Here is a 102,809-nt window from a genome sequence, read left to right as displayed (position 1 = left end):
GCAAATTGCGAGGACTTTGTCAGCAGTCTGGCCCGCTGTATAGCGGGTTTTTTATTGTGTAACACTTTGGGTGGTGACAATCAGACACAAGCTGAGTCGGATTTGTGTCCGTGGGGTGACAATTATATGTTAAGCCCTTCCAAGCCCGCAGTTGACCTTGATGCGGCCGAAAATCCTTCATAATTTCGAGCAACTGTCATTATTTTAAACGATGAATTATAGAGGTGCTCTATGAAGGAAAAAAATCCGGAAAAATTACCCGTTGTTGGTGATGTCTATTCAAAGCGGACGCGTTTTTTACAAGACTGGATCGTGACGGATATCTATAAGTCGCATGTGGATGGTGTCACCTATGCGCGCCTGAAGAACCCATTGATGGGGGAAAAGAATGTTGGTGCAGCAGAGCTGGTTCGAAAGAAATCTGACTGGACCAAGAAAACAATTAATCAATCTCCGGTCGATCCTGTTTTGGATTTCACGTTAGAACAGCAAGGGCGGAAAGATCCTCTTAGAGTTTAACTGTATATCTCTCTTAGGTTCTATCTAGGAAAGTATATTCCAAAACCGTGGCTTTAAACCCGAGATTAATTTTGTTTTTGGGGTGGGCGCTGGGAGCTGGAAGCTGATTCGTTAATACTTATTTGTTATCCTGCAGGTTAAAATGGGAAATCTGTTAGGTGGCAAATAGTGGCGGCATTTTGAGTTTGGAATTTAAGAAAAAGGCTGAGAGCAAAAGTTTTTCTCCTGCTATTTTTGAGCCGGATCGCTTACGTCTTTACGGATGTTTTATTCTTGGTATTTGCATGTTCAGAGCAATTGCCCTGATATCCTCATTCGATAATTTGCTCGATACAGATAATAGCCCGGCGGGTTACGACTTTATAACTTTTTGGTCTGCAGGGTATCTTGGAATTTTAGGCACACCTGAAGCTGCATTCGTTCGAGAGCGGATCGTTGAAATACAACAGTTGGCTGTTCCGGGAAATCAATCTGTATTCCTGTGGCACTATCCGCCAACCTTTATGTTGCTATCCACTTTCCTCGCGGGGATCCCCTATCTTGCGTCCTATTTTTTGTTTATCGGAAGCAGCTTTATATTTTACGTCTATTCTTTACGGCGATTATTTGATCATCCCTATGCTCTTTTACTGATTATTGCCTATCCAGCGGTATATCTGACAATGGTTCATGGTCAGAATTCGCTGTTAAGTACCGGATTGCTAGCTTGTGCTATTTTCTTTTTTCGCTCTAATCCTATGCTGGCGGGTGTCTTCATTGGTTTGCTGGCTTTTAAGCCACAACTGGGGCTCTTAATTCCTCTGGTCCTTATTGTTTCTCAGCAATGGCGAGTGTTTTTTGCTGCAGCTTTCACAACCAGTCTTTTTGTCGGGTTGTCGTGTGCTGTCTTTGGCTGGGAGCTATGGGGTGTGTTTTTCCAGAATATGTCGGTGGTTAAATCCGTTATGAGTCAGGGGTTACTGCTTTCTGAAAAAATGCCCAGCCTTTACATAACCCTCAAAATGTTGGGGGTTTCTGACGGAATTTCGTATTTATTGCACTGGATAATGGCTGCCGGTGTTGTGGGCGTTTTGCTATGGACCTGGTATCGGTGTGGCCCAACAAATATGGCTTTTACTGCTCTCATTTCCGCTGCGTTGCTAATTCTGCCCTATCTTTTTGATTATGAAATGACGTTATTGTCGATCCCGCTGGCTTTGCTTGCAATGGATATAGCGCAAAAAGGGGGGGCACTATGGGAAAAATCTGTTCTCGTTTGTGGGTTTGTAACACCGTTGATTTTAGCCGGAATAGGGCAGAATTTTGATATTCAAATTGGTTTTCCTGTTATTTTTGCGCTGTTCTTTCTTTCTGTTCTGCGGACAAACCTGATAATGCGGCGGCAAAACACCGTTTAACCCGGCTTTCCATCCAACCTTGGGCGAGTCATTAGGGGCAGAAAATTGACGAGATAAAGCCCAAAGGCAAGAACCCAGAACGCTGAAGACAGATAGAGTAATTGTTCGGAGAAGTCGTTCTCTATAAAGGATTGGAGAACACGGAAAATTGCAGAGAAGGTTATAATCCAAAGGGCAGCAGTCAGGTATGGATTTGTTCTCAGGATGCTGCCTGTATGACCAAGACCAGCCCTGATGGTTACAACCAGGATCATCGTGCCAATGGCACCGGCTGTCAGGGCGTGAAGGGCACCCTCCCAAAAGTAGCCATAGGTGACAAAACCGTAAGCTTTTAGAATAAGCCCGATGGGTATCCATAGATAGGCCGCATGCATTGCCCATAATAAGGGGTCTGAAAACGTCATCCACCCTTTCCAGAAGTATAGACGGGCGAGATGTAATCCGGCGAGTAATGCACAAAAATAGGCAAAGGGTTCTGGCCAGTTGTCTGCGATTAGTAAATCTCCGGCCATCATGACAGCTGTACCCAGAATACAGAGGATGCTGAGTTTGCCCGGTGCACCAATATCGACTTTGAGACCTTTGGCTGCGAGGGCGTTTCTTGTAAAGGCAGGGACAATGCGCCCCCCGATGATTGTTATCAGCAGTAACAAAAGGGATATAGCGGCTTCCAGAATAACGCGTGAGGAATGCGGTGCGATACCTGTTTCCGCGAGATAGAAACACAGGTTAAAGATCGCAAGAATTATAAAGATGCCGGGTAACATAAGGTTTCGTTTGTTACCTGTTCTGATGAGTATTCTTGCGGTGTAGATTGACAAAACCGGAAGGAACAGAAGATCTACAGTGGCGAGAAGGCTATAGGGAAGAAAGGTCCCGGCCCAAAGGGACAGTCTGCCAAAGAGCCAGAGGCCAAAAAGAGCGATCAGGGGCTTGCCGGATAAAGGTTCAGTATTGGTCCAGTTCGGCATGGCCGTTAAAATAAATCCGGCAATCGCAGCAACACCAAAACCATAGATCATTTCGTGCCCGTGAATAAGAGAAGGCACGATATGTGTTTCGTAATCGATAACGCCAGCAAGTATCAGGATCCAGAGCGACAACACGGTCAAAGCATATAGTGCTCCGGTTGTGAAAAAGGGTCTGAAACCTGCCCGCCAAAAAGGTGAACTTGCAGTCATCATAATGTCTTTGTTCCTCGTAATTTCATTATAGTGTATTTTAAATACATCTATTGTGATATGTGACAGAGGCGCGCAGCTTAATTGCACAAAATGGCTAAGTTAGTCTGCTCAGAACTACTTGATCAAACAGCTTGTGAGTAGGTCATCTCTCTTGAGCCATGATACTCGTCAAATAAGGCGCAAACGGACCTGACCAAAGCCCGCGCATCATGTTGAACAGAGATAACTCCATCCTGATATCGTACAATGTTATCGTCGGTAAAAGATCTCAAGGCACTGATTTCGTAGTCAAATTCATCAATTGAGCTTTGAAACTTCTCGCAGATATTATTGAGATCAACCTCATGATAGCACATAAGCTGTTCAATAATCGCGGCCCGCAATTTGTCCTTACCTTGGAAAGGAATGGATTTGGCAACGGCAAAGGTTCCGCTATCTATTGCTGCACGATAGTTTCTGATGGCGACGATATTCTGGACAAAACCGTTTGGCAGAGCGCCGATTGAAGAGGCGCCAAACCCGATCATCGCGTCTGCTTTGTCTGTTGTATAGCCTTGGAAATTACGTCTCAGCGTACCGTTTTTAAAAGCAACCGCCATGGGGTCGTCAGGTTTGGCGAAATGGTCCAGACCAATTCGAACAAAACCATAACTTTGTAATAGCTCTGCGGCGGCTTCTTGTTGTTCAAACCGCTCGTTGAAATCGGGAAGGACCTCTTCGGGGATGAGGCGCTGGTGTGGTTTCAATGACGGTATGTGCGCATAGCCAAAGAGAGCAATGCGTTCCGGGGCCATTGTCATAACCTGCCGAATGGTTTCCAGTACGGAGTCTACCGTTTGATAGGGAAGACCATACATCAAATCCATGTTGATGCCATGTACACCTTCTTCGTGCAGCCACTTGGCAACTTTTGCGGTTTGCTCGATCGGTTGGATGCGATTTATGGCTCTTTGAACCTTATCCTGAATGTCCTGAACGCCAAGACTGGCACGGTTTACCCCGCCTTGTGCCCAGGCTCTGATGGCTTCCTGACTGATATCACGTGGGTCGATTTCAACGGCGATCTCTGCGTCATCGGTAAAGGTGAAGGCCTCATTGAATGTCTGGAACAGTTTTTTGACATCTTCCGGTTCCAGAATTGTAGGGCTGCCACCGCCAAAATGCATGTGATTAACAGGGCGCCCTCGCCCCATTGCATCGGCGGTCATCAGGATCTCTTTGTGAAGGGAGCCCATGTACTCTTGTATCGGTTTGTATTTCTGGGTGATTTTGGTGTGACACCCGCAAAACCAGCAAAGGCTGTCGCAATAGGGAATATGTGAATACAGAGAAAGCGGCATCTCTTTCGGGATAGCCTGTAACCAATCCACATAGGTACTGGCCTCGAAATCAGGCTTGAAAAGGTGGGCCGTGGGATAGCTCGTATAACGAGGAACCCCTTTGTCGTATTTTTGTATGATCTCTGTTTTCATAAATATTGGAATAGCCGAAGGTGCGTGCGTAATCCTTGATTTATGTCAAGAAAGGTCTGAGAGATTTACCTCTCCAAGCCAATTGAGTTGAAAATGAAAAGAGGCTCACTGACGTGATGATTCTGCGTCTTTGTCTGTTATATGTTTTTGACGTTGCCGAATATCCTTTGGCCATGTGCTTTTAATAAATTCCAGCGTTGCACTTATTTCATTATCACTTAAGACATCCTGGAAAGCCGGCATATTGCTTTTGAATCCTTTGGGCGCAACTGAGGATCCGCCGAATTTGGTTATGTGAAACAATAAACGATCTGGGTGATGCCAGGTGTGTCCATCCTGATTATGAGGTGGTGCAGGCAGCGATCCATCTGCTTTGGGACTCCGCCAGTTTACTTCCCCCTCAAGATTTGCGCCGTGGCACGAGGCGCAGTTTTGCAGATATAAAGCAGCCCCGTTGGAATCAGTCACGGCACTGTTGATAGAGAGACCGGGATTGCTATCGACACTATCTTGTTGGTCAAATGATTTTGAGTAATGGAAAATAAAGTAACTTCCCGCTATGATAGTGATTACAGCAAAGAGGATTATTTTGTAGCGTGCAATGAAGCAACGTTTGAGAAGTATCCACAAATTAAAACCTATTTTGATCGTTTTCGTTAATGTAAACAGAAGTCCGTAGTCGTACTTCTAAATGTTCCTCCTGCTGTAAGCTCAAGAGTAGAAATTCACACCCTTACTATTAGTTATTGCTAATGATAAACTTAATTTTTTCTTATTTTTGCAGTGCTGGGTGTATTGATTTTTCACTCTAAAGAGCTAATTTGAATAGGCAGAATATAAGTAGATGAGAAGACGTTAATATTTATCGGATCACAAGCGATCTTGTTATAAATAAACATAAAACGCCCCATCTGGAGAGACGTATACCAGCAAGAGGAGATTAAATTGGCTCTTGGTAAGGACACCCTGAATACCCGTCGCCAGCTTACTGTGAACGGTAAGACATATGATTATTATAGTCTTGAGGAAGCTTCCAAGACGCTTGGCGATATTTCCCGTCTTCCTTTTTCCCTGAAAGTTCTTTTGGAAAATCTATTGCGCTTCGAAGATGATCGCACTGTTAAGGTTGATGACATCAAAGCGATGGCCGGATGGCTAAAAGATCGTACATCGGATAGTGAAATTGCCTATCGCCCTGCACGTGTTCTTATGCAGGATTTCACAGGGGTGCCGGCCGTTGTTGATTTGGCGGCAATGCGTCAGGCAATGGTTGAGATGGGCGGGGATCCCAAGAAAATCAATCCACTTTCCCCGGTAGATCTTGTGATTGATCACTCTGTCATGGTTGATTCATTCGGGGGTGCAGATTCATTCCAGAAAAATGTAGATCTGGAATTTGATCGTAATGGCGAGCGTTATTCTTTCCTGCGTTGGGGACAAACGGCTTTCGATAATTTCCGTGTTGTTCCGCCGGGAACAGGTATCTGCCATCAGGTAAACATTGAAAATCTTGCGCAGGTTGTTTGGACCAAAGAAGAAAATGGTGCGACGATTGCCTATCCAGATACTTTGGTGGGTACTGATTCTCATACCACTATGGTAAATGGCCTTTCTGTTCTCGGTTGGGGTGTCGGCGGTATTGAAGCGGAAGCGGCGATGTTGGGGCAGCCTGTTTCCATGGTTATTCCTGAAGTTGTTGGTATGAAGCTTACTGGCAAGATGAAAGAGGGAACCACCGCCACGGATCTGGTTCTGACTGTTACCGAAATTCTTCGGGCACATGGTGTGGTGGGTAAATTTGTTGAGTTCTATGGCGCAGGACTTGATAACCTGACCTTGGCAGATCAGGCAACAATCGCAAATATGGCACCGGAATATGGTGCGACTTGTGGGTTTTTCCCGATTGATGAAGAGACTATAAGGTATCTGAATTTTACCAGTCGTGACGCTGATCGTGTTGCTTTGGTCGAGGCCTATGCCCGCGCCCAGGGAATGTGGCGCGATACGAATACCCCGGATCCGGTCTTCACTTCATCGCTAGAACTGGACCTCTCTACTGTTGAACCAAGTCTCGCCGGACCAAAGCGTCCACAGGACCGTATTTCGCTTAGTAACCTTGCGCCAAAATCTATTGAGCTGATCAACGAAGCTTTGGGTGACAAGGCAGGGGATAAATCCCCTGTTGAAGGCAAGGATTATGAGCTGAGTAATGGCGATGTGATGATTGCAGCCATTACCAGCTGTACCAATACATCGAATCCCTCTGTTCTCATCGGAGCAGGGCTTGTCGCGAAGAAGGCGGTCGAACTGGGGCTTACTTCAAAGCCTTGGGTGAAGACATCACTGGCCCCGGGATCACAGGTTGTGACGGATTATCTGGAAAAAGCGGGGCTTCAGGATTATCTCAACCAGATTGGTTTTGATCTCGTTGGGTATGGTTGTACGACCTGTATTGGAAACTCTGGCCCCCTTGCAGATGAACATATTGCTGCCATTGACAACAAAGAACTACAGGTTGCTGCCGTTCTGTCTGGAAACCGCAATTTCGAAGGTCGCGTCAGCCCGCAGACACGCTTGAACTATCTCGCATCACCACCGCTTGTCGTTGCTTATGCGTTGGCGGGTAATGTGACGATTGACCTGTTGAATGATCCAATCGGTCAGGGCAAGGATGGTCAGGATGTTTACCTAAAAGATATCTGGCCGACCTCGCAGGAGATCCAGGAAATCGCGAATGTTTCACTGTCGCCGGAAATGTTCAAGGCGCGGTACGAGAATGTTTTCGAAGGCCCTCAGCAGTGGAAGGAAATCGAAACGGCGACTGGTTTGACATATGACTGGAATGACCAAAGTACATATGTTCAATACCCACCGTTCTTTGAGGGTATGAGCAGGGAAGCTGGCGATCTTAGTGATATCACTGGTGCACGCCCGTTGTTGGTCCTGGCTGATAATATTACGACTGACCATATCTCGCCCGCTGGCGCGATCAAAGCAGATAGCCCGGGTGGTGAGTATCTTACAAGCCATCAGGTGCGTCCGATTGATTTTAACTCTTACGGGTCTCGTCGCGGTAATCACGAGGTTATGATGCGGGGTACCTTTGCCAATATTCGTATTAAAAACGAAATGGTTCCGGGGACCGAAGGTGGTTTTTCCAAGTACAAGGGCGAAGTTATGCCGGTGTATGATGCCGCAATGAAATACATTGATGACGGCACACCACTGGTAGTTTTTGGTGGTAAGGAATACGGCATGGGGTCTTCCCGTGACTGGGCTGCCAAGGGAACGCGTTTGTTGGGCGTTAAGGCTGTTATCGTTGAAAGCTTTGAGCGTATTCACCGTTCCAACCTTGTTTTTATGGGGGTTTTGCCGCTTGTCTTTAAAGATGGCGTAACCCGAGAGACATTGGGGATTACAGGTGATGAAACGATCGATATTTCTGGGGTTGAAAAGGGGATAACGCCGGGCATGGATGTTGATTGTCACATCAGCCGCCCGGATGGCTCTGTTGAGAATATCAAACTGACGTGCCGTATTGATACCGCAGATGAAGTCGAGTATTTCCGCCATGGTGGTATTCTGCACTATGTGCTTCGCAACCTGATTCATGACGCGGCATAACGTCGGTTTATAGGTGCTTCAAAGGCAGTCCAGACGGGCTGCCTTTTTTCTTTAGGTGTGGGTGTGTCCCGTACTTAAGAATTACAGGCAAAGGGCAAGCTTTGCCCTGCTCGCGCAAACTTGAAGTTGACGTGACTGGAGCTCTTGCTGAAAGAGGCATAGTCTTTGAGTATGAAATATTTAAAGACTCTCTTCAAACGTCCGTTTGTGCAGGTTGCCTTTGTTGCGCTTGGCCTCTCTTTAGCTTGGGCCTATATGGCCATAAGCGGTCCCTCTGGCGAGACGGTTCGGGCTGCGGAAAAGCGCTTGGCTCAGGGGCAGTTGGTTTCTCAGGCTGCCAGCGTAGCGGGCCTTTCCGAAGCCGCCCCTGTGGTTATTGAGCTTTTCACGTCGCAGGGCTGTAGCTCTTGCCCGCCTGCTGATGCGCTTTTAACCGAGCTTGCTGATCAGCCCGGCATTATTGCTCTGTCTTACCATGTTGATTACTGGGATTATATTGGTTGGAAAGATCCTTTTTCCAGCCCGGAAGCAACACAGCGACAACGTGACTATGCTTCAAGTATGTCATTGCGATATGTCTATACCCCGCAATTGGTTATTGATGGCCGCAAAGAATTGGTGGGGTCACGTCGGGGGGATGTTCTGCTTGAAATTGAAGAGGCCGCCAAAGCGGGAAAAGCTGTGTCTCTCTCGATTGCGGGGAAGAGCCTGTCTGAGCCAACGGTGAATTTTAGTAACGAGCTTCCGCTTGGTAGATCAGCGACCTTGTGGGTGGCCGTTTTTGATGAACAGCACGAGACAGAAATTCAAAGGGGCGAGAACAAGGGGCTGTTTATGGTCAACAAGCACGTCGTTCGCGGGTTCGAACGCGCCGGGGAATGGAACGGTAGGGATGCGTCCCTTTCCTTCAGTTTTGCCTCGCTTGGATTATCACCGACCGACGGGTGTGCCTTGTTGCTGCAAGATGGCACTGGCGGCGCAATTATCGGAGCTGTTCTGCATGAGAGTAATCCCAGTTAAGTATTTACTCTATGGTATTCGGAACGAAAAAGGCGATTGAGGTAACTCAACCGCCTTTTGGTGTTTTTCGGGTAGGGGGATCTTATGAAAGACCTTTGCCCATAACCCGGGACATCCTTTGTGCGAATGTTGCGGCATCGGATGGCATCTGTCCTTCGAGAATTCTGGCCTGATCCAGCAGAAGCCAGGCAATGTCCTCGAGCTCTTTGGCTGCGCCGTCTTCCTTGATCAAGTCTGAAAGACGTTTGACCAGATCGTGTTTCGGATTGATTTCAAGGACCCGTTTACTGGCTTCATCAACCTGTTTATGGCTGCGCAGAATGCGTTCCAGATGGATATCCATGTCACCTTCATCGGCCACAAGACAGACAGCAGAGTCGGTGAGGCGTTCTGAACTGCGGATATCCTTGACTTCCCCTTCCAGGGTCAGTTTCATATAACCGAGCAGGGCACCGAGTTCTGCTTTATCTTCTTCTTTGTCCTTTGATGAATCATCTTTGTCATCTGCACTGTCAATCTTGTTCAGATCTGCGCCACCTCGGGTCACAGATTTGAAGCCTTTACCTTCGTACTCGTTGACTGATGTGACCCAGAATTCATCGACGGGGTCGTGAAGAACCAGTACATCCACATCTTTGGCTTTGAAACCTTCGATCTGTGGGCTGCGACGCAGAGCCTGTTCGTCTTCACCAGAGATATAATAGATATGCTCTTGGCCCTCTTTCATGTTTTCGAGGTAATCCGCGAGGCTGATCCAGCTGTCGGTTTTGATGGACTTGAAGCGGCAGAGTTTCAAGAGAGCATCTTTTTGCGGAAGATCTTCGTAGAGACCTTCTTTGAGAACAGAGCCAAAGTTTTCCCAGAATTTCAGGTATTCTTCCTGCTCGTTCTCGGCTTTTTTATCGAGGATGCCAAGGACACGTTTCACGATACCGCCGCGAATTTTACGCAGCATCGGATTGTCCTGCAGCATTTCACGGCTGATGTTGAGGGGCAGATCTTCTGAATCAATAACGCCCTTCAGGAAACGCATATAGGCGGGAATAAGTTCCTGACAGTCATCGGTGATAAAGACACGGCGGACATAGAGTTTCACGCCGTGTTTACGATCCGGGTGAAAAAGATCAAAGGGTTTGCTGCCAGGAATATAAAGAAGACCGGAATATTCCAATACGCCTTCAACGCGGAAGTGTTCGCGTAACCACGGGTCGTCATAGGCATGGGCAACGTGATGATAAAACTCTTTGTACTGTTCGTCAGTCACGTCGGATTTGCTTCGTGTCCAGATTGCAGACGCTGAATTCAGAGTTTCCCAATCGCCATTGTTTTCAATGCTGCCATCTTCATTCTTTTCTGGCGCTTTTTTGAGACGGATCGGAATGGGGATATGATCGGAATAGGTTTTGATAATGGTGCGAAGACGTAGTTCTTCGCTATATTCTTTTTGCTCTTCTTTCAGGTGCAGGGTGATTGAGGTTCCGCGACCTGGCTTTTCAACTTCGGCGATGGTGAATTTACCTTTGCCGTCAGAATCCCATTGCCAACCTTGATCTTCGCCTGCACGGCGACTGGTGACGCTGACTTTGTCGGCAACCATATAGCTGGAATAGAAACCAACACCGAACTGACCAATCAGATTGCTGCCGTCCTTGCTGCTTTCCATCTGCTCCATAAAGGCGCTGGTGCCGGAACGTGCGATGGTACCAAGATTATCAATAAGCTCTTGGCGGTTCATGCCAATGCCGTTATCGCTGATGGTGAGCGTGTTGGCGTTTGAGTCTATTTCCAAGTCGATCCTGAAATCCGGATCGTCTTTCATCAGGTCACCATCTGTTACTGCCAGGTAGCGAAGCTTGTCGCACGCGTCAGACGCGTTGGAGATAAGTTCGCGCAGGAAGATTTCTTTATTGGAATAAAGCGAATGGGCCACAATGTCCAAGAGGCGAGAAACCTCGGCCTGGAAGGAAAGTTGTTCCTCAGACATGATTGTATAATCCACCTTTTAACTAGTCGAAGTAATATTGCTAATCTCTTGGTCACTTGTATCAAGAGCAAAAGACATATGGCTTAATAAAGACAGTTTTTCAAGGTATCTCGTTTGGGGCGGACATAAGGGTTTATTCAAAGCAGTTGCAGGAATTTTTCGATCCTGTAAAAACGAACAGATAATTTATTGTGATTGCTTGATCCGTCTATTCGGACAAAGGATTTAATCATTATGTCTGATCGGTTTTTGAAATCGGTATTATTGGCTTTTACCTTGATACTTGGTGGGTGTGCTGCTGGACCAAATTCTTCGCCAAATATGGTTTTTGAGCGTAAGGGGGTGGCTGTTCCTACCATGGCGCAATATCAGTATTGCCACGGCTACGGTTGCGCGAGACAAATAACCCTGACAGTGAGTGATGCAGATAAACAAGGGTTAATCAAAGCCTTTGGTGCACCACAAAACCCGCAACAAGAACGAGCATCCATGGCAAATGCTGTTGCCTATATGGAACAAATGAATGCCCCGAAAGCGGGGACAGAAAATGATATTGGCGGGACCTTTACCGGGTATGGGCAGTCAGGGCAACTTGATTGTGAAGATGAATCTATAAACACCACGACTACGTTGATGTTCTTGAATGAACTTGGGCTGATCAAACATCATAGATTACGGTCTCAGGTGACTCGTGGTTTTTTTATTGGCGGATGGCCCCATACTTCAGCAGCTGTTGTGGATATTTCAACGGGGCAGAGCTACGCCATTGATTCCTGGTTTGAGAATAGTGGTGTGAAACCGCATATCGTGCCCTATGAAATGTGGTCTTCTGGATGGGATCCTGAGAAAGACGGTCCTGTTCCTGCTGCACTTCAATAAATCTACTGGGAAATGTCGTAAACGTGTATTGGTTATGAAAGCTTAGCCAATACGATGACCGAGATTTTCTGGCGGTATGACCGTGGTAATAACTGCTGTAAGGGTAAGTATTGCCAACACGAGTACGATTTCAGTTTTTATTGACCGTTTGAGTTTTTGGGCTGCCAAGGGGTGGCCTGTTTTGAGCTGAGGGACCAGTCGAAGCTTATTTATGGCGGCAAAGCATAACAACAGAATTACAAGACTGAGCTTTCCAAGGAGCATTAAGCCATAATCAGTTGTCAGTCCTTTGATCCCCCCAACAATGAACCAGGTCATGCCAACACCTGTCGCAAGCAAAAGGGGGATTAGAAAAGCAGCTATGTTCCCAAATCGCTCTGACGTATCTGCGGCGGTTTGTTTTTTCTGATCGATCAATGTCAGAAGGGGGATAAAGCTGCCGACCCAAAAACATAGAATAGATAAATGCACAATAATGAAAATTTTCAATAACCATACTGGTGAATAGAAGCCTGTATGGCCTGATAAAGCATAAGAGGTTGGAATTGATAATAAAATCAACAACCCATAAACAGGGTGGTGTATTTTGGAAGCAGAGATGATTCCAAGCAAACCTAACCCCAAAAATATTTGGGCATGACCTGCTGTGGAAGACGCCACCAGATTAATCATATCAGGGTCGTAAAGCGCATCTATCTCTCCTGCGGAAAGCCAGATGACTTGTGTTCCTAAGTTGATAACAATAAGCGTAATTCCCAGGAAGCTTGACCTGGTGATGAAGCTAAATAGCTTAACTTTTATGTCGTTGGTTTCTGTGGAAAATGTATAGAGAAAAAGTAACGTGCCGCCTGAAAAGAGGCTACAGCCATAAATAACGGTTTTCAGAAATACTAATAAATAATCCGTATTCTCGATCATAAGAATATCTTGGTTCTAAGGAGCAATAGTAAAGGTAATTTGCCCCTTGATCGGGTGCCCATCTGCCGAAATACCTCGCCAGATAACTCTATAGGTTCCTGCCGCTAATGTCTGGGGGATTGCTACTTTTTCTTTCAGAGCTTTTGGGGCTTTATCGTGCTTTAAAATAAGTTCTTTACCTTGATAATCCAGCAACTTCATAGCTGTAATTTTCAGAGTGTCAGAGAAAATCAATTTGATCTCGTCCGGTGACGTTGCAAGTGTCGCCCCGTTTGCTGGAATAGTTTGAGCAACTTTTGTATGTGCGAAACTCAGGCTTGGGATGAATACGATAAATAAAAGAACAACCAGCAATTTGACAGGGCGCGAGGAAGAGATGTTCAACATTTTTCTTGCCTACTTTCATATTGATCATTGTCTAAACCGTAAACCTTCTAGCAGGCGAAAGGTCAAGAGGTTGACGACTCAAAACAAGCTTTCTCTGTGAAACCAAGACTGCTTCATAGACGACAAAAGATTTTTTACATGAAGTTGCCTCTATAGGGTGTGCGTTAATAATTTTTAATACCTTTGGTTTATTTTGGGAGAGTATTTTAGGCATTTAATTAAAATGCCCCGCCTTTTGAACTTTTTTTGCAAGACGCCATAAGGAATACAAGGCTTTGAACTTACTTCTAATAGATGATGACAACATTGATCGGGAAAATTCTATCAGAGCACTGGATAGGTCGGGGTATCCCCTGAATATTACAGAGGCTGCCTCTGCTGAAGAAGGCCTGAAATATCATAAGGACAAGAGTTTTGATATCATCCTGTTAGATTATAAACTGCCAACAATGACTGGTTTGGATTTGTTAAGGGCCTTGAACGAGTCCAGTCATGCAAATATCGCCGTTGTCATGTTGAGTAATATGGAAGACGAAGATCTTGCCATTAAGTGTATAGAGGCGGGGGCACAGGATTTTATTGTAAAAAATGAAGTTACAGCAGCCAGGTTGATCCGGGCAATTCGACATGCAAAAGAACGGTATAAAATTGAACAGGAATTGAGAGAAAGCCAAAAAGAGCTCCAGTTCCTTGCAGAAAAAGATCCGCTAACCGGTCTGTCCAATCGCTATGTATTTGAGACCAGTCTGGATGCCGCGATTCCCTATGCGAAACGGCATTGCCGTGGTCTGGCACTTTTGATGCTGGATCTGGATAATTTTAAGAATATTAATGATACGCTAGGGCATTCCATCGGTGACAAGCTGTTGGTCGAAGCTGCCAAAAGATTGAGCGCTTTGGTGCGTGAAGGGGATATTCTTTGCCGCATTGGTGGTGATGAATTTGCAATCCTCGTCCATAATATTGATAATCCGTTGTTATTAGAGCACTTGACCAGAAGAATTTTAGCGGCACTCACGGAACCTTTTGTCATAGATGATGCCGAATTGATAATCACAACTAGTATAGGCGTGGCGAACTATCCGGATTGCGCAACGGATGCCGCACAGCTTTTCAAATGCGCTGATGTTGCCATGTATCGCTCGAAAGAAATGGGAAAAAACCAGACCCATTTTTATTCAAAAAAAATTCATGATGCGATTCATAGAAAGGTCGAACTTGAGCGTGAACTCCATAACGCTGTCGCCCATAATGAATTTGTTGTCTACTATCAGCCACAATATGATTGCATCAGCGAAGAAGTTATCGGTGCGGAGGCTTTGGTTCGCTGGCAGCATCCAGAGAAGGGGCTTATTGGTCCTTTTGAGTTTATCCCCATTGCAGAAGAAATTGGCCTGATTGATAAAATTGGTCAGTGTGTATTGGAAACTGCCTGTGCCCAATTGGGAAAGTGGAATAAAATATATAGCCTTTCGGACGGGAATTTTTCTGTTGCCGTTAACTTGTCCCCGCTACAGTTGAGCTTGCATGGGTTTGTGAAGAATGTTCAGGACGCATTGGCGGCGCATAATGTCAGTCCACGACAATTGGAATTTGAGGTGACGGAAAGCACCTTGATCAAAGGGACTGATGCAAGTGCTCAAGTATTACTGGGTCTCTCTAATCTTGGAATTCCCCTCGCCCTGGATGATTTTGGTACCGGGCACTCATCTTTATCTCAATTGCAAAAATACCCATTTCAAATTTTGAAAATTGATAGATCTTTTGTTCAGTCCATCGAAGATAATCCTCAGGATATTTTGTTTTTAGAGGCAATAAATGCTTTTTCCAAAACATTGGGCATTCTTACTGTTGTTGAGGGTGTTGAAACAACGGCACAGAAAGAATGGTGTCAAAAGCTGGCCTTTGACCGTATCCAAGGATTCTATTTTGCAAAGCCGATGCCTGTGGATGAATTTGAGATACTGCTTTCAAATGCGAAATTACCTGTCTGAAATCATTTATCCTTCCTAAACAAAGCGATCCCTTTTTTGAAATTTTCAGGAAACGTAAAATGGCCGAGGTCAATAAAGCTGATTCACTAGAAACCGAAGAACGAAGTCAGCTGGTACGCAGAGGATCTTTGCACTGGGTTCACTGGTTGGTGGTTTTTTTATCAATTATTTTGACGGTTGGCGCTTGGTATATTGCCAGTGAGCAGGTTGCTCAAAAAAATCAGGAAAAATTTCAGCGTCAGGCCGAACAGGTAATCGGCCTCGTCGAAGAGAGAATGCATCTTTATGAAAATGCTCTTTGGGGTGGGGTTGCTTTTTTGGATGCTAACAGAGGAAAAACAAATTACTCACAATGGCTTATCTATGCAAGTAGTCTTGATTTAGATCAGGTGTATCCGGGGATCAATGGGATTGGCGTGATATACAATATTAAGCCCGCTCAACTTGAAGACTATCTTGCGGAAGAACGAAAACTACGCCCGGACTATGGTTTACACCCGGCACACAAAGAAAAAGAATACTGGCCGATCACATATATCGAACCATCCAAGAATAATGCAAAAGCCGTGGGGCTTGATATGGCCTTTGAAAATAACCGTTATTCAGCGATCCAAAAAGCAAGAGACACAGGGAAAGCACAGATCACAGGTCCTATTGTGTTGGTTCAGGATGCAAAAAAAACACCTGGTTTCTTGTTCTATACGCCTTTTTATAAAGAGGGGAAAAAGCCAGAAACCATTGATGATCGTCGCGCTGATATCGTTGGTGTAACTTATGCACCCTTTATCATGAGCAAGCTGATGTTGGGAACACTGGCGAGTGAAAATCGACAGGTCCGGATTAAAATCAGCGATAATGAAACCCTTTTATATGCAGATGATGATCAAGGTGCGAATGCTGCTAATCCCAGGGATGATAACCCGCTTTTTGTTAAAAATGTTGGGGTTGAGATGTACGGTAGAACGTGGCTATTCAACATTGAATCCGGCTTGAGTTTCAGAGAAGATCCATCCAATGATCAGCCGTCCTGGATTTTGATTGGGGGATTGGTGATTGACAGCATGTTATTGGCATTGTTCGTTTTTTTGACCAGAGTTAATCGTAAAGCCTTGGCCTATGCTGATAAAATGACCGCGGCATTACGGGATGAATCACAGCGTTTGATAAAAACCAATCATGATCTGGAGCAGTTTGCCTATGTTGCGTCACATGATCTCAAGGCCCCCCTTAATTCCATAAACCAGGTTGTTAGCTGGATTGAAGAAGACTGCAGGGATTTGTTGCCCGAAAAGTCCAAAGAACATATCGGCATGGTCAAAGGACGTTGTCAGCGAATGATGACTTTGTTGAAAGATTTGTTGGACTATTCAAAAGTTGGTCGGTTTGAATATTCCAGTGAGCCAGTTTCTCTACGACAAATATCTAATGATATTTTAGTTTTACATGGGAAAGACCAAAAGTTTTCATGTGAAGTGCCGGATATAACCATTAATATACCTCGTGTTCCATTAGATATTGTGCTGCGTAACCTTATTTCAAACTCAATCAAGCATCACGATAAAGAGAACGGCATTATCAAGATTATCTATGAAGAGCGTGATCATGGACATTTCATTCGGGTTGAGGATGATGGCCCGGGAATTCCTGATGATATGCATAGCAAAGCATTGGAAATGTTTCAGACACTTCAACCCCGAGACAAGGTTGAAGGAAGTGGTATGGGGCTTGCTATGGTCAAGAAAATCGTTGAGCACCACAAGGGGACATTTCAATTGGAAGAAAATCGAGAACGGGGTACTTGTTACATTATCTTTTGGCCTTTCGAATAAAGGAATATTTTGATAACTGTAACGCCTGAACTTACGGAGAATTGTGGATGAAAGCCGATACAAGCGAAGTTACCTTATTGCTGGTGGAAGATGATGATATTGATGCAGCATCTATTGAGCGTAGCTTTCTGAAACAACGGATTGGTAATTCCATTATCCGGGCTCATGATGGTGTGGAGGCGTTTGAGTTATTGAAAGGTGGGGCTGTACCCTATCCCTTTATGGTTTTGCTGGATCTTCAGATGCCCCGAATGAATGGTTTGGAATTTCTTGATAAATTACGCGCTGATCCAGAACTTGATGATACCTTGGTTTTTGTGTTGACAACGTCAAAATCGGACCAGGATATCGTCGAAAGTTATAATAAAAAAGTAGCTGGCTATTTTGTGAAAGAAGAAGCAGGGATCAACTTTATTGATGTTGTGAACATGTTTGAAAGCTATTGGCGGGTGTTGCATGTACCAACTGAACCTCGGACCTTGTAAAGTTCTCAACCTAATTGCTTTGGACGTGGTCTAAATTTATTGTCCATGGTGTCTTGGTCGATTTCGTTTAGCAAGCTGAAAAGCTGCTGTTTTATTAGTAGGCTTGGCGTCTTAATTACATTTTCTTCTGTTGATTTTCTGTGTATAAAATCATCTCATAATTTTTGATTTGGATTTTTACGTGTTCTGTAATTACCACCTCCTTTGTGTAGGAGGGATAGATGAGCTTTCTCGCATCAGCTAAAATCACAGCCGTTCTTGGGCCGACAAATACGGGTAAAACCTATTTGGCGATGGAACGGATGCTTGGTTATAGCTCGGGCATGATTGGTTTTCCCTTGCGGCTATTGGCCCGGGAGAACTATGACAAAGCCGTCGCCATAAAAGGGGCCTCAAAGTGTGCCTTGGTGACGGGTGAAGAAAAGATCTTACCCAAATCTGCCCGTTATTTCTTTTGTACAGTTGAATCCATGCCGGTGGATAAGCTGGTCGAGTTTCTGGCCGTTGATGAAATTCAACTGGCGGCGGATGAGGAACGGGGGCATATCTTTACCGACAGGCTGTTGAATGCACGCGGCACCGCCGAGACCATGTTTATGGGATCGAGCACGATAGCGCCGATCCTTAAAAAGCTTGTCAGGGATATCGAGTTTATTGAACGGCCCCGTTTTTCAAACCTGAGCTTTTCCGGTAGCAAAAAGATTGTACGCTTGCCGCCACGGTCCGCAGTGGTTGCTTTCTCTGCGACAGATGTCTATCAGCTGGCTGAAACCATTCGCCAGCACCGGGGGGGAACCGCCGTGGTGCTGGGGGCTTTGAGTCCGCGGACCAGAAATGCCCAGGTGGAGTTGTTCGAAAACGGTGATGTTGATTATCTGGTGGCAACTGATGCAATCGGGATGGGGCTGAACCTTGATGTGAACCATGTGGCCTTTTCCAGAATGGAAAAGTTTGATGGCCGTATTTCACGTTACCTCTATGCATCAGAAGTCGGACAGATTGCCGGACGCGCTGGGCGCCATACCCGGGACGGGACCTTTGGAACCACAAATAATGTCGGTCCGTTAGATGACGATCTGATCGCCCGTGTCGAGAATCATGATTATGACCCGTTGCGTGTTATCTATTGGCGCAATGCTGATCTGGACTATCGTTCGCCAGAACAGTTGATTGCTTCTTTGGAAAGACGGGCAGATGACAAAATTCTGTCACGAGTGCGCGATGCGGAAGATCACCAGGCATTAATGGCGCTGGCACAGGAAAGCACTGTTCAACACAGCGCAACAAACCCGTCACGGGTCAAGCTGCTTTGGGAGGTCTGTCAGGTTCCGGATTTCAGAAAAATTCTGACAGATCAACATATTCGGTTGCTTTCTCAGATATATCATTATTTGATGAGCAACCATGGGGTGCTTCCGGAAGATTGGATTGCAACTCAAATCAAGCGTATTGATCGCATTGATGGCGACATTGATACTTTGGTATCGCGCATTTCTCATATCAGGACCTGGACCTATATTAGTCATCGGTCAGACTGGATAAGAGATAATGAGCATTGGCAAGGCGTCAGTCGTGCGATAGAAGATCGGTTATCGGACGCACTTCACGAGCGTCTAACTCAAAGGTTTGTCGATAGACGGGCAGCAAAATTAGTACGAAGCCTTCGGGCGGGAGAAAATATAGTGTCAGCGGTTAAAGCAAATGGTGATGTTATTGTCGAAGGTGAACTCCTTGGGCGTATCGTCGGGTTCTCTTTTGTTCTGGATGAAAGTCTTCAGGGATCGGATATCAAGCCGGGGCTGACAGCTGCGCGCAAAACATTGCTGAGTGAAATGCCTGCACGGGTCTCGATGCTCGAAGAAGATAACGACGGATCGTTCCTGTTGAATGATTCTGGTGAGCTGACGTGGCGTGGTATCCCGGTTGGCAAGCTGATCAAGGGCGAAAGCTCACTCAACCCTGCTGTTGACGTCTATTCAACCGAGTTCATTGATAGCCCGATGCGCGAAAAAATCAGACTCCGTCTTGTGGGGTGGTTGGAACGTCATCTGCGGGCACAACTGAAACCTTTGTTCTATTTGTCCGATGCCAAACTTGAGGGAACCGCTCGCGGTATTGCTTTTCAGGTCATTGAAGGCTTGGGCCTGGTTCCGCGCTATCTGCTGCGCGATCAGATTAACGGCCTGAGTAAAGCTGACCGGAAAGCCTTGGCGGATCTGGGACTGCGCCTGGGGCGGGAAAGCGTTTTTCTGCCGAATTTGAATCGCCCAAGGCCAAGTCGGATTCGTGCGCTGCTATGGGCGGCATGGAACGAAACTTCTGTTCCCGAGCTCCCTGATTTCGAGAGCAAATACTTCACACCGTCCGACGCGCAGAAAGATATTTTTTGTGCATCTGTTGGTTACCGTCATCTTTCAAACCGCAAAGGGCGTGAGCTTGTTCTGCGGGCTGATGTTTTGGAGCGGATTTCCCACGAAGCCTATAAGCTGCTTCGCTTGAGCAAGGATGACGGCGAAAAGAAATCGGATAAAAAGGAAGCTGATTCCAAAGCTAAAGTTGTTGAAATTGCAACGCCTGCTGTAGAAACGCCGATTGTTGATGATACTGCTGTTACTGCGTCTGATCCCAAAGCGGGTTCCGAAGTCGAGGTGAAAGCGGTGGATAAAGCTGAGAGTGAAGCACCCGAAGCGAAAAAAGCAGAAGATGATCTGAAGCTTCCAGCGGGATCCTTCGTGATTAATGACGAAATGAGAAAAGTCTCTGGTCTGGATGACCAACAGATTGCCTTTGTTCTTAAATCTCTGCGGTTCCATCCAAACAGACTAAAGGGCGGTATCACGGCCTTTGGCTTGCGGGGGCCGAAGAAACAGGACCCCAGAAAAAAAGAAGCCCGGAAAAAACAGGTCGAAGCTGAAAAAGCCAGAATGGCGGATTCACCTTTTGCTGTGCTTCAGGACATGTCTTTCAAACGCTAGATGGGTCTGCGATGGCTGGTGATGAAAAGGCAAGTCTTCGCATTGATAAATGGCTTTGGTACGCCCGTTTTTTCAAAACCCGCTCAATCGCCAGTACGGTTTGTAATGGTGGCCGGGTACGTATCGGTGGCAAAGCGGTAAGCAAAGCCAGTCAGTTGATTAAGCCTGATGATGTCCTGACTTTTACGCAGGGGGCCAACATACGTGTTGTTAAAATCCTGGCTTTGGGAAGTCGCCGTGGGCCAGCCCCAGAAGCGCGTGAATTGTACGAAGATCTTGCCCCGATCGATAATCAGAAATCCCCGAAGGCCGTTCCTATTGGGAATACTGCTGTTCGCGATATGGGGGCGGGGCGCCCGACGAAAAAAGACCGTCGAGATATAGACAAGCTTCGGGAAGCAGATTGATGGGGGCTTTTTGCCTTTATCATAACTATGCCCTTTAACAGGAATAGAAAGGTTGTTGCTTAGATGATAGTTGGGTCTTGTCTTTGTAAAACAGTCACCTTTGAGATCTCTGGCGAATTTAATCAGTTTTTTCTTTGTCATTGCTCGCGCTGTCAAAAGGGAACGGGCACGGCTCATGCCGCCAATTTGTTTTCCACAACTGCGGTAATAAATTGGTCTTCAGGCCAAGAGAAAATTAAGACGTATCGGGTGCCGGAAACGCAACACTCAAGAAGTTTTTGTTCTGTGTGTGGTTCGGCGGTTCCCAATATGCAAATGGGAGGAGAATTGCTCGTGGTGCCTGCTGGCAGTCTGGATAGTGATATATCCATTCGCCCAAATGCTCATATCTGTATGTCTAGCAGAGCTACTTGGGATCGGGACTTAGTGGCAATACCTAAAGTTGATCACCTTCCGTAGAGAAGGGATATTACTCTTCTATTGATATCATTAATTCTTTAGCTTCTCGTAATACTGATCCTTGGACAGTGAGACGTTGGTGTGTGGCGTGTTAGAAGCGGGTAAGAAGAATCCCTGTTCCGATAGAAAAGGCGGCCAACCACCTGACGATCCCGGCTTTTTCTTTCAGCAAGAAGACTGCAATGAACATTGCGAATAGCACACTGCTTTCCCGTAGGCCGGAAACCAGCGCGATTGGGGCTTTGGTCATTGCCCATATGGCAATCCAGTAGGATCCGAGCGAAAGAGCGCCAGCTACCAAACCGCTTTTCCATTCCGGCAAGGTCTTTGTAATTGCTCCTCTGCCTCTAAGCACCAAAGCAGAGGCCAGCATGATCAGGCTATCGCCAGCGAATAGCCATAGAGTGAAGCTTGATGCATTGAAAGACAGCCGTGCGCCGATCCCGTCAACGAGTGTATAGGCAGCTGTAAAAGAAGCTGTGCAAAAGGCAAAGACCAGTGCTTTTCTTGAGAGAGGTGGTGTGTCAGGCCCCTTGCTTATTGCCATGGCCATGATGCCCAGACCGATAGAGACAATGCCAAGGGCGTTGGTCAGTGAAAGCACTTCACCCAGATACAGGACGCTAATGACAGAGACGATTAACGGGGCTGTTCCTCGTGCGAGCGGATATATCTGGCTTAGGTCCCCCAAAGCATAAGCTTTGATCAGGAAAAATTTGTATCCGACGTGTAACAGGATAGAGGCAAACAGCCATGGCCAGGCATCACCGGCGATGGCGGGGAAAAAGGGAATGAGGGTGAAGGAAATCGCACCTTGAAAAAGTGAAAGTAAAAGAATGGCCGAAAAGCGGTCCAGACCAATCTTGATAACGGCGTTCCATCCGGCATGCATCAAGGCGCCAACCATTATGGCAAGAAAGACGATTGTGTCCATTAAAAGAGGTGCTTTCCGATTGCGGCATTAAAATAATTGATTATGATTTTTTCTCACTTTTGAAAAAGTTTGTTGATTAAATCGTTTGATTTACAAAGAATAAATCGATCATTTCTCTAGTATATGTGAGAAAAACTATTATGAATCGATCGTCGTTACCGCCCTTGAATGCAATCCGGGCTTTTGAAGTTACTGCCCGAAAAGGTCGTATGATTGATGCCGCGCAGGAGCTAAATGTTACCTATGGGGCGATTAGCAAACAGATCCGTCATCTCGAAGATGTCATGGGGGTGCGTCTGTTCGAAGGGCCGCGCAATCGATTGCAGTTGACCGAGGCGGGGGTAAAGTTACAGCCGCAATTGACGGCAATTTTTGATCAGCTTGAAATGACTATTGCCAGCGTTGTTGATAGTGAAGAGGGGGCATTGGATGTCGCCTGTATCGGAACCTTTATGATGCGATGGCTTTTGCCGCGTTTACATCGCTTTTCCGCGCATTATCCAAATATTGATGTACGTTTGAGTACAACGACGGTGATACCTAATCTCGCAAATGCCGCGTGCGATCTGGCGATTGTTGTGGGCGATAATAGTTGGCCACCAAATGTTGATGTTACTCCTTTGTTTGCTGAATTGGTGGGGCCGGTCATGACTCCGGAACTGGAAACGCGATTTGTTGTTTCCGAGACGCAAAGTCTTTTGGGGCGGGAAGAGGTGCCTTTGCTACACAGCTTAACCCGAAGGTCCGCTTGGCAGGATTGGTCCGAGGTCACCGGTATTTCGGTGCCAGATACTGATAAGGGGGTGGAGCTGGAGCATATTTATTTTATGCTAGAGGCCGCGATGGGCGGATTGGGCGCTGCCATCGCCCCTTGGGCATTGGTAAGTGAAGATATTCGTGCTGGCCGTCTGGTCGCGCCGTTCGGCTTTGTGCCCAATGGCCAAGTTTACACTGTTATTTCTCGCGATGCGCAACGGAAAAAGAACAAAGCATTTTTATCATGGATCCAAAACGAAGCGATGTCTTCGCCGCTTTGGAGTGATCTGGGTGGTACTTAGCCCTAAACGTTGGTCGTTTTCTTGAACTGTAGAAAAAGATTATTGGCTGGCATGGTATGGATTTTGTGAAGAACAAGGCCATGATTATGACCAAGGTTTCTTACATCATCGAGCTGTCGAATGCCCCATGATGCATTTCGCTCCTTCAGCCATTGATCAAATTCGATATTTGAAGGGGCCGTTTTCACATCGCTTTGGAAGAAGGGGCCATAAATAAACAGATGACCATTTTCGCTCAGAAGCCTTGATGCCCCTTGCACGAGGCCGATTGCAGCGTCCCAAGGGGCGATATGTATCATATTGGCACAGATGATGGCGTCGGTTTTATTTTGGAATTGTGCCTGTTTTTCTTTTCCAAGCCCCCAGTCGTCTTGCATAACATCAATATGAACAGGGGGGGATATGTTATTTGCTTCCGATGCCTGAATATGCGCCTTGATGCTGGGAAAAAGATCTCTGTCATATTCACTGGTTTGCCAGCTAATGGCGGGTAAGCGCGCCCCAATCCATGCGGCGTGTTCACCTGTTCCGCTGGCAATCTCTAGTAACGTTCCTGTTTCCGGCAGATTATTTTTCAAAACCTCATAAATCGCTTCTCTGTTGCGTTCTGTTGCCGGGGCATAACGTCTGTGGTCAGCGACAGGTGAAGATGATTTTGCGGGCTGGGAGGTCATGATAGCTGATCTGCGAAATGTTGTTTAAACGCCGGGGTGACACTAGATTATAGATATGCTTAATGGGGCATGTCTTCAAGATACTGTCTTGAAGAGGTTGATCGCAGGATTTTTTGGCGTGTCCCTGTGTCTTTAGATAATGGTTGAGGACAGTTATTTGTTTGGTCGGATAAAAGAATTGTTGGGGGAAATTACCCAAAAGCCGCAAGGTGCTTTGGTTCATCATAGCGACAAAAAAGTTGCGGCGGCTGCTTTGATGGTCGAAGCCGCCGGGATGGACGATGATTTTGGTCCTGAAGAGCGGGAAAAGATTATCGAACTTATCCAGAGTCGATTGGGCTTGAGCGCTGAAGATGGTGTTGAGCTGCTCTCACTTGCTGAAGAGAAAGCGGGGAGCTCCAGTCAACTTTTTGCCTTTACACGGGTTATCAATGATAGCCATAGCCCCGAAGAACGCACAGAGTTTATGGAAATGATGTGGGAAGTTGTCTATGCGGATGGCGAATTGCACCATTACGAAGCTAATTTGATGCGGCGAATTGCCGGGTTGCTCTATGTGTCTGATCGCGATAACGGTGATGCTCGTAAAAAAGCTCTTGCTCGTTTGGGCTTGAAAGGGTAGGCCCTTTTTCATAAACCCAAACGGGAATGCCAAAAAATAACACAGGGTAAATCCTGTAGTTGGTCAGGAGCCAAGTGGAGATTAGACGATGACATATGTCGTCCTGGAAAATTGCATTAAATGCAAATATATGGACTGCGTTGAAGTTTGCCCCGTGGATTGTTTCTACGAAGGGGAAAACATGCTCGTCATTCATCCGGATGAATGTATTGATTGCGGTGTTTGCGAGCCAGAATGTCCTGCGGAAGCAATTCTGCCTGATACTGACCCTGCTTCTGAGTCTGTGATGGACCTCAACAAGAAGTGGGCAGATATCTGGCCGAATATCACTCGTATGGGTGAAAAGCCTGCTGATGCAGATGAATGGAATGGTGTAGGCAATAAGCTACAGGATCATTTCAGTGAAAAGCCTGGCGATACAGGCTGATTAAATGCGTGAGCACCTGTGACAGGGTGCTCTACGGATCATTCTCTGTTTCGATCATTCCCTGTTTTACGGGGGAACAAAAATCTGAGTATCACAAAGCTTTAGATACTCTTCAGAACATAGATTGCTTGGTATCCATCGAACTATGCTCTAATTGCGTGGCTGGCATGTGCTATGCGAATATTGAAATTTTACTGTAATTACTGTATAACATATCCGTTACGGATGGATAGCTGGTACGGTGTTGGACAAAGAATATTCCTTCGCCTTTAGTAAGTTTCACTTAACAACGAACTTCTGACCCTGCCAATTTTTTAATTGAGTGGGGATGCTGTATCCATGCGTTTTGGTACGTTTTCTGGTGCTTTTTTATAAGTCAGGGATGGCTAAGCTCGAAAACATACCTATATGAATGTAGAGTCTGGTTAAATTGCAGGCCGACAAAACGGAGAGATGAGATCTAATGGGTAAACAAGCAGAATATAGTGCCGGTGATTACGTGGTCTACCCAACCCATGGTGTAGGACGCGTTCAGGGTATTGAAACCCAAGAAATTTCTGGCGTTACGCTTGAATTGCTTATTGTGACTTTTGAACAAGACAGAATGACATTGCGTGTGCCTTTGGTACGTGCCGAAAGCTCTGGCCTGCGTAAACTGTCTAGCCGCAAACTTATGGAAGATGCCCTGACAACACTCAAGGGGCGGTCACGTGCGAAACGGACAATGTGGAGCCGTCGTGCCCAGGAATACGAAGCAAAGATTAATTCCGGTGATCCGGTTTCTATCGCTGAAGTTGTCCGTGACCTGCACCGTGGCCCCGAACAACCAGAGCAATCCTTTAGTGAGCGCCAGATGTATCAGGCCGCTCTCGAGAGATTGGCCCGTGAATTTGCTGCTGTTGAAGATATCGACGAAGATACCGCAGCAGTAAAACTAGAAGAAATGCTTGCAGCAGCCTAGTTTTACGGAGAACATGTGAAACGCGGTTCCGTTAACGCGGGGCCGCGTTTGTATCTTCTTCGTCTTTAACCGTCCGTTTGTCGGGCAATCGAGCGAGAATATAGCGCTTCTTTTTCAAGCTCTCATTTCTCGCTATAGCTGTAACAGGGGTACCGTCCTTTCCATGGGCGATGTGCAAAAATTTGCAATCCTGACTGCCACACACCGTATTTGGGCTGTTAGTGCCATCCACGGTGAGGTTGACCCATTGCGAAATATCCATGCCGCGCTTGAAACGCGATTGAGACGTGGTGATCGCGTTATCTATCTTGGTAACTTTATGGGCCATGGCGACAAGGTCAGTGAGACTCTGGACGAACTTATTTCTTTTCGACGGTTTTTCCTTGCCAGATATCAGAATTTTGCCCGCGATATAGTCTATTTAAGAGGCTCACAGGAAGAGATGTGGCAAAAGCTGCTCCAGTTACAGTTCGCGACAGACCCGAGGGGGGTTCTTCAATGGATGCTGGATCAAGGGGTTGGTGCCTCTCTACAAGCCTATGGCTTTAATCCGCAAGAAGGTTTCCGCGAAGCAGCGGCAGGGGCAATGCAATTAACGCGCTGGACCAATAAAGTCCGTCGTGCCATGCAAGAAAAACCGGGTCACTATCAGGTCCTGGGCCAGTTAAAGCGCGCGGCCTATCCCGATAACGGAACGACCCTTTTTGTGAATGCGGGGATCAATCCCAGTCGTCCATTGGAAACTCAAAAAGATAGCTTTTGGTGGGCAAATAAGGGCTTTCAACAGGTCAAGGGAAACTTTGGCCCCTTTACGCGTCTTTTCCGGGGTTATGACCCTGAACAGGCTGGCCCAAAATATGACGAGTTTGCGGTTACACTTGATGGCGGTTGTGGGTTTGGTGGCAAGTTAATCGCAGCTTGCATAGGCCTTGACGGCCAGGTTCTGGAAGTGCTGGAAAGCTGATGCGACGGGCCGACCGTTTATTCCGTCTGGTTCAAATTTTACGTCGTGGCCGCTTGATTACCGCGGATAAACTTGCCGAAGAACTGGAAGTTTCCACTCGTACCGTCTATCGAGATATCAAGGATTTAATTGGATCAGGTGTCCCCGTAGAGGGCGAGGCTGGCGTAGGGTATTTGCTTTATGAAGGGTATGATCTGCCGCCTTTGATGTTTGATGCCGAAGAACTGGAAGCACTTACCTTTGGTATGACGATGGTACAGGCGTGGGCAGACCCCAAACTGGCACTTGCTGCAACCGACGTTCTTCAAAAGATTGACAGTGTGCTACCGGACCTGTTGCGCCCGAGGCTGGCCAAACCAAATTTGGTTGCACATGGTGATGCCTTGCCTGAACCCATTACGATTGATGTCGGTGATTTACGACATGGCATTCGCAAGCAGAATAAAGTTCTGATTAACTACCGGGATGGTCGGGGCGATAAAAGCCAGCGCACACTTTGGCCGTTGGGGTTACAGCTTTATCGCGCGATCTGGATGTTGGGTGCCTGGTGTGAATTACGCAAAGGTTTTCGCGTATTCCGACTTGACCGTATCGAACAAATGATTGTTCTGGAAGAACGATTCCCCAATGAAAGAGGGAAGACCTATGATGATTTCCTCAAGCACCTAGAAGCAACAAGCCCTTAAATTGTAGCTTTATCATTTTACGTGACATTGTTCTTTAACGGATTTTTTAGTTCATAGGCTTCTGTCTCAGCTTCTCTTCCGCGCAGGGCAAAAAAGCCTTTTGGCGTTGTTTCCATTTTTGAATCTGATTTTATATAATTCCAAGTCGCCGCTGAAATAAGTGTTTTTGCAGTCTCCGTGCTGTTGGCAAGAACTTCTTTTGCCAAACTTTCAAGACGTTGTGCCGTGTTCACTGTATCACCGATTAGGGTATAATTTACTCTGCCCTTGGCACCAATATTACCAGCCACGGCCAAACCGCTATGTATGCCTATCCGAATGTTGATAGCGGGCAGGCCCATCTCTTTTCTTTGGCGATTATCCTCTTGCAAGGCCTGTTCAATACGTAGAGCCGCCTTACAGGCATGCTTTGCATGATCATCCATTTGTGTTGGTGCGCCCCAGAAAGCCATCACTGAATCACCAATATATTTGTCGATGGTGCCACCTTCTTGCTCGATAATAGCACCCAAGAGATCAAAGTGATGGTTAAGAAGATTGGCAAGCTCTGTGGCGGGCATTGATTCGCTAAGGGGTGTAAAGCTGACGATGTCGGTAAACATCACGGTGATTTCCCGTTCTTCCGAGATAATGCCTTCGCCGTTTGTCTCCATCAATTGCTTTACCAGCTTTTTAGGTACGTAGTTCTCGAACCATTTTAGCCCACCCAGCATTGAATTATAGGCCGTTGCGGCTGTATCAAGCTCTCGGAACATACTTCCGGGTAATCGTTGCGTGTGAACGAGATCCAGTTGCCCAACCTGCTGCGAGGTTAGCGCAAGCCGCTGGAGGGGCATGGCAATGAATTTTCCGGCAAAAAATATAATCACAACGGTGATGAGTGCAATGACCAGTGCTGCAATACCCGTTAGATACAGGCGTTCATAATATCCCTCTAGCTCTCCTTCCATAAAATAAATGCCAAGTGTTAAGTCATCAAACCCATAGGCAGAAAAGCTGGTGTGGAGAAAAGAAAGCTCACCTGCAAAAGAATCAACGGCGTGGCCTTTGATATCCCCATTACCCAAAACTTCGGTGAAATCGTAAAGGGGTTCATCCCAGATTCGGCGCAGGTTACCATCGATGACCTGGTTAAGAGTCGGGAGTGGGTTTTCCGCAGATAAGCCCGAACGGCTCATGTCAATCAGAGAGGGGTGAGCAAGTACTCGATTACGGTTGAGGAGAAGATAGGTGTGATTGCCTGTCTCTTTATCGAGTTTGTTGATGTAATCTGATAGTGAACTAATCGAGATAATGGCCCCTATCGCACCGATAAAGCGATCGCCTTGATAGATGGGATGAAAAACGGAAATATGGGGTTCTTTTAGTTCTTCGATCCAGATAATGCCGCCCCAATAAACACCATCTTCCCGGCTCGCATCCTGCAAAATGGATGCAAAACGGTACTCGTTATCATTTTTTTGGTTTCGGCTAAAAAAAGAAGTTTCATCGAACCACCCTGCCTGTACTGCCGATCCGTCCGTACGCATTAATGACATGCCACGAACCTGAGGTGTTGCCGCCAGGGCACCTTTTATCGTCTGGGTAATGGCTTTTTCATCGTTGGGGTCCAGTAAACCCTGATGAACCAGTTCAGCCATATAGGTTACCTGGCTCGCCGCTGCATTCAGATTGTTATCCAGATGTGAACGGATAGAGCCAAAACTGACTTCGGTTACCTCTTGGGTCAGGGCAAAGGTATTATCCTTGGCTGTGTCAAAAGAAAGCCAGATAACGATGGCAAGCGCGACCATGGTCATACCACCAAACCCGAATGACAAGGCCATGGCAATTGATGGGCGCCAGTGTTTTTTGACAGCACATTCCATGTGGGGGGAAAGGGGATCAAGGAGGTGCTTGTTAGTCGTATCTACCAAATTTCAGATTCCAATTACTCGGTAACGAGTTTAATTTTTTGCCCGCGAACAAGCTGACTGTTTTTATGTAATCCGTTAAGAACAAGTAACCGTTCCAGTTTGAAATCTGCAAAAGGCATTTTTCGGGCCAGACTGTTTAACGTTTCACCCGACCGGACGGTATGAATCTTGATTCGATAGGGTTTTAATTTGGCAGCTTCCGCATTGGATAGTTTCTTAAATGAGTATGTGGTGCGTCTGAAGTCTTCTGAAAAGCGATTTGTTTGGCCGGGGTTTGTAATAAAGGTAAAGCGATACACTTTACCCCCGGCATAACGAATAGCAATTAATCGAAAGTCTTTCTTCCCGTTCCTGGTATTGATCTGTGTACTACCTGTAACAGCTTCCATGCCATTGACCGTTATCTTTTCAACACCATTAAGGTTAATCTTTTCCGCCCAAACATTTGTCAGGTAGTTCCTGAGACTGCCGCTAACGTTTCCTTTTGCGCCGTCAAAGATAATAAGCGAATCATCTGGGCCGACTGCGGCAACTTTTGTCTTGCTATTGATCAAGCGAAAGCCACTTGGTGCGGTAAAGGTAAGTTTTAGTTCCGGGTGAGAGAATTTTTGTCCACGAATATAGCCTTGTGAAGGGTTGTCCCCGTAGAGCATACCATCGATTTTTTTGAGATAGACGTCCCGCCCGATAATCGGATTTTTGACTGTTTTTGTGCCAGCCTGTTGTATGGCCCGTTGAATGCGATCTGCTGTTCTTGGGTGTGTTTGCATGATGTTGAATTGATCAGCGCGCCCGGGATCCCCTGCGATTTCAGCATCCAGTCGACTACTGGCCTGAAGCTGGCTTAAGAAGTCACCCATTCCATTGGGGTCAAACCCACCACGGGAAAGATAACGTACACCCAAAAGGTCAGCTTCGAATTCCTGATCCCTAGAAAAGCTTTGTACTGCGACAGCTCCGGCGGTGCCGACGGCCTGGGCTGCCTGTCCGCTGCCGGTTAAAATGCCAACGCCAGCGGCAAGAATATTTGCCGTCATGGTCGAACCATATCTTTCGGCGGAATGCTTAGCAGTGACGTGTCCGATTTCATGTGCGATCACACCGGCAACCTCGGCCTCATCATTGGCCAAAGCCAAAAGGCCGCGTGTGGTGTAAACGTACCCGCCAGGTAAGGCAAAAGCGTTGACGACAGGACTGTCCAACAGGGTGAACGTGAATTTCTGATCAGGCGTCTCAGAGGTCTTGGCAAGGAAGTTACCTAAGCTGGTGATATATTTTGCGAGCGCGGGATCTTCATCATAAGTCCCACCGAATTCCTTGACGATTTTGACATGTTCGCTGGCCCCAAGCTTTTGTTCCTGCGCAGGGGTTAGTCCTCCATTAAAGAAGGTACGCCCCGTTGCCTCTGATGTTGAACAGCCAGAAAGCAAAGGCCCAGCTGAAACAAGGGCAAGAGCTAATAGGGGTGTTTTGAAACGGGAAAGAATTGTCATGGTCATCAGTTCGCGCTGTTTCTTGAAATTGTACGGTTAATTCCTTTATGAGGAATTTATAAAGGAATTATGTCTTTTCTTCGACTTCTAATCCGCCTTCTTTCCAGGCGCTAAAACCGCCCGACATATGGCTGACTTTGGGAACCCCCATGTCTTGCAGGGTTTTTGCTGCAAGGGCAGACCGCCAGCCCATGGCGCAGTGCAGAATAAAATGGTGGTCCGGTGACAGAGCTGGCTTGTAATATGGGCTGTCGGGGGCAATCCAGAATTCAAGCATGCCACGGGGACAGTGATAGCTGCCCGGGATAATGCCCTCGCGTTTTAGCTCTCGTATATCCCGAATATCAATCAGGATGACATCATCCTGTGAAAGCAGTGCTTTTGTTTCTTCGGGGGTGTATTCCGTTATTTGTGTTTGCGCTGTGTCCAGAAGTTTTTGCAAGCTTACTTTTGGGGCAGTGGTGTCTTCGGCTTTACTGTGGGGCATCTTTGATTGATCCTGACGAAGTACTTGATCAAAATTATTCTACTGATAGGTACTCTAGCTGTTTTGGTGTGTAGAGGGATATCATAGGTCCGTTTTCCCAGAACAGCCAGCCCCGTATTCGGATCTTGCGACCAACTGTTTCCAACAGGTCGGCACCTTTGTTGGTAAAGGCTGTCTGATTGTTCTTTTCCAGTTTAATCGTGAAATCGGTTCGCCAGTCCTGACCAAAGTTCAGATAGATTGTACCGCGGATGTTTGCGGTGGTTTGAACAATGCCTTCGATGATTTGAAATCGATTGGTTTTGCTATCAAGACGATCTGTTTGTAAAACCTGAAAAGCCTCTAGCTGCCATATGCCTTGCCGTGCATATCTCGCTTGATTCTCGATATGAAGCATAGGCGTTAAATCTGTCTGGTTTGCGGTGGTTGTGATTGTTCTGGCGAACCCCTGTTCCAATATTTCTTTTTGTATCCAGTTGCCCTCTTTACTTTTTACCTGTGCCAATAACCGGTCATATCTATCGAAGTAACGCGGGCTTTTGGCGATAAAGGCCTGCTGGTTGGTGAGTGTTTTTTCCAAATAGTGTGTCAGCTGTTCTACAAGGGGACAAACGACCTTTAAACGGGTGCAATCCTGTTGTGTCGGTAGCAGCAAACCAGCAAGCTTTACAATAGTCCCATCATCCAGGATCAAGTGATGTTCTGCCGTTATTTCTGTAACTTTAACGGGGGCATCCAGTTGCGGAGCTATGGGGAGTGTGGCTGTTTGGGCAAGTGTTTTGTTGCTGAACGCAAGCCAGCTGTAATGAAACAGAAAGAAGCACAAAAATCCGCTGAAGAAAGCTTTTAATCCGGGCATAGTCTCGTCATAGTAGGGTAACAATTGCTTTTCAATCCTTAATAGTATTTCGAGTCATAATATGAACCCAAAAGATCTGTATCCTGAAATCGAACCCTATGACATGGGTTTTCTCTCTGTTGGTGATGAGCACGAGATCTATTGGGAGGTTTCCGGCAACCCACAGGGCAAGCCCGTATTGTTCGTCCATGGCGGACCAGGGGCTGGTACCGGGGCGGCCCATCGTCGGTTTTTTGACCCTGCGCACTATCGCATTGTTTTGTTTGATCAGCGTGGTTGTGGGAAATCTTTGCCGTTGGGTTCACTTGAAAATAATGACACGCCCCATCTGATTGCCGATATGGAGCTTCTGCGCGAAAAGCTGGATATTGAAAGCTGGATCGTTTTTGGCGGATCGTGGGGATCAACCCTGTCGCTGGCTTATGCGCAGGCCCATCCGAAACGCACAGATGCGTTGGTCGTGCGGGGTATCTTCCTGTCCCGCCCCAAAGAGCTGGAATGGTATTTAAGCGAACAGGGTGTCGGGTCGATTTTTCCGGAAGCCTATGATGACTTTATCTCTCTTCTAGATGAAAAAGAGCGCGAGGATGTTCTCGGGTCCTATTATAAACGCCTGACAGATCCGGATCCGTCGGTTCATTTGCCCGCTGCCAAATCATGGAGCAGTTACGAAGCTAGCTGTGTAACGCTTTTGCCCAACCCGGAAATTGTCAAAGCATCCCTGGATGATGAACGGGCACTTCCGGTTGGTCGTTTGATCGCGCACTATTTTGTCAATGGGTGCTTTTTACCCGAAGGCGGCTTGCTGGGCGGCATTGATCGCATCAGGAATATTCCCGCCGTTATTGTGCATGGTCGCTATGACATCGTCTGCCCTGCCTCAACGGCCTATGATCTGCATAAGGCGTGGCCCGAAGCTGAATTCAAATTTATTGATGATGCCGGGCATTCAGCCTTTGAGCCGGGGATTGCAAAAGCATTGGTTGAGGCAATGGATAAATTCCGTACGCTTAATTGATTAGAAAGTCATCGATCTGACGAAACTTGATGGTCGATGGCTTGGCAGAAAAGAAACACTGAACTATACAGATAGCCCTGTAGTCATGAAAAGACACAGTGGTCCCGTAGCTCAGCAGGATAGAGCATCAGATTCCTAATCTGAGGGTCGCGCGTTCGAATCGCGCCGGGACCACCATTTATTGTGTAGGGTGTAGGGCGTCACATAAGCTGTTGTTGAAATTGATGCTAAGTCATTGATTTTGTGTGAGCGACGGACCCATAAGCTGTCATTGAGGTAAAATAGCCGTTTTTTCACTTTTTAAAATCATGTGATAGCAAGAGTTACAAGCTCAGATAGTTTGCTTCTTATTTCTTCCTGAATTTTAGGGCCAAATAATTGTTTAGCCCTCGGTGAGCGCTCTAAATCGGTCAACATGGCCCCAACATTTCTCCATCTAATCATATTGCCGTTTCTGGTCATGCCAACACCATCTACCAACTCGTCGATTTTATTAAGGGCACCTTTGCTGAGTCCTAAGGCGTTTGAGGTATATATAAATTCTCGCCCGGATAGTTGCAGTAAAGTTCTTTTTTCAGAGGCTTCAATTTCCTCTAGATGTATGGGGGGGGTGTGTAGATGACACTTTTTAAATTCACAGACATCTTCCCATTTATCAAAGAATAAATCAGAATTATCTCTACTTAACCATTTGCTTGGTTCTCCATGGAATGAAAGATAAAGTTCATCACGGGCTCTTGTCATTGCAACATATAACTTACATCCTTCTCTAAAACTTTCTTCTTCGGGCATGTTGGTAGGTGGAAGAACCTTGTCGCAGCAATTTAGGATAATCATTAAATTGAACTCATATCCTTTAGTTTGTTCTAAATCAGATAATACTAATGGGTGTTTTTCAGGGCTGTGTAACCCTTGTAAGACCGGAATGTCTCTGAGGGCGCCATACTGCTCAATCTCCCTTTGTGAAAAACCTGCAACAGCAATGCAGCATGTATGATTGGGATTTACTTCTATATGGTGCTCAACTAAAAAAAATGCATATGCAAATTCTTTAGTTAGGTTACTGGCCTCTAAGACAAGAGGTTCATTGGATGACCTATTTGCAAAGTCAGGGTCTAAAATTTCTAGGTCATGGCTATTGAATTGTTCTTCATCTAAGTTTTGTTCGAGAACAGAATATGCAGCTTTAAGTATTTGTCTTGTGTTTCGATAATTTTTGGTAATAGTTCTTTGACGGCTTTGAGTGTTTATACCTGCTATTTTTAAGCTTCGATGCTTGGGTAAAACATGCTGAGCTATGTCTCCACACATGAAAATATCATTCTCTCCAGGTATTGATAGGTTTTTTATGATGGAGAGCTCTGTTGTTCCAAAATCTTGGGCTTCGTCAATTATGATATGTTCATACCTAGAGGATATTTTGTCTAAATGATTAGATAGCTGAGTTGTTAGTCCTAGGTAGTCAATGACACCAATTGCTGTCATTTTCTTTTCCCATGAATCTAAGCCTTTGAGTATTAATTGCCTCCTGTGCTCTAGAATAGGGTATTTTCTTCCTTCTCTATCGATTCTGATATATTTGCTTCTATCTGACTTAGGTATAGCGCTTCTTATCCAGTCAAATTCTTCGCGTAAATAGTCTTCTGCAGACAGTCCTTTTGCTGTAAGGCTTGCATGAATAGGAAGAAGGATTTCAGCACTCTTATTGTTACTCCAACACCTATAGTACTCACGGAAAATTTCGTCTATGTGTTCTTCTAACTTCCAGGAAACATCAGAATAAATTCTCTTATTTTCTGGCTCATATTCTATGAGGAGCTCTTGGCAAAGCTCGAAAAAAGAACATACTTTTATGTTGTTAATTTCTTCTTTATCTATAGTAGCTTGGATTAGCATCATTTTTATTAGATGCGCTAAACTTCTGTTAAGAGTAACCAGTAGAACTTTATTATCTGTATTGTCATTAGATAACTTAAGTGCCCTTTTAACTGCTATACAGGTTTTACCTGATCCGGATACTCCGGATAACATCGCTGATCCTGTGAAGTGTTCATGAACAAGGGCTTCTTGTTCAGGGTGCATGAATAATAGCCAGTCATAATATTCAGCTTCTTTTGAAAATCTATTTATCCAATTTTCGTACTCTTGCGAACCAATGATGAGGCGACGCACTTGATCTCCATCTTTGATGTTTAGGATTTGGTTTTCGTCAGCATCTTCGAGTTCAATTGATTGCTTATATTCAAGTTCAATGCGTTTTTTTGCACTATGAAGGTCGTCATTCGATAAAAGAAGTAATGTATCTCTAACAAATGATTTAGTCTGTAAATCATCAATTTCATTGCACAGTCTGTCTATTTCATCTGGGAGAACAAACCCTTGAAGTTGAGATACTTTTATTGAAATAAGGGGGGGGACATTAGCTAATAATTTTGCTTGATAACTCTCAGGAAGCAGTGTCAATAATTGACCGGTATTTGGTTTGGGAGCGCGAACAATATTTACGCCTTCAGATGAGTTACTTTTATAATCTGCACCAAGAGTACCATCGCTATCAATTGTAAAAGTTAAGCCAGAATTTCGATCTAACCATTGGTCGCAAGAATCGTGATTCCCTATAAAGCATAATGCAATGTATTTTTTTAGCTGAATGGTAACTAGTCTATAGCCATTTCCAAGATCATACTTTGTGCAATGCTGTATTCGAGTCTCACCATTCTTTGTAATGGGGAGATCTGCAAGATTTCCATGACCTAGTACATGTTTTTGTATCGCAGAATATACTTTATCAGCGATCCTTTTTCTTTCCCCCCCACCTCTTGATAATTTTGATAATGATTGATCGAAATCTTTGTAATGGATTAAAGCTAAACCAGTCATGTTTTATATCTATGCCTAATAATTATCCAGAGACAGCCCAATTCAACGGAAAAGAAAATTTTATTTTCACCTATAAAGTGTGTAGATAAAGTGGTTAAAAAGAAAGCAAAAATATGTTCAAGATTGTCGATTGTAATGTAAGTTCAAGGCTATGCTTTTTTGCTTTTTACAAGCTTCACTTGCTCAAGATCGTAAGTGTAGTCACTTATCGTACCGTCTTTAATCTTGTCCACTACTTCATCGATGATAAACAAAGGCACAAGGAACCACTCTCGTGGTGATACTGGGTTACCAAAGCGATCTTTAATTTCAATGTTCAAACGAGCAGCATCAAAAAACTTGTGAAGTAGTTTTTCCATTTTCTTGCGATTAATATTTGCGAGTTTATATGTGGCTACGATCTCTACATCAGCCAGTAGATATGTCGCATCGTGTTTAGCGTTTGCAATGCGCTTGTTTACATCCCCACCAGTCACGCCAATCTTGTGCAGCACCTCATGACGTTCTGAAACATATGGATCTTCAGACTTACTGCGAAGCACATAGATAGTACCACTTGGCAGATCATCAGCTTCTGCCTCACCTGAGAACAACGGGCCTGCAACAGGGTCAGAGACGATCCTACTAGTCTCATCCTTATAAAGGGCACGCTGCATAGACCGCAGAAGCAGGTCGCTTTCAGTCCCGTTGGAATAAATCACTCTCATACGAGCATCTGGTTGGCCATTAGGAGCTGTAAACTCTTCACCCACTTTAGCGATATATGCTGTTTGACCACCAAGAATAAAAAACTGACCTGCCTTAATGTCTGTCTTTGAAAAGCCTGCGTCTTTTCTGAATTTCTTGGTTTCCCTGTTACCATTATCGAGATCGTTTTGAATTGCTTCAAAGAGTGGCTTGAATTTGTCAAAGTCCTCGCACTTTGTGCGGTTAGCCATTTCTTCAACCATACGCTTTTCAGCGCGGGTTTTGACATGCTTTAAAACTGTTACATCATCAGTTTTGGCTTCAACACCTAGCTCAGCAAGCAGAGCATCATCATCAATATCTGTTGGGATTTCTTCAACAGGTTCACTAGCACCATCCAGCAGGCCTTGATGATCCAGTTCAGTCACAAGGTCACGGCACTCAGCTTGTTTCCTGATCTGGTCGAGGCGTGTGGCATAAAGCCGCTCAAAAATATCATTGCCTTCACCGTGAGCAGGTAAGCGACCATTATCATCAACAAACTTCTGAATTTCTTCAAAGCCTGCAATAATGCGCTCTTCTTTCGGCGTTCGTTTTTTCTTTTTCTCTTCCTTGGCTTCAACGCCTAATGCATCAAGAAGCTCAAGGTCTGATAGTTCAGCCATCCGCAGCCTCCTTCGCATTTTGTTGCAAGAAGGCTATGCCTTCTGCCATCCGTTTTTCCCAAGGATCCGCGGAATTAATATCAGGCAGGCGACCACGTTCTTTCTTGAACTGTAACGCACGGAAGGCCAGATCGCGGGCTTCTTCATGTGTCAGCTTAACCTTCTTGGCAGAGATCACGGCTGCAACCTGTTTCAAGCTATCTTCTGACATTGTCTTGGACAGGATAGAGTATGCCTCACCAAACGGATTAATGCTGTCGATCAGATCAATCTCAAGATCTCGTACATCCATTGTGAACTTGCGCACACCGTCAATCAGGGCTGTACTGCCGCCAGTTTCATCACTGGCAATATCTTTGGCCTTCTGTGTCAGGTTCAGTGCTGCAATAGCGTGTTGGCGAACCGCTTCTTGGTCTTCGTCGTCAAGCTTTGGGAATTTCTCTTTTATGATTTTACCCATTTTAACCAGAGTTAGCTCTTGTGGCACCATTTCTTCATCAAACAGTCCGCGTTCAATTGCTGTCTTATCCTGTACAAAGGCCGTGATAACCTCATTCAAGTCTTGTTCGCAGATACGTTGTGCTTCCTCTGACTTCGGCTCAGTCAGGCCTTTAATTTCAATCTGAAACTCGCCTGTGTCTTCATTAAAGCCCACATTGGACTTATTCGGATCATACCCATCTTCACCATAGTCAAATCCATCTTCTGGACCGCTTTGCGGTGTCTTAGGTGTGAAGTTAAAGCGCGGAGCCAAAACCTGCTCCATCAATAGGCTGGCAGCAATGGCTTTCAGCGTGTCATTAACTGCATCTGTCACCACCTCTTCATCTGCCTGCGGTTCTGCAATCAGGTTTGTGAAACGAGCATGAGTTTTACCCTCAGCATCTCGGGTCGCACGACCAATGATCTGAATGATTTCTGTCAAGCTGGAGCGATACCCAACAGTCAGCGCATGTTCGCACCATATCCAGTCAAAGCCTTCTTTCGCCATACCAAGCGCAATGATAATATCCACATGGTCGCGGTTATCTTTGGCTACGCGGGACTTGAGCGCGCTTTGAACCTTCTCACGTTGTTTAGGATCAGTGTCATCAACCAGATCAGCAATCTTGATAATCTTGCCGCCTTCAGTCTTTACACGGTGGAAGCCTGTTTCATCTTCAACACCGAGCCATTCACCAAGCTCGTGAATGATGTGTTCAACTTCTTTGTATTTGTCCTTCGTGCTTTCACGGGACATCACACTTGGGATATGCACAATTGTCTTTTCATGCGGGTCTAGCACCTCAAGGATGCTGTCTGCGTAGGAGCCTGCATAGAAATAATAGCCAATATCCAGCTTCTTTAGGTGCCTATAGCCATTAAGCTGCTCATAGTAAGTGTATGTCACCGTATCGAACTTGGCTTCATCTTCTGGCATTATTACGGCTTCTGCGTCACCACGGAAGTAGGAGCCAGTCATAGCCACAACATGAACCTTATCGCGTTCAATAAGCTGTCCTAACTGTGCACCAAGCTTATTGTTAGGATTAGCTGATACATGATGGAATTCATCAATGGCAATTAGGCTGCCATCAAATAGCTCAACACCAAATTTTTCCACAGCATTACGGAATGTGGCATGAGGGCATACCAGAACAGCATCATCACTTTCCATGAAGGATTTCACAGCATTGGCTTTACTACCATCTTCACCAGGGGCATTACACAGGTTCCATTTTGGGTTCACCTGCCAGTCCCAGTAGAAACCAAATTTCATTAGCTCTTCGTCTGCAAAACTGGAACCAATGGATTTTTCAGGAACGGTGATAATGGCTTTATCAATTCCTTGGTTATTCAGCTTGTCAAGGGCGATAAACATTAAGGCGCGGCTTTTACCAGATGCAGGTGGTGATTTGATCAGAAGATACTGTTCACCGCGCTTTTCATAGGCACGTTCCTGCATCACCCGCATGCCAAGCTCGTTAGAGCTAGTCGAGTTGCCGTTGGTGGCATAATTCACCGATACCGATGGAACTGATTTATGCGCTGTCATTATCCTCACGCCCCCTTCGCGCTGATTTGTGCCTCTGAAGAGGTCATTTTAGTATAAAGATCAAAAAGTTTTTCCAGTCGTTCTGTGTCGTTCTTAAAACGGCGACCAATGTAGATGCGCTCCAGCACTTCATCGTTGCGTTCATGGGCGCGGCGCAGGTTTTCTGGCATAGTGTCTGGGTTATAGAGATCAGCTATGGTGGCTGGAAAATGCGCTTCCCGCGCCAATAAAATGTCCTCAGCGCATTTGGTCAGGTCAGCCTTATTTTTTTCGGTCAGCTTTGGAACTGGAAATGTATTCCAGCCTAACTTATTTCCATATGAAAAATCAGTTCGCAATCTAGAGCAAACTGTACCAATCCAAACGATATGCATTTTGGATGCTATGATCGAAAGATTCCATAGTTCTTCATCATAAATTGCATAGCATTTATCTCCAATTACAGCCCCTGATTTGAGATAATCAACTGGCAGATAAGGCCTGTTTTCAGATGATACGCGAGGGATAACAAATAATCGCTCCCCAGATTTGGCAGACAGCTGCACGAATCTATGAGGGGTCTTGGAATGATGTCTGGTGGATGCTGCTGAGCTACTATTTCTAAACTCTGTTACTCTTGTAAAAATATTATCAAGTTCAGGAATGCCATAAGCTTCTTCAACACAAGCCTCTTCAACCCATATGCATGCTCTAGGCTTCGAATGTATAAGCTCTTCAGAACCATAAAATTTGCGAATAAATTCCCTAGTATCTGGATTTTTTTCAATCAGCGATGTTGCTTCAGAGCTATCCATGATCAGGTTTCCACCATCTTTAGCCATATTACCCAAATACATTTTAGGCAAAGACGATAATGGAGTTTCTCTCTTTGATACTGTTACGTTATTTCCAGCTATTAGATATGGCCCAATCACATCTACAGACCGGGCGCTGTCAGCATCAAATAATGTTTTAGTTTTTTGAGATTTCGGCCCTATTGCAACTACAATTACAGTTACACCAGCCTTGTTACTAGCTAAGTTTGACCATGTAAAAGAGGTTCTTGCAAAAATAATGTCTTGTTGCAAATTATAAACCAACGGCCAAAGCTTTGCGACTTGCTCGCCTTGACAAATCGAATTAGTTGTCACTAACGCAGCTTTTGCATTGGTCTGAGTGCAATACAACGCAGATTTTATGATCCAACCAGCAACGTAATCCAAGGTGCCAAACGATCCTTGATACTTAGAAAAGACCTCTTTCGTGTCTGATTTTTGTTCAGAGTTTTGCCTATTACGGCCTAGGTATGGAGGGTTGCCGCAAATAAAGGTCTCCCCGCCTTCATTTTCAAAATCGATTTCTGCCTGATCTAACGGTGTGCTGAACAAGTCATCGCCTTGATATTTAACCGTAGTCCCTGTTGATGGGCATACACTCAGCCAGTCTATTTGTAGGGCATTCCCCTGCGTAATCCAATTCATTGCATTTAAGGGTAAGAACTCAGCAAGAGCATCTTTCTGACCGCGATAGATCACATCACATTGGAACTCTGCGATGATCAGTGCAAGACGTGCGATTTCAGCAGGGAAGTCACGGAGTTCGATGCCCCTGAAATTGGTCAAAGGAATTTCTGATCGCTGATCTGTTTCGCCGCGCCGCTTGTTAATCTCAAACTCGATTTCCCGCATCTGCTTGTATGCAATCACAAGGAAGTTGCCACTGCCACAAGCAGGGTCAAATACACGGATTTTAGCCATACGCTTGCGTAGGTTCAGTAGCTTGGCCTTATTGTCGCCTGCCTTTTCCAGCTTATCCCGCAAATCATCAAGAAAGAGCGGATTGAGGAGCTTCAGGATATTTTCAACACTGGTGTAATGCATTCCCAGTGAACCACGCTCTTCCTCATCCGTAACGGCTTGAATCATAGAGCCAAAAATATCAGGATTGATTTTTTGCCAATCCAGCTTGCCAGCATGGATCAAATAGGTTCTGGCAATCCGGCTGAACTTTGGCGCATCACGCACACCTGCAAATAGGCCACCATTCACATAAGGAAAAGCATCTGCCCAAGGACGGAAATTGCCGGCAGGTCGATCAGCAATCTTTGTATCCATAGCGCGGAACAGTTCCGCAATCACTTCATGGGTATTGGTGGACTGGCTATCACTCATTTGTTCAATTGTACTTGTGAACAGATCATCGCCGTTAAAGATGTCTGTATCCTCAGCAAAGAAGCAAAAAATCATCCGCGCCATAAATTGGTTCATATCATGGCGGCGCTCTGCCGTTGCCCAGTCGGGATTATGCTTCAACAGCTCCACATAAAGACGGTTTAGCCGACCTGTGGCACGAACATCCAGCTCTGGGTTCTCAATGGACTTGGTGAAGCTGATCCCAGCAAGAGCTGCAAAGAAAAGAAAGTGGGAGGGAAAGTCATCAAAATCACAGGCAAGCGTATCGCCTGACTTTAGATCCTCGGCCTGAATCTCTTTACCGTCTGTGGCAAAAATGAACTTAGCCTTATTCTTTTCCGTACGCGGGCTGGTACGAAGCCGATCAAGGCCATCTGCAACAGTGCCTTCATCACAAACAAGCATATGAATATTGTTGGTTTGCAGTACCGCGCCATCAATATCAGTTTTGTTGGTATTGCCTGTGCGCAGACGCTTAATGGTCGGCGGTTTGTTGCCATAGCTTTCCAGGAACGCAAAAGGGAATTCAGCAGCATCGAATTCCTGCTCAATCAACTTTGATATAGCCTCTTCGATCTCTACAGCGTTCACTTAATTATTCTCCTATGAATACCCGTAGCAAAAGTACTTAGGTAGGGGGCATCTCACAACTGTAAAACGGTCTTTTTGTGTATAAGAATTAGGATATTTCTTGAAGTTGAGTTGAGTGAGTCGTTCATTGTTGTTTTCGACAATTATAGAAAACTTTTTACTCAAAAAATTCTTCATCCACCTTTTTCAGGTGTAGGATTTCTTCATCGCGACAACCAATGTTGTATCGAATCATTAATTTAGTTAATTGCTGACCATCTATTAAGACGATACGCATGCCAAGTTCTTTTGCTGTTTGAATTCCAGATGTGCTGAACTTGGATGTCGTGAAGAAAATTCCCTTTTGAGCTTTTTTAAGGCTTAGGGCTCCAAAGAAATCACGAATAGCAGGAGAGCCAACATTATTGCCTTCGGCATATCGTTTAGCTTGAACATAGATTTGGTCTACCCCTAGAGGATCTTGATCGATAACTCCGTCGACGCCATCGTCGCCGCTTTTACCTAGGGCTTGACCTGCCTCTTCAGAAGAGCCGCCATAACCCATCGCAACTAGAAGCGATATGATGAGTTCTTCAAAAAATTGAGGGGAAGCTTCACGCACACGTTGTAATAAATCAGAAGCTAATGCGTCGTTAATGGTTCGATGTGCTGAACGTAGAGCCTCATCGGGGGTTAGATCCGAATTAAAGGTTATTGGGGGGGGGCTTGAACCTATCTCGTTCTCAGTATCTTTTTTGGAATTTAAACGAGCTTTGAAGGATCGATAACCTTCGAATTTTTCTAAATATTGGTTATCTATGCGTTTTGGCTTCTTGGCGAGTTCAGCGCGTCCGGCATCTGTTAGCTCAAAGTACCCTCGGGATGGGTAATGTAAAAGTCCAGATTGCTTTAGATAACTTTTTGCCCAATGCACTCGGTCATAAAAGATCTTTTTTCCTCCGCTAGGGAGAAAGGCGTTCTTTTCTTCTTCTGTAAGATTAAATTCAAGGGCCAGACGATCAATGACGTCTGTCGTCTTAATTTCACCCTGAGATGCTGATTTTAATACTGGCAACATCAATGTTTGATAATCAGGAATCATATACCCCACCAAATCTTTTATATGAGTCGGATGCAATGATAGTCACGTATGATGAGCAATACAACAATGGCGAGATTTTATTTGCATTTAATGCTTGTATTTGGTGTTGTTTGTTTTGATATGGGGGAAGAGGGGATGAGCAAAGAAAATACGGAGCCAGTTCGGATCGCGTACCCGGAATGGACCGAGTATCGGAAAAAGAACGGTCTCGATCCTCTCGGTATGCAGAATAGCAGCGTCAGCCTCTATCAGACATTCTTGCCAGGTATCTCAAACGTGACACTGCGTATGCGTTACTACGGACTCTATGCATGGCTTGCGCAGCGATATGCCAAAGAAGTCAGTGATACGGATCTTCAGAACTGGAAGCGCTATGTCAGACGGGCGGAAGCGCTTTACGCTCTGGTAGCCAGTCACCATACAGGCGAAACAGGTATTGCAGGGATTGAATGGGCTACCTCTGCGCTGTCAGAACAGCAAGGAGATAGTATCGAATTTGCTGAAGCCGCCGAGCCAGGAAGCGAGAACTACTATCTCAAGCAGGTTTGGGGAGCTTTCGGTGCAGCCTACCGAAGCCAGCTTTTCGAAATCGGAATTTTCGACAGCTCGCATATTCATGAAATACCATTGCCGAGCAGACCCTTGGGCGAAGGGCTTGCCGAGGCATTCGCTGATGCGGCAGGGCCTTTAGCAGACCTGTACTTCAATATCGTCGAGAGAGGCGTTGCAACAATCGCCGAGCTTGACGAATTGGCCCCATTACTCCCTTCTGTAATCTCGCCGGACAGTACCGAACAAAAATATTATCGGGAGATCTTAGTGACGCAGAAGAATGCTCCTACTGCAGGCGCGTTGTCTCGCAAATTGAGCGTCCAACTCATACTGAAGGTTGCCACCCTTCTAGGGCGTGAGCCCCACCCCGATGAAATCCGGTGGGTGCTATATGCAGGATGCGATCAGAATGGCGAACCTCTCGTTTTAAATAATCCGGCGCTGGAAGCCCAACGCCTGCGTTGGTGGGTCTATCAAGCAAACGATTTGTGCCACGTCGCTCACGAAGTACTTCTCAAATTCACTCTCGATATTCTTGGCGACCATCGGGCAGGGATAGGTCTTGCTAACCTCGTTGGACAGTGTACTGAAAAGATATTGGACGAGTTTGAAGATCATCCCAAGAGTTGGGACACGCTGGTAAGTGCCATCGAGCTCGAAAATAACGCATTTGATAGTCTCAAAGTTGGCGCCGAAATCACTCTCGCAAGTAACATCATACGTGCTGGTCGCGATGACGCCACGGTTTGCACATCGGAGACAGCGGCAAAAGCACTTCACCTGCTGGCAATACTCCATCGTAGGATCAGAGACACCAACACAGACCTCTACGAATCGCTCGGTGGATTTAATACCGATGCGTTTCGCTCTCTACTAAGTGAGACAAGGTTTCTCGACAGCCAGAAGGAAGAGCCCTTCCGAAAAACAATTGAGCGCATCATTGAAGAGCGCATTATTCGGCGACACTTGTGGATAGCTTTACGAAAGTTGCGACATCAGGGCGACTACACTTTTCTGATTGAGGCCGATAATGGCAGGCTTCGTCTGCGTGAAAAGGACGGCCCAGTATTCACCAACCCGCGCCTTGGTCCGGCAATCACCTTTCTCAAGGATGTGGGAATGCTTGGCGATGATGGATTAACTTCGCAGGGTGCGGAGGCTGTCAGCGTATGAGGCTTTATGAACGTTTTGCCGATAAGGGTTATCATACAAGTATTGCCACAACATTTGGCATCAATTTCGACGCTTATGAAAACATCGTTCTCCCCCGATTGAGAGGTGCAGGCTGCCGGAACAATATTTTGCTTGCAGATCGCAGGATGTTGACTCATGCACTTGACGGTGCCTCTCCGCTCCCAAGACAAGCAGGCAAGCTCTACACTGTTGAAGGCGCAGCAGCACAAGGGCTTTTCCACCCTAAGCTCTTCCTTCAAGTTGGCCGTAAAGCTGGACGCCTGATTATTGGTTCAGCAAACCTAACCGCTGCCGGACTCGCAGGTAATCTCGAACTCGTGACGATACTTGGCTACGATTCCGAGGATGAAGGAACGCAGAGCTTGATTGCTCAAGCTTGGCAGTACCTGGAGGGACTGATTGATCCTGGAAATCAGATGCTCTTGACGCAGCGAAAGTGGATGCTCAATCGTGCTCCTTGGCTTCGCACAGCGGAGCCGAGCGAAAACCCGGTGACGCTTGGCGATGGTAGTGTGGCGGCGCTTTTGATTGCGAACACGCAAACGGGAATTGGTTCCCGCTTTACGGCTCTTATAAACGAGCGTGTGGATCGCTTGATAGTGATCAGCCCCTATTGGGATGATGAGCTTGCAGCGCTTGCTTTCCTGAGCGAGGAACTTGGACCGCGCGAAATTTCCGTATTGATTGATCAAGATACAGAGCTCTTCCCACGCGATGCGGCGAGTTCAATACCGAATCTGAAGCTGTACCAACGAAGCGGCTTCGAAACGGGCCGATTCATCCATGCAAAGGCACTTATTGCCGAGACAGCTAGTGCCGATCACCTTCTGATTGGGAGTGCGAACTGCACGAAGGCGGCACTTGGTAACGGTTCATTTTCTGGTCGCAATGATGAGGCAAGCATTTATCGTCGCTTGCCTCCAGGTTCGGTTGTTGCGGCACTAGGCCTTGCGAAACTTCTCGATCAAGAGAATCAGATTGCCGCTGAAGACCTGGCTCAACAAAATTATGAAGACGATATTCCGCTAGATCAGTTGGTCTCTCAGCATCCCGGAATGTTTTCGTTGCGAGGTGACATCCTAGATTGGCAACCCTCACAGAATCTTGCCTCTGCCGATTGCCGGATCGAATTGATGAGTGCCTCGGGCAACAATCTCGACATCGTCCCGCGCAAGCTCGAAAGTTCCTCGGAGGAAGTAGTTCGATACCTGATTGAAACTTTTGATGAAGTGCCTACATTCGCGCGTGTACTCGGGCCGGTGAATTTCCCGCCCGCTATCATCACCCATGTAGATGCACTTCAGGTGGCGATACGTGAGACACACTCACGCAAGACGGAAAACGCTCTCTCACAGCTTGACGGGGAAACCGAAGCAGGGCTTGCCTTGCTCGAAGTGCTCGACGTTTTGGAGAAGATTGAGGAAAATGATGAGGTCGGAACAAGCGAGGGGATTTCTATCCCCAAAGCACAAAAGAAGCATGGCGACAGTGATGTCCCAAACCACCGTATCTTGACCTACGAAGAATTCATCGCAGGACGCCGCTTACATCAAGCAGGCTCGGTTCTTCACAATAGCTTGGGAAGCAGCGATGTTTCTGTCGTAAGGGGGGTTTTGAACCGAATTGTCGGTCTGAGCGGCCTCACGGTCGAGATCGAAGATGATGATGACAACGATCAGGATTTAAAAGCTGCATTCTATCTGGGTGACGAAACAGAAAATGCGGAGGCTGAGATTGCGGCAGGCGATGAATTCGACATCGAAGCCCGGCATGATACAACGAAAGAGCTTGATAAAGAGGAGCAACGCCTCAGGGCGATGCAACGCGAGTCTACCAAAGAGCAGATAGTCTCGGCTGCGACCAAATTCGCTAATAGGATAGATATTAAGCAACAGGCTGGCTCTCTTTCCACTCGCGACTTTCTGAGGTTGCGCGCGCTGCTGATGATCATCTGCGCAGCGGCATGGAAAGGCACAAATCGGACAAGGGAAAAGCAGGCGGGACAAGATGCTTTGCAGGTCCTTCCCGTCGAGGATGATCCAGACAGTTGGCCGATTATCATAGGGCGGCTGCTGTTCAAGATATTCGGTGGTCCAAATCCTGCGATTGCAAGCTTGAAACTCGAAACCGATCACGATCAACTTCCAGTCGATCTGATTGAGTGTTGGGCAACGTGCTTCTGGTGCATCCAGGCTTGCCTTGCAGCACCAATGTCCAAGAAGGAGCGGGCTAGAATCGACCGTTACATTGAATCTTTAGTAAGGCAGGTGTATCTGCGCACGCACTTGACCGAGCAAGAACTCTCCGCCGATTCAGTGGTGACGGTCATGGAAGGATTGAGCTCCCAGTATGCGGAGCGGCTAGGCATAGATGCTGGTGTGATAAGAAGTGCCCATATGTGCTCAAAACGAGAAGCTCCTTAAGGGGGTATATACAACAGCTCTTATCCCGAATTGACGTTAACTTTGTTTCTGAGTTTTTAAAAAATAAATTTAAAATATATTTTGAAATTAAAAATCAATAATCAATTTTTTCATGATTTAAAAAAATATAAAAAAATATAAAAAAATATCAAAACCCCGAAATTACGACCCTATTTTTTATTCATCTGAAACTGTTATGGGAATTTCTTATGAATAAAACTCTTATAAATATTATTCTTTCAGAAAAAATTTGGGACATTGTTTGGACTGTTCCAAATAACCTTCCTAAGGCTCAGCGCGAAAGGCTGGTTGAAGCTAGTGAATGGCTTGAAGAGGCCTTTTCCTTAGCTAATAGTATTAAAAGCTGTTCCGCCTATAATCCTGCGGAAGCCTTTGCCCGCGAAGACGCCAAACAAATGGTCGCCGATTTAATCGGGGAATATGAAAAATTACTTTTGGCCGATAATTTAAAATCAGAATTTAAAATTAAAAAATATATTGTTGGTGAAATGGGGGAGCAAATATTTAATTCCGAAAATTCTTTTCCAATTAAATATCTATATATTTCAATTTCAAAAGTGCCTGAACACGTTGATTTAACTTGTTGATTAAAATAATTCAGCACAGCCAGGTTCGTCTTGGCTGTGCTTATTTTAATTAAAAAATAGGGCATAAAAAACAGCAGGTATTTAATTGTTTAATTAATTAAACACACAAAAATACAGCTCAAAAATAAATTTCAAAATCGACCCTATTTTTTCTGAACCAATATATGAGTTTGGAGAAAACAATGATTAATTTTGATTACACACCCGTTCGTAACCCTGTTCGTAAAAAGAAGGGCACATATTGCGGATATTTCCCAAGTACGAAAATGAACCGAATGATCGGTTATGAATCAACACTGGAACTTGATGCCATTTGTTTATTTGAAGCTGATCCTCTCGTACAGGCTTATTGTGAGCAGCCTAAGCAGGTCACTTATACTCGTCATCAAAGATCTCACACTAACACTGTAGATTTTGTGACCTTACGGGATGGTGTCGAGGAGTTCTTTGAAGTGAAGCCTTTTCAGAGGTTTGAAAACAAAGAGACAGAAGCTACGTACGAAGCAATCGCAGAGGTGTATAGAGAGCAACGTCTTATTTATAAGCTCTTTACTGAGTTTGAAATCAGGCAGGAACCACTGCTACCAAATTCAAAAGAGCTGCTCAGATATGTACGGGTACCTGTAACTGAAGATCATAAGGTGATTGCAAGGGATTACTTGGCGCCAGGGCATGAGGTTACGATCAAAGTACTTAGTTCCTATTTACCTATGCCAATTGTTTACGCGCTAATTTGGGCTGGCTATCTAATTATCGACCATTCGAAGAAATTAACACCAGCATCTTTTGTTTCATTAAGCACAGCAGTGGAGGGCTAAGTTATGGGAATTATGGTGCCATCACTTACTTTACCTAAAGATACGGAAATTGTTTTCAAAGGTCAGAACTATACCTACATCAAGCAAGTTAAAGGGAATATCCAATTAGAGCGTGTTGATACAGGCGAGGTAATGAGCCTCTCGACACGTGATTTTGTCGCCCTTACCCAGAGTGAGGAATTAGAATTAAATCAGCAGGCTTGGTATTTTGACGGAGGCATCCAGTCCAAGGCGTTTGATGCTTATTCTGAGGAGAATAAGGCTGAAGCTCTTAGTAGGTACAAATATATTCGCCGATTGAAATCAAAGTTCGGGCCTGGAAAGTATAAGAAATCTGAATACAAAGAGGTCCTAGAGGAATTTAAAGTTGAGGATAACCTAAAGAAGCCTTTTAGCGTACGTACTCTTAGTAGGTGGTTTGAGGCATATAAAAATGCGGGAGAAGATATTAGGGCCTTGATTCCCGCACACAGCAAGAAAGGCAATCATACGCCAAGATTGCCGAATAAGGTGATTGATACGATAGATGATGTAATTGATCGAATCTACATGCGAAGAGAGAAGGCTAGTGTTGATCGGATACGAGCGGAAGTATTTAGAATACTTGCTAAATATAATGAGAAAGTATCACCTGCTCATGCAGTAGATTTGCCCAGCGAATCAACTGTATTACGAGCAATTCAGAGAAGAGATCCTTACACCGTATGTGTTCATAAATTTGATGAAGCTGAAGCTAATCGCCGATTTAAGCAATATTATGCATCTACCCCTGTAAGTCGTCCCATGCAGTGCGTACAGATGGATCACACTCAAATGGATGTTGTGGCTTTGATAGGTAAGGGGCTTACAGCAAGACCTTGGTTAACCGTTGCTCTTGATCAATATACACGAATGGTTGTTGGTTATTATATCTCTTTGGATAAGCCGAGTTTTAGTAGCGTAGGTAAATGTCTCGCAGATATAATTGACCCTAACGGATTAGTCCCAACGTATAATCCTCCTGAAATGTTACTTCTTGATAATGGTGCTGAATTTCATTCACAGGAGATGGTTGAGGCCTCTTTCCAGATGAATTGCGTCATCAAATATTGTGAAGCTGGTGACCCTGTACAAAAAGCTCATGTTGAGCGCATTTTCAGAACTCTTAATACAATGTTTCTTCATCAGATAAAGGGCACAACCTTTGGCGATACCAAAGCGCGTGAAGGGTATGATTCTATTAAAGAAGCCAGTTTAACACTGAATGAATTAGAGGCTATGACCAAGACGTTTTTTACTAAAATTTACCCCAGTGAATGGCATGGGGGTATTTCCTGTAAACCGCTTGAATTATGGAATGAAAGTGTAGAGCAGGGAATGTCTGGCTATCTAAATCTGGGTACTGAGTTTAAATATAAATTAATGCGAAAGGTTGCACGGACCGTTCAACCTTATGGGATTGAGGTATTTGGGCTGAAATATAATATGCCTGATTTGGGATATTACAGGGCTAACTGTCTTCAAGGTCATGAGTTTGAAATTCGTTATGATCCGGACGATTTGAGTGAGGTTTTCCTCAAGGATCCTGATAATGGCCGTTTCGTTTCTGTGCCTGCATGTGATCAAGAGTATACGCGTGGATTAAAAGCATATCAGCATCGACTTATCACGAGCAAAAGAGCCGCCAATAAAACTAAAAATAAAAACTGTGTTGATCGGTTGTCGCGTAAAGCTGAGTTTTTTGAGGGGCAGAACTGGGATGCTTCAAAGAAGCGAGGTTATTTACAAGCGGGTTCTAGTAATCCGGATAAATTAATTAAAGAGGCTCAAAAAAATATTCCGGCTTCATCAAATGGATTTGATGATATTTATTCTAGCAATAAATTTGCTTCAGAATTTGGATTTTCTGAAAATATAAGTGTTTCAAATAAAACACTTAATTCAGAAGAAAATGAATTTAATTTTTCGGTTAATTACGAAAATTATTTAAATAAATATAAAATTGAAAAATGATCCTATTTTTTACTCACGGTTAATTTAAGGAGTAAAAAAAATGGAATATGAATTTAATCAGATCGCTGAAATTAGAAATGTGTTTGTTGAGAACCAAGGAACACATTTCGCCCATCAAAGATTATTAAATTATGTGATGTCGGAAAAACAATCCCGGCAAGGGTCTTGTATGTGCCTAATTGGGGATTCTGGGGCAGGTAAAACGACTTTCATTCAGAACTTTATATCTCGAAATCCCGAATTGAAAATCTTGAGAGTAGATGTGCCGCCGTCATGCTCTATTAAAGCATTCACACAAGAAATTTTAAAATGCCTTGGAGATATTGGTTGGGCGAACACGCGCTCAACCGGTGTTCAGCTTTCAATGAAAATAAAATACGTGCTTGAAAAAAAAGGTATTGATTTAATCGTTTTTGACGAAGCCCAGCATTTTGTCGAAACAAAAAAGAAAAGTGTGATTTATGATGTGGCCGATTGGCTTAAGAACGGTCTTAATGAGTGGAAGGTGCCAATATTATTAACTGGGCTTGATAGGCTGAACAGTGTCTTTGCAGAAAATGAGCAACTCGAAAGGCGTCTGAAGGGGCGTTTGGAATTTAATCAAAATCAATCAGGTGATGAGCAAGCTAGGAAAGACTGGCTTCATTTCTTACATGTCATCTCTAATGCGTTGCCTTTTCATGGTGATAGCAATCTTGAAGAACCTAAGATGGCCCAGGCTCTCTGGATCGGAAGTAGCAGACTAAGAGGTCGGGCAATAAGGTTGATTGAGCGTGCCGCGGAGATTTCGTTTTGGAATGAAGAAAGCCGTTTAAGCCCCTCGTCGTTAAGTGAAGCTTTTATTGAACTGGCAAATAGAGAAGAAAAATCAAACGGGAATCCTTTTCTGGGGATGGTACAATGAGATTGTCCATCCCACTAACTGCACCACTTGAAGATGGTGAAAGCCTTCATGGGTATTTATTACGGCTATCAGGTGAAAACCTTTATAGTTCCATCAGTGTTGTCCCAAATGCGTTAGGCCTAAATGTACGTGGCGCTTCTGGCTTGGTGAAGCTCGCGAATTACTCTGAGGTGCTTGAACCGTGTCTGCATACTTCAGCCGATAAGCTTAAAGAAAAAGGTTATCAATCAGACAAATCGTCTAAAGGTTCCATTCTGGGATTTGGTGAGCAGAAGCTTGATAGAGAACTTGTCGATCTATCGAAAAGTAAGCTATGCCCCCAGTGTTTAAAGGAAGAACCTTATCATAAACAGGTGTGGGATCTTGTTGGTTATACGCACTGTCCAAAACATCACTGCGCTTTAATAGGGGTATGTCCTACTTGCGGGAGAAAACTATCCTGGTCCCGTACAACACTTTGTCACTGTCGCTGTGGGGAAGAGTTGAGCTCTGTAGAGCCCAATTTTGTTAACTCAGCTCCCCTTTCACTTTTGATGTCAGCACTTGAGAGCTCTTCAGGTGTTGCGATTTCTAAAAATCTACCAGAACCATTTGCCTCTATGGCCAAGCTGGATGTGGTCGATTTTCACAAGGTGATTTCGCTTTTAGGGGCGGTGCTCCTTAAGTTAGACAGCCGTAAAAGTAGTCGTTTGGCAGGATTGTCTTTAGAGGGGTGTGCTGGGCTAATGGAGGAAGCTGCCATGCTTCTTGATAATTGGCCTTATAACTTCTGGAACCAGATTGATGTTTATCGTGCACATCTGCTGAGCTCCAAAAAGAAAAGCGCGGGCCTCCAAGGGGCATTCGGGGCGCTCTACAAGGGGCTGTATGGTACTGAATATAGTGTATCTCTACAGCTCTTTAGAGATACCTTTAAGGACTACCTCAGGGATCGTGGTTACGATCAAACAGTAAAGCATCAAGGTTGTACATCTGTCTGGGGAACGGGTCGCCAAAAAGAAACTTTGAGCCGGGAAGAAACAGGGAAGTTTTTGCAAGTTGGCCCAAAGAAAATTCAATGGCTCGAGGAGATTGGTATTCTCAAGCCAGTTACGCTTGAATCAAACGAGAAGAAATACCGTAACTACACTGCAGAGAATGTGGCCCAGGCTAAAAGCTATCTGTCTAGCCTTATAAGCCTAGATCAACTCTGTCGGATAATTGGTGTCAGTCGTCAGGTCGGAGATGACTTGGCCGCTCAGGGGCTATTAAAAGCAGCTCGCGGACCGAATGTCGATGGAAATAGGAACTGGGTATTTACGCCAACAGCACCACAGACCTTCCTAGATAGCTTGGCTAATAAAGCTATATCTAGCAAAGGCATCTCATCTCAAGATTTGGTTAGCCTTAACGAAGCATTTTCAGGGTTGCGGCAATACGGAGTAAGCCACCTAGATGCGATAATGATGGTTCTGGGCGGTGAACTATCGGTCTATTTGCAAAGGGATCCACCAAAGGTTCTTGGTGACATTCTCGTAAGAAAGGGGGATTTATCGGTTCAAGGCATTCTTCAAATGAAGTCAGGTATCCGGTCTCTTGTAACGACGTAGCTTTCATAACTACAGGAGATGAATTTGATCTGTGTTTTATTCGATAAATGAGGATTAACTGAGAAGGAAGGGCGTGAAATTCTCGGGTGTACCCTAGATGAATATCAGGAAATGAAGCAAGGCAAGATCGAAGGCTTTAGCGGTGAAGTTGATGAGAAAATTTGTGAGGCTTTAAGAATTCGAACTGCTTTAAAGTTTTGGTTTGTAGATGAGGAAAGGAGAAACAAATGGGTAAAAAAGCCGAATAAAATTTGGGGAGGAAAGTGTGCATTTGAAATGATGATAATAGATATTAAGGGCGTTCGAAAATATTTAGAGAGCGACGTTTGGTAGAAAGGAAAGAAAACCTGATTTTTTTATATTAATAGCAGCGAACTCGATTATCTAATTTTGTTTTAATTGGGGAGTTAGGCAAGATGATTTTGGTGAAAGTAGATGTTATTCCGCGGGGCGATTATTCAAAACAAAAACAAATTGGGGAAATTAAAATTGCAAATATCACAGGGCCTCATACCTATCGAATGAGTTCTGATTATAAATACCAGATTAAATCAGAAGATGGGGAAACAGTTTTTGAGGGCACTATTATAGATTCCTATAATGGCAATGCATTTGAGTTAATTTCAGAATGCTTAAATGCGTGGAATGAGGGATGGATTGTTACTCCAGATAATCATGGTGACGGCGGGGTTCGAGTTAAAGAGAAAACGGATCGACGATAAAGTCTAAGTAATATTTCTCTAAAAATAGCTCGGGATTTTCCCGGGCTATTTTTTTGTGCTTTTCTAAGAGTAAGATTTGCTTATTCTCATATAGGACACATCTTAAATTAAGGCCCGGTGCCCTGAGCCGTGATTCGCATAATTGTGCTTATGTAAAATAAATCTGAACAATTTTGTGAAATGACACTATTTGGGTCCATAATTTAGGCGGATGACATCTTATGCGTCATTTTTAGGCTAAATTATGCGTCAAAAATTCGCTCCAAAGCCTTGCTTTGTGTCAGAGATGGTGACAGCTTATGCGACGCCCTACAGAAATCGATGCACCATACTGACGTTTTATACAGCATGAGAATTCTTATGAAGATTTTTCAATACATCTGGAACGGGTTATGGGGCGTTATTTAAAATGGGCGCGGGAAATGAATAGATTAAAAGTGGAAGGTGGAATTTACTTTATTGCATTCCTTCTTTGTATACCGCTTGCGAACTGGATGATTGGCAATGTCGGTACTGTTTGTGTGCCTGATGGCCCCTGCCTGTTGCCTGTTGGTCCCGACATTATGGCCCCAAGTGGTGTTCTGATGATTGGGGTGGCGCTTGTGCTGAGGGACATGGTGCAGAGACGCTTGGGAAAGAAGTGGGCGTTGATCGCAATATTTATGGGGGCCGCTCTTTCCGCTTATGTTGCTCCTGCTGCACTGGTTGTTGCCTCTGCTGCTGCTTTCCTGCTTTCAGAACTTGCGGACTTTGCCGTTTATACACCGCTACAAGAGCGCCGATTAGTACTGGCAGTATTTGCCAGTGGTGCCGTTGGATTGGTGATTGATAGTGTTGTTTTTCTACAACTCGCCTTTGGCAACCTTGATTTTTTACTCGGGCAGGTGCTGGGTAAATCATGGATGATTTTGCTGGCATTACCCTTGATTATCTTGCTTCGGAAAAGAGATCAGCGTCTAGGGGTATGCCCTGTATAATTCTTGATCAGGCACCTGATTAGGGTAATCAGGTTTGTACAATAAAGTTTGCCGAGTGTTGAGTTTCTCTATTTCTTTTCGTTGCCAAAAAATTTGTCCAGAACAAACAGGCTAAGTGCCACGGAAGGCCCGATCAAAACGGCGAACAGCACGGTGCCGAGGCCGACGACACCGCCGAGGGACCAACCGATGATCACGGCCGAGAGTTCTATACCGCTTCTGATCCATGCAATGGGAAAGTTTGTCTGTTGTTGCAATCCGGTCATCAGGCCGTCTCTGGGGCCGGGACCTAGGTTGGCGATCAGGTAAATGCCACTACCAAGGCCCGTTACCAGAATACCCAAAAGGGTGAGCAGGACCTGGGATATATAGGCATCTGGTGTCGGGAGGTAGGGCAGGGCAAATTCCAGCACGAGGGCAATAATAATGGCATTCAGGATGGTGCCAATACCCGGCACTTGTTTCAGCGGCCACCATAGAATCAGTACGGTGATGCTGACGAGAAAGGTCGATAAACCGATGCTCCAACCGGCCTGTTGGCTGACACCCTGTGCCAGGACTGTCCAGGGGCTGACACCCGTTCCCGCAGCAATCAACAGGGCCTCTCCAAGACCAAATATTGTCAGGCCGACAACCAACAAGATCACGGTGACCAGGTCAGGTCGCAGGTTCAATGGCTTGGGTGAACTCCAAGACAGGGTTGGGACCCCCTTGACAGAGAGGAAAGAAAGACGAGGAAAAAGTTTCATGAAAGTTTCAGTGTCACGTTAAGCATTGAGAAGTTTTGCGTCATTGATCCGTCATGGCAGACGCTTTGTCATTATTACAGGCTCTTTGATCATAGGCCACGTATAAAGGGCGAGCGGCGCAAGTGAATTTGCTCTTTTGCTGCCGTAATAATGTCCAATAATTTATCCCGGTCTCTTGGAAGGTTGCCCGCTAATGGTAAACAGTTCGATGCATGGTTGGATCGAAAAATAACCGGTTTTGGTGGGTTCAACAGCTTGAGCAGCTGTTCCTGTTCCAGAAGAATGGCATCGTCATCCTGAAATTCAAACCCGGCTTCCTGCTCTGCCATGAATTCATCAATGGCGCCTTCATCCAGTGTAAGTTGCAGGGTCGAGAGATAGGTCGGCGGATGATTGTTGATCAGCTGTGCGGTACTTGCAATATGATCTTCCCACCCTGCACGTCCGGCAAGGCCGAGAATTACCGTGGCGGATACTTTCAAGCCAGCTGCATTGGCATTATCCAGTGCCATGCCGTGGGTCTTGTGCGAGGCACCTTTGATCACGCGCTTGAGGACCTGTGTCGAACCTGATTCTATGCCCATATAAACCAGGCTGAGTTTCATGGTTTTCAGTTCGCGCAGCTCATCAACTGTTTTATCGATCAGGTTTTTCGGCGTGGCATAGGCCGATACTCTTGTCAGTCCAGGAAATGTTTCGTGGAGTTTGTTTAAGATCGCACGCAGATTATCCATCGACAGGGTCAGGGCATCGCCATCCGCAAGGAAGATACGGCTTGCCGTGGGCCATTCGTGCGCGGCTTGATCGATATCTGCTAATACCTGATCCAGCGGTCTGGCCCGATATGTCTTGGTTTTGTACATGGAACAAAAGGTGCAGTAATTGGCCGAGCACCCAAGCGTTGCCTGTATGATCAGGTTGTTCCCTTCACTCGGAGGGCGATAGAGCGGCATATCGTAATAGATGGTTCATCCTCCAAAAGGGGTATTCTTGCGAGATAAATAATTCTCGCTACACCTTGTGAACTAGTTCATTCGACAAAATTATATGTATCGGGTGTTTCGTCAAGTTTGTTGAGAACTATAAAACAAGCTGTTTTACAGCAAACACGGCCTCTGAATTAAAAAATCGATCGTGGTTATCTAGGTAAATTAAGAGAAGATGCTGCTTGATTTATAGCTCCGGGATTTATCGGTTCCGAAGACGTGCCGATTGTAAATTACTTACTAGGTTCTCTTTGTATGCTATAGAGCATCACCATATTTACATGCTCTCCGTCCGGGGAGAGTGGTACAAAGATTGTCTCGTCACCAACGATGATACCGTTCGCGTTAGGCATATCCATATCGTCAAAGACAATTCCTTGATTTACGATGGCATGGTGGTAATTTTGCCATGTATCCTCCCAGGTGGTTGCATGAAAGTGTTCTCTGACACTATCGCCTGTCGGATCTTTGCCCCGCACGGCAACTTCGTTTGTTCCAACGAGACGATAGGTCAAATCCAAGGTTTTCTGATCAACATCGACCAAAGTGATACCAGGCAAAAATTCCACCATATCGATAGGATCAAAATCACTCCGTGCTGGGATGACGTTGTTCTTACATTTAGATTTCCACATATTGTAAAATGCGGCAATCCGGTCGTCACAATGATCCAAAAAACCTTCGTCAAAACTTGGTGTGTAAAATTTTTTTGGTTTTGCCATTTAATGCTGTTTTTCCACAATAAACCTAGAATACAAGAGAGATACGTTGCAAATTTTGACAATGATAATGCTGTAAAGAGGTTAAATATATCTTCAAATAGCCATACAAATTTGGAGGGATGTAGATTAACGGTTGATGACCTTCCTGCTTCACGCTTTGATATGGAGCGGAAATATTTAAATCATAGATGTCGATAAGCCAGATTATTGGTCGGATAATATTTGAGGGTTGGTAAATGATGGATGAAGAACTTAAAACGGCTGAAGCCTTGATCGATAAAGGGATCGAATTCGCGGTTGCCTACGGTTTTCAGATAATCGGCGCCATCATTGTTTTGATTATTGGCCTCAAGGTAGCGGGCTGGATTGGTGGCAAGGTCACGGGACTTTGCCTGCGTAAAGAATTTGATCAGACGCTGTCCGGTTTTATCGGGAACATTGTCAAAGTTGTTTTGATCGCCTTTGTTATTATCATCACCCTAGGCAATTTCGGTATCAGTACGGCCCCTTTGATTGCCTTGGCTGGGGCAAGTGCCTTTGGGGCTACCTTGGCGATACAGGGGCCTTTGTCTAACTATGGTGCCGGACTTTCCATTATTCTTACGCGTCCCTTTACCATCGGCGATACCATTATCGTCAAGGGGGGAAGTGGTGTCGTGCACGAGGTTAAGTTGGCCTATACCCAGTTGATCGGGGAAGACAAGGAATTGATTACAATTCCGAATAAACGGATTGTTGGTGAGGTCATTACCAATTCCCACAGCAACCGGATTGTTGAAACCCGTATTCCTCTTGCCGGGTCTGTTGATGCCGACCGGGCTATCAATGTGTTGCGACGGGTTTTAGACGGGGATGATTTGGTGCCCAATGATCCCCGTGCCCAGATCGGGGTGCATGATTTTACCTATGGCGGAATTGTCATTGGGTTGCGGTATTGGGTCCCCAGTCAACGTTATTATCAAGAACGCTATCGTGTGAACACGGCTTTGTTGAGTGCTCTTAAGGCTGAAAATATAGAACTGCTTTCTGGTGGCACCGCAATTGCTGTGAACGATACGTCTGCTGACCTGGAAGAAATGTCGTGACCCGATTTGTCCGCAAGGGCGTCTTTTTCATCGGTTATGTTTTGTCTGGTAACGGTCGTTTGGTATTATAAAACGTGCCAAAACCCGGTTAGTTTAATGGACCGTCAGACTGTTCCTAATCCTTGGAAGGTGACTGACGCCCTGAATCAGACAGGCGATCGATCTTGTTTTCCAGATTTTCAAAACGATTGATCAGTGTGCGAAGATCTTCGTGGGTGATGTTCGCCATTTCAGTAATTTTGTCATCAGTCTCTTCATGAGATGTCTGCATGGCATCGACGATAATGCCGATAAAAAGGTTCAGCACTGCAAAGCTGGTGATGATGATAAAGGGAATAAAGAAAATCCAGGAATGGGGGAAAATCTCCATTGTCGGGCGGACAATTCCCATGGACCAGCTTTCGAGGGTCATGACTTGAAACAGGGTATAGGCCGAGGCTGATATTGTTCCAAACCATTCCTGCATATTAGGGTCGGGGTGTTGACCAAAAAGTTTGGTGGTTAGAACGGCAGCAACATAAAAGACGATGGAGAGCACGCCGACGACTGAAAGCATACCGGGCACAGAGGCAACGATTGCGCCAATGACCCGACGCATTTGTGGAACGACTGAAATTAGGCGTAGAACACGCAAGATACGCAAGGCGCGAAGTACTGCAAAGGGACCGCTGGCAGGAACCCAGGCAATGGTGACAATAAGCAGATCAAAAATATTCCACCCAGATTTAAAAAAATCTACGCGATATGCCAAGAACTTGAGTGCAAGTTCCAGAGAGAAAACGACGAGAATTGCTTTGTCGGCCCAGTAGAGAAGCGTGCTCTGTGTGGCTGTCAGGCTAGAGCTTGTTTCAAGCCCTAAAGTCACGGCATTAACCAAAATCAATGACGTTATTACCCAGGTAAAGGTATTGCCTTCTAAAAACGTGCGCAACTTTGTGTTTGAAAGGCTTGTGGTCTTAGCCTTTGTCTGGGGTGTGTCTTGCGTCATTTTATCCAAGGTCATTTGATGTCGTGCTTAGCTGTTGCAGTCAGGTTGTTGTTCGGGTTCATTACTTAGCGTAACAAATCTTTTGGTCAAGAGGTTGCTTTGGGAAATACGCGCTAAATCCCTGGGAATATTTATCCGGATGTTGACCCGGCATTAATAACTAAAAACATGCTTTATTAACCAAAGTGTGTTAGGACAAAATGCAATAAGAAAAATAACACTATAGTTACATCTGGTTGAAATCATTGTTTCATAAGAAATAACACTCCACCATAGATTAAAAGATCTGTTGGATCCGTTGGTGCAAAAGGGTAGTGGGGGTAGTTTCGGTAATGTTGGCGTTCGGTAACCCCGAAGAGGAACTCGGGGCAGAGCTTGGGGTAGAAGAATTTGTTCTTGGTCGGGGGGCCGATTCTAGAAGATATGTTCTGCGCACGCTTGTGCCACGTTTCATTGCGACTATTTCTTTTAATGGGCAATCTAAAACCAACAGTCAGCGGGTCCAGGTTTCCGATGTGGTTTGGTGGGATGATGAGCCACCTTCCAATGAAGTGGATGACTTGCTGGCAAGGGCTTTAGCCTCTGTTCTGGAGATTGAACAACAGAGAGAAAAAGCGATAGAGCAGAAAATTAGCGATGCCTTGATCTTGGCTGAAGAGCGCTTTGATATCGAACGGCACAATTTCCGCGATATCGGGGAGAGATTGGAAGCGCAAGCAGAAGAACTGGCAATTATCGCCGAAGAGCAGCAGCTGAATATTGAAAAACGAATTGAAGCTGAAAAAGCGCTCCGCTTGTCTGAAGAACGTCTTCAAATTCAGGTTTCAGAGCTGATTGATAGCGAAGAGCGTATGGCGGCACAGGCGCAGGAAATGGTCTGGCTTGCCGAGGATCTACAGGCGGCCGAGCAGAAGATGAAATTCTTGGCCAACCACGATGCGTTGACTCTATTACCCAGCCGTCGTCTTTGTTTGAAATACCTTAAGGATATTTTGGCCGAAGATCGACAAGGGAACGGGAAAACAGCAGTATTCTTTATTGATCTCGATGGGTTTAAGGCGGTTAATGATACGTTGGGGCATGAAGCGGGGGACGCCATTCTTGTTGGCGTAGCAGACCGCATTCGGGCTCTTTTGGCCCCCGAAGACATGGCTGCGCGTATCGGTGGGGATGAATTTATTATCCTGCTAAAAGAAGTAACAGATCGGGATGGTGTCAAAGTGCTTGCGCAAACCTTAATTGAGCAATTGAATGTGCCCTTTGTACTTGATGGTGAAGAAGCTCGGGTTGGAGCATCTGTCGGCATTGCCTTCTCCGTCGATGATGGCACTACTGCCGAGCAACTGCTGAATTGTGCTGACAAATCTATGTATGAGATCAAGAAGAAAGGCAAAAATAACTTTGGATTTTTCTCTGATCTTTAGTTCTGCTTGTTTATATAAACCTGAATACAAAAACAGGCTCCCTCTCTACAAAGGGAGCCTGTTTGCTATGAGCCTTCACCCAAATTAGGTACTTTAGTTAGCTCTCTCGCACTGTGGACAAGAAGCTCTGCACCTCGGTGCGAAGGTTCTCGGCCATAGATTGCATTTCCCGCGACGATTGCAGCAGGTTGTTTGCTTCGGCACTGACCTGTGATGATGCTTTTGTCACCACTTCAACATTGCTCGATACCTCTTGTGTACCCGCCGCCGCTTTTTGTACAGAGTTTGAAATTTCTTGTGTTGCGGCACCTTGTTCTTCGATGGCAGCCGCGATTGCGTTTGCAAACTCGTTCATACGCTCAATCGTTGAGCTAATGTTGGTAATCTCCTGGACTGATTGGCTACTTGCGCCTTGAATTCCATCAACCTGTGTTTGGATGTCACCTGTTGCCTGATCAGTTTGGTTTGCCAGTGTTTTCACCTCAGAAGCAACAACGGCAAAACCTTTTCCGGCATCACCTGCTCTTGCGGCTTCGATCGTTGCATTCAGGGCCAAGAGGTTGGTTTGCCCGGCGACGTCAGAAATTAACTTCACGACTTCGCCAATGCGTTGGGCGGCGCCGGCAAGCTCGGTCACTGTTCCGTTGGTTCTATTAACGCCATCGACAGCTTCTCCGGTCACTTGAATTGATTGGGTTACCTGAACGCCAATCTCACGGATGGCTGCTGACAACTCTTCGGTTGCGGCTGCAACTGTCTGCACATTTTGGCTGGTTTCAATCGCGGCGTTTGAAACAGCTTGTGTCCGCGCGTTGGACTCTTCCGCACTTGCCGTTAGTTGGCTGGCCACATCTTGTGTGTTTGTTGATGCCTGTACAACGGCTTCAACGATAGACAGAACCGATTGTTCAAATGAATCTGCCATTTTGTTCAACGTTTCCCGTCGATCACGGGCATGTCGTTCTGTGGCCTCTTCGTTTTCTTTCGCTAAACGTCGCATTTCTATTGCATTGGTTTTAAAGACATCTACCGCCTCTGCCATAGAACCTATTTCATCTTTTTTATCGCTGCCTGGAATCTCAACATCAAGATTCCCGCTTGCAAGCTGTGTCATGGCATCCGTCATACCCAACACCGGTTTGGAAACCCATTGGCGAACCAGAATGCCAAGGAGACCCATAATGGCGAGGACCGCAACGATTGCTGTTATGATCGATGTGATCCTAAAATCAGTCAGTGCTTGAAAAGCAGCATCACGATCAATTGCGAGCCCGAGATACCAATTAACTGTGGGGAGGCCGTCTACCTTGAAGAAGGCAAACATGGTGTCGCCATTGCTTTCAGTGAAGTCAGACGTTTCGGTACCCACTGTCGGTGTATTCTCTGGAAAAGCTTCTGCGATGGGTTTTAACGTCCATTCCTTATCGGGGTGAATGAGAATAGTGCCCTGATCATTGACGAGAAATGCATAACCAATACCACCAAGATCCACGGAACGCACCAAATCCCCCAGAACTGTGATTTCAATGTCACCGCCCGCAACTCCAACAACATTACTACCGTCAATAACCGGGGTTGTTACCGTGACAATCAAATTACCGGTAGATGCATCTTCGTAAGGCTCGGTCAAGGTACTGGATTTTGCGTTAACAGCATCTTTGTACCAAGGCCGCTCTCTTGGATCATAGCCCTCAGGCAATGGATCGTTCGGGAACATGGTCATAGTACCGTCTTTACTGCCGAAGTAGGTGAACATAAAAGTGTTGTTCAGCACCTCTCGATCAACAAATGTTCCAATGTTTTCAGAGGCCGGATTTGAAAGAATATTTTGCCCCACATTTTCAATAAGGGCCTGGCGTCCACCAATCCAGTTGGAAATCCCTGCTGTAGCTAAGGCACCGGTTTCATTGACGTTGGATTTCAAGGATGTTCGAATTTCGTTATTTTGATTGATGTCAAAATACAAAATAAAAGCAGAAAATGTGACAACAACAATCAGGGCTGCTGCTGCTAAAATTCTGCTTCCGATGTTAAAGGACATAGTTCCAATCTCCTAATAACCAATATTTTCAAGTTTCTATCGGCTGCTGGAAGCTATTATTTATTGAATGTATAAAAAAAGTGATAAAATTTTGTAATTAAGTGTATCTGATCTTTTTTACGAAAATAGTAAAGGCGTTGTTGGTTTCTTGTTTCGTCGAAATTTGTTTTCTTTTTTTTTGTTTTAGTTGTTTGGGTTAACTGTATCTTATTTATGATTTATTGTTTATAACCGCGCAAAGATACCAGCCAGAGACGGGCAGGTTCATTATCTTATAAAAAACAAGGGTTTTATCTATTGCTTCGTTCAGAGCAATAGCCTGATTTTCTTGGATCTCAAGGGGCTCAGTTTGAAAGATATCTATGAGAGAATTGTTTGATAGTTTACTGTTGGGGTGTAGCAACACTTTTCCATTCTGATTCACAATAAAAAACTGATCTATTTCGGTATATGTTTCTGAAGTTAATATACTGACTAATGGGCGGGTATTGATATCAACGCCAAAAACGCCAAGGAACTCAGTATCCTTTAAAACCGGAGTGGTGAGTGTTAGCACAAATTCCTCTGTACCGGCGTCTTGATAAGGGTCGGATAGCGTCGTTGTCATGGCGGTGCGTGTTTTTAAATACCATGGACGACGTCTGGGGTCGTATCCTTTGGGTAGCGCCAGTTCGGGAAACATCGTCATGTCCCCGTTGCTACTCCCAAAATAGCTAAAAAAGTAACTATCGTCCCAAGCGATGTTATTTAAAAAGGACCTAACGCTTTCTGGATCAGGGGCGGTGCTGATTGCGTGTTGAAAACTTTCAACAAGAAGCTGATGCTCTCTTACCCATTTTGAAATTTTCAAGCTCTTTGCATAACCTGCTTCTTTGATGTTCAAAGGTAGCTTGTGAAAAGCCTCCTCATTCGATGAGGCGCTAGATAAATATGTAAGCTGTACACAGACGAATACAAACGCTGTTAAAATTGATGTCTTAAATCTAGCTCTGAAAATCATTGGTTCTTTCTTTCGATTTTTCTGGATGCTACCCGATATTATCAAAATGACATAAAAATTCACCTATTACGAGAAATTGCGAGGTGTCTTTGTTTGGGGCTGTATTTATTGTTCTCTCTGCTGATTTTGAGAAAAGCTCAAGAGAATCAAATTATGAATATCTTTGTTCTGTCGTTATGTATTTTCCGCCATTTGAGGGAATACAGAACTTAGACGGTTGGGAAGGGGCACGCGTTCTGACGGGCCTGTTCAGTGGTCAGAATGTTTTTTATGTTTCCCCCCGCGTCACTGGTGAAGAATTTTTCCGGAGCAACAAGCCAGTATCCTCGCTCTGATGTTAGAGATTTATCATGGAGCGGAACAAGGGCGCCACCTTCAATCAAATCTTGAATTATCTGTGTCCAGCCCAGAACAATTCCTTGCCCTTGAAGTGCTTGGTGTATGGCCAGACCGTGATTTGTGACTGCGATACTATCCGAAGGTAACTTAACATCCGGGGCAAACTCTTTTTGCCAGTCCGACCAGTCAAACCACCTTCGCTCAGTATCTTCCAGATGAATAAGGGGAGCCGTCGTTAGTATTTTTTCAGGTGTATAGGGGGTCAACTGTTCTGCCAGAAATGGTGCTGTTACCGGAAGCACGTCTTCAGAGATCAGTTTTTCACATTCATATCCGGGCCAATTACCGGTTCCAAACAAAATAGCGCAATTGACTTGGTTCCAATTGATATCGCGTTCTTTGTCTATGGTTGTGATTTTTATCGACAGATTTTTTGTTTGTTCTCGACAGTCATGCAAGCGTGGAAGGGTCCAATAAGCGGCAATACCGGGGTACGTTGCGAGATTAAGCTTCTTTCTGTTACTCCTGTCGCGGAGATTACGACTAACTTCCGCAATTCTTCCCAAAGCCTGAGAAATTTCCAGATAATAGGTATCAGCTTCGCTGGTTGCGGTAATCAATGATCCTTTCTTGATAAAAAGTTTGATGCCAAGATCCTGCTCTAACAACCGGATTTGATGGCTGATTGCCGGTTGCCCAACATTCAGTGTTTCTGCTGCCCGCGTGTAACTGCGAAGACGATAGCAGGCTTCAAAAGCTCTCAAAGCTTTTAGAGGGGGCAAATCACGCATTTTATTATCAAAAAAATTGATGATGGTATGAATCTTATAAGCCTTCACAGGTCCAAGTGCATCTGTTTTCTTTCCGGCTAAGGCAACACGTTCTGAAATTTTTGAGCTTCGGGCTTTATATACTAGGAATTAAATATCATGACTTCTGTACCTGCGCTTTCGCCTGTACCAACGCTTTCTCCGGCAACACGTGTGCGGCGGACCCCCTTTTCAGACAGAGTAGAAGCCTGTGGGGTTACAGCCTATACGGTTTATAATCACATGTTGTTAGCGACAGTTTTTCGAAGTGTTGAAGAAGATTACAAACATCTTTGCCAAGCCGTACAGATTTGGGATGTAAGTTGTGAACGACAGGTCGAGATCAAGGGGCCTGATGCTGCCCGACTTACACAATTGATGACTTGTCGCGATTTATCGAAAGCAAAATATGGTCAGTGTTTTTATGCTCCACTTGTCGATGAAGACGGCGGAATGGTCAATGATCCAATTATTTTAAAATTGGACGAAGACAGGTTTTGGTTATCCATTGCTGATAGCGATGTGATGCTCTGGGCAAAAGGACTTGCCCGAGGCTACAATTTGGATGCGAAGGTTTTTGAAGCGGATGTATATCCCCTTGCTGTTCAAGGGCCTAAAGCTGAAGAGGTAATGGCTACGGTTTTTGGTGACAAGGTTCGCGACATCAGGTTTTTCCGCTTTGAAAAAATGGCATTTGAAGGCCATGAAATGGTGGTGGCACGTTCAGGCTGGTCAAAACAAGGTGGTTTTGAAATCTATCTGGACCGAAAAGAACTTGCGCTTGAGCTTTGGGATCAAATCTGGGCCGCAGGACAGGCATTCGATATTCGAGCAGGTTGCCCAAACGCTATCGAACGGGTGGAAGGCAGTCTTTTGTCTTATGGTAACGATATGACGATGGGAACATCCCCCTTTGACTGTGGGTTAGGGAAATATGTAAACCTTGAAGCAGATATTGATTTTGTTGCCAGAGACGCTTTGCAAAGAGAAATAGATCAAGGTTTGCAAAGGACGATATGCCATTTGTTGTTTTCCGAGAAACTTAACACAGGTGTTTTTGAAAACTGGTCCGTGTTCGATAAGGCAGAGCAACAAATTGGCAAGCTGACATCGGGTTGTGATTCTATCAGACATGGTGCTTTTCTTGCAATTGCAACGATTGCCAAGGAGTACTGGCAAAATAATGAAACGGTTTTCGTACAGACGCCCTTTGGTTCTCGTGAAGCTCGAATTGCTTCTTTTCCGATGGAATAGGGTTTGCCATTTCTCATAAGCCTTGTGAAAATTCTCTCTTTCAGTTGTTCACAGGGCACAGTACTCTTCGGTATTTGATTATGTCGCCGGATCTGGCTGTAAGTCCGGTGTACAAACTTACAAACTGGCCACTTTAGATTGGTAAGGAATAATTATGTTCAAAGCTCTTGTTGTTGATAGATCCGAAGAAGGTATTGTCAGTTCTGAGATTCGAGAGCTGGAGAATAGCCATCTTCCAGTTGACGGTAATGTAACTGTGGCGGTTGAATATTCCACTGTGAACTACAAAGATGGTCTTTGTATAACCGGTAATGGCGGCCTAGTGCGTAATTATCCTCATATTCCGGGAATCGATTTTGCCGGGACGGTCGAACAGTCTGATGATGCGCGTTATAAAGCTGGTGACAAGGTAGTCTTGACGGGATGGCGTGTTGGCGAAGCTTGGTGGGGTGGTTATGCCCAAAAAGCGCGGGTGAAGGCAGATTGGTTGGTTCCATTACCTAGTGGTTTAAGCACAAAACAGGCAATGGCAGTTGGAACGGCAGGATTTACGGCAATGTTGGCTGTTATGGCCCTTGAAGACCATGGTCTAAAACCTGATCAGGGGGAGGTTCTTGTTACAGGGGCCGCGGGCGGTGTTGGTTCTGTCGCAACCTCTATTTTGGCTAAGCTAGGCTATCGTGTTGCCGGGGTCACAGGGCGGCCTGATACTGCGGATTATCTTAAAGACCTTGGTGTAAGTCGAATTATTCCCCGGGAAGAATTGAACGAGACAGTAAAACGTCCCCTTGAGAGTGAAACCTGGTCCGGGTGTGTTGATGCCGTTGGTGGAGCAATGTTGGCGCGTGTTCTGGGACAGATGAAATATGGTGCTTCGGTCTCTGCCGTAGGTCTTGCTGGTGGGGCGGCATTACCCGCAACGGTTATTCCCTTTCTGCTCCGTGGTGTTAATCTTCTGGGGATTGATTCGGTTATGCAGCCTTTCGAAAATCGTCAAAGAGCCTGGCAACGTGTTGTTTCTGACCTGCCATTGGGGAAACTCGAGAAGATGATACAGCATGCTACCCTTGATGATTTGCCAAATCTTGGATCTGCGATCTTGAAAGGGGCCGTTCAGGGGCGCGTGGTTGTCGATGTTAATGGATAGGCCCGAAGCTCCTTCTTTTGATGACTTAACGCTTGATGATGCACCCGAAATTTACAACCTGATCGAGAGTCTTGCCTGGACGCATGTTGTCAAAGACCTTGAGATTATGCTTGAGGTCGGTGTTTTTCTGGGTGCTCGTGATGCCAAAGGTAATCTCGTCGCGACTGGTGCTCTTTTCCCCTATGGCAAGGACTTGGCGTCAATCGGTATGATCATGGTAAGCCCGGAAAGCCAGAAACAAGGCTATGGTCGGGCCGTAATGGATGCGCTGCATAATCATGAAATCGCACAGGGGCGCACGTTATGTCTTGTCGCCACTGAAGAGGGGGAGCCACTTTATAAGAAATGTGGATATGCTGTTGCTGGGCGAATTAGAAAATTTTTTGGATCTTCTGATCAGTTTCTAAAAGAGATCTTGGTATCTGAGCTTTCCACGGGGCTAAATGATACAAACCTACGAACGATGTTTGAATGTGATCTGGACAAGGTCATCGCTATGGATGCGCAGGCGATTGGTGCAAATCGACGCCGTCTTTTTGAAAAAAGGTACGCGCAGGCTGATTATGCCGTTGTTGCCGAAACCCAAAAAGGTGAGATCGTTGGATTCCTGATGGCCACGCCGCAACGGGGACAACATCATTTGGGGTCAATGGTTGCGCCTGATAGTAAAACTGCCTTGGCTATGATTAGGTATATGGCAGAACGGTCTGATAAAGAATTGCGCATTGATGTTCCAGAGCGACAAGAAGATCTACATAAGCAGCTTCCTTTATTGGGCTTTAAGCTGATCGCTAATCCACCCGCGATGATCCGTCACCAGAATGTTTTTCCTGGTTGTCGTGAACGATATTGGTCGTTAATGAGCCAAGCATACGCTTGAGAAAGCTGACCATAAGAATAATTCAAAAATCATAGACTGTGAAACGGTATGTTTGCACAGTCTATGATCTTATTAGGACTTCAGTATGTTTTTTCGGTTTGAACGTGACAGGTGGTGCCCGGGCTGGGGGTGGCGGCGCTGGTCGATCGTGGGATATTTCTGATAGCTCAACCCAATTCCCCGCTATAGCAAAGCTTGTTTGGTATAGAAGGGGATCATCGACAGGTAGAGGAGCAAGGGTTACCGAAGCCAATGAGCAAGCAGGACAGGAAATATCCAGCGTACTTTCAATTGGTTCGCCATCATCTCCAGAGTTTAATGAAAGAACTCTGAGCCCGGTTGGTGTACAGATAACAAAAACATCTTCTGAATTGATATCCGGATTTTGTGGCGGGTTAGCCCAACTCTGTTCCAGCGGAATAAGGATTTGCAAGCATAGAGATACAATTGCCGTGAACGCAAAAAATGCACGACGAGACAAAAAGCGGGGTGAGAGGCCGCTCTTTTTTTGTGTCGCTCTTTTAACGTTTCTTTTCACGTGATGCTCTATGCTTTTCGTGTCGTTGTTACGATTGAAAATGATAAAGAAAAGACCTTCCAATCATTTTCACGTAAGATTTTACTCAACATCGCGTAACAAACATTGATATTGATCAAATGTGCGAACATCTTCTGGTATTATGGGGATGTTTCTGCGTAAAACGATTGCCCTAACTGTCCGTAAGCCTATTTCGCGAGTAAATTTGTTGGAAAAGAATACTAAGTCGGTGCTTTGCATTGGCGCGGCCCACTGGGATGTGCGCTCTGAATGTCACACAACCGTTCGACAGGGGACGTCAAACCCGGTCACTGTTTCACGTTACCCCGGTGGGGTTGCGCATAATGTCGCGATGAACCTCAACAGACTTGGTGTAAAGGCCGGATTGCTGAGTTATTGGGGTCAGGATGTGGCCGGCGATGCCTTGGAGCAGCAGTTTGTTGCGCAAGGTCTTGATATCCTGACCTTACCCAGATCGGAAACCTTTTCGACAGCAACCTATACTGCTGTTTTACAGCCCGGCGGCGAATTGGCTTTTGGTCTGGCTGATATGGAAATCTATGACCATGTCAGTCCAGCGATGTTTGCCGGACTAGAGGAGCGTTTGGCTTCCTATCCGATCTGGTTCATCGACACGAACATGCCTGTTTCTGTTTTAGAGGCTCTTTCCCGTCAATGTGGTTCTGACCCGTTTCTGGCGGCTGATGCTGTTTCTGTTGCAAAGGCGTCCAAGCTTAATTCTATTCTGAAGTATTTGGATATTCTGTTCTGTAATGTGGATGAAGCAAGTGAGTTGGTCGGACAAACGATTGTTTCAGAAGAGGACATTGTTAAAGCGGGTTTTGCACTTGTGAACAAAGGGGCAAAAGCCGTTGTGATCTCGGCGGGAATGAAAGGTGCTTATATATTCGAAGCTGAAGACTTTAAGCATTTTCCGGCGATTGAGGTCGAAATTACGGATGTGACAGGGGCGGGTGATTCGTTGATCGCCGGTACCCTTAGCGGCATCGCCGAAGGATATAAGCCGGATGTTGCCCTGAAACGGGGCATTAATGCGGCAAGTATTACCGTAAAAGATCAGGGCGCGACATCTGAGAACTTGCGGGATCTTTCTTTGGGCGTTATTGGCTCTTGAACTCTTAAAAATAAACTATTGGTAAAAGCATGAATCTTAAACTGGAAAAACACCTGAATATTGCCCCTGAAGTAGCGAAGGCGCTGGCCGAGGGAAAAGCTGTCGTCGCCTTGGAATCTACGATTATTGCGCACGGTATGCCCTATCCAAAGAATGTGGAAACAGCCCGCGAAGTTGAAGATCTTATTCGTGCTCAGGGCGCGGTTCCGGCAACAATTGCAGTACTGGACGGTGTTATCCGTATTGGCCTGGACGAAGCCGCGTTGGAAAAGCTGGGTAAGGCGGACAATGTTGCGAAACTATCCCGCCGGGATCTGCCCTTGATCGTTGCCCAAAAGGGCGATGGCGCTACGACTGTTGCGGCGACAATGATTTGTGCGGCCATGGCTGGTATTTCTGTTTTTGCCACAGGTGGCATTGGCGGCGTTCATCGCGGCGCAGAAAATGACTTTGATATCTCTGCTGATTTGGAAGAGTTGGCAAAGACGCCTGTCGCGGTTGTTTGTGCCGGTGCAAAATCCATTCTGGACTTGCCAAAGACACTCGAATTTCTGGAAACCAGAGGGGTTCCCGTTGTTGGTTATCAAACGGACAAATTCCCTGCTTTCTATTGTCGTGATTCCGGTTTGGATGCTCCCTTAACGGCAGATACGGCCACTGAAATTGCCGGTATGCTGGCAGTGCAACAGGATCTTGGGTATCAGGGCGGTGCTGTGATTGCGAACCCAATTCCTGAAAGCCATGCCATGGATAGAGCAGAAATGGATGGTGTCATTGCATCTGCACTGGGCAGCGCGACCAAGGACGGTATTTTTGGGAAGGCAATTACCCCCTATCTTCTCGGTAAGATCGTTGAACTGACCAAGGGGCGTAGCCTGGAATCCAATATCGCACTGGTGAAAAATAATGCCGTTTTGGCGGCAAATATTGCGAAGGATTTGAGTACGTTAGGTTAATTGGTTTCGCGTAAAAAGAATAGCGCCATGTGTCTTAATTGATGTGTGGCGTTATTTTTTTATTGAATTTTGAACAGTGTTCATTATTTTGTATTTGTAGCTTAAATCAGACAGGCAAGGCTTTTACCAATGGCGCGACGTGTTGATCATAGTCCGGATGAATTGAGAGTGATGATACTTGATGCGGCTGAAGAACTGGTCGTAGCTGGCGGCGTATCAGAGCTTTCGGCCCGAAAGGTGGCACAAAAAATCGGCTATGCGCCCGGGACGATTTATAACGTATATGCCAATATTGATGCACTTGTTCTGACATTGAATGGCAGGACGCTGGAACGGTTACATGATCATCTATCCAAAACCCGTTTGGATGCTGTAACGGAGATTGGCGCTGTTAAACGAAACCTGGAAAAACTGCTGATCGATTATTTGAGCTTTATTGACGACAATAAAAGCCTGTGGCGTTTGCTTTTTGATCATGTACCTGCGGAAGATGAAAATTTACCTGAATGGTATGACCAACGTGTTTCCACGTTGTTGAGCGTAATTGATCAAGCCTTGGTGCCTGTCTTGCCGGGAATTGATCCTATAGAGTTACGGCGGCTTTCGGCAACGCTTTGGGCGAGCTTGCATGGGATTATCTCTCTCGCCGATAAAAAGAAGTTGAATGTTGTCATAAACCAGTCTTCGCACGAGGTTTGCAGTTTGTTGATCACAACATTCCTAAGCGGACTAAAAGATCATGCGATTTTCGCGGGGGCGTCGCATGATTGACAACATCGAAAAATATTTGCGCCAGGGAATGGAATTCGCGACAGAGAATTTGCGGACAGCTAGCGGTGCGCCCCTTAATATTCAAATGCCAACTTTGGGGGGGAAGCAGTTCTGGCGTGATGAATTCATCTATGCCAGTTGGCGCATACAGTTCAATCTCTATAGCGGACATTTTCGACTACTTGATCCCGATGACAAACGTCAGGCATGGGGCAGCTTCGAAGACTGTTTTGCTGTTTTTGAGCACTATAAGGTTCAAAAACAGATTACACCTCCTCTTCATCCGGAAACAGATGGTATACATTTGCTGGTGATGGTTCACGGTATAACCCGTTCAGGTGATACTTTTCAGAAAATGAAACGTGTCTTTGCGGATGAAGGCTTTGAAGTCGCAGCCATCACCTATCCCTCGACCAGAGCGTTTATTCATGAACATGCCGATCAATTGGCGCGTATTTTATCGCGTCGAAATGACATTAAAATGGTCTCGTTTATTACCCATTCGATGGGGGGACTGGTTGTCAGGCAGCTTCTGGCAAATCTGACATCCTGGAAAGCCCGGATTAACATTGGTCGCCTGTTGATGGTTGCCCCGCCCAATCAGGGATCGGCGATCGCTGAATGGGTCAAACAACTCGCTTTGTATAAACTCATCTATGGAAAATCGGGGCAGGAACTTGTGCCTGATTTTGTCCGAAAAATACCAATGCCTGAATGCGAAACTGCGATTATTGCCGGGGGTAAATCAGATGGCGAAGGCTATAACCCTTTTCTGCCCGGTGATGACGATGGAGTGGTGTCGGTTGCAGAGGCTCGCTTGTTGGGGTGTGATCAGGTACTGGTGTTACCTGGATTGCACTCGTCATTGTGTAACAAAGACACTGTTGTTGATGCCACACTTAACTATTTTAGATCAGGAAGGCTGTTTGCTGATAACGGGGAAGGAATTAAGGGATGATGGAGAGAAGAGACTTTGTTCTGGGTCTAAGTTTTCTTCTTTCTTTGTTAGGTACGTTTTTCCTGCCCAAACTGCCACAGGATCAGCTCTACCATTTGTTTGCTGATACACGCAGTTGTTTGGGAGTTGCAAATTTTGGCGACGTTGTGTCGAACTTCGGATTTTTGATCGTTGGTGCCCTCGGTCTATTCCACCTAAAAAACCTTTATAAAGCGAGAAAATTTCAAAGCCTTGGTGAGGTTTCGCCTTTCATTATCTTTTTTCTGTCGGTTGCCTTTGTTGCGCCCGGCTCTGCCTATTATCACGAAAACCCGGATAATGATCGCCTCTTTTGGGATCGCTTGCCGATGACAGTGGCTTTCACATCTCTATTTGGGGCAATCCTGATTGATAGAGTGACTATATTTTCGGCGCGAAAATTAGCCGGAAAGCTCATGACACTACTCATTTTTCTGGGGCTGGCATCATTGGTTTACTGGCAGCAGACAGAAAGCATCGGAAATGGTGATCTCCGGCCTTATATCCTTGTCCAGTTCTACCCGTTAATCGCGCTTCCTCTGGTATGCTGGATGTATCCTGTCGCAAGGCATACGCCTGCGAAATACCTTGTCTGGATGTATGTATGGTACGCCTTGGCAAAGACTTTGGAGTACTTTGATGCAGGGGGTTATGACTTGCTGGATAACCTAATCAGTGGTCACAGTTTGAAGCACATGGCTGCTGCAATGGCCGTTTATATGGTTGTTCTGATGTTGAATGATAAGCGAAACAAAGTACTGAAATGAAAAAGGAGCTATAAAAGCTCCTTTTTCATTTAATGGATCTCGGGGGTCTTAAATACCGCCTATACAGAGGTACTTGATCTCCAGAAAATCTTCCATGCCATATTTAGAGCCTTCGCGGCCCACGCCGCTTTCCTTGACGCCGCCAAAGGGGGCAACTTCGTTTGAAATGATGCCTTCGTTAATGCCGACAATACCATATTCAAGTGCGCGAGATACACGCCATACCCGCCCGATATCCCGACTGTAAAAATATGCGGCGAGACCAAAGGGTGTGTCGTTTGCCATCTGCACGGCTTCCTCTTCGGTCTTGAACTTATAGAGCGGGGCCACAGGTCCGAAGATTTCTTCGCTGAAAATGCGCATGTCATCGGTCACGCCAGTAATCACTGTCGGTTCAAAGAAGGTTCCGCCGAGATCATGCGGGTTTCCACCGATTTCAGTTTTGGCACCTTTGCTGACGGCATCTTTAATAAGCTCACTGACTTTGGCAGAAGCTGCTGCATTAATAAGTGGTCCCTGTTGGGCACCGTCTTCAGTACCGGGGGCAACCTTTAGTGCCGCGGTTTTTTCGACAAGCTTTTTCGCAAAGGCATCATAAATCCCTTCTTGAACCAGTATCCGGTTAGAGCAAACACACGTCTGCCCTGCATTGCGAAACTTGCTCATCATCGCACCTTCGACAGCAGCATCCAGATCCGCGTCATCGAAAACAATAAAGGGTGCGTTGCCGCCGAGTTCCATAGAGGTCTTTTTGACCGTATCGGCACACTGTTTCATAAGAAGTTTGCCGACAGGTGTCGAACCGGTAAAGGTGAGCTTTCTGACGGCTTTGCTTTCTGTTAATGCCTTGCCGATTTGCTGTGGAATACCGGAGACGATGTTCATAACGCCTTTGGGAATACCTGCGCGCTCGGCAAGTTCTGCCAAGGCGAAAGCACTTAACGGTGTGTCCTCGGCCGGTTTGATCACGACGGTACAGCCTGCGGCAATCGCCGGGGCACATTTGCGGGTGATCATGGCAATGGGGAAGTTCCAAGGGGTAATGGCGGCGACAACACCGATGGGCTCTTTTGTGACAACAAGTCGTCTGCCGGGCAGGTGTTCCGGGATGGTGTCGCCATAAATACGTTTACACTCTTCGGCAAACCATTCGACGAAGCTTGCGCCATAGGCCACCTCACCCATTGCTTCTGCTAACGGCTTTCCCTGTTCAAGGGTCATCAATAATGCAAGGTCGCTCTGGTTTTCCATGATTAGTTCAAACCATTTGCGCATAATCTGCGCCCGTTCTTTGGCCGTTTTGTCTTTCCAGGGACCAAAGGCGTCTTCAGCAGCTTGGATGGCGCGAAGGGTTTCTGTTTCTCCCATCTTGGGGACCGATGCCAGAACATCACCGTTTGCCGGGTTGGTCACAGCAAAGGTTTCACCGCTGTCAGCATCAGCCCATGCGCCATTGATGTAGCATTTATCACGTAACAAAGAAGGGTCTTTAAGTTCCATAATGGCCTCTAGGATTGAAGGGGAGGATAGATAAGCAAAAAAGCATCATAACCACAGGCATTATGACAGGACAACGGCCCAGAGCGAAATTATGTTTAGGGCCACAGTTCGGGATGCCCCGTTTGGGAGGGCAGCTGAGTGTATCGTCAGTTTAATGGTCAGTTATATTCCTTGCGGATGCGTGATTTTACTCTGTTATTATAGGTGGCTTGTTAGTTCCTACTGCCTTCGCATAGGTGGTCTTCGATTAGGGAATTGCTCTTGCCCTTTGCTTTTTGCTTCTTCTGGGGTATATCGGGGTGCGCGATTTAAATCGAAACTGGAGCCATCCGCGCAATGTCGGGCTCCCCGGTCGCAGCCTACCCGGTAGAAAAACAAGGATTGGAACGAATGAAAACACTCGTCATCTGTTCAGGTGGCTTGGACTCGGTCACGCTTGCGCACAAGGTTGCTGCGGAGGCCGAGTTGACGCGCCTGATTTCTTTCGACTACGGTCAACGTCACAAGAAAGAACTGGATTATGCCCGCCGCTGTGCAGAACGTCTTGGGGTTCCGCACAATATTATCGATATTGCCAATGTAGGCGCTTTGCTGTCCGGCTCTGCCCTTACTGACGATGTCGATGTGCCGGACGGGCATTATGAAGAAGAAACCATGAAGGTTACGGTTGTCCCGAACCGCAATGCCATCATGTTGGCAATTGCTTTTGGTGCCGCGGCTGCCGAAAAGGCAGATGCTGTCGCTGCTGCTGTACATGGTGGAGACCACTTTATCTATCCGGACTGTCGCCCGACCTTTATTGATTCCTTCGAAGAAATGCAGCGTCATGCGCTGGATGGTTACGCGTCAGTCAAGCTCTATACGCCCTTTGTACATCTTCCCAAAAGTGACATTGCGGCCGAAGGCAGTCGCCTGAAGGTGCCTTTTGAGGAAACGTGGTCTTGTTATAAAGGCTATGAACATCACTGTGGGCGCTGCGGCACCTGCGTAGAGCGTCGCGAAGCCTTTCATGTTGCTAAGGTGGAAGACCCGACAATCTATCAAGACCCTGACTATTGGCTTGAGGCCGTTGAGAAGGCCAAGGGAGTTTGATGGATGTACCGCATATCAAAGCAATTTACTTTTTCTGCGTCGCATCAGTTGATGGGAGTTCCCGAAGGACATCCCTGTTCACGGTTGCACGGTCATAACTACATTGTTGAGATCGAACTCTCTGGTGAAGATTTGAATTCAGCTGGTTTTGTTCGAGATTATCTCGAGCTGAGCGAGTTGAAACAATACATCGATGATGTTCTGGATCACCGTCACCTTAATGAAGTCCTGGGGGATGATAATGTTACAGCAGAACGGCTGTCCAAGCATCTGTTCGACTGGGCATTTGAACGCTGGCCAGAGGTTACAGCCCTGCGGGTGAGTGAAACGCCCAAAACCTGGGCCGAGTACAGACCATGATTACCGGCACATCAAATGACAACACATCGGGCATGAAAATGTTTGCCGATGCACCGCCGAACGCGCGCACTATAAAGGTGAGTGAAATCTTTGGCCCGACCATACAGGGGGAAGGGGCTTTAACGGGCCTGCCAACTGTTTTTGTGCGTATGGGCGGGTGTGATTACCGGTGTAGTTGGTGCGATACGCTCTATGCGGTGGATTCAAGCTTTCGGGATCAGTGGAAGCCCATGTCTCCGGCTGCGATTATGTCCGAAGTTGCCTCGCTTTCCGGTGGCAAGCCATTGCTTGTGTCTCTGTCCGGGGGGAATCCGGCCATTCAACCGCTTGGTGCCTTGATTGATCTGGGGCATGAACAGGGCTATCGCTTTGCTTTGGAAACACAGGGCAGTGTGGTCAAAGACTGGTTTTCAAAGCTGGACAATCTGACATTAAGCCCCAAACCGCCGTCGTCGGACATGGAAACTGATTGGGATTTATTGGCGAACTGTGTGGCTACTGCTGGATCTGATACAGAAACCATTATGAAGGTGGTTGTTTTTGATGATCGCGACTATGCCTATGCAAAAGAAGTGCATCGACGGTTCCCGGGGTTAAGAATGTATCTGCAACCCGGAAATCATACGCCGGGTACAGTGGAAGAAACGGAACCCACGATTGATATGTCGGGTGTTATGGACCGAATGCGATGGCTTATCGACAAAGTGGTTGATGACGAATGGTACGACGCGACGGTTTTACCGCAATTGCATGTTTTAATATGGGGCAATGAACGCGGTGTTTAGACCGGCAGAGGCCCTTTTAATATTATGATTTTGGCTGCCCATAACCAAAAACGGTGGCTGCTTTTGAGCATTGGAGCTTAGAAAGAAATGACAGAAGAAAGCATCTATTCAAATCTGACCCAACTTGGCGGCGATAGCAAATTACCGGATAGCCCTGAAGAAGCTGTGATGGAACGTGTTGCCAATCCACAAAAGGGATCTGGCTATGTTGTACGTTTTACAGCGCCGGAATTCACATCTCTTTGCCCTATAACAGGGCAACCGGACTTTGCGCATCTGATGATCGACTACGTACCGGGTGATTGGCTCGTCGAAAGTAAATCGCTCAAGCTGTTTTTGGGGTCTTTCCGGAACCACGGCGCTTTCCACGAAGATTGCACTGTTTCTATCGGGAAACGTATCGAAGAGCTTTTGGAACCAAAGTGGCTGCGGATCGGCGGTTATTGGTATCCACGTGGCGGTATTCCGATTGATGTTTTCTACCAGTCAGGCCCGGCGCCAGAAGGTATCTGGATTCCGGATCAGGGAGTTCCGCCATACCGTGGTCGTGGATAGACAGGGATCAATAATCCGTATCTATAGGCTCTGTACTCTTTGTACAGGGCCTTATTTACAATGATATTGTTTCGTTACTCTTGAGTCAGGGCCGAAAACAGTGGCGAACTACTCCACTCGCTATAAGGCCAGGTTTTTGACGTACAAAATTGAGATGACTGATCTGGTAAGAGCGAGTGATCGATAATGTGTTCGCGACAGCAGAGCAGCATGTTAATTTTTTCTCCATCCGTGGAAAGTGGCCATATACAACATATGAATGGCTGTTTTTTTTCATCGGTTTCAAAAAAGCTGGTATAGGCCAAAGGCTCTTTGGTTTTTAATACTTCTCGGTAGGCGACAAGCATTTTCCGCAAAGACCCGACCTCGGGAAACTCTTCCAGATTGCGGTTGGTAAAGGAACTGCCAATGCGTTCTTGAATGTTACTGCCCAACAAACGAATTTTATAAATAGGGTTATCGGCGTTGTCTGGTTGATCAACGTCGATTAGAGAAACATCACCAAGGGCGTAATGGAAATCAACGGGGTCTAGATCTTCTCTGGAAGGAAAGGGCCGGTGTTTTTTCTTCTGACTCCAATAGCTATGAAGCTTCTTTAAATTTGCTATCAATACTGTGTCCTATTAGTTGGCTCAATTTCCTGCCGCGCCTAGATTTGTTCATTTTTTAATAGTTGGTGACAGTATTTCTATAATTTATCGTAAACGGAAGCATAAAATTTCAATTAACACTCTTTTTTTGTATGTAAAAATATTCAGATGCAAAGGGTGGTGCTTTTTGTGATATGACTCAAGCCAGTACAGCAAGTTGCTTCTGTGTGCCAAGCCCTTCTATACCCAGCTCCATTGTCATGCCCGGTTTAAGGAAAAGTGGATCTGGTTTTATGCCCATGCCCACACCGGATGGTGTTCCCGTTAAAATTACATCACCGGGTAAAAGTGTCATGAAATGACTGAGATGTGCGATTGTCTCCGGGATACGATGGACAAGGTTGCTTGTCGAGCTGTCTTGATAACGTTTGCCATCAACTTCCAGCCAAATCGAGAGCTGATGCGGATCTTTAATTTCATCTTGGGAGACCAACCATGGACCAAGAGGACAAAAGGTGTCATGGCTTTTGCCCTTTACCCATTGTCCAGACCGATGCATTTGAAAATCACGCTCTGATACATCGTTGGCAAGGCAGTAACCCGCTACATAGTCCATTGCCTGATCAATTTCGATGTATTTGGCTTTTTTTCCGATGACGACGCCTAGCTCGACTTCCCAGTCCGTTTTTTCTGATCCCCTTGGGATTTCAACATCATCATAGGGGCCGGAAATTGAGGATGTCGCCTTCATAAAGATACGCGGTTCCGGGGTTGGTTTTGCCCCGACTTCCTTGGCGTGGTCGTGATAATTCAGGCCGATACAGATGACTTTTCCCACATTTGTTATACAAGGGCCTATTCTTGGTGTGCCCTCGACCAATGGTAATGTCACAGGGTCCAGTTCCTGTATCTTTGCAAGGGTTTGGGAATTAAGGTTTTTACCATTGATGTCGTCAATGATCCCGGAAAGATCACGGATTTGCCCTTGATGGTCCAATAATCCGGGTTTTTCCTGATCAATAGGGCCGTATCGCAGTAATTTCATGATCTCTTGCTTCCCTGTTTTCGTTTGTTTGTGATCAACAATAGCGTCAGAAATTTGAAGAGACGACAGGAAAGTTGGGAAAAGATTTGTGACCATTAGGCACAAGGGCGTTTTACAGGGGGCATTGGTTGTGCAGAGATGACCCGGTGCGTAATCATCTCTGCGACAAACGTGTTTTAGAAGTCGATAACGACATCCCCTAACGGATTGGAACAGCAGGCCAGAACATAACCATCGTCGATCTGTTCCTGGGTAATGCCACCGTTATGGACCATGTGGACCTCGCCGGAAATCTTTTTAACCTTACAGGTTCCACAAACACCAAACTGACAGGCACTTGGAATATGAAGACCTGTTTTCTTGGCAGCGGCCAGAATTGTGTCTGATTCCTGAACGCGAGTATCTTTTTTGGACTTTGTGAAGGTTACAGAGGATTTGGCATCGTCATCAATGATAACGTCATCATGATCTGGACGATCTTCTTCTTCGATGATCGGCGCGTCAAAACTTTCTTCATGGTATTGGTCCATGTTAAAGCCCGCGGCATTCAGAATATCTCGCACGGCCTGCATAAAGGGGGCAGGCCCACAACAGAAGATTTCCCGATCCTGATAATCCGGTGAAATCAGTTCCAGCATCAATTGATTGAGGCGGCCGGTATAGCCAGTCCAGGCACCGTATGGATCGGGTTCTTCACAGGCGAAGGCAACCTTAATGTCGCTGACACGTGCGCTCATGCTTTCCAGTTCTCGGCGGGCGATAATGTCCGAAGGTGTGCGCGCGCAGTGAATGAAATGCACATCTGTGTGGATACCATAATCAAAAAGCCAGCGCGTCATGGAAAGTGTCGGTGTAATGCCTGCCCCGCCTGAAATGAAGAGATATTTATCTGCCATGTGGTTGTGCAGAGTAAAGAGACCTGCGGGGCCATGAGCCTTGATTTTATCCCCCTCTTTCAGGTTTTCGTGTAACCAGCGAGATGCGTAACCATCTTTGTTTGCCTTAACGGTGATGGAAATAGACAAGGGGCGGGATGGACTGGAAGACAGGGTGTAGGTTCGTAGAACGGGTTTGCCGTCAATTTCCAGTTCAATGGTAATGAACTGTCCGGGTAGGTAACGGAACCAGCTGTTGTCTGTGGTTTGAAAGCAAAAAGTTTTGACGTCATGTGTATCCTGAAGGATCATCACGCACTCTAACATCTGCGAGTGGCTATCCCACGGCGTTGTTGTGTTCAAATCTCTGATAGCCTGCTTAACAGCTAGTTCAGCCATTGTAGAGTTCCCCAATTAGTCGCCCTTTTGGGCTTTTTGATTATTGAGGACGCAGCTTTGCGCCCTCTTAGATTTACTGTGTTGATAGAAATATTTATTCGCCAGCAGCGAGTTGAATTTTGGCCGGGTCAAACAGTTTTCCGAGCATATGGGCGCTATACCAGTTAATGAAGTTGATAACGCCAAACTCGGCACCTTCAGCATAAGGACCGGGCTGGTATGCTTTCGAATTAATACCCAGTTGATTGTTTTCCGCCAGCTCTCTGTCCTGATGATTTGTGGCGTTCCAGACCTTGACCATTTTTTCCAGATCATAATCGACGCCTTCTACGGCACCTTCGTGGACAATCCATTTGGTTGTCACCAATGTCTCTTGCGGACCAACGGGCATCACGCGAAAGACAATGGAATGATCCCCCATGAAATGGTTCCAGGTATTGGGCAGGTGCAATAACCGCATTGACCCCATATCAGGGTCGGTAAGATCCCCCATCAGCTTCTGACAGGCGACGCTTCCATCCATGGTCATGGAATGAATGCCCTCAGCCAACGGCATGCGCACAGCGCGGAATTCCAGATTGTGCGGGGTACTTTCATGGGCGATGCCCAGGGCATCCCAGTCACTTGCTTTTTTCGCGACCAGTGCTTTGAACTCGGGGGTGGCGCGGGGATCATCTGTATTGTCGAATTCGAGCAGTGAATTCAGAAGCTCGGGGTGTGAGCCATTGCAGTGATAACATTCGCGATTGTTTTCGATCACCAGCTTCCAGTTAGCCTTTTCACTGATTGTGATCTCATGGGCTACTTTTGCCCTGTCCAATGCATGTGGCTTCAAGAAAGGCTCAACCGCTTCTTTAAAGGGGGCAAATGCCGGGGGATTTTCGTCAAGGCAGACAAAGATCATACCGCCAGCAATGCCAATGTTCGCTTTTCTCAAGGGGAAATCGGCAGGATTGAAACCTTCGCCCATGTTACCGGCAAAAAGCAGGTTGCCATCTAGATTGTAGGTCCATTGGTGATAGGGACAAACCAGTTTTGCAGTGTGTCCCTTTTCTTCCAGGCAGACTTTGGAACCCCGATGGCGACAGGTGTTATAGATTGCGTGGATTTCGCTGTTGTCGTCTCTGACAATCACCAGGGGATCATCACCAATTGACAGGGTAAAGAAGTTTCCCGGCTTGGGGATGTCGCAAACCAGACCGGCAAAAATCCATGATTTCCCGAAGACGTGTTCCATATCGAGCTTGAAGAAATCCGGATCGTTATAGAATTCTCGCGGTAGGCTGTAGTTCTGTTTTTTACTGCGAAGCAGGTCAAACATTGTGTCGTGGGCTGATACAGTCATCTCTCGGTCCTATCCAGCAACAAGCGTTTCTCAGATATTGTTCTCTGAGTGGTAAATTCTGACGAGCGACGGGGATAAGGAACAGCAGTGTCTTTGGCACGCTTCTATGCTGTGCAAAGATCAACAGGTCGTTCCAATCGCCCACCGCGACTACTAGACTTGCCTCAGGCTGGTTTCCGGGCTCGAGAGGGCCATAAATTATGGCAGAGATCACATCCTTCCCAGAGTTAATCCAGTGGATACCGTGTGGTCTCTATTCCTCTCCTACCGTTGCGGGGGCAGCGTCGGGTTTGCGCTGTGGGACGTGAATTTGCGCGGACCGACTTCCCAATTATTTTCATGAAATCAAACCTTTAATTCCATGAAACACCTGTAGGAGTTGTCATTATTAAATTTATTTCTATAGCTAATTTTATGAAAGCATGTCGCGTGGTCGCCTTGAAAAACGACAACGAGACCGACGTTTGCGACACTGTCAATTATGCTTGTCGAAATAGGTCGTTACTATGGTAAAAGATGTCGTGAATATTTGAAAATCATGGAATTTTTTTTATGAATTCTCGACATGTTTCTATTACGGATGAACTTCAGGAGTATCTCATACGCTTCGGAGGGCGCGAAGATCCGCTTTTGGCTCGATTGCGAGAAGAAACGCTGCAAATGAGATTCGGCCATATGCAGGTGTGTCCGGAACAGGGACAGTTTCTGTTCTTTCTGGTCAAGATGCTCAAGGCAAGGTCAGTTTTGGAAATTGGCGTGTTTACCGGCTACAGCAGTTTGTGTATGGCCAGGGCATTACCTGATGATGGTGTGCTGCTGGGGTTGGATAATCAAAAGAAGTTCACCGATATTGCCGAGACCTTTTGGCTGGAGGCCGGTGTCGAGGATAAAATAGAACTCCGTCTGTGTGATGCCTTGGCAGAGGTTGCCAGACTGCAGGACAAGGGACTTGAATTTGATCTGATTTTTCTTGATGCGGATAAAGAGCGTTATCCTGAATATTACGAAGCTTGTCTGAAAATTCTAATGCCGGATGGCTTGCTGGTGATTGATAATGTTCTTTGGTATGGAAACGTCGCCAAGCCGTCTGTGAGCGAACCGATTACTGATGCCATTCGCCGATTGAATCAAACCATTGTCAAAGACGAACGGGTGGAAATGGTGACACTTCCCTTTTCAGACGGCATGACGCTGGTTCGGAAAAAGCACAGTTGAGCGTGAAAAGGCAGCAAGTACCAGGCAGTTCTATATAGGGATCAGGTCTAAATAGGGATCAGGTGTTCACGTTGATAAATCTTTGAGGGCCAGCACAATTCTGGAAAAGGCCTGTGCGGCTCTTGGGCTGCTGTTACGGGCGCGAAGCCAGCCATGCATCAAACCGGGTTCAACAAGGGATTTTACCTGAACATCGGCCGCTTTTAGTTTGTCCGCGTAATCAGGGCCGTCATCAGCCAGAGGATCAAGCTCTGCCGCAGTGATGAAGGTGGCTGGAAGCTTTGAAAAATCGTCAGCTTGTGCCGGGAAAACTTTAAAATCCTGCCTGTTTTCTTCGGTGGCTTGATGTCCGAGATAATAGTCGATGAAGTTATCCAAATCGGGCGTACTGAATAGAGGTGCCTGTGCCTGTGTGGTCCGAGAGGGGAGGTCTTCACTTGTCAGGGCAGGATAGATTAATAACTGACCCTTGAGTGACGGGGCGTTAAAGCCCAGCAGGTTTATGTCCCGTGCAATAAGGGCAACGCTTGCGGCCAATGAAGCGCCAGCTGAATCGCCACCAATGACTAAACGTTCACTGTCGGCCCCGAAGATATCCGGGTTTTCTGTAATGGCCTGATAAACGGCCCAACAATCATCCAAGGCGGCGGGATACACGTGTTCGGGTGCTAAACGGTAATCGACAGCGATGACCTGTACCTTTGCCTGACTGGCAAGGTCAGCCGTAATGGCATCATGACTGTCCAGATCACCCAAAACCCAGCCACCGCCATGAAAATACAAGAGAGTTGGCAGTTTAATTAATGTGTTTTGGGGGATATCACCGATCGTTTCTGTCGACGTTGCCTCGACAGGACGATAAACCCGGATCGGTATGTCACCTTCCGGGCCTTCGACGGCACCTTCCAGAACCTTGATATCCTTGGGGTGAGGGGTGTTGTAATGCTGACACATCAGGTTATAGCTGGCTCTGATATCGTTCAGATCACTTGTTCCCGGTGTGGAAAAGCTTTCTGATACAGAGACAAATTCCTGAAGTTCTTTATCCAGCCCCTCACTCATAGATATACCCTTTAAAAATGAAGTGCTTTATAGAATACAGTGTTTTGCAAAATCAGTAGCTTCATTGGCTGACCAATCGCCTTTGGGTTTTTCTTTCAATGCATCACACCATTCCTGACTGCCAACTTCTGGTGAGCAGGCACTGAGGCCAGTAATGAAAAGAGCTGCAAGTACAAGTTTGAAATAGGTCATAAATTTCCCCTGAATTGGATCGGTAACTGAAAAAGAATTAAACTGCGTGCATGATAAATCAGAAAAGAGTTCGATGCTACCACGTGTTTATACGTAAGCTGAAAAGAGTGTTTTTTTACAGTATGGTATGTTGACGAATAGGTATTAGAGATCGAGTGTTAGTATAGGTGTTTTTGCTCTGGAACAACAAACCATGATCTGTTGATTCTTCTCTTTTTCTGCTTCGGTTAAAATCATGTCCCTGTGGTCAGCCTCTCCGTCAATAAGGCCTGTTTCACATGTGCCACAGATTCCTTCGCAACAGGCATGATCGATAAAGATGCCATTTTCTTCCAGAACGCTCAGTATGCTTTTATCTGCTGGTATTTGTAAAACACGCCCCGTACTTTGGATAACGACATCGAAACTGCCATCATCTTTTCGCGAGCCAGTGTCTTCGCCAGCAGAGAAATGTTCAAACCGAACACTTTCTTCTGGCCAGGAAACGGTCGCTGATTTAACGGCATCCATCAACCCCGTCGGGCCACAGCAATATATCTGTACGTTTGGTTCAGGGCGCCCGAAGAGAGCCAGGGTGTTGAGAGGTCCGTGAACATCATCATAAGACAGCACCACATGCTTTGAGAGTTCAGTTGATCTCAGTTCTTCGATGAAAGCGGCCCGCTGTTCATTACGACAGGCGTAATAGAGCTGAAAGGGTTTGCCGATAGCTTTTAATCGACGGGCCATAGACATAATAGGTGTAATGCCAATTCCCCCCGCAATCAGTTTATAGCGTTGGGCTGTCTCATCCAGCTCGAAGTTATTTCTAGGGGAGGAAATTTCGATTTCGTCACCAACCTTGAATTGATCGTGGATAAGACGTGATCCGCCACGGCCTTGTTCTTCTTTTTGGATACCAACTACATATCTGTTTCTCTCATCGGCAGAATTGGACAGGGAATATTGCCTGATCAGATCATTGCTTAGAAAGAAGTCAATATGAGCCCCGGGGGTAAAAGAGGGAAGTGGGGTGCCGTCAGGACTAACAAGTTCATAGGTCTTGATATTGAGGGCTTGATCCTTGATTGCATTAATAAGAACCTTGATCCTCTGTGACATGATCTTATCTGCTCCCGAAATATTATCTCTTTGCCTTATTAGGTGTGCCTTGATGAAACAAAGTACAATATGCGGCATCAGTTTGCCACAAAGTGTTCTCGATTAAGTATTTGTTTCCATAATCAATTATCCACTTGATTATTCTTGGGGGCAAAATGAATAGACCCTTTTTTCCGACGCTACCTGTGGTAGTCTGACGAAATGAGCGCAGGAAAAAATAGCTTGAAAAAGTGGGGGCGTAGGCTCTTGTGGTGCGGGGCCGTGATGCTTTTGATTGGTGGCGTCACTGTTTATTACCGCGTCTCGCTTGCCCAGTATCTATTGGATCAGATCGCAGAGGACATGGCATTGCCTGGATTTTCTGCGGAAGTTTCCGAGATATCACACCGTGAAGTTGTTGTTCAGGACATAAGCGTCGGGGATGCACGCGAGATTGCTCTTGATCGCCTTGTTTTAACTTACGATCTGATGGATTTGTGGCAAGGTGGTACACTGACGGTCGATCTGGATCGTTTGGCCTTGTCGCTTGACGTGACTGGACAAGGGCCTGTTTTGGGATCTTTGGACAGTTTGTTCATGTCCGACGAGCAAAACAAGACGCAATCATCTTTTCCTGTGCTTCCCTTCAGGCCTGCTCTTAAAATCAATAATAGTAACCTTCAAATTATGACTGATCTTGGGGCGGCACAGTTGCCCTTTGCTGTCGAGGTTCGGGGCCATTCGGAAGATGATGTGCAGGGATGGGTGAGCTTTGAAGGCGGTCACTTGGTGGACTATGAGCCGGAAGAATTTTACCTCGGGGCCATCTTTTCAAGCTCTGACTTGCAGATCGACTGGGATATCAAGTGGCAGAAAGTCGGCGTTTCCGGGGAAGGTGCAGCATCGTTTTTTCTGGATAATCCGGGGCTGAACTGGAACGTTTTCGGGGATATAACCGGGAACATCCCCAAGGCCTTTTTGCCCCGGAATATAGAAGCTACACGGGTGAAGCTCAATCTGGATGGTGTCGGGCAAATAGATTTGGGCGAGAGGCCGCCTTCTAAATGGCGCGAGGCAATCAGTCCTTTAATGCTTCATTTGGGGCAAGCGACCGCGAATTTGGCAGCAACCCTTGCGGTTGATGGACAGTTGACTTCCGGTGCTCGCTTTGATGGGCAGTTCCCTTTGGCACTTACGCAAAAAGGTCCGGAAACAAAAGTGGGACTTGAGGCGGCAGGGCAATTTAATGTGACGAATTTGCCTGCTGATGCCATGCTTCCTCCTGTGATCAGGCAGGTGTTTGGCCCGTCCCTGTCGGGGGAAATAGACCCAGTAGAGACAACAGCCACTTTTACATTAAACGATGCACGTCCCGTCGCGGGAAAGATAGGAATGAAACTCCGTGGCGAAACACCTGCAGAGATAACGTCTTTTGTCGAGATAACGGGAGGTCTTAGTCAGGAGTATGATCAAGTAGAGCTTGAAAATGTGATTCTTGATGTCAGAGGGCAAACACTGGAGCTTGCCGGGCACAAAGTATCTGGTGGTGCATTGGCAGCAACTATTTCAAAAGAGACTTCTGAGAGTTGGGAAGGCGACTGGAAAGCAAAGATAGAGGGGGTTGATAATACCGGGGCTAATGAACAACCGGATTATCTGCTCAGGATTAGACAGGGAACTGCACAAGGGAGCTTTAATTTAGATCGAAACAAGGTGAGCTTCACAGGTGATTTGGGACAGATTGAACTGACGAAGCTGGAAGTTCCAGATGTAATTCGAACCCAGAGCAACGAGAACATCACATTTACAAATATCGAGAGTGAATTCCACCTTCCTCTGGATACAACTGGAAATGCTGCGGAACTAAAAAATGTTTCTGGCGATTTGCATGTTAAATCCCTGAAACTCCATCTGATTAAAGAAAAAAGAGATGTCATTATTACTGATGTTTCCAGCAAGATTCGAGGCCGTGAGGGGGATAAATGGCAGATCGGGACAACAGTTTCTGAAATTCAGGTGCCAGATCAGAAACTAAAGATCAGCTCTGCTCGGAATGATGTCTCGACACCCTTTTTCCAACCTGTAAATGATGTTGATGTTAATTCACTTGTTCTTGCGAGCCGATCAGAGGCGACGATCAAACTGGATGATCCCGAACTTGGATTGCCGCCATTTGTGTTCAAGGGCCAGTCATCTGGGCCGATCCGAAAGACAGATTTATCTGCGGATGTAACGCTTCTAGAGGGAGTACCGTTATTGAACCTTACAGGGGAGATGGATTTGATTGCACTGGATGGACAGATTGAAGCGGTTATTCCTTCGATTATGTTTAGTGAAGGTGGCGTACAGCCAAAGGTATTTACGCCGCATTTAGCTGATCTGAAAGTTCGTGATGGCTCGGTTTCCGGGCGTGTTGAGATATCTCTTGATAAAGGGGTTCCTGATGGGCACGGGTATTTGAATGTGGATCTGCCCGATGCTGAGATTAATGAACTTCCTTTTAAGGATTTGGTGGGACGGTTTTTCTTTCAGGGCATAACCGAACCGGTTTTGCCGCCCGGTCAGAAGCTTGAGATTGCCTCTTTTGATGCTGGCGTTCCAATTTCTGATATAGATTTAATGTTTGGTGTTGTGCCGGAAGCGGACGATTTTATTGTTGATCTTCGTAACGCTGATTTGAAAATTGCGGGCGGTAATCTTGGTTTCAAACCGCAAAAAATTCCGGTTTTGGCTGATAAGAAATCGATCCTTCTACAAGTTGAGAAGCTGGATTTGAAAGAGCTCTTTACCCTTATTGGCCGCGAGGACCTAAGCGGCACAGGTCAACTAACCGGCGAGATCCCGATTAAATTTGTAGGGGAGCAAATTATCATTGAAAAAGGAGCTCTGGCGACGGAAGGGCCGGGCGTTTTACAAATTCGTTCGCAATTGATTGCGGATGCCTTGGCAGCGGGGGGCGAACAGGTCGAACTTTTGGTGAAAGCTTTGCATAATTTTGAATATACGGAACTCACTCTGGATATTGATAAGCCAATTAATTCTGCGGCGCAGGTGAGTTTGGGGATTAGCGGGGCCAATAAAGATGTTCTCGACGGACATCCTTTTCGATTGAATATTAATCTTGAAACCAAGGTAGAACCTTTGCTTGAAGTTCTTCTGCAAGGGCAAAAACTTTCACAAGGCTTGGTTTCAGGGCTGTTGAATAAATAGGTAATAATAATGCCAGTAATGGGGTCGAAATCGTAGGGAAGCGCAAAAATGCCTTTCCCTTGCCTTATTTCGATGACTATTCTTCAAAGAATTTAATGACTAATGACAGAGGATAACGCCTTGGGTGGCCTTCTGAATGAAAATATAAACAAGCAGCTTGTTCTTGTTACCGCGGTTGTAATGGGGCTTCAGGCCTGTACACCAACGGTTAAGGTTGAGGCACCAAAAGAGCCGATTACAATCAACCTCAATATCAAGCTGGATGCCGAAGTACGCGTTCGCCTAGAAGATCAGGCGAAAGATGACATCAATAACAACCCAGATCTCTTCTAGATTGTCGGTGGAGGAAACTGAAACAATGGTTTTTAAAAGCATGAAAATGTTGAGAGTTCTGTTCGTGGCGTTTGCATTTGTATCCGTCATTCCAACAGCCTGGGCCGCTGATCTGGATAGTCTTCGCAGTTCCGGCGCGGTCGGTGAACGCTATGACGGTTTGGCGGTGGCTCGCGACAGCTCTGCATCTGATTTTGTCTCAACGACAAATGCAAAACGCACCCAGATTTATCAGGAACGGGCGAATAAAGAGGGTGTGAGTGTCAAGCAGGTTGGTATGGTTTACGCCAAACAGATTATGAGCAAAGCGCCAAGCGGAACTTGGTTCCAGGCCGAAGACGGTTCCTGGGTACAGAAATAGAGTTGGTCTTGCTTAGATAAACCTCTTTTTAAGAACAGTATAAAACCCCGCTCATTCAGCGGGGTTTTTCTTTGTATATGGATTGTCAGATTCCTTTGGTTAATCTGACATGAAAATGAAACCTGACCTTGTTAATGCAATCCATCTGATTGTGTATATGGTGAGGAATTTATGATGGATGATCTGGCTGTTGAGCTTCCGGATGAGGGGGCTGAAGATTGTGAAAAGGAAATTGATCATCCTGATTGTGACTGGCTGGCGACGAAATCACCCAAGCGTTTTATCAATCGGGAACTATCGTGGCTGGCGTTTAACTTCAGAGTATTGGAAGAGGCCAGTAACCCGCAACACCCCTTGTTAGAGCGCCTGCGTTTCGCATCGATTTCTGCCAGCAACCTTGATGAATTCTACATGGTTCGTGTTGCCGGGCTGATGGGGCAGGTTGCGGCCGGTATCACCAGACTCAGTCAGGATGGCCTGACACCAGCGGAACAGCTACAGGAAATTTCAATTCAGGCTGGGCGCCTGATGCAGCAACAGCAGATTGCTTTGCAGGATGTGTTTGCCAAGCTTCGGGCCAAGAATGTTTTCCTTTTAAGCCCGGATGAATTGAACCCCGATGAAATAGAGTGGCTGACATCCTGGTTTCAAACCCAGGTTTTCCCGGCCCTGACGCCTCTGGCGGTTGATCCGGCCCATCCCTTCCCTTTTATTCCCAATAAAGGATTGGTTCTGGCGCTGGAATTGTCTCGTAATCAGGATAATCGCCTGATCAATGGACTTGTGCCCATTCCCCATAACATCAAACGCTTTGTTAAGTTGCCGGGCAATCAAGACCGTTTTATTGCGCTGGAGAATGTTATCCGCATGTTTATGGATACACTGTTTCCGGGCTTTGAGCTTCTGGGGGATGGTCTCTTCCGCATCTTGCGAGATTCGGATGTTGAGGTTGATGAAGAGGCGGAGGATCTGGTTCGAACCTTTGAAACCATGCTGCGGCGTCGGCGTCGGGGATCTGTGATCAGGTTACAGATTGATGCGTCTATGCCGGAAAGCTTGCGGGCCTTTGTCACTAAACATCATCTGGTGAATGAGAACGATGTTTTTGTTTTGGCGGGTATGTTGGGTATTTCTGACGTGTCCCAGATGATTGTGTCGTCGCGGCACGAGCTGCTATTTGAAAGTTATACGCCACGTTTTCCGGAACGAATCAAAGATTTTGGCGGGGATTGTTTCGCAGCCATCCGGGCCAAGGATTTTATTGTTCACCACCCTTACGAAAGCTTTGACGTTGTCGTGCAGTTTGTGAAACAGGCCGCCCGTGATCCAAAGGTTGTTGCAATTAAGCAAACGCTCTATCGTACATCAAATCAGTCACCGATCGTGCGGGCGTTAATTGACGCTGCAGAAGCAGGAAAGTCAGTGACGGCGCTGGTTGAATTGAAGGCACGATTTGACGAGGCTGCTAATATTCGTTGGGCACGTGATCTGGAACGTGCTGGCGTTCAGGTCGTCTATGGTTTTGTTGATCTGAAAACCCATTCCAAACTGTCTATGGTGGTGCGACGGGATGGTGACGGGATGAAAACCTACGTTCATTTTGGAACTGGTAATTATCACCCGATCAACGCCAAGATCTATACAGATCTCAGTTTCTTTACCTGTGATGAGAAACTGGCGCGGGACGCGGCCTGCCTCTTTAACTTCACGACCGGATCGGCGGCACCCAAGGGGATGGAAAAGCTGGAATATGCGCCAAACACCCTGCGTCAGCGGATTAAAAAAGAGATTGAAGCCGAAATCAAACACGCCAATGCGGGCAAGCCGGCGGCAATCTGGATCAAGGTCAACAGCCTGGTCGATGCCGATATCATTGATGCGCTTTATGAGGCCAGTAATGCCGGAGTGCAGATTGAAATAGTGGCCAGAGGAATTTGTTGTCTGAAAGCAGGCATCGCAGGCTTGTCAGAAAACATACAGGTACGCAGTGTTGTTGGGCGCTTTTTGGAGCACAGTCGCATTTTTTGTTTCGGTAATGGTCACGATCTGCCATCGCCAGATGCCAAGGTGTACATTTCGTCAGCAGATTTAATGCCCCGAAATCTCGATCGCCGGGTAGAGGTTATGGTGCCGATTGAAAATGATACCGTAAAGCGTCAGGTTCTGGACCAGGTTATGTTTGCCAATTTACAGGACGAAGCGCAGAGCTGGATTATGCAGGAAGACACGACCTTTAAGCGTATGGAGCCGATTGGTGTCGGTTTTAATGCCCATAACTTCTTTATGACGAACCCAAGCTTATCCGGGCGCGGCAAAGCCCTCAAAAAGAGTATGAACAAAAAGCGGCGCAAGAAATAGTATGATTAAGACGGTTTGTATTTTACGTGCTGTCGCAGCGATAACAAAAAAGCCGGAACCAGTGGGTTTCGGCTTTTTTGTTATTTCTTAAATGACGGGCTTCTGCAGAAACCGCAATGGCCCGTACTGCAATGGCACCTTTTACTGGTATTGAGTTCTCTTGATTGCCAGATCCCAACCCGCAAGATTTTGTTTTCTGGTTGCTTCATCCATTACGGGCGTAAAGCTTCTATCCAGTTTCCAGTTTTCTTTAATATCGTCGAGCGATTTATAAATTCCGTGCTGAAGACCCGCCAGATAGGCTGCGCCCAGTGCGGTGGTCTCTGCGACAGCCGGGCGATCAACTTCAAGGTTTAGCGTATCGGAAAGAAATTGCATGACCCAGTTATTGGCGACCATGCCGCCATCAACTTTTAGTGCCTTTGGCTCAATGCCATCGTCTACCATAGCTTCAAAGAGGTCTCTGGTTTGATAACAAACGGCTTCCAGTGTCGCGCGGACGATTTCTTCCGGGCCACTGTCTCTTGTTAACCCGTAGATCGAGCCACGGGCATGCGGATCCCAGAACGGAGCGCCGAGACCCGTAAAGGCGGGGACAAGGTATACGCCTTTATTGTCCGGAAGATTTCGGGCCATCGCTTCGGTCTCTGAGGCCGATTTAATTATCTTAAGACCGTCGCGCAGCCATTGGACGGCGGCGCCGGATACAAAAATAGCCCCTTCCAGTGCATAAGATGTTTTACCATTAATTCGATAGCCGATGGTGGTGAGCAATCGGTTTTTTGATGCCAGAGGTTTTTCACCTGTATTGAGCAGGACAAAGCACCCTGTGCCATAGGTGCTCTTGATGTCGCCTGCGTCATAACAGGTTTGGCCAAAACTTGCCGCCTGTTGATCGCCTGCGATGCCCTGAATGGGAATCGGTGCCCCAAATATATCGGCACTGGTTGTGCCAAAATCAGCGGCAGAGTCTTTTACCTCGGGCAAAAGAGATGCGGGAATATTAAACAGTTCCAGAAGATCATTATCCCATTGGAGATCATGGATGTTATAGAGCATGGTCCTGGACGCATTGGTTGCATCTGTTGCGTGGACCTGGCCATCGGTCAAACGCCAAAGCAGGAAGCTATCGATGGTGCCAAAGGCAAGTTCGCCACGTTCAGCTTTTTCGCGTGCACCATCAACATTATCGAGAATCCAGGCAACTTTTGTTGCTGAGAAATAAGGGTCAAGTAACAGGCCTGTTTTGGCTGTGACTTTGTCTTCCTGATTTTGCTCTTTCAGTTTTGAACATAGTTCCGCTGTACGCCGGTCTTGCCAGACAATTGCGTTGTAGATCGGTAATCCGGTCGACCTATCCCAGATTACGGTTGTTTCCCGTTGATTGGTAATGCCAATGGTGACGATGTTTGCGCCTTTGGCTTGTGCTGCTTTCAGGGCTTCGCGGGATACTTCAAGTGTTGATGACCAGATGGCCTCGGGATCATGTTCAACCCATCCATCTTCTGGGAAGATCTGTGGAAACTCTTGTTGGGATGTTGCAATGTTGTTGCCCTTGACATCAAAGATAATTGCCCGGCTGCTTGTTGTGCCCTGATCAATTGAAAGAATGTGTTGGTTTTCGCTCATTCCGGCTTCCCTTTTGACTCCCCTTGGAATTTGATCTTTACTTTCGTATGTTCGTTTATGAAAGTAAAGTGAACATCGGTTCCTTTTTTGTTAGAAATTGAGTAAAAGGGGCCAAGTGCTGATAAAAAGCGCGAATTTGTTAGTGGGGAATACAGATGAATCTGGAAAAACTTAGTCGTCGTCAAAGACAGATTCTTGAATTGGCGAAGAATAATGGCTTCGTATCCATTGATTCAATGGCACAGGATTTCTCTGTAACAACACAAACCATCCGTCGGGATATAAACGAACTTTGTGACGCCAAATTGCTCAACCGCTTTCACGGTGGGGCCAGCTTCAGCTCTTCTGTTCTTAATCTCGACTATACGCAACGTCAGGGTATCAACGCGCAGGAAAAAGAGGGCATTGCCCAGCTTGTCGCGCGTGAAATTCCAAACAATGCGTCGCTATTTATCAATATGGGTACGACAAACGAAAGTGTTGCACAGGCTTTGATGGGGCATACGGGCCTGCGCGTCATTACAAACAGCCTGAGTGTTGCCCACATTATGAGTCCGAACCCCAGCTTTGAAATTATTGTGGCTGGCGGTGTTGTTCGCAATGTTGATCGCAGTATTATTGGTGAAGCGACAATTGATTTTTTCCGTCAATTCCGTGCCGATTATGGTGTGATCGCCGTTGGTGGTATTGATGAAGACGGCAGCCTTCTTGATTATGACTATGGCGGTGTCCGGGTTTCCCAAACTATTATAGAAAACGCCCGCCACACACTGCTTGTTGCTGACAGTAGTAAATACGGTCGAAACGCATTGGTGCGCTTGGGGCATTTATCTCAGATCGATACATTGGTTACGGATAGTATGCCGACTGAACCTCTGTCTTCTATCATCAAGTCACTGGATCTTGAAGTTCTCTGCTAGGCCTCGATTTCAGCTCGGATTCTGATAATTTTTTGTAACTGAACATTCATATTCATTGATCGATTTACTGTGATCATTTTTTAATATTGACTTTAGTTTGATATTATTTGTGGATCTGTTTTTTTAACTTTTTGTTTTAAATTGATTTTTTTGAAATTTGACTCTTAAAACAGCTTTGAGATCATTCCTTTTTATTCGGCTTTTTTGTCATAAAATATTCACTTTAGAAAAATATGACTTGCGTTTATGTTCAAAAATGAACATTTTGTCATCAAGAATTACAAATTAAGTCCCTGAGGAGCAGATTATGGCGGTTCGCGTAGCAATTAATGGTTTTGGTCGTATTGGCCGACTTGTGTTGAGGGCCATTATTGAATCCGGTCGTGACGATATCGAAGTTGTTGCTATCAACGACTTGGCGTCTGCGCAGGCCAATGCCCACCTTCTCAAGTACGATTCAGTGCATGGCACGCTCCGTAAAGATATCAAAGCTGACGACAAGGCCTTGATTATTGAAGGCAAACGCATTGCAGCCTTGTCAGAACGTAACCCCGCTGATTTGCCCTGGGGCGAGTTGGGGGTTGATGTTGCACTGGAATGCACCGGACTGTTCACCGATCGCGAAAAAGCCTCTCTGCATCTTGAAGCAGGGGCAAAGAAAGTGTTGATCTCTGCACCGGGTAAAAACGCTGATCTAACCGTCGTTTACGGTGTGAACCACCACAAGATCGCGCCTGAACACACGATCGTTTCCAATGCGTCCTGTACAACAAACTGTCTGGCCCCTGTTGCACACGTTCTTAACGAACTGGTTGGCCTGGAAGAAGGTTTTGTCACAACGGTTCACGCCTATACTGGTGACCAGAACACAGTTGATACAATGCATTCTGATCTGCGCCGTGCCAGAGCCGCTGCACTTTCAATGATTCCAACATCTACGGGTGCGGCCCGTGCCGTTGGTCTTGTGCTGCCAGAACTTGATGGCAAGTTAGATGGAACGGCTGTTCGTGTCCCAACAGCAAATGTTTCCATGATTGATCTTGTCTTTACCGCAGGGAGAAAAACAACCGCCGAAGAAATTAATGCAGCAATGGTGGCTGCGTCCGAAGGTGCGCTCAAAGGTGTTCTCGACATCAATGATGAGCCCCTGGTTTCAATAGATTTTAACCACTCCCCTGCCAGTTCGACCTTTGATCTGACGCAAACCCAACTTGTTGGTGATCGTCTGGTTCGTGTCTTGAGCTGGTATGATAACGAGTGGGGGTTCTCCAACCGTATGGTTGACACTGCTGTCGCCCTGGGGCTTAGCCTCTAGGTCTACTTGATCAGGAGAGAGTAGAGGGCTCTCTCCTGATCTTTTTTTCGATCTTTATTGATGGAAATAAAGGCAGTGTTTTATTGAGAAGCGCTATAAAAGTAAAAAATCGGCACGAGTTCGCGTGCCGTTTTCTGTATTCTAATTCTGAGCTCGGATTTTGGAGTACAATCCAAGAGTTTCGTTGATCGAGACAAAACTGTCGTCGTTGAGCCAAGCTTTTGTAATAGAAAACTGATAAGACAGATAAAACAGGATATAATCCTGAAATAAACATACTGAAAAGGTTCCTGAAATGAAACGTAAGCGTCTTTGTAAGATTGTGGCGACACTTGGCCCGGCCAGTTCGGATAAGGAGACTATTACGGCGCTGTTCGAAGCGGGTGTCGATACTTTCCGTCTTAATTTCAGCCATGGAACCCACGCAGATCACAAAGAGCGCTATGATCTGATCCGTGAAGTCGAAAAAGAAGCTGGCCGTCCTATTGCGGTCTTGATGGACTTACAGGGACCCAAGTTACGTGTGGGCCGCTTTGTTAATGATTCGGCAGAGTTGGCAAATGGCGCAACCTTCAAGCTGGATATGAAGGATGAGCTCGGTGATGCAACCCGGGCAACATTGCCACACAAAGAAATTTTTGATGCGCTTGAAATTGGAACTGACCTGTTGCTGGATGATGGTCGTATCCGTTTACGTGTCACCGCTATAAACGGAACAGAAGCCACGACCGAAGTTGTGGTTGGTGGTGTACTGTCCAACAACAAAGGGGTTAATGTTCCGGGCGTTGTCCTGCCTTTGTCAGCTTTGACTGAAAAAGATTTGCTGGACATGGAATTTGGCCTTGAGCTCGGTTGTGACTGGTGCGCGTTGTCATTTGTTCAACGCCCGGAAGATGTCATGGAAGCGCGCAAGCTTGTTAACGGGCGTGCTGGTGTCATGGCCAAGCTGGAAAAGCCGTCCGCTATAGAACAGCTTGAAGCCATTGTTGAGTTGACCGATGCGGTTATGGTCGCCCGTGGTGACTTGGGCGTTGAGTTGCCGCCGGAAAATGTACCTGTATTGCAAAAACGAATTATTGGCACCTGCCGCGAACATGGAAAACCCGTGATTGTGGCAACACAGATGCTGGAAACCATGGTTTCCGCGCCAACGCCGACGAGAGCAGAAGCATCTGATGTTGCCACAGCCGTTTATGATGGCGCTGATGCTGTGATGTTATCGGCTGAATCTGCCAGTGGTGCCTATCCTTTCGAAGCTGTGACGATGATGAACCGGATTATAGAAACCATCGAAAAAGATCCGCTCTATCTCAAGCTGGTACACGCGGATGAAATTTTGCCAAATCCGACAGAAGCTGATGCGATTAGTGATGCGGCGCGTCATGTTGCTGATTTGGTCAATGCAAAAGCGATTGTGACCTTCACGACGACTGGCAGTACGGCCTTTAGGGCTGCACGGGGGCGCCCCAATACACCATTGCTTGGATTGACACCTGATTTACGTGTCGCAAGAAAGATGTCTCTGGTTTGGGGCGTTCACTCTGTAAACACACGGGATGTCAGCAGCTTTGGTGAAATGGTCGGTAAATCAACGCGTATTGCTCGCCGCGAAGGTTTCTGTGAAAACGGCGATAAGGTCGTTGTAACGGCAGGGGTTCCGTTTGGTACACCGGGCGCGACAAATAATCTTCGCATTGCTACGGTTGGTCAGCACGAAAAGCCTGATCCAATTTCGTAATCTCGATCTGAAACAAATACTAAAAAAGCAGCCTAAAGGCTGCTTTTTTAGTATGGCTAATGGAACGCCACATAGTTAAATGGCCAGATTTTATCGGCTTTAAAGTTTATTGAGGGGAATTTTCAAATACCTGTCGCCATCTTCTTCTTTTGGGGGAAGGTCGCCAGCACGCATATTCACCTGAATTGAAGGAATCAAAAGGGCTGGCATCGCGAGTTGTTTGTCTCGCTCTGTTCGCATTTTGATAAATTCATCTCTTGTTACGCCGTTGTGTGCGTGCAGGTTGCTATCCCGCTGTTCCTGAACGGTACTTTCCCAGGCAATCTGGCGGCCGTTGGGTGCATAATCATGGCAGGTGTAAAGCTTTGTGTTTTCATCCAGGGCCAAAATTTTTCCGATTGAATCGTATAGTTGTCCGGCATCTCCGCCCGGAAAGTCCGTGCGTGCTGTACCAAAGTCAGGCATGAAAAGAGTATCCCCAACAAAGGCATTTCCATCTATTAAGTAAGTTACGCAAGCAGGTGTGTGCCCCGGAGTATGGATAACCTTACAGGTCGTGTTGCCAATCTGGAATTCTTCACCATCTTCTAACAGGTGGTCAAATTGTTGTCCTTCTGTGTTGAAGCCTGGTTCTGCATTGTAAATTGTCTTGAACGTTTTTTGAATTTCGGGGATGTGGTTTCCAACGGCTGTCTTTCCGCCAACACTTTTCTTGATAAATGGGGCTGCACTGAGATGATCGGCGTGTACGTGGGTTTCAAGAACCCATTGGCAGGTAAGGCTTTCTTTGTGGATAAACTCAATGATTTCCTGTGCACTCTGTGTTGACGTCCGGCCTGAACTTGCGTCGAAATCAAGTACAGAATCTATTACAGCACATTTCTTGGCCTGATTGTCCCAAACCACATAGGAAATTGTATTGCTTTCATCATGAAAGAAAGCTTTGATCTTTACCTGCATGCGGGTCTCCATTTTTCAGAAAGGATAACATCAACAACTATAAGATGGGTAATTTTGTTTATATGGATAGTGTTCACCGTTGATTGGACGTTTTCTTTATACTTGTCCAAGCTTTGCTTGATCTTAGATAGGCAGCATGGTTTTTATTTTTATCGATCTGGGGTGAATTCTTTGCTGTCATTGTAAGTGTATGGGGGCTGAATCATCAGTTGTATGGTCTGATCCGATAAAAATACATATTTTTTAATGGTTTTCTAACCCTCAGGGCATATCGTTATTCGCAAGGTAGTTGTGCTTTCTATCCTGAAAAATGGTAGTTAGTGATATTGTGGTTCAGAAAGACCTTGTATTGCATCAAGATATAAAAAAATCACGAATTATTATCGTTGGTGATGATGAAGCCTTTTGCAAAGATATTTGCATTTCGCTTAGTGATGCCGGCTTTTCGACCGTCATCATTTCTGAGGTCTTTGAGCCGGATGCCCAGATTAAACCTGATCTCTTTTTGATTTCAGCAAGTTCATTGGGCCGCAAATTAACACAAGATGTCTCTCAGTTTAAATCATTGCCTTGGGCTCAACGGTGCCCAATCATTTGCATCTCTGATGACAATTTGAATGCTGTAGGGCCGGAAACCACAGCTTTATTCGATGACTTGGTCGTTTTCCCCAGAGATATTGATCGTTTGGGATTGAGTTGCCAAACATTGCTGAGCATTTCAAATGAACGATCAAGGTTAGAAGCTGAGCTGGCAAAGAAAACACAAAAAGCTGACCTTGCTCTTGTTTTATTGAAACAGGCCGAGAAAAAAATATTAGAGCAAAATCCGGCTCTTCCTGAAAAAAACAAAGAAAACCAAAATATTATCGCAGATATGAGTCACGAACTGCGAACGCCTTTAAATGCAATACTAGGGTTCTCTGAAATCATGAAGCAAGAGAGATTTGGGTCTCTTGGGCATGAAAAATATCTGGGATATGCTGATGATATTCATAATGCAAGCAGGCATTTGTTAGGTATCGTGAATGATGTTCTGGATCTTGCTAAAACAGAATCAAGCGAAGAGAATCTTGTGATTACAGAGGTTTCTGCGCGTGATGCAGTGAATGAAACTTTGCGTCTAATGGCTTTACTGGCTGAAGAATCTGGGATTGAGCTCTCAGCGAACATTCCCGACGAATTTCCGAATTTGAAAACGGATGAACGCCGTTTTAAACAAGTTCTGACAAATTTGGTATCTAATGCTGTTAAATTTACCAGAAGGGGTGGGCGCGTTAGTGTTGAAGGGCAATATGATACTGATAACGGGGCCGTTTTGATGGTTATCCGTGATAACGGTGTCGGCATGTCCCCAGAAGAATTAGCTTTGGCCTTGTCACCATATGGACAGGTACTCGAAGCGCAAACTCATACTCATGTACGTGGAACAGGTTTAGGGTTGCCTGTTTCAAAAAGGTCTATTGAAGCGTTGGGGGGGGATTTTTCAATCACGAGTGAACCTGGTCTTGGTACAGCAATAACACTACGATTCCCACCAGATCTGGTTGTGACGAAGTAGTTTTGTTAATGCTCTTTCTTGCGAGCGGCATCAGATATTTTAGATTGCAGCTTTTGATTCTTTATTGCTTCTAGTCTTCTTTTTTCGTCTTGTTCGGCTTTTGCTTGTGCAATTGAACGTAACGGCTTGGCTAAATAAGGGCTTGAGGCAACTGACAACGAGCTTTTCATCATGTTATCCACAGAGTTTTCCACAACATGTGGTGTTGATCCTGATTAGATATACACAATTTACAGTGATTTGGAAAGAAATTAAATCTTGAGTAGTTGTTTTTGCTGTATTTATACTTTTTGAGTGTATTTATGTGTGTTTTGGGCTTCAAAAGGTGCCAATGTGGCTAGTCGGTCTTGACCTCTGGGTATGTAGCCCCCAATTATAGGCTTGTGGCGCTGCATAGGCAGGTTACACATGTATTTACTGGCTGCCATTTGGGGCCGTAATAGGAATGACCCTTGCTCTTTCGAGGAGGTATAGTTGTCAAGATTGTCTTTATTTAATAGCCCGCTCATGCTTGGATTTGAACAGTTTGAGCAGGCCGTGGATATGATTTCCAAAACTGCTTCAGATGGATATCCCCCGTATAACGTTGAAAAAGTTAGCGAAAATAAAATACGTATTACGTTAGCTGTTGCCGGGTTTTCCCAAGAAGATATGCAGGTTCAGATTGAGAATAATCAACTTGTTATCAAGGGAAAGGCAAAGTCAGATGATGATAAAGAATACCTCCATCGCGGGATAGCAGCCCGACAGTTTAGACGTGCTTTTGTTTTGGCCGAAGGAATAGAAGTCTTGGATGCGAAGTTGGAAAATGGCCTTTTGCATGTTGACTTGGAACAGCCCCTTCAAAATATCGCTATTCGTAGTATCGAAATACAAACAAGCAGCGAAAAATCATCGGCGACGGTAATTGAAGATAAAAAAAGTTAGATTTCTGGAAGAATAAAGTCCGTAAGAAATATTACTGATTGATGGTTCCTTAAGAATAGGGAACTATAGTAAGAATAATTTTGCAGGTCGTTTAGCGAACTGTTGCTGTTAAAGCTGGAAAAGAGTGATGATGATTAAGCAAGTAATATCGGAATTAATGACAGATCAGGATATGACTGCATTGGGGCTGGAAATTGTGGCCTATGTGAAGCCCGTTGAAGTCGAGGGTGATGCTTGCTTTGGTATTTATGCTGCTGATGGAACTGAGATAACAGTCGTAAGCGACCGAGATGTTGCCTTTGCTGCTGTTCGTCAACAGGACCTAGAGCCTTTAAGCGTACACTAAGACCAAAAGTTGAAATGAAGTTGAAAAAAAGCCCCGAAATTCGGGGCCTTTTCTATTGTGTATTCAGAACTTGTACTTATCAGGCCGCATGGCTTGTGGCTGTGGCACTTAAAAGGGCATAAATGCCATCATCACTTTCTGTTCCCCGAAGCTTTTCGCATGTTGATGCATTCCGTAAGAAACGGGATACCCGTGCAAGAGCTTTGAGGTGATCAGCACCAGCTGTTTCCGGGGCAAGAAGTAGGCAGATAAGATCTACGGGTTGTTCGTCGATTGAATCGAAATCAATCGGCCGCTCTAGCTTAACGAAAAAACCGTAAAGTCTGTCGAGGTTTGGTAGTTTGCCATGTGGAATAGCAATACCTTGACCAATACCAGTCGTGCCGAGTTTCTCTCTTTCGATGAGAACTTCGAAAATATCTCGTTCTTCTGTTCCGGTGATCTCAGATGCACGTTTCGCAATTTCTTGTAGAAATTGCTTCTTGCTGTTGACTTTCATGTCAGCAGCTACGGCATCTGGGCCGATAAGGTCAGTTAGTTCCATTACATGTAGTCTTTATTTATTCGCGTCTTAGCTTGTTGATGGGTCAACCCACCCGATGTTTCCATCTGCACGACGGTAGATCATGTTTAGACCCCCGTGTTTGCTATTGCGGAACATCATGGCTGGAAGATCTTCCAGATCCATACGCATAACAGCCAAACCAGCTGTTAACGTGGGGATTTCAGTTGCCATCTCTGCAACGATCAAAGGACTGTCTTCGACTTCCTCTTTCTGATCATCTTTTTCTTCTTCGCCCGATAGGATGTAATGCTGAGCGTGAGTTGCTTCTTTGCCGCCTTCAGCATGATCATCACGAAGTTTGCGTTTATGACGGCGCAGACGCTTGGATAAGCGCTCAGCAGCCAGATCAAATGCAGGATATGGTTCACCTGCTTCGCCATTTGCTTCTAGGCGAATGTTTTTACCT

At 45.9% G+C, this 102,809-nt stretch carries 92 protein-coding genes, 1 tRNA gene and 1 riboswitch (1 of these 94 cut by a window edge); of the genes, 55 read left to right on the top strand and 38 right to left on the bottom strand.

Going from position 1 to position 102,809, the window contains the following annotated elements; translation table 11 throughout:
• The 3 genes from WH95_RS21465 to WH95_RS06415 form a co-directional block, all read left to right on the top strand.
• Positions 1-183, top strand: a 183-nt coding sequence (locus WH95_RS21465; protein ID WP_204247722.1) for a hypothetical protein, incomplete at its 5' end; no start/stop codon positions are given.
• Between the two features lie 48 nt (positions 184-231).
• Positions 232-519 carry a hypothetical protein gene (locus WH95_RS06420; RefSeq protein WP_046504464.1) on the top strand — a complete coding sequence of 96 codons (288 nt, stop codon included), beginning with the start codon at positions 232-234 and terminating at the stop codon, positions 517-519.
• Positions 520-677: 158 nt separating this feature from the next.
• Positions 678-1,916: a glycosyltransferase family 87 protein gene (locus WH95_RS06415; protein WP_046504461.1), complete on the top strand. Its 1,239-nt coding sequence runs from the start codon at positions 678-680 to the stop codon at positions 1,914-1,916.
• Here WH95_RS06415 and WH95_RS06410 read toward each other — a convergent pair.
• The 3 genes from WH95_RS06410 to WH95_RS06400 form a co-directional block, all read right to left on the bottom strand.
• The gene (locus WH95_RS06410) at positions 1,913-3,100 is read right to left on the bottom strand and encodes an NnrS family protein (protein ID WP_082114015.1); all 1,188 of its coding nucleotides are present in this window, start codon (positions 3,098-3,100) and stop codon (positions 1,913-1,915) included. The genes WH95_RS06415 and WH95_RS06410 overlap by 4 nt on opposite strands.
• 122 nt (positions 3,101-3,222) lie before the next feature.
• The gene (hemN, locus tag WH95_RS06405; RefSeq protein ID WP_046504455.1) at positions 3,223-4,572 is read right to left on the bottom strand and encodes an oxygen-independent coproporphyrinogen III oxidase; all 1,350 of its coding nucleotides are present in this window, start codon (positions 4,570-4,572) and stop codon (positions 3,223-3,225) included.
• 105 nt (positions 4,573-4,677) lie between these two features.
• Positions 4,678-5,202, bottom strand: coding sequence for a c-type cytochrome (locus tag WH95_RS06400; protein ID WP_052741839.1), 525 nt, complete (start codon positions 5,200-5,202; stop codon positions 4,678-4,680).
• 315 nt (positions 5,203-5,517) lie between these two features.
• On the opposite strand from WH95_RS06400, the gene acnA reads away from it, so the two are divergent.
• Both acnA and WH95_RS06390 read left to right on the top strand, forming a co-directional pair.
• Positions 5,518-8,196, top strand: a complete 2,679-nt coding sequence (acnA, locus tag WH95_RS06395; RefSeq protein ID WP_046504452.1) for an aconitate hydratase AcnA — start codon at positions 5,518-5,520, stop codon at positions 8,194-8,196.
• Between the two features lie 171 nt (positions 8,197-8,367).
• The gene (locus WH95_RS06390; RefSeq protein WP_052741838.1) at positions 8,368-9,216 is read left to right on the top strand and encodes a DUF1223 domain-containing protein; all 849 of its coding nucleotides are present in this window, start codon (positions 8,368-8,370) and stop codon (positions 9,214-9,216) included.
• 82 nt (positions 9,217-9,298) lie between these two features.
• Here WH95_RS06390 and htpG read toward each other — a convergent pair whose 3' ends face one another.
• Positions 9,299-11,200, bottom strand: a complete 1,902-nt coding sequence (gene htpG / locus WH95_RS06385) for a molecular chaperone HtpG (RefSeq protein ID WP_046504449.1) — start codon at positions 11,198-11,200, stop codon at positions 9,299-9,301.
• Positions 11,201-11,434: 234 nt separating this feature from the next.
• Here htpG and WH95_RS06380 point away from each other — a divergent pair, with 234 nt between their 5' ends.
• The gene (locus WH95_RS06380) at positions 11,435-12,079 is read left to right on the top strand and encodes a hypothetical protein (RefSeq protein ID WP_052741837.1); all 645 of its coding nucleotides are present in this window, start codon (positions 11,435-11,437) and stop codon (positions 12,077-12,079) included.
• 42 nt (positions 12,080-12,121) lie between these two features.
• Here the strand turns inward: WH95_RS06380 and WH95_RS06375 are convergent, their stop codons facing one another.
• Together WH95_RS06375 and WH95_RS06370 are read right to left on the bottom strand one after the other, a co-directional pair.
• Entirely contained in the window at positions 12,122-12,997 is an 876-nt protein-coding gene (locus tag WH95_RS06375) for a copper resistance D family protein (RefSeq protein ID WP_052741836.1), read from the bottom strand.
• A gap of 15 nt (positions 12,998-13,012) precedes the next feature.
• Complete coding sequence (locus WH95_RS06370) at positions 13,013-13,384, bottom strand: copper resistance CopC family protein (RefSeq protein ID WP_052741835.1); 372 nt, start codon at positions 13,382-13,384, stop codon at positions 13,013-13,015.
• Positions 13,385-13,659: 275 nt separating this feature from the next.
• Here WH95_RS06370 and WH95_RS06365 point away from each other — a divergent pair, with 275 nt between their 5' ends.
• The 6 genes from WH95_RS06365 to WH95_RS20910 all read left to right on the top strand — a co-directional run bounded on the left by WH95_RS06365 (position 13,660) and on the right by WH95_RS20910 (position 21,533).
• Positions 13,660-15,378 (top strand): putative bifunctional diguanylate cyclase/phosphodiesterase, encoded by a 1,719-nt coding sequence (locus WH95_RS06365; RefSeq protein ID WP_046504447.1) that lies wholly within the window; start codon positions 13,660-13,662, stop codon positions 15,376-15,378.
• 59 nt (positions 15,379-15,437) lie between these two features.
• Positions 15,438-17,207: a CHASE domain-containing protein gene (locus WH95_RS06360; RefSeq protein WP_046504444.1), complete on the top strand. Its 1,770-nt coding sequence runs from the start codon at positions 15,438-15,440 to the stop codon at positions 17,205-17,207.
• A gap of 47 nt (positions 17,208-17,254) precedes the next feature.
• Positions 17,255-17,692 (top strand): response regulator, encoded by a 438-nt coding sequence (locus WH95_RS06355; protein ID WP_046504442.1) that lies wholly within the window; start codon positions 17,255-17,257, stop codon positions 17,690-17,692.
• Between the two features lie 221 nt (positions 17,693-17,913).
• Positions 17,914-20,667 (top strand): helicase-related protein, encoded by a 2,754-nt coding sequence (locus tag WH95_RS06350; RefSeq protein ID WP_046504439.1) that lies wholly within the window; start codon positions 17,914-17,916, stop codon positions 20,665-20,667.
• Positions 20,668-20,678: 11 nt separating this feature from the next.
• On the top strand, positions 20,679-21,074 hold the full coding sequence (locus tag WH95_RS06345; RefSeq protein ID WP_046504436.1) for an RNA-binding S4 domain-containing protein: 396 nt from the start codon (positions 20,679-20,681) through the stop codon (positions 21,072-21,074).
• Positions 21,075-21,137: 63 nt separating this feature from the next.
• On the top strand, positions 21,138-21,533 hold the full coding sequence (locus tag WH95_RS20910; protein WP_082114014.1) for a GFA family protein: 396 nt from the start codon (positions 21,138-21,140) through the stop codon (positions 21,531-21,533).
• 91 nt (positions 21,534-21,624) lie between these two features.
• Here WH95_RS20910 and WH95_RS06340 read toward each other — a convergent pair whose 3' ends face one another.
• Entirely contained in the window at positions 21,625-22,467 is an 843-nt protein-coding gene (locus WH95_RS06340; RefSeq protein WP_046504433.1) for an EamA family transporter, read from the bottom strand.
• A 140-nt stretch (positions 22,468-22,607) separates the two neighbouring features.
• Here WH95_RS06340 and WH95_RS06335 point away from each other — a divergent pair, with 140 nt between their 5' ends.
• On the top strand, positions 22,608-23,525 hold the full coding sequence (locus WH95_RS06335; protein ID WP_046504430.1) for a LysR substrate-binding domain-containing protein: 918 nt from the start codon (positions 22,608-22,610) through the stop codon (positions 23,523-23,525).
• A 2-nt stretch (positions 23,526-23,527) separates the two neighbouring features.
• Here the strand turns inward: WH95_RS06335 and WH95_RS06330 are convergent, their stop codons facing one another.
• Complete coding sequence (locus tag WH95_RS06330) at positions 23,528-24,199, bottom strand: DUF938 domain-containing protein (protein WP_046504427.1); 672 nt, start codon at positions 24,197-24,199, stop codon at positions 23,528-23,530.
• 139 nt (positions 24,200-24,338) lie between these two features.
• Between WH95_RS06330 and WH95_RS06325 the strand changes: the two genes are divergently transcribed.
• The 5 genes from WH95_RS06325 (at position 24,339) to WH95_RS06305 (ending at position 27,859) form a co-directional block, all read left to right on the top strand.
• Positions 24,339-24,821, top strand: a complete 483-nt coding sequence (locus WH95_RS06325) for a tellurite resistance TerB family protein (RefSeq protein ID WP_052741834.1) — start codon at positions 24,339-24,341, stop codon at positions 24,819-24,821.
• Between the two features lie 88 nt (positions 24,822-24,909).
• Positions 24,910-25,248, top strand: a complete 339-nt coding sequence (gene fdxA / locus WH95_RS06320) for a ferredoxin FdxA (protein WP_046504424.1) — start codon at positions 24,910-24,912, stop codon at positions 25,246-25,248.
• 463 nt (positions 25,249-25,711) lie between these two features.
• Positions 25,712-26,209 carry a CarD family transcriptional regulator gene (locus tag WH95_RS06315; protein WP_046504421.1) on the top strand — a complete coding sequence of 166 codons (498 nt, stop codon included), beginning with the start codon at positions 25,712-25,714 and terminating at the stop codon, positions 26,207-26,209.
• A 163-nt stretch (positions 26,210-26,372) separates the two neighbouring features.
• Positions 26,373-27,173: a hypothetical protein gene (locus WH95_RS06310; protein ID WP_046504418.1), complete on the top strand. Its 801-nt coding sequence runs from the start codon at positions 26,373-26,375 to the stop codon at positions 27,171-27,173.
• A complete protein-coding gene (locus WH95_RS06305) occupies positions 27,173-27,859 on the top strand; it encodes a helix-turn-helix transcriptional regulator (protein ID WP_046504415.1) in 687 nt (228 codons plus the stop codon). The genes WH95_RS06310 and WH95_RS06305 overlap by 1 nt, the downstream gene beginning before the upstream one ends.
• 17 nt (positions 27,860-27,876) lie before the next feature.
• Here WH95_RS06305 and WH95_RS06300 read toward each other — a convergent pair whose 3' ends face one another.
• The 4 genes from WH95_RS06300 to WH95_RS06285 all read right to left on the bottom strand — a co-directional run bounded on the left by WH95_RS06300 (position 27,877) and on the right by WH95_RS06285 (position 32,614).
• On the bottom strand, positions 27,877-29,775 hold the full coding sequence (locus tag WH95_RS06300; RefSeq protein ID WP_157845903.1) for an adenylate/guanylate cyclase domain-containing protein: 1,899 nt from the start codon (positions 29,773-29,775) through the stop codon (positions 27,877-27,879).
• Positions 29,776-29,789: 14 nt separating this feature from the next.
• Complete coding sequence (locus WH95_RS06295) at positions 29,790-31,274, bottom strand: M48 family metalloprotease (RefSeq protein WP_052741833.1); 1,485 nt, start codon at positions 31,272-31,274, stop codon at positions 29,790-29,792.
• Between the two features lie 61 nt (positions 31,275-31,335).
• Positions 31,336-31,755 carry a rhodanese-like domain-containing protein gene (locus WH95_RS06290; protein WP_046504409.1) on the bottom strand — a complete coding sequence of 140 codons (420 nt, stop codon included), beginning with the start codon at positions 31,753-31,755 and terminating at the stop codon, positions 31,336-31,338.
• A 34-nt stretch (positions 31,756-31,789) separates the two neighbouring features.
• Positions 31,790-32,614: a thermonuclease family protein gene (locus WH95_RS06285; protein WP_046504407.1), complete on the bottom strand. Its 825-nt coding sequence runs from the start codon at positions 32,612-32,614 to the stop codon at positions 31,790-31,792.
• Positions 32,615-32,675: 61 nt separating this feature from the next.
• Here WH95_RS06285 and pip point away from each other — a divergent pair, with 61 nt between their 5' ends.
• The gene (gene pip / locus WH95_RS06280; RefSeq protein WP_046504405.1) at positions 32,676-33,632 is read left to right on the top strand and encodes a prolyl aminopeptidase; all 957 of its coding nucleotides are present in this window, start codon (positions 32,676-32,678) and stop codon (positions 33,630-33,632) included.
• Positions 33,633-33,732: 100 nt separating this feature from the next.
• Positions 33,733-33,809: transfer RNA gene (locus tag WH95_RS06275), tRNA-Arg, on the top strand.
• A 129-nt stretch (positions 33,810-33,938) separates the two neighbouring features.
• Here the strand turns inward: WH95_RS06275 and WH95_RS06270 are convergent.
• The 5 genes from WH95_RS06270 to WH95_RS06250 all read right to left on the bottom strand — a co-directional run bounded on the left by WH95_RS06270 (position 33,939) and on the right by WH95_RS06250 (position 43,742).
• Positions 33,939-36,512: a UvrD-helicase domain-containing protein gene (locus WH95_RS06270; RefSeq protein WP_046504401.1), complete on the bottom strand. Its 2,574-nt coding sequence runs from the start codon at positions 36,510-36,512 to the stop codon at positions 33,939-33,941.
• A gap of 149 nt (positions 36,513-36,661) precedes the next feature.
• Entirely contained in the window at positions 36,662-37,864 is a 1,203-nt protein-coding gene (locus WH95_RS06265; RefSeq protein ID WP_046504398.1) for a GIY-YIG nuclease family protein, read from the bottom strand.
• Positions 37,857-39,899, bottom strand: a complete 2,043-nt coding sequence (locus tag WH95_RS06260; protein WP_046504397.1) for a DEAD/DEAH box helicase — start codon at positions 39,897-39,899, stop codon at positions 37,857-37,859. The genes WH95_RS06265 and WH95_RS06260 overlap by 8 nt, the downstream gene beginning before the upstream one ends.
• Before the next feature lie 5 nt (positions 39,900-39,904).
• Positions 39,905-42,661, bottom strand: a complete 2,757-nt coding sequence (locus tag WH95_RS06255) for a class I SAM-dependent DNA methyltransferase (protein WP_046504394.1) — start codon at positions 42,659-42,661, stop codon at positions 39,905-39,907.
• 157 nt (positions 42,662-42,818) lie between these two features.
• Entirely contained in the window at positions 42,819-43,742 is a 924-nt protein-coding gene (locus WH95_RS06250; protein WP_046504391.1) for a restriction endonuclease, read from the bottom strand.
• Positions 43,743-43,790: 48 nt separating this feature from the next.
• Between WH95_RS06250 and WH95_RS06245 the strand changes: the two genes are divergently transcribed.
• From WH95_RS06245 to WH95_RS06200, 10 genes are all read left to right on the top strand, one after another.
• Complete coding sequence (locus WH95_RS06245) at positions 43,791-45,467, top strand: hypothetical protein (protein ID WP_046504387.1); 1,677 nt, start codon at positions 43,791-43,793, stop codon at positions 45,465-45,467.
• Complete coding sequence (locus tag WH95_RS06240; protein WP_046504384.1) at positions 45,464-47,911, top strand: phospholipase D-like domain-containing protein; 2,448 nt, start codon at positions 45,464-45,466, stop codon at positions 47,909-47,911. The genes WH95_RS06245 and WH95_RS06240 overlap by 4 nt, the downstream gene beginning before the upstream one ends.
• 209 nt (positions 47,912-48,120) lie before the next feature.
• The gene (locus WH95_RS06235) at positions 48,121-48,519 is read left to right on the top strand and encodes a hypothetical protein (RefSeq protein ID WP_046504381.1); all 399 of its coding nucleotides are present in this window, start codon (positions 48,121-48,123) and stop codon (positions 48,517-48,519) included.
• 182 nt (positions 48,520-48,701) lie between these two features.
• Positions 48,702-49,337 carry a TnsA endonuclease N-terminal domain-containing protein gene (locus WH95_RS06230; protein ID WP_157845902.1) on the top strand — a complete coding sequence of 212 codons (636 nt, stop codon included), beginning with the start codon at positions 48,702-48,704 and terminating at the stop codon, positions 49,335-49,337.
• 3 nt (positions 49,338-49,340) lie between these two features.
• Positions 49,341-51,329: a DDE-type integrase/transposase/recombinase gene (locus tag WH95_RS06225; RefSeq protein WP_046504373.1), complete on the top strand. Its 1,989-nt coding sequence runs from the start codon at positions 49,341-49,343 to the stop codon at positions 51,327-51,329.
• 40 nt (positions 51,330-51,369) lie between these two features.
• Entirely contained in the window at positions 51,370-52,233 is an 864-nt protein-coding gene (locus WH95_RS06220; RefSeq protein ID WP_046504370.1) for an ATP-binding protein, read from the top strand.
• The gene (locus tag WH95_RS06215) at positions 52,230-53,822 is read left to right on the top strand and encodes a TniQ family protein (protein ID WP_046504367.1); all 1,593 of its coding nucleotides are present in this window, start codon (positions 52,230-52,232) and stop codon (positions 53,820-53,822) included. The genes WH95_RS06220 and WH95_RS06215 overlap by 4 nt, the downstream gene beginning before the upstream one ends.
• A 111-nt stretch (positions 53,823-53,933) precedes the next feature.
• Positions 53,934-54,155 carry an antitoxin Xre/MbcA/ParS toxin-binding domain-containing protein gene (locus tag WH95_RS06210; protein ID WP_046504364.1) on the top strand — a complete coding sequence of 74 codons (222 nt, stop codon included), beginning with the start codon at positions 53,934-53,936 and terminating at the stop codon, positions 54,153-54,155.
• A gap of 83 nt (positions 54,156-54,238) precedes the next feature.
• Positions 54,239-54,544 (top strand): hypothetical protein, encoded by a 306-nt coding sequence (locus WH95_RS06205; protein WP_046504361.1) that lies wholly within the window; start codon positions 54,239-54,241, stop codon positions 54,542-54,544.
• Positions 54,545-54,966: 422 nt separating this feature from the next.
• Positions 54,967-55,521, top strand: coding sequence for a VUT family protein (locus tag WH95_RS06200; protein ID WP_046504666.1), 555 nt, complete (start codon positions 54,967-54,969; stop codon positions 55,519-55,521).
• A gap of 68 nt (positions 55,522-55,589) precedes the next feature.
• On the opposite strand, the gene yczE is transcribed toward WH95_RS06200, so the two are convergent.
• From yczE to WH95_RS06185, 3 genes are all read right to left on the bottom strand, one after another.
• Positions 55,590-56,270, bottom strand: coding sequence for a membrane protein YczE (gene yczE / locus WH95_RS06195; RefSeq protein WP_046504359.1), 681 nt, complete (start codon positions 56,268-56,270; stop codon positions 55,590-55,592).
• Between the two features lie 89 nt (positions 56,271-56,359).
• Positions 56,360-57,223: a radical SAM protein gene (locus WH95_RS06190; protein WP_046504356.1), complete on the bottom strand. Its 864-nt coding sequence runs from the start codon at positions 57,221-57,223 to the stop codon at positions 56,360-56,362.
• 266 nt (positions 57,224-57,489) lie between these two features.
• Positions 57,490-57,978, bottom strand: coding sequence for a PAS domain-containing protein (locus WH95_RS06185; RefSeq protein ID WP_046504353.1), 489 nt, complete (start codon positions 57,976-57,978; stop codon positions 57,490-57,492).
• 236 nt (positions 57,979-58,214) lie between these two features.
• On the opposite strand from WH95_RS06185, the gene WH95_RS06180 reads away from it, so the two are divergent.
• The gene (locus WH95_RS06180; RefSeq protein ID WP_218044450.1) at positions 58,215-59,063 is read left to right on the top strand and encodes a mechanosensitive ion channel family protein; all 849 of its coding nucleotides are present in this window, start codon (positions 58,215-58,217) and stop codon (positions 59,061-59,063) included.
• Between the two features lie 115 nt (positions 59,064-59,178).
• On the opposite strand, the gene WH95_RS06175 is transcribed toward WH95_RS06180, so the two are convergent.
• Positions 59,179-60,066: an ion transporter gene (locus tag WH95_RS06175; protein WP_218044449.1), complete on the bottom strand. Its 888-nt coding sequence runs from the start codon at positions 60,064-60,066 to the stop codon at positions 59,179-59,181.
• A gap of 317 nt (positions 60,067-60,383) precedes the next feature.
• Between WH95_RS06175 and WH95_RS20460 the strand changes: the two genes are divergently transcribed.
• On the top strand, positions 60,384-61,475 hold the full coding sequence (locus WH95_RS20460; RefSeq protein ID WP_052741832.1) for a GGDEF domain-containing protein: 1,092 nt from the start codon (positions 60,384-60,386) through the stop codon (positions 61,473-61,475).
• A gap of 97 nt (positions 61,476-61,572) precedes the next feature.
• Here WH95_RS20460 and WH95_RS06165 read toward each other — a convergent pair whose 3' ends face one another.
• From WH95_RS06165 to WH95_RS06155, 3 genes are all read right to left on the bottom strand, one after another.
• Positions 61,573-63,516 (bottom strand): methyl-accepting chemotaxis protein, encoded by a 1,944-nt coding sequence (locus WH95_RS06165; protein WP_046504352.1) that lies wholly within the window; start codon positions 63,514-63,516, stop codon positions 61,573-61,575.
• A 211-nt stretch (positions 63,517-63,727) separates the two neighbouring features.
• Positions 63,728-64,516, bottom strand: coding sequence for a PDC sensor domain-containing protein (locus tag WH95_RS06160; RefSeq protein WP_046504350.1), 789 nt, complete (start codon positions 64,514-64,516; stop codon positions 63,728-63,730).
• A gap of 209 nt (positions 64,517-64,725) precedes the next feature.
• Positions 64,726-65,646, bottom strand: a complete 921-nt coding sequence (locus WH95_RS06155; protein WP_046504655.1) for a LysR family transcriptional regulator — start codon at positions 65,644-65,646, stop codon at positions 64,726-64,728.
• A 138-nt stretch (positions 65,647-65,784) separates the two neighbouring features.
• Here WH95_RS06155 and WH95_RS06150 point away from each other — a divergent pair, with 138 nt between their 5' ends.
• The 3 genes from WH95_RS06150 to WH95_RS06140 all read left to right on the top strand — a co-directional run bounded on the left by WH95_RS06150 (position 65,785) and on the right by WH95_RS06140 (position 68,945).
• A complete protein-coding gene (locus tag WH95_RS06150) occupies positions 65,785-66,918 on the top strand; it encodes a dimethylsulfoniopropionate demethylase (protein WP_046504348.1) in 1,134 nt (377 codons plus the stop codon).
• Between the two features lie 154 nt (positions 66,919-67,072).
• Positions 67,073-68,065, top strand: coding sequence for an MDR family oxidoreductase (locus tag WH95_RS06145; protein ID WP_046504346.1), 993 nt, complete (start codon positions 67,073-67,075; stop codon positions 68,063-68,065).
• Positions 68,052-68,945: a GNAT family N-acetyltransferase gene (locus WH95_RS06140; RefSeq protein ID WP_046504342.1), complete on the top strand. Its 894-nt coding sequence runs from the start codon at positions 68,052-68,054 to the stop codon at positions 68,943-68,945. The genes WH95_RS06145 and WH95_RS06140 overlap by 14 nt, the downstream gene beginning before the upstream one ends.
• A 61-nt stretch (positions 68,946-69,006) precedes the next feature.
• On the opposite strand, the gene WH95_RS06135 is transcribed toward WH95_RS06140, so the two are convergent.
• On the bottom strand, positions 69,007-69,483 hold the full coding sequence (locus WH95_RS06135; protein WP_046504340.1) for a DUF2946 family protein: 477 nt from the start codon (positions 69,481-69,483) through the stop codon (positions 69,007-69,009).
• A 148-nt stretch (positions 69,484-69,631) separates the two neighbouring features.
• On the opposite strand from WH95_RS06135, the gene WH95_RS06130 reads away from it, so the two are divergent.
• From WH95_RS06130 to WH95_RS06110, 5 genes are all read left to right on the top strand, one after another.
• A complete protein-coding gene (locus WH95_RS06130; RefSeq protein WP_046504337.1) occupies positions 69,632-70,618 on the top strand; it encodes a carbohydrate kinase family protein in 987 nt (328 codons plus the stop codon).
• Between the two features lie 29 nt (positions 70,619-70,647).
• Positions 70,648-71,574, top strand: a complete 927-nt coding sequence (locus tag WH95_RS06125) for a pseudouridine-5'-phosphate glycosidase (protein WP_046504335.1) — start codon at positions 70,648-70,650, stop codon at positions 71,572-71,574.
• Between the two features lie 129 nt (positions 71,575-71,703).
• Entirely contained in the window at positions 71,704-72,345 is a 642-nt protein-coding gene (locus tag WH95_RS06120; RefSeq protein WP_046504332.1) for a TetR/AcrR family transcriptional regulator, read from the top strand.
• Entirely contained in the window at positions 72,338-73,303 is a 966-nt protein-coding gene (locus WH95_RS06115; protein WP_046504330.1) for a DUF7379 domain-containing protein, read from the top strand. Before WH95_RS06120 ends, WH95_RS06115 begins: the two co-directional genes overlap by 8 nt.
• A complete protein-coding gene (locus tag WH95_RS06110) occupies positions 73,300-74,088 on the top strand; it encodes a hypothetical protein (protein WP_046504328.1) in 789 nt (262 codons plus the stop codon). The genes WH95_RS06115 and WH95_RS06110 overlap by 4 nt, the downstream gene beginning before the upstream one ends.
• Positions 74,089-74,136: 48 nt before the next feature.
• Here the strand turns inward: WH95_RS06110 and WH95_RS06105 are convergent, their stop codons facing one another.
• The gene (locus tag WH95_RS06105; protein WP_082114011.1) at positions 74,137-75,588 is read right to left on the bottom strand and encodes an NAD-dependent succinate-semialdehyde dehydrogenase; all 1,452 of its coding nucleotides are present in this window, start codon (positions 75,586-75,588) and stop codon (positions 74,137-74,139) included.
• Positions 75,589-75,924: 336 nt separating this feature from the next.
• Between WH95_RS06105 and queC the strand changes: the two genes are divergently transcribed.
• The 4 genes from queC to queF all read left to right on the top strand — a co-directional run bounded on the left by queC (position 75,925) and on the right by queF (position 78,380).
• Positions 75,925-76,680, top strand: a complete 756-nt coding sequence (queC, locus tag WH95_RS06100) for a 7-cyano-7-deazaguanine synthase QueC (RefSeq protein WP_204247721.1) — start codon at positions 75,925-75,927, stop codon at positions 76,678-76,680.
• 3 nt (positions 76,681-76,683) lie between these two features.
• Complete coding sequence (queD, locus tag WH95_RS06095; protein WP_046504322.1) at positions 76,684-77,040, top strand: 6-carboxytetrahydropterin synthase QueD; 357 nt, start codon at positions 76,684-76,686, stop codon at positions 77,038-77,040.
• Positions 77,037-77,825 (top strand): 7-carboxy-7-deazaguanine synthase QueE, encoded by a 789-nt coding sequence (gene queE / locus WH95_RS06090; protein WP_113771988.1) that lies wholly within the window; start codon positions 77,037-77,039, stop codon positions 77,823-77,825. The genes queD and queE overlap by 4 nt, the downstream gene beginning before the upstream one ends.
• A gap of 87 nt (positions 77,826-77,912) precedes the next feature.
• A complete protein-coding gene (gene queF, locus WH95_RS06085) occupies positions 77,913-78,380 on the top strand; it encodes a preQ(1) synthase (RefSeq protein ID WP_046504319.1) in 468 nt (155 codons plus the stop codon).
• A gap of 74 nt (positions 78,381-78,454) precedes the next feature.
• Here queF and WH95_RS06080 read toward each other — a convergent pair whose 3' ends face one another.
• From WH95_RS06080 to WH95_RS06065, 4 genes are all read right to left on the bottom strand, one after another.
• Positions 78,455-78,991 (bottom strand): PAS domain-containing protein, encoded by a 537-nt coding sequence (locus tag WH95_RS06080; RefSeq protein ID WP_046504317.1) that lies wholly within the window; start codon positions 78,989-78,991, stop codon positions 78,455-78,457.
• A 178-nt stretch (positions 78,992-79,169) separates the two neighbouring features.
• Positions 79,170-80,015 (bottom strand): fumarylacetoacetate hydrolase family protein, encoded by an 846-nt coding sequence (locus WH95_RS06075; RefSeq protein ID WP_046504647.1) that lies wholly within the window; start codon positions 80,013-80,015, stop codon positions 79,170-79,172.
• A 176-nt stretch (positions 80,016-80,191) separates the two neighbouring features.
• Complete coding sequence (locus WH95_RS06070; RefSeq protein ID WP_218044448.1) at positions 80,192-81,289, bottom strand: hybrid-cluster NAD(P)-dependent oxidoreductase; 1,098 nt, start codon at positions 81,287-81,289, stop codon at positions 80,192-80,194.
• Between the two features lie 94 nt (positions 81,290-81,383).
• The gene (locus WH95_RS06065; protein WP_046504314.1) at positions 81,384-82,634 is read right to left on the bottom strand and encodes an aromatic ring-hydroxylating oxygenase subunit alpha; all 1,251 of its coding nucleotides are present in this window, start codon (positions 82,632-82,634) and stop codon (positions 81,384-81,386) included.
• A 150-nt stretch (positions 82,635-82,784) separates the two neighbouring features.
• Positions 82,785-83,023: riboswitch (cobalamin riboswitch) on the bottom strand.
• A gap of 163 nt (positions 83,024-83,186) precedes the next feature.
• On the opposite strand from WH95_RS06065, the gene WH95_RS06060 reads away from it, so the two are divergent.
• On the top strand, positions 83,187-83,849 hold the full coding sequence (locus WH95_RS06060) for an O-methyltransferase (protein WP_046504311.1): 663 nt from the start codon (positions 83,187-83,189) through the stop codon (positions 83,847-83,849).
• A gap of 66 nt (positions 83,850-83,915) precedes the next feature.
• On the opposite strand, the gene WH95_RS06055 is transcribed toward WH95_RS06060, so the two are convergent.
• The 3 genes from WH95_RS06055 to WH95_RS06050 all read right to left on the bottom strand — a co-directional run bounded on the left by WH95_RS06055 (position 83,916) and on the right by WH95_RS06050 (position 86,204).
• Positions 83,916-84,911 (bottom strand): alpha/beta hydrolase, encoded by a 996-nt coding sequence (locus tag WH95_RS06055; RefSeq protein WP_046504308.1) that lies wholly within the window; start codon positions 84,909-84,911, stop codon positions 83,916-83,918.
• Positions 84,912-84,938: 27 nt separating this feature from the next.
• Positions 84,939-85,103, bottom strand: coding sequence for a DUF3012 domain-containing protein (locus tag WH95_RS20905; protein WP_082114010.1), 165 nt, complete (start codon positions 85,101-85,103; stop codon positions 84,939-84,941).
• Positions 85,104-85,247: 144 nt separating this feature from the next.
• Positions 85,248-86,204: a PDR/VanB family oxidoreductase gene (locus WH95_RS06050; RefSeq protein WP_046504306.1), complete on the bottom strand. Its 957-nt coding sequence runs from the start codon at positions 86,202-86,204 to the stop codon at positions 85,248-85,250.
• Between the two features lie 222 nt (positions 86,205-86,426).
• Here WH95_RS06050 and WH95_RS06045 point away from each other — a divergent pair, with 222 nt between their 5' ends.
• The 4 genes from WH95_RS06045 (at position 86,427) to WH95_RS06030 (ending at position 92,445) form a co-directional block, all read left to right on the top strand.
• Entirely contained in the window at positions 86,427-89,393 is a 2,967-nt protein-coding gene (locus WH95_RS06045; protein WP_157845900.1) for an intermembrane phospholipid transport protein YdbH family protein, read from the top strand.
• A gap of 102 nt (positions 89,394-89,495) precedes the next feature.
• Positions 89,496-89,726, top strand: coding sequence for a YnbE family lipoprotein (locus WH95_RS06040; RefSeq protein ID WP_046504300.1), 231 nt, complete (start codon positions 89,496-89,498; stop codon positions 89,724-89,726).
• A 64-nt stretch (positions 89,727-89,790) separates the two neighbouring features.
• Entirely contained in the window at positions 89,791-90,087 is a 297-nt protein-coding gene (locus tag WH95_RS06035) for a YdbL family protein (protein ID WP_218044447.1), read from the top strand.
• 174 nt (positions 90,088-90,261) lie between these two features.
• Positions 90,262-92,445, top strand: coding sequence for an RNA degradosome polyphosphate kinase (locus tag WH95_RS06030; RefSeq protein ID WP_113771987.1), 2,184 nt, complete (start codon positions 90,262-90,264; stop codon positions 92,443-92,445).
• Positions 92,446-92,586: 141 nt separating this feature from the next.
• Here WH95_RS06030 and glpK read toward each other — a convergent pair whose 3' ends face one another.
• Positions 92,587-94,074, bottom strand: a complete 1,488-nt coding sequence (gene glpK / locus WH95_RS06025) for a glycerol kinase GlpK (protein ID WP_046504298.1) — start codon at positions 94,072-94,074, stop codon at positions 92,587-92,589.
• Positions 94,075-94,229: 155 nt separating this feature from the next.
• Here glpK and WH95_RS06020 point away from each other — a divergent pair, with 155 nt between their 5' ends.
• The 3 genes from WH95_RS06020 (at position 94,230) to pyk (ending at position 98,047) form a co-directional block, all read left to right on the top strand.
• The gene (locus WH95_RS06020; protein ID WP_046504295.1) at positions 94,230-94,994 is read left to right on the top strand and encodes a DeoR/GlpR family DNA-binding transcription regulator; all 765 of its coding nucleotides are present in this window, start codon (positions 94,230-94,232) and stop codon (positions 94,992-94,994) included.
• A gap of 307 nt (positions 94,995-95,301) precedes the next feature.
• Positions 95,302-96,309, top strand: coding sequence for a type I glyceraldehyde-3-phosphate dehydrogenase (gene gap / locus WH95_RS06015; protein ID WP_046504293.1), 1,008 nt, complete (start codon positions 95,302-95,304; stop codon positions 96,307-96,309).
• Between the two features lie 295 nt (positions 96,310-96,604).
• Entirely contained in the window at positions 96,605-98,047 is a 1,443-nt protein-coding gene (pyk, locus tag WH95_RS06010; protein ID WP_046504291.1) for a pyruvate kinase, read from the top strand.
• Between the two features lie 99 nt (positions 98,048-98,146).
• Here pyk and WH95_RS06005 read toward each other — a convergent pair whose 3' ends face one another.
• Positions 98,147-99,007 carry an MBL fold metallo-hydrolase gene (locus WH95_RS06005; RefSeq protein WP_082114006.1) on the bottom strand — a complete coding sequence of 287 codons (861 nt, stop codon included), beginning with the start codon at positions 99,005-99,007 and terminating at the stop codon, positions 98,147-98,149.
• Between the two features lie 310 nt (positions 99,008-99,317).
• Here WH95_RS06005 and WH95_RS20455 point away from each other — a divergent pair, with 310 nt between their 5' ends.
• On the top strand, positions 99,318-100,565 hold the full coding sequence (locus WH95_RS20455; protein ID WP_052741830.1) for a sensor histidine kinase: 1,248 nt from the start codon (positions 99,318-99,320) through the stop codon (positions 100,563-100,565).
• 5 nt (positions 100,566-100,570) lie between these two features.
• Here WH95_RS20455 and WH95_RS05995 read toward each other — a convergent pair whose 3' ends face one another.
• Positions 100,571-100,747, bottom strand: a complete 177-nt coding sequence (locus tag WH95_RS05995; RefSeq protein ID WP_157845899.1) for a hypothetical protein — start codon at positions 100,745-100,747, stop codon at positions 100,571-100,573.
• A gap of 292 nt (positions 100,748-101,039) precedes the next feature.
• On the opposite strand from WH95_RS05995, the gene WH95_RS05990 reads away from it, so the two are divergent.
• The gene (locus tag WH95_RS05990) at positions 101,040-101,492 is read left to right on the top strand and encodes an Hsp20 family protein (RefSeq protein ID WP_046504283.1); all 453 of its coding nucleotides are present in this window, start codon (positions 101,040-101,042) and stop codon (positions 101,490-101,492) included.
• A 127-nt stretch (positions 101,493-101,619) separates the two neighbouring features.
• On the top strand, positions 101,620-101,838 hold the full coding sequence (locus tag WH95_RS05985) for a DUF1150 family protein (protein ID WP_046504281.1): 219 nt from the start codon (positions 101,620-101,622) through the stop codon (positions 101,836-101,838).
• A 79-nt stretch (positions 101,839-101,917) separates the two neighbouring features.
• Here WH95_RS05985 and ptsN read toward each other — a convergent pair whose 3' ends face one another.
• Both ptsN and hpf read right to left on the bottom strand, forming a co-directional pair.
• Positions 101,918-102,382 carry a PTS IIA-like nitrogen regulatory protein PtsN gene (gene ptsN / locus WH95_RS05980; RefSeq protein WP_046504279.1) on the bottom strand — a complete coding sequence of 155 codons (465 nt, stop codon included), beginning with the start codon at positions 102,380-102,382 and terminating at the stop codon, positions 101,918-101,920.
• A gap of 27 nt (positions 102,383-102,409) precedes the next feature.
• Positions 102,410-102,809 carry the 3' portion of a ribosome hibernation-promoting factor, HPF/YfiA family gene (gene hpf / locus WH95_RS05975; protein ID WP_046504276.1) on the bottom strand. Its footprint extends 170 nt past the window's final position, so 400 of the gene's 570 nt are visible here — the last part of the coding sequence; its start codon lies beyond the right edge, outside the window — the gene reads right to left on this strand; its stop codon occupies positions 102,410-102,412.

The sequence above is a fragment of the Kiloniella litopenaei genome, from assembly GCF_000982415.1.
GTDB classification, from domain to species: Bacteria; Pseudomonadota; Alphaproteobacteria; order Kiloniellales; family Kiloniellaceae; genus Kiloniella; species Kiloniella litopenaei.
This window is presented reverse-complemented; position numbering and strand designations above follow the sequence as displayed.

Bases quoted from the DNA above. Each gene is read 5' to 3' on its own strand.
- WH95_RS06420 (WP_046504464.1), top strand. From the start codon at position 232: ATGAAGGAAAAAAATCCGGAAAAATTACCCGTTGTTGGTGATGTCTAT.
- WH95_RS06410 (WP_082114015.1), bottom strand. From the start codon at position 3,100: ATGATGACTGCAAGTTCACCTTTTTGGCGGGCAGGTTTCAGACCCTTT.
- hemN (WP_046504455.1), bottom strand. From the start codon at position 4,572: ATGAAAACAGAGATCATACAAAAATACGACAAAGGGGTTCCTCGTTAT.
- WH95_RS06390 (WP_052741838.1), top strand. From the start codon at position 8,368: ATGAAATATTTAAAGACTCTCTTCAAACGTCCGTTTGTGCAGGTTGCC.
- htpG (WP_046504449.1), bottom strand. From the start codon at position 11,200: ATGTCTGAGGAACAACTTTCCTTCCAGGCCGAGGTTTCTCGCCTCTTG.
- WH95_RS06380 (WP_052741837.1), top strand. From the start codon at position 11,435: ATGTCTGATCGGTTTTTGAAATCGGTATTATTGGCTTTTACCTTGATA.
- WH95_RS06375 (WP_052741836.1), bottom strand. From the start codon at position 12,997: ATGATCGAGAATACGGATTATTTATTAGTATTTCTGAAAACCGTTATT.
- WH95_RS06370 (WP_052741835.1), bottom strand. From the start codon at position 13,384: ATGTTGAACATCTCTTCCTCGCGCCCTGTCAAATTGCTGGTTGTTCTT.
- WH95_RS06360 (WP_046504444.1), top strand. From the start codon at position 15,438: ATGGCCGAGGTCAATAAAGCTGATTCACTAGAAACCGAAGAACGAAGT.
- WH95_RS06355 (WP_046504442.1), top strand. From the start codon at position 17,255: ATGAAAGCCGATACAAGCGAAGTTACCTTATTGCTGGTGGAAGATGAT.
- WH95_RS06350 (WP_046504439.1), top strand. From the start codon at position 17,914: ATGAGCTTTCTCGCATCAGCTAAAATCACAGCCGTTCTTGGGCCGACA.
- WH95_RS06345 (WP_046504436.1), top strand. From the start codon at position 20,679: ATGGCTGGTGATGAAAAGGCAAGTCTTCGCATTGATAAATGGCTTTGG.
- WH95_RS20910 (WP_082114014.1), top strand. From the start codon at position 21,138: ATGATAGTTGGGTCTTGTCTTTGTAAAACAGTCACCTTTGAGATCTCT.
- WH95_RS06340 (WP_046504433.1), bottom strand. From the start codon at position 22,467: ATGGACACAATCGTCTTTCTTGCCATAATGGTTGGCGCCTTGATGCAT.
- WH95_RS06335 (WP_046504430.1), top strand. From the start codon at position 22,608: ATGAATCGATCGTCGTTACCGCCCTTGAATGCAATCCGGGCTTTTGAA.
- WH95_RS06330 (WP_046504427.1), bottom strand. From the start codon at position 24,199: ATGACCTCCCAGCCCGCAAAATCATCTTCACCTGTCGCTGACCACAGA.
- WH95_RS06325 (WP_052741834.1), top strand. From the start codon at position 24,339: ATGGTTGAGGACAGTTATTTGTTTGGTCGGATAAAAGAATTGTTGGGG.
- fdxA (WP_046504424.1), top strand. From the start codon at position 24,910: ATGACATATGTCGTCCTGGAAAATTGCATTAAATGCAAATATATGGAC.
- WH95_RS06315 (WP_046504421.1), top strand. From the start codon at position 25,712: ATGGGTAAACAAGCAGAATATAGTGCCGGTGATTACGTGGTCTACCCA.
- WH95_RS06310 (WP_046504418.1), top strand. From the start codon at position 26,373: ATGGGCGATGTGCAAAAATTTGCAATCCTGACTGCCACACACCGTATT.
- WH95_RS06305 (WP_046504415.1), top strand. From the start codon at position 27,173: ATGCGACGGGCCGACCGTTTATTCCGTCTGGTTCAAATTTTACGTCGT.
- WH95_RS06295 (WP_052741833.1), bottom strand. From the start codon at position 31,274: ATGACCATGACAATTCTTTCCCGTTTCAAAACACCCCTATTAGCTCTT.
- WH95_RS06290 (WP_046504409.1), bottom strand. From the start codon at position 31,755: ATGCCCCACAGTAAAGCCGAAGACACCACTGCCCCAAAAGTAAGCTTG.
- WH95_RS06285 (WP_046504407.1), bottom strand. From the start codon at position 32,614: ATGCCCGGATTAAAAGCTTTCTTCAGCGGATTTTTGTGCTTCTTTCTG.
- pip (WP_046504405.1), top strand. From the start codon at position 32,676: ATGAACCCAAAAGATCTGTATCCTGAAATCGAACCCTATGACATGGGT.
- WH95_RS06270 (WP_046504401.1), bottom strand. From the start codon at position 36,512: ATGACTGGTTTAGCTTTAATCCATTACAAAGATTTCGATCAATCATTA.
- WH95_RS06265 (WP_046504398.1), bottom strand. From the start codon at position 37,864: ATGGCTGAACTATCAGACCTTGAGCTTCTTGATGCATTAGGCGTTGAA.
- WH95_RS06260 (WP_046504397.1), bottom strand. From the start codon at position 39,899: ATGACAGCGCATAAATCAGTTCCATCGGTATCGGTGAATTATGCCACC.
- WH95_RS06250 (WP_046504391.1), bottom strand. From the start codon at position 43,742: ATGATTCCTGATTATCAAACATTGATGTTGCCAGTATTAAAATCAGCA.
- WH95_RS06245 (WP_046504387.1), top strand. From the start codon at position 43,791: ATGATGAGCAATACAACAATGGCGAGATTTTATTTGCATTTAATGCTT.
- WH95_RS06240 (WP_046504384.1), top strand. From the start codon at position 45,464: ATGAGGCTTTATGAACGTTTTGCCGATAAGGGTTATCATACAAGTATT.
- WH95_RS06235 (WP_046504381.1), top strand. From the start codon at position 48,121: ATGAATAAAACTCTTATAAATATTATTCTTTCAGAAAAAATTTGGGAC.
- WH95_RS06230 (WP_157845902.1), top strand. From the start codon at position 48,702: ATGATTAATTTTGATTACACACCCGTTCGTAACCCTGTTCGTAAAAAG.
- WH95_RS06225 (WP_046504373.1), top strand. From the start codon at position 49,341: ATGGGAATTATGGTGCCATCACTTACTTTACCTAAAGATACGGAAATT.
- WH95_RS06220 (WP_046504370.1), top strand. From the start codon at position 51,370: ATGGAATATGAATTTAATCAGATCGCTGAAATTAGAAATGTGTTTGTT.
- WH95_RS06215 (WP_046504367.1), top strand. From the start codon at position 52,230: ATGAGATTGTCCATCCCACTAACTGCACCACTTGAAGATGGTGAAAGC.
- WH95_RS06210 (WP_046504364.1), top strand. From the start codon at position 53,934: ATGAAGCAAGGCAAGATCGAAGGCTTTAGCGGTGAAGTTGATGAGAAA.
- WH95_RS06205 (WP_046504361.1), top strand. From the start codon at position 54,239: ATGATTTTGGTGAAAGTAGATGTTATTCCGCGGGGCGATTATTCAAAA.
- WH95_RS06200 (WP_046504666.1), top strand. From the start codon at position 54,967: ATGAATAGATTAAAAGTGGAAGGTGGAATTTACTTTATTGCATTCCTT.
- yczE (WP_046504359.1), bottom strand. From the start codon at position 56,270: ATGAAACTTTTTCCTCGTCTTTCTTTCCTCTCTGTCAAGGGGGTCCCA.
- WH95_RS06190 (WP_046504356.1), bottom strand. From the start codon at position 57,223: ATGCCGCTCTATCGCCCTCCGAGTGAAGGGAACAACCTGATCATACAG.
- WH95_RS06185 (WP_046504353.1), bottom strand. From the start codon at position 57,978: ATGGCAAAACCAAAAAAATTTTACACACCAAGTTTTGACGAAGGTTTT.
- WH95_RS06180 (WP_218044450.1), top strand. From the start codon at position 58,215: ATGATGGATGAAGAACTTAAAACGGCTGAAGCCTTGATCGATAAAGGG.
- WH95_RS06175 (WP_218044449.1), bottom strand. From the start codon at position 60,066: ATGACCTTGGATAAAATGACGCAAGACACACCCCAGACAAAGGCTAAG.
- WH95_RS20460 (WP_052741832.1), top strand. From the start codon at position 60,384: ATGTTGGCGTTCGGTAACCCCGAAGAGGAACTCGGGGCAGAGCTTGGG.
- WH95_RS06165 (WP_046504352.1), bottom strand. From the start codon at position 63,516: ATGTCCTTTAACATCGGAAGCAGAATTTTAGCAGCAGCAGCCCTGATT.
- WH95_RS06160 (WP_046504350.1), bottom strand. From the start codon at position 64,516: ATGATTTTCAGAGCTAGATTTAAGACATCAATTTTAACAGCGTTTGTA.
- WH95_RS06155 (WP_046504655.1), bottom strand. From the start codon at position 65,646: ATGCGTGATTTGCCCCCTCTAAAAGCTTTGAGAGCTTTTGAAGCCTGC.
- WH95_RS06150 (WP_046504348.1), top strand. From the start codon at position 65,785: ATGACTTCTGTACCTGCGCTTTCGCCTGTACCAACGCTTTCTCCGGCA.
- WH95_RS06145 (WP_046504346.1), top strand. From the start codon at position 67,073: ATGTTCAAAGCTCTTGTTGTTGATAGATCCGAAGAAGGTATTGTCAGT.
- WH95_RS06140 (WP_046504342.1), top strand. From the start codon at position 68,052: ATGTTAATGGATAGGCCCGAAGCTCCTTCTTTTGATGACTTAACGCTT.
- WH95_RS06130 (WP_046504337.1), top strand. From the start codon at position 69,632: ATGTTTCTGCGTAAAACGATTGCCCTAACTGTCCGTAAGCCTATTTCG.
- WH95_RS06125 (WP_046504335.1), top strand. From the start codon at position 70,648: ATGAATCTTAAACTGGAAAAACACCTGAATATTGCCCCTGAAGTAGCG.
- WH95_RS06120 (WP_046504332.1), top strand. From the start codon at position 71,704: ATGGCGCGACGTGTTGATCATAGTCCGGATGAATTGAGAGTGATGATA.
- WH95_RS06115 (WP_046504330.1), top strand. From the start codon at position 72,338: ATGATTGACAACATCGAAAAATATTTGCGCCAGGGAATGGAATTCGCG.
- WH95_RS06110 (WP_046504328.1), top strand. From the start codon at position 73,300: ATGATGGAGAGAAGAGACTTTGTTCTGGGTCTAAGTTTTCTTCTTTCT.
- WH95_RS06105 (WP_082114011.1), bottom strand. From the start codon at position 75,588: ATGGAACTTAAAGACCCTTCTTTGTTACGTGATAAATGCTACATCAAT.
- queC (WP_204247721.1), top strand. From the start codon at position 75,925: ATGTCGGGCTCCCCGGTCGCAGCCTACCCGGTAGAAAAACAAGGATTG.
- queD (WP_046504322.1), top strand. From the start codon at position 76,684: ATGTACCGCATATCAAAGCAATTTACTTTTTCTGCGTCGCATCAGTTG.
- queE (WP_113771988.1), top strand. From the start codon at position 77,037: ATGATTACCGGCACATCAAATGACAACACATCGGGCATGAAAATGTTT.
- queF (WP_046504319.1), top strand. From the start codon at position 77,913: ATGACAGAAGAAAGCATCTATTCAAATCTGACCCAACTTGGCGGCGAT.
- WH95_RS06075 (WP_046504647.1), bottom strand. From the start codon at position 80,015: ATGAAATTACTGCGATACGGCCCTATTGATCAGGAAAAACCCGGATTA.
- WH95_RS06070 (WP_218044448.1), bottom strand. From the start codon at position 81,289: ATGGCTGAACTAGCTGTTAAGCAGGCTATCAGAGATTTGAACACAACA.
- WH95_RS06065 (WP_046504314.1), bottom strand. From the start codon at position 82,634: ATGACTGTATCAGCCCACGACACAATGTTTGACCTGCTTCGCAGTAAA.
- WH95_RS06060 (WP_046504311.1), top strand. From the start codon at position 83,187: ATGAATTCTCGACATGTTTCTATTACGGATGAACTTCAGGAGTATCTC.
- WH95_RS06055 (WP_046504308.1), bottom strand. From the start codon at position 84,911: ATGAGTGAGGGGCTGGATAAAGAACTTCAGGAATTTGTCTCTGTATCA.
- WH95_RS20905 (WP_082114010.1), bottom strand. From the start codon at position 85,103: ATGACCTATTTCAAACTTGTACTTGCAGCTCTTTTCATTACTGGCCTC.
- WH95_RS06050 (WP_046504306.1), bottom strand. From the start codon at position 86,204: ATGTCACAGAGGATCAAGGTTCTTATTAATGCAATCAAGGATCAAGCC.
- WH95_RS06040 (WP_046504300.1), top strand. From the start codon at position 89,496: ATGACAGAGGATAACGCCTTGGGTGGCCTTCTGAATGAAAATATAAAC.
- WH95_RS06030 (WP_113771987.1), top strand. From the start codon at position 90,262: ATGGATGATCTGGCTGTTGAGCTTCCGGATGAGGGGGCTGAAGATTGT.
- glpK (WP_046504298.1), bottom strand. From the start codon at position 94,074: ATGAGCGAAAACCAACACATTCTTTCAATTGATCAGGGCACAACAAGC.
- WH95_RS06020 (WP_046504295.1), top strand. From the start codon at position 94,230: ATGAATCTGGAAAAACTTAGTCGTCGTCAAAGACAGATTCTTGAATTG.
- gap (WP_046504293.1), top strand. From the start codon at position 95,302: ATGGCGGTTCGCGTAGCAATTAATGGTTTTGGTCGTATTGGCCGACTT.
- pyk (WP_046504291.1), top strand. From the start codon at position 96,605: ATGAAACGTAAGCGTCTTTGTAAGATTGTGGCGACACTTGGCCCGGCC.
- WH95_RS06005 (WP_082114006.1), bottom strand. From the start codon at position 99,007: ATGCAGGTAAAGATCAAAGCTTTCTTTCATGATGAAAGCAATACAATT.
- WH95_RS20455 (WP_052741830.1), top strand. From the start codon at position 99,318: ATGGTAGTTAGTGATATTGTGGTTCAGAAAGACCTTGTATTGCATCAA.
- WH95_RS05985 (WP_046504281.1), top strand. From the start codon at position 101,620: ATGATGATTAAGCAAGTAATATCGGAATTAATGACAGATCAGGATATG.
- ptsN (WP_046504279.1), bottom strand. From the start codon at position 102,382: ATGGAACTAACTGACCTTATCGGCCCAGATGCCGTAGCTGCTGACATG.